General features: G+C 56.9%; 124 protein-coding genes and 2 tRNA genes (2 of these 126 only partly in view). 75 read left to right on the plus strand and 51 right to left on the minus strand.

What is annotated here, in order from left to right:
- A protein-coding gene (locus WCY31_RS02590) for a hypothetical protein (RefSeq protein WP_345973013.1) crosses the window boundary here: on the plus strand, positions 1-1252 show its 3' portion. Its footprint begins 107 nt before the window's first position; 1252 of the gene's 1359 nt are visible here — the last part of the coding sequence; its start codon lies beyond the left edge, outside the window; the stop codon is at positions 1250-1252.
- 9 nt (positions 1253-1261) lie between these two features.
- Here WCY31_RS02590 and WCY31_RS02595 read toward each other — a convergent pair whose 3' ends face one another.
- The 4 genes from WCY31_RS02595 to WCY31_RS02610 form a co-directional block, all read right to left on the minus strand.
- Positions 1262-2410, minus strand: a complete 1149-nt coding sequence (locus tag WCY31_RS02595) for an iron-containing alcohol dehydrogenase (RefSeq protein ID WP_345973014.1) — start codon at positions 2408-2410, stop codon at positions 1262-1264.
- Positions 2411-2577: 167 nt separating this feature from the next.
- On the minus strand, positions 2578-2883 hold the full coding sequence (gene soxZ, locus WCY31_RS02600) for a thiosulfate oxidation carrier complex protein SoxZ (RefSeq protein ID WP_345970097.1): 306 nt from the start codon (positions 2881-2883) through the stop codon (positions 2578-2580).
- A 41-nt stretch (positions 2884-2924) separates the two neighbouring features.
- Positions 2925-3377 (minus strand): thiosulfate oxidation carrier protein SoxY, encoded by a 453-nt coding sequence (locus WCY31_RS02605; protein WP_345973015.1) that lies wholly within the window; start codon positions 3375-3377, stop codon positions 2925-2927.
- 135 nt (positions 3378-3512) lie between these two features.
- On the minus strand, positions 3513-4100 hold the full coding sequence (locus tag WCY31_RS02610) for a DUF302 domain-containing protein (RefSeq protein ID WP_231020263.1): 588 nt from the start codon (positions 4098-4100) through the stop codon (positions 3513-3515).
- Positions 4101-4211: 111 nt separating this feature from the next.
- Between WCY31_RS02610 and WCY31_RS02615 the strand changes: the two genes are divergently transcribed.
- A complete protein-coding gene (locus WCY31_RS02615) occupies positions 4212-5081 on the plus strand; it encodes an AraC family transcriptional regulator (RefSeq protein ID WP_345973016.1) in 870 nt (289 codons plus the stop codon).
- 21 nt (positions 5082-5102) lie between these two features.
- Here WCY31_RS02615 and WCY31_RS02620 read toward each other — a convergent pair whose 3' ends face one another.
- The 3 genes from WCY31_RS02620 to WCY31_RS02630 all read right to left on the minus strand — a co-directional run bounded on the left by WCY31_RS02620 (position 5103) and on the right by WCY31_RS02630 (position 6994).
- The gene (locus WCY31_RS02620; RefSeq protein WP_345973017.1) at positions 5103-5507 is read right to left on the minus strand and encodes a cyclophilin-like fold protein; all 405 of its coding nucleotides are present in this window, start codon (positions 5505-5507) and stop codon (positions 5103-5105) included.
- A gap of 41 nt (positions 5508-5548) precedes the next feature.
- On the minus strand, positions 5549-6154 hold the full coding sequence (locus WCY31_RS02625) for an NAD(P)/FAD-dependent oxidoreductase (protein ID WP_345973018.1): 606 nt from the start codon (positions 6152-6154) through the stop codon (positions 5549-5551).
- A 96-nt stretch (positions 6155-6250) separates the two neighbouring features.
- Positions 6251-6994 carry an SDR family NAD(P)-dependent oxidoreductase gene (locus WCY31_RS02630; protein ID WP_345973019.1) on the minus strand — a complete coding sequence of 248 codons (744 nt, stop codon included), beginning with the start codon at positions 6992-6994 and terminating at the stop codon, positions 6251-6253.
- Positions 6995-7208: 214 nt separating this feature from the next.
- On the opposite strand from WCY31_RS02630, the gene WCY31_RS02635 reads away from it, so the two are divergent.
- Both WCY31_RS02635 and WCY31_RS02640 read left to right on the plus strand, forming a co-directional pair.
- A complete protein-coding gene (locus WCY31_RS02635; RefSeq protein ID WP_345973020.1) occupies positions 7209-8093 on the plus strand; it encodes an AraC family transcriptional regulator in 885 nt (294 codons plus the stop codon).
- A gap of 109 nt (positions 8094-8202) precedes the next feature.
- Positions 8203-8919: a glutamine amidotransferase gene (locus WCY31_RS02640; RefSeq protein WP_345973021.1), complete on the plus strand. Its 717-nt coding sequence runs from the start codon at positions 8203-8205 to the stop codon at positions 8917-8919.
- A gap of 11 nt (positions 8920-8930) precedes the next feature.
- On the opposite strand, the gene WCY31_RS02645 is transcribed toward WCY31_RS02640, so the two are convergent.
- Genes WCY31_RS02645 through WCY31_RS02660 form a run of 4 tightly spaced genes read right to left on the minus strand, consistent with a single transcriptional unit; the run spans position 8931 to position 12039 of the window.
- Positions 8931-9662: a carboxymuconolactone decarboxylase family protein gene (locus WCY31_RS02645; RefSeq protein WP_345973022.1), complete on the minus strand. Its 732-nt coding sequence runs from the start codon at positions 9660-9662 to the stop codon at positions 8931-8933.
- Between the two features lie 15 nt (positions 9663-9677).
- Positions 9678-10112, minus strand: coding sequence for a cupin domain-containing protein (locus WCY31_RS02650; protein ID WP_345973023.1), 435 nt, complete (start codon positions 10110-10112; stop codon positions 9678-9680).
- A 23-nt stretch (positions 10113-10135) separates the two neighbouring features.
- A complete protein-coding gene (locus tag WCY31_RS02655; protein WP_345973024.1) occupies positions 10136-10864 on the minus strand; it encodes an SDR family NAD(P)-dependent oxidoreductase in 729 nt (242 codons plus the stop codon).
- An 11-nt stretch (positions 10865-10875) separates the two neighbouring features.
- Positions 10876-12039, minus strand: a complete 1164-nt coding sequence (locus WCY31_RS02660; protein WP_345973025.1) for an NAD(P)-dependent alcohol dehydrogenase — start codon at positions 12037-12039, stop codon at positions 10876-10878.
- A gap of 152 nt (positions 12040-12191) precedes the next feature.
- Here WCY31_RS02660 and WCY31_RS02665 point away from each other — a divergent pair, with 152 nt between their 5' ends.
- From WCY31_RS02665 to WCY31_RS02675, 3 genes are all read left to right on the plus strand, one after another.
- Positions 12192-13079: an AraC family transcriptional regulator gene (locus tag WCY31_RS02665; RefSeq protein WP_345973026.1), complete on the plus strand. Its 888-nt coding sequence runs from the start codon at positions 12192-12194 to the stop codon at positions 13077-13079.
- A gap of 129 nt (positions 13080-13208) precedes the next feature.
- Positions 13209-15554: a hypothetical protein gene (locus tag WCY31_RS02670; protein ID WP_345973027.1), complete on the plus strand. Its 2346-nt coding sequence runs from the start codon at positions 13209-13211 to the stop codon at positions 15552-15554.
- 169 nt (positions 15555-15723) lie between these two features.
- Entirely contained in the window at positions 15724-16377 is a 654-nt protein-coding gene (locus WCY31_RS02675) for a 3-methyladenine DNA glycosylase (protein ID WP_345973028.1), read from the plus strand.
- Here the strand turns inward: WCY31_RS02675 and WCY31_RS02680 are convergent.
- Positions 16360-16650 (minus strand): hypothetical protein, encoded by a 291-nt coding sequence (locus tag WCY31_RS02680; RefSeq protein ID WP_345973029.1) that lies wholly within the window; start codon positions 16648-16650, stop codon positions 16360-16362. The two genes, WCY31_RS02675 and WCY31_RS02680, sit on opposite strands and share 18 nt — an antisense overlap.
- Positions 16651-16752: 102 nt before the next feature.
- Between WCY31_RS02680 and WCY31_RS02685 the strand changes: the two genes are divergently transcribed.
- Both WCY31_RS02685 and WCY31_RS02690 read left to right on the plus strand, forming a co-directional pair.
- Complete coding sequence (locus WCY31_RS02685) at positions 16753-17325, plus strand: hypothetical protein (RefSeq protein WP_231020281.1); 573 nt, start codon at positions 16753-16755, stop codon at positions 17323-17325.
- A 36-nt stretch (positions 17326-17361) separates the two neighbouring features.
- Complete coding sequence (locus tag WCY31_RS02690; RefSeq protein WP_345973030.1) at positions 17362-18696, plus strand: sodium:alanine symporter family protein; 1335 nt, start codon at positions 17362-17364, stop codon at positions 18694-18696.
- Between the two features lie 15 nt (positions 18697-18711).
- Here the strand turns inward: WCY31_RS02690 and WCY31_RS02695 are convergent, their stop codons facing one another.
- The 4 genes from WCY31_RS02695 to WCY31_RS02710 form a co-directional block, all read right to left on the minus strand.
- Positions 18712-19941 carry an ArsS family sensor histidine kinase gene (locus WCY31_RS02695; protein ID WP_345973031.1) on the minus strand — a complete coding sequence of 410 codons (1230 nt, stop codon included), beginning with the start codon at positions 19939-19941 and terminating at the stop codon, positions 18712-18714.
- 2 nt (positions 19942-19943) lie between these two features.
- Positions 19944-20609, minus strand: a complete 666-nt coding sequence (locus WCY31_RS02700) for a response regulator transcription factor (RefSeq protein WP_345973032.1) — start codon at positions 20607-20609, stop codon at positions 19944-19946.
- 3 nt (positions 20610-20612) lie between these two features.
- Entirely contained in the window at positions 20613-20954 is a 342-nt protein-coding gene (locus tag WCY31_RS02705; RefSeq protein WP_345973033.1) for a Spy/CpxP family protein refolding chaperone, read from the minus strand.
- 111 nt (positions 20955-21065) lie between these two features.
- Positions 21066-22580: a B12-binding domain-containing radical SAM protein gene (locus tag WCY31_RS02710; protein WP_345973034.1), complete on the minus strand. Its 1515-nt coding sequence runs from the start codon at positions 22578-22580 to the stop codon at positions 21066-21068.
- Between the two features lie 80 nt (positions 22581-22660).
- Between WCY31_RS02710 and WCY31_RS02715 the strand changes: the two genes are divergently transcribed.
- Positions 22661-22804 carry a hypothetical protein gene (locus tag WCY31_RS02715; protein ID WP_231020287.1) on the plus strand — a complete coding sequence of 48 codons (144 nt, stop codon included), beginning with the start codon at positions 22661-22663 and terminating at the stop codon, positions 22802-22804.
- 12 nt (positions 22805-22816) lie between these two features.
- On the opposite strand, the gene WCY31_RS02720 is transcribed toward WCY31_RS02715, so the two are convergent.
- The 3 genes from WCY31_RS02720 to rho all read right to left on the minus strand — a co-directional run bounded on the left by WCY31_RS02720 (position 22817) and on the right by rho (position 26818).
- Positions 22817-24655, minus strand: coding sequence for a DNA polymerase III subunit gamma/tau (locus tag WCY31_RS02720; RefSeq protein ID WP_345973035.1), 1839 nt, complete (start codon positions 24653-24655; stop codon positions 22817-22819).
- 83 nt (positions 24656-24738) lie between these two features.
- The gene (gene murI, locus WCY31_RS02725) at positions 24739-25491 is read right to left on the minus strand and encodes a glutamate racemase (RefSeq protein WP_345973036.1); all 753 of its coding nucleotides are present in this window, start codon (positions 25489-25491) and stop codon (positions 24739-24741) included.
- 4 nt (positions 25492-25495) lie between these two features.
- Entirely contained in the window at positions 25496-26818 is a 1323-nt protein-coding gene (rho, locus tag WCY31_RS02730; RefSeq protein WP_345970725.1) for a transcription termination factor Rho, read from the minus strand.
- 182 nt (positions 26819-27000) lie between these two features.
- Between rho and gmhA the strand changes: the two genes are divergently transcribed.
- From gmhA to WCY31_RS02760, 6 genes are all read left to right on the plus strand, one after another.
- The gene (gene gmhA / locus WCY31_RS02735) at positions 27001-27591 is read left to right on the plus strand and encodes a D-sedoheptulose 7-phosphate isomerase (protein ID WP_345973749.1); all 591 of its coding nucleotides are present in this window, start codon (positions 27001-27003) and stop codon (positions 27589-27591) included.
- A gap of 121 nt (positions 27592-27712) precedes the next feature.
- On the plus strand, positions 27713-28219 hold the full coding sequence (gmhB, locus tag WCY31_RS02740) for a D-glycero-beta-D-manno-heptose 1,7-bisphosphate 7-phosphatase (RefSeq protein WP_345973037.1): 507 nt from the start codon (positions 27713-27715) through the stop codon (positions 28217-28219).
- On the plus strand, positions 28216-28710 hold the full coding sequence (locus WCY31_RS02745; RefSeq protein WP_345973038.1) for an asparaginase domain-containing protein: 495 nt from the start codon (positions 28216-28218) through the stop codon (positions 28708-28710). Before gmhB ends, WCY31_RS02745 begins: the two co-directional genes overlap by 4 nt.
- Positions 28703-31123, plus strand: a complete 2421-nt coding sequence (locus WCY31_RS02750) for a heavy metal translocating P-type ATPase (RefSeq protein WP_345973039.1) — start codon at positions 28703-28705, stop codon at positions 31121-31123. The genes WCY31_RS02745 and WCY31_RS02750 overlap by 8 nt, the downstream gene beginning before the upstream one ends.
- Positions 31124-31135: 12 nt before the next feature.
- Positions 31136-31360 (plus strand): cbb3-type cytochrome oxidase assembly protein CcoS, encoded by a 225-nt coding sequence (gene ccoS, locus WCY31_RS02755; protein ID WP_231020294.1) that lies wholly within the window; start codon positions 31136-31138, stop codon positions 31358-31360.
- 13 nt (positions 31361-31373) lie between these two features.
- On the plus strand, positions 31374-31916 hold the full coding sequence (locus tag WCY31_RS02760; RefSeq protein WP_345973040.1) for a phosphatase PAP2 family protein: 543 nt from the start codon (positions 31374-31376) through the stop codon (positions 31914-31916).
- Positions 31917-31937: 21 nt separating this feature from the next.
- Here WCY31_RS02760 and WCY31_RS02765 read toward each other — a convergent pair.
- From WCY31_RS02765 to nadD, 5 genes are all read right to left on the minus strand, one after another.
- Positions 31938-32014 (minus strand) — tRNA-Arg (locus WCY31_RS02765).
- Between the two features lie 87 nt (positions 32015-32101).
- Entirely contained in the window at positions 32102-32740 is a 639-nt protein-coding gene (locus WCY31_RS02770; protein WP_345973041.1) for a hypothetical protein, read from the minus strand.
- Between the two features lie 384 nt (positions 32741-33124).
- A tRNA-Arg gene (locus tag WCY31_RS02775) sits at positions 33125-33201 on the minus strand.
- 57 nt (positions 33202-33258) lie between these two features.
- A complete protein-coding gene (rsfS, locus tag WCY31_RS02780; RefSeq protein ID WP_231020300.1) occupies positions 33259-33585 on the minus strand; it encodes a ribosome silencing factor in 327 nt (108 codons plus the stop codon).
- Positions 33570-34115, minus strand: coding sequence for a nicotinate (nicotinamide) nucleotide adenylyltransferase (nadD, locus tag WCY31_RS02785; protein WP_345970732.1), 546 nt, complete (start codon positions 34113-34115; stop codon positions 33570-33572). The genes rsfS and nadD overlap by 16 nt, the downstream gene beginning before the upstream one ends.
- Positions 34116-34195: 80 nt before the next feature.
- On the opposite strand from nadD, the gene WCY31_RS02790 reads away from it, so the two are divergent.
- The 3 genes from WCY31_RS02790 to fabI are packed head-to-tail and all read left to right on the plus strand — an operon-like array spanning position 34196 to position 36934.
- On the plus strand, positions 34196-35398 hold the full coding sequence (locus WCY31_RS02790; protein WP_345970733.1) for a phosphoglycerate kinase: 1203 nt from the start codon (positions 34196-34198) through the stop codon (positions 35396-35398).
- The gene (locus WCY31_RS02795; protein WP_345973042.1) at positions 35395-36111 is read left to right on the plus strand and encodes a triose-phosphate isomerase; all 717 of its coding nucleotides are present in this window, start codon (positions 35395-35397) and stop codon (positions 36109-36111) included. Before WCY31_RS02790 ends, WCY31_RS02795 begins: the two co-directional genes overlap by 4 nt.
- 1 nt (position 36112) lies before the next feature.
- Entirely contained in the window at positions 36113-36934 is an 822-nt protein-coding gene (gene fabI / locus WCY31_RS02800; RefSeq protein WP_345973043.1) for an enoyl-ACP reductase FabI, read from the plus strand.
- Between the two features lie 78 nt (positions 36935-37012).
- Here fabI and WCY31_RS02805 read toward each other — a convergent pair whose 3' ends face one another.
- The gene (locus WCY31_RS02805; RefSeq protein ID WP_345973044.1) at positions 37013-37510 is read right to left on the minus strand and encodes a hypothetical protein; all 498 of its coding nucleotides are present in this window, start codon (positions 37508-37510) and stop codon (positions 37013-37015) included.
- A 231-nt stretch (positions 37511-37741) separates the two neighbouring features.
- Here WCY31_RS02805 and WCY31_RS02810 point away from each other — a divergent pair, with 231 nt between their 5' ends.
- Entirely contained in the window at positions 37742-39076 is a 1335-nt protein-coding gene (locus WCY31_RS02810) for a hypothetical protein (RefSeq protein ID WP_345970737.1), read from the plus strand.
- Between the two features lie 95 nt (positions 39077-39171).
- Positions 39172-40134, plus strand: coding sequence for an ABC transporter permease (locus tag WCY31_RS02815; RefSeq protein ID WP_345973045.1), 963 nt, complete (start codon positions 39172-39174; stop codon positions 40132-40134).
- 73 nt (positions 40135-40207) lie between these two features.
- Here WCY31_RS02815 and nusA read toward each other — a convergent pair whose 3' ends face one another.
- Complete coding sequence (gene nusA, locus WCY31_RS02820) at positions 40208-41356, minus strand: transcription termination factor NusA (protein ID WP_345970739.1); 1149 nt, start codon at positions 41354-41356, stop codon at positions 40208-40210.
- Positions 41357-41551: 195 nt separating this feature from the next.
- Between nusA and WCY31_RS02825 the strand changes: the two genes are divergently transcribed.
- From WCY31_RS02825 to WCY31_RS02855, 7 genes are read left to right on the plus strand one after another with little or no spacing between them, the layout of a single operon-like run.
- On the plus strand, positions 41552-41794 hold the full coding sequence (locus tag WCY31_RS02825; RefSeq protein WP_231020309.1) for an HP0268 family nuclease: 243 nt from the start codon (positions 41552-41554) through the stop codon (positions 41792-41794).
- 21 nt (positions 41795-41815) lie between these two features.
- The gene (gene miaB, locus WCY31_RS02830; protein ID WP_345971509.1) at positions 41816-43123 is read left to right on the plus strand and encodes a tRNA (N6-isopentenyl adenosine(37)-C2)-methylthiotransferase MiaB; all 1308 of its coding nucleotides are present in this window, start codon (positions 41816-41818) and stop codon (positions 43121-43123) included.
- A 1-nt stretch (position 43124) separates the two neighbouring features.
- Complete coding sequence (locus tag WCY31_RS02835) at positions 43125-43778, plus strand: lysophospholipid acyltransferase family protein (protein ID WP_345973046.1); 654 nt, start codon at positions 43125-43127, stop codon at positions 43776-43778.
- 5 nt (positions 43779-43783) lie between these two features.
- Positions 43784-44632: a tyrosine-type recombinase/integrase gene (locus tag WCY31_RS02840; RefSeq protein ID WP_345973047.1), complete on the plus strand. Its 849-nt coding sequence runs from the start codon at positions 43784-43786 to the stop codon at positions 44630-44632.
- Positions 44619-45404, plus strand: coding sequence for a hypothetical protein (locus WCY31_RS02845; RefSeq protein ID WP_345973048.1), 786 nt, complete (start codon positions 44619-44621; stop codon positions 45402-45404). The genes WCY31_RS02840 and WCY31_RS02845 overlap by 14 nt, the downstream gene beginning before the upstream one ends.
- A complete protein-coding gene (locus tag WCY31_RS02850) occupies positions 45394-45891 on the plus strand; it encodes a hypothetical protein (protein ID WP_345970743.1) in 498 nt (165 codons plus the stop codon). The genes WCY31_RS02845 and WCY31_RS02850 overlap by 11 nt, the downstream gene beginning before the upstream one ends.
- On the plus strand, positions 45891-46400 hold the full coding sequence (locus tag WCY31_RS02855) for a cell division protein ZapB (RefSeq protein ID WP_345970744.1): 510 nt from the start codon (positions 45891-45893) through the stop codon (positions 46398-46400). Before WCY31_RS02850 ends, WCY31_RS02855 begins: the two co-directional genes overlap by 1 nt.
- Here the strand turns inward: WCY31_RS02855 and tilS are convergent.
- Together tilS and rimO are read right to left on the minus strand one after the other, a co-directional pair.
- Positions 46348-47361: a tRNA lysidine(34) synthetase TilS gene (gene tilS / locus WCY31_RS02860; RefSeq protein WP_345973049.1), complete on the minus strand. Its 1014-nt coding sequence runs from the start codon at positions 47359-47361 to the stop codon at positions 46348-46350. The two genes, WCY31_RS02855 and tilS, sit on opposite strands and share 53 nt — an antisense overlap.
- Positions 47354-48673: a 30S ribosomal protein S12 methylthiotransferase RimO gene (gene rimO / locus WCY31_RS02865; RefSeq protein ID WP_345973050.1), complete on the minus strand. Its 1320-nt coding sequence runs from the start codon at positions 48671-48673 to the stop codon at positions 47354-47356. The genes tilS and rimO overlap by 8 nt, the downstream gene beginning before the upstream one ends.
- A gap of 77 nt (positions 48674-48750) precedes the next feature.
- On the opposite strand from rimO, the gene WCY31_RS02870 reads away from it, so the two are divergent.
- The 6 genes from WCY31_RS02870 (at position 48751) to WCY31_RS02895 (ending at position 54810) form a co-directional block, all read left to right on the plus strand.
- Positions 48751-49917, plus strand: a complete 1167-nt coding sequence (locus WCY31_RS02870) for an aminoacetone oxidase family FAD-binding enzyme (RefSeq protein ID WP_345973051.1) — start codon at positions 48751-48753, stop codon at positions 49915-49917.
- Between the two features lie 61 nt (positions 49918-49978).
- On the plus strand, positions 49979-50509 hold the full coding sequence (locus WCY31_RS02875; protein ID WP_345973052.1) for a hypothetical protein: 531 nt from the start codon (positions 49979-49981) through the stop codon (positions 50507-50509).
- A 140-nt stretch (positions 50510-50649) separates the two neighbouring features.
- Complete coding sequence (locus WCY31_RS02880; RefSeq protein ID WP_345970749.1) at positions 50650-51183, plus strand: hypothetical protein; 534 nt, start codon at positions 50650-50652, stop codon at positions 51181-51183.
- Between the two features lie 38 nt (positions 51184-51221).
- Positions 51222-51647 carry an NUDIX hydrolase gene (locus WCY31_RS02885; protein WP_345973053.1) on the plus strand — a complete coding sequence of 142 codons (426 nt, stop codon included), beginning with the start codon at positions 51222-51224 and terminating at the stop codon, positions 51645-51647.
- A 66-nt stretch (positions 51648-51713) separates the two neighbouring features.
- Complete coding sequence (gene glyQ, locus WCY31_RS02890) at positions 51714-52595, plus strand: glycine--tRNA ligase subunit alpha (protein WP_345970752.1); 882 nt, start codon at positions 51714-51716, stop codon at positions 52593-52595.
- Positions 52596-52605: 10 nt separating this feature from the next.
- Positions 52606-54810, plus strand: coding sequence for an AAA family ATPase (locus WCY31_RS02895; protein WP_345973054.1), 2205 nt, complete (start codon positions 52606-52608; stop codon positions 54808-54810).
- 62 nt (positions 54811-54872) lie between these two features.
- Here the strand turns inward: WCY31_RS02895 and WCY31_RS02900 are convergent, their stop codons facing one another.
- On the minus strand, positions 54873-55532 hold the full coding sequence (locus tag WCY31_RS02900; RefSeq protein WP_345973055.1) for a hypothetical protein: 660 nt from the start codon (positions 55530-55532) through the stop codon (positions 54873-54875).
- 116 nt (positions 55533-55648) lie between these two features.
- On the opposite strand from WCY31_RS02900, the gene WCY31_RS02905 reads away from it, so the two are divergent.
- Positions 55649-56272: an acyl-CoA acyltransferase gene (locus WCY31_RS02905; RefSeq protein ID WP_345973056.1), complete on the plus strand. Its 624-nt coding sequence runs from the start codon at positions 55649-55651 to the stop codon at positions 56270-56272.
- Entirely contained in the window at positions 56269-57654 is a 1386-nt protein-coding gene (locus tag WCY31_RS02910) for a Na+/H+ antiporter NhaC family protein (protein ID WP_345973057.1), read from the plus strand. Before WCY31_RS02905 ends, WCY31_RS02910 begins: the two co-directional genes overlap by 4 nt.
- Here WCY31_RS02910 and WCY31_RS02915 read toward each other — a convergent pair.
- Both WCY31_RS02915 and WCY31_RS02920 read right to left on the minus strand, forming a co-directional pair.
- Entirely contained in the window at positions 57651-57869 is a 219-nt protein-coding gene (locus WCY31_RS02915) for a hypothetical protein (RefSeq protein ID WP_345973058.1), read from the minus strand. The genes WCY31_RS02910 and WCY31_RS02915 overlap by 4 nt on opposite strands.
- A gap of 102 nt (positions 57870-57971) precedes the next feature.
- Complete coding sequence (locus WCY31_RS02920) at positions 57972-58568, minus strand: hypothetical protein (RefSeq protein WP_345973059.1); 597 nt, start codon at positions 58566-58568, stop codon at positions 57972-57974.
- A 38-nt stretch (positions 58569-58606) separates the two neighbouring features.
- Here WCY31_RS02920 and WCY31_RS02925 point away from each other — a divergent pair, with 38 nt between their 5' ends.
- Entirely contained in the window at positions 58607-59275 is a 669-nt protein-coding gene (locus WCY31_RS02925; RefSeq protein ID WP_345973060.1) for a response regulator transcription factor, read from the plus strand.
- The gene (locus WCY31_RS02930; RefSeq protein ID WP_345973061.1) at positions 59223-60413 is read left to right on the plus strand and encodes a HAMP domain-containing sensor histidine kinase; all 1191 of its coding nucleotides are present in this window, start codon (positions 59223-59225) and stop codon (positions 60411-60413) included. The genes WCY31_RS02925 and WCY31_RS02930 overlap by 53 nt, the downstream gene beginning before the upstream one ends.
- On the opposite strand, the gene WCY31_RS02935 is transcribed toward WCY31_RS02930, so the two are convergent.
- Entirely contained in the window at positions 60397-60687 is a 291-nt protein-coding gene (locus WCY31_RS02935) for a c-type cytochrome (RefSeq protein WP_345970760.1), read from the minus strand. The genes WCY31_RS02930 and WCY31_RS02935 overlap by 17 nt on opposite strands.
- Positions 60688-61015: 328 nt before the next feature.
- Here WCY31_RS02935 and pckA point away from each other — a divergent pair, with 328 nt between their 5' ends.
- Both pckA and WCY31_RS02945 read left to right on the plus strand, forming a co-directional pair.
- Positions 61016-62608: a phosphoenolpyruvate carboxykinase (ATP) gene (gene pckA, locus WCY31_RS02940; RefSeq protein WP_345973062.1), complete on the plus strand. Its 1593-nt coding sequence runs from the start codon at positions 61016-61018 to the stop codon at positions 62606-62608.
- Positions 62609-62689: 81 nt separating this feature from the next.
- Positions 62690-63253 carry a DedA family protein gene (locus WCY31_RS02945; protein ID WP_345970762.1) on the plus strand — a complete coding sequence of 188 codons (564 nt, stop codon included), beginning with the start codon at positions 62690-62692 and terminating at the stop codon, positions 63251-63253.
- On the opposite strand, the gene uvrB is transcribed toward WCY31_RS02945, so the two are convergent.
- Positions 63250-65223 (minus strand): excinuclease ABC subunit UvrB, encoded by a 1974-nt coding sequence (gene uvrB, locus WCY31_RS02950; protein WP_345973063.1) that lies wholly within the window; start codon positions 65221-65223, stop codon positions 63250-63252. The two genes, WCY31_RS02945 and uvrB, sit on opposite strands and share 4 nt — an antisense overlap.
- Positions 65224-65343: 120 nt before the next feature.
- Here uvrB and WCY31_RS02955 point away from each other — a divergent pair, with 120 nt between their 5' ends.
- The 9 genes from WCY31_RS02955 (at position 65344) to WCY31_RS02995 (ending at position 73206) form a co-directional block, all read left to right on the plus strand.
- The gene (locus WCY31_RS02955) at positions 65344-65556 is read left to right on the plus strand and encodes a hypothetical protein (RefSeq protein WP_345970765.1); all 213 of its coding nucleotides are present in this window, start codon (positions 65344-65346) and stop codon (positions 65554-65556) included.
- Positions 65557-65577: 21 nt separating this feature from the next.
- Positions 65578-65802 (plus strand): hypothetical protein, encoded by a 225-nt coding sequence (locus WCY31_RS02960; RefSeq protein WP_345970767.1) that lies wholly within the window; start codon positions 65578-65580, stop codon positions 65800-65802.
- 89 nt (positions 65803-65891) lie between these two features.
- A complete protein-coding gene (locus tag WCY31_RS02965) occupies positions 65892-66374 on the plus strand; it encodes a prepilin-type N-terminal cleavage/methylation domain-containing protein (protein ID WP_345970768.1) in 483 nt (160 codons plus the stop codon).
- A 169-nt stretch (positions 66375-66543) separates the two neighbouring features.
- On the plus strand, positions 66544-66999 hold the full coding sequence (locus WCY31_RS02970; RefSeq protein ID WP_345970769.1) for a prepilin-type N-terminal cleavage/methylation domain-containing protein: 456 nt from the start codon (positions 66544-66546) through the stop codon (positions 66997-66999).
- A 16-nt stretch (positions 67000-67015) separates the two neighbouring features.
- Entirely contained in the window at positions 67016-67438 is a 423-nt protein-coding gene (locus tag WCY31_RS02975; RefSeq protein ID WP_428837494.1) for a type II secretion system protein, read from the plus strand.
- A gap of 49 nt (positions 67439-67487) precedes the next feature.
- On the plus strand, positions 67488-69323 hold the full coding sequence (locus tag WCY31_RS02980; RefSeq protein ID WP_345973064.1) for a primosomal protein N': 1836 nt from the start codon (positions 67488-67490) through the stop codon (positions 69321-69323).
- Positions 69324-69371: 48 nt separating this feature from the next.
- Positions 69372-70433, plus strand: a complete 1062-nt coding sequence (ispG, locus tag WCY31_RS02985) for a flavodoxin-dependent (E)-4-hydroxy-3-methylbut-2-enyl-diphosphate synthase (protein ID WP_345973065.1) — start codon at positions 69372-69374, stop codon at positions 70431-70433.
- Positions 70433-71875: a replicative DNA helicase gene (locus WCY31_RS02990; protein ID WP_345973066.1), complete on the plus strand. Its 1443-nt coding sequence runs from the start codon at positions 70433-70435 to the stop codon at positions 71873-71875. The genes ispG and WCY31_RS02990 overlap by 1 nt, the downstream gene beginning before the upstream one ends.
- A 128-nt stretch (positions 71876-72003) precedes the next feature.
- The gene (locus WCY31_RS02995; protein WP_345973067.1) at positions 72004-73206 is read left to right on the plus strand and encodes a ComEC/Rec2 family competence protein; all 1203 of its coding nucleotides are present in this window, start codon (positions 72004-72006) and stop codon (positions 73204-73206) included.
- Here the strand turns inward: WCY31_RS02995 and WCY31_RS03000 are convergent.
- The 3 genes from WCY31_RS03000 to WCY31_RS03010 all read right to left on the minus strand — a co-directional run bounded on the left by WCY31_RS03000 (position 73111) and on the right by WCY31_RS03010 (position 76247).
- Complete coding sequence (locus WCY31_RS03000) at positions 73111-73992, minus strand: YihY family inner membrane protein (protein WP_345973068.1); 882 nt, start codon at positions 73990-73992, stop codon at positions 73111-73113. The genes WCY31_RS02995 and WCY31_RS03000 overlap by 96 nt on opposite strands.
- 63 nt (positions 73993-74055) lie before the next feature.
- On the minus strand, positions 74056-75441 hold the full coding sequence (locus WCY31_RS03005; RefSeq protein ID WP_345970776.1) for an FAD-linked oxidase C-terminal domain-containing protein: 1386 nt from the start codon (positions 75439-75441) through the stop codon (positions 74056-74058).
- Entirely contained in the window at positions 75438-76247 is an 810-nt protein-coding gene (locus WCY31_RS03010; protein ID WP_345973069.1) for a plasminogen-binding N-terminal domain-containing protein, read from the minus strand. Before WCY31_RS03010 ends, WCY31_RS03005 begins: the two co-directional genes overlap by 4 nt.
- Before the next feature lie 130 nt (positions 76248-76377).
- On the opposite strand from WCY31_RS03010, the gene WCY31_RS03015 reads away from it, so the two are divergent.
- Together WCY31_RS03015 and mgtE are read left to right on the plus strand one after the other, a co-directional pair.
- Positions 76378-77592, plus strand: a complete 1215-nt coding sequence (locus tag WCY31_RS03015) for a peptidoglycan DD-metalloendopeptidase family protein (protein WP_345973070.1) — start codon at positions 76378-76380, stop codon at positions 77590-77592.
- Entirely contained in the window at positions 77576-78922 is a 1347-nt protein-coding gene (mgtE, locus tag WCY31_RS03020; RefSeq protein ID WP_345970779.1) for a magnesium transporter, read from the plus strand. The genes WCY31_RS03015 and mgtE overlap by 17 nt, the downstream gene beginning before the upstream one ends.
- 360 nt (positions 78923-79282) lie before the next feature.
- Here the strand turns inward: mgtE and WCY31_RS03025 are convergent, their stop codons facing one another.
- The gene (locus WCY31_RS03025; RefSeq protein ID WP_345973071.1) at positions 79283-81304 is read right to left on the minus strand and encodes a TonB-dependent receptor; all 2022 of its coding nucleotides are present in this window, start codon (positions 81302-81304) and stop codon (positions 79283-79285) included.
- 107 nt (positions 81305-81411) lie between these two features.
- On the opposite strand from WCY31_RS03025, the gene WCY31_RS03030 reads away from it, so the two are divergent.
- Positions 81412-81561, plus strand: coding sequence for a hypothetical protein (locus WCY31_RS03030; protein WP_345970781.1), 150 nt, complete (start codon positions 81412-81414; stop codon positions 81559-81561).
- Here the strand turns inward: WCY31_RS03030 and WCY31_RS03035 are convergent.
- Positions 81539-82582 (minus strand): agmatine deiminase family protein, encoded by a 1044-nt coding sequence (locus WCY31_RS03035; RefSeq protein WP_345973072.1) that lies wholly within the window; start codon positions 82580-82582, stop codon positions 81539-81541. The genes WCY31_RS03030 and WCY31_RS03035 overlap by 23 nt on opposite strands.
- Positions 82583-82603: 21 nt before the next feature.
- Between WCY31_RS03035 and WCY31_RS03040 the strand changes: the two genes are divergently transcribed.
- Positions 82604-83623, plus strand: coding sequence for an alanine racemase (locus tag WCY31_RS03040; protein WP_345970783.1), 1020 nt, complete (start codon positions 82604-82606; stop codon positions 83621-83623).
- 15 nt (positions 83624-83638) lie between these two features.
- Here WCY31_RS03040 and WCY31_RS03045 read toward each other — a convergent pair whose 3' ends face one another.
- From WCY31_RS03045 to ribA, 4 genes are read right to left on the minus strand one after another with little or no spacing between them, the layout of a single operon-like run.
- Complete coding sequence (locus WCY31_RS03045; RefSeq protein ID WP_345973073.1) at positions 83639-84031, minus strand: hypothetical protein; 393 nt, start codon at positions 84029-84031, stop codon at positions 83639-83641.
- A 1-nt stretch (position 84032) separates the two neighbouring features.
- On the minus strand, positions 84033-84263 hold the full coding sequence (locus WCY31_RS03050; protein WP_345970785.1) for a PP0621 family protein: 231 nt from the start codon (positions 84261-84263) through the stop codon (positions 84033-84035).
- A complete protein-coding gene (gene rsmG / locus WCY31_RS03055) occupies positions 84254-84847 on the minus strand; it encodes a 16S rRNA (guanine(527)-N(7))-methyltransferase RsmG (RefSeq protein ID WP_345973074.1) in 594 nt (197 codons plus the stop codon). Before rsmG ends, WCY31_RS03050 begins: the two co-directional genes overlap by 10 nt.
- Positions 84848-84849: 2 nt before the next feature.
- Entirely contained in the window at positions 84850-85419 is a 570-nt protein-coding gene (gene ribA / locus WCY31_RS03060; RefSeq protein WP_345970787.1) for a GTP cyclohydrolase II, read from the minus strand.
- A 62-nt stretch (positions 85420-85481) separates the two neighbouring features.
- Between ribA and hemB the strand changes: the two genes are divergently transcribed.
- From hemB to WCY31_RS03075, 3 genes are all read left to right on the plus strand, one after another.
- Entirely contained in the window at positions 85482-86447 is a 966-nt protein-coding gene (gene hemB / locus WCY31_RS03065) for a porphobilinogen synthase (protein WP_345973075.1), read from the plus strand.
- Positions 86448-86516: 69 nt separating this feature from the next.
- Positions 86517-87437, plus strand: a complete 921-nt coding sequence (argF, locus tag WCY31_RS03070; RefSeq protein ID WP_345970789.1) for an ornithine carbamoyltransferase — start codon at positions 86517-86519, stop codon at positions 87435-87437.
- Between the two features lie 81 nt (positions 87438-87518).
- Complete coding sequence (locus WCY31_RS03075; protein ID WP_345970790.1) at positions 87519-88721, plus strand: multiheme c-type cytochrome; 1203 nt, start codon at positions 87519-87521, stop codon at positions 88719-88721.
- 20 nt (positions 88722-88741) lie between these two features.
- On the opposite strand, the gene WCY31_RS03080 is transcribed toward WCY31_RS03075, so the two are convergent.
- From WCY31_RS03080 to trpS, 3 genes are all read right to left on the minus strand, one after another.
- Positions 88742-88951 carry a hypothetical protein gene (locus tag WCY31_RS03080; protein ID WP_231020359.1) on the minus strand — a complete coding sequence of 70 codons (210 nt, stop codon included), beginning with the start codon at positions 88949-88951 and terminating at the stop codon, positions 88742-88744.
- Positions 88952-89112: 161 nt separating this feature from the next.
- Entirely contained in the window at positions 89113-89322 is a 210-nt protein-coding gene (locus tag WCY31_RS03085) for a hypothetical protein (RefSeq protein WP_345970791.1), read from the minus strand.
- Between the two features lie 98 nt (positions 89323-89420).
- A complete protein-coding gene (trpS, locus tag WCY31_RS03090) occupies positions 89421-90386 on the minus strand; it encodes a tryptophan--tRNA ligase (protein ID WP_345973076.1) in 966 nt (321 codons plus the stop codon).
- Between the two features lie 141 nt (positions 90387-90527).
- Here trpS and hpf point away from each other — a divergent pair, with 141 nt between their 5' ends.
- From hpf to hemJ, 4 genes are read left to right on the plus strand one after another with little or no spacing between them, the layout of a single operon-like run.
- Positions 90528-90857, plus strand: a complete 330-nt coding sequence (gene hpf / locus WCY31_RS03095; protein WP_345973077.1) for a ribosome hibernation-promoting factor, HPF/YfiA family — start codon at positions 90528-90530, stop codon at positions 90855-90857.
- A gap of 5 nt (positions 90858-90862) precedes the next feature.
- Positions 90863-91294, plus strand: coding sequence for a thioredoxin TrxC (gene trxC, locus WCY31_RS03100; RefSeq protein ID WP_345973078.1), 432 nt, complete (start codon positions 90863-90865; stop codon positions 91292-91294).
- Positions 91295-91308: 14 nt separating this feature from the next.
- A complete protein-coding gene (locus WCY31_RS03105) occupies positions 91309-91950 on the plus strand; it encodes a hypothetical protein (protein WP_345973079.1) in 642 nt (213 codons plus the stop codon).
- A gap of 9 nt (positions 91951-91959) precedes the next feature.
- Entirely contained in the window at positions 91960-92394 is a 435-nt protein-coding gene (hemJ, locus tag WCY31_RS03110; RefSeq protein WP_345973080.1) for a protoporphyrinogen oxidase HemJ, read from the plus strand.
- Here hemJ and WCY31_RS03115 read toward each other — a convergent pair.
- Positions 92391-93326, minus strand: a complete 936-nt coding sequence (locus tag WCY31_RS03115) for a hypothetical protein (protein WP_345973081.1) — start codon at positions 93324-93326, stop codon at positions 92391-92393. The genes hemJ and WCY31_RS03115 overlap by 4 nt on opposite strands.
- 168 nt (positions 93327-93494) lie before the next feature.
- Here WCY31_RS03115 and der point away from each other — a divergent pair, with 168 nt between their 5' ends.
- Positions 93495-94916, plus strand: coding sequence for a ribosome biogenesis GTPase Der (gene der / locus WCY31_RS03120; protein WP_345970796.1), 1422 nt, complete (start codon positions 93495-93497; stop codon positions 94914-94916).
- A gap of 3 nt (positions 94917-94919) precedes the next feature.
- Here the strand turns inward: der and WCY31_RS03125 are convergent, their stop codons facing one another.
- The gene (locus tag WCY31_RS03125) at positions 94920-95708 is read right to left on the minus strand and encodes a UDP-2,3-diacylglucosamine diphosphatase (protein WP_231020368.1); all 789 of its coding nucleotides are present in this window, start codon (positions 95706-95708) and stop codon (positions 94920-94922) included.
- A gap of 51 nt (positions 95709-95759) precedes the next feature.
- Between WCY31_RS03125 and WCY31_RS03130 the strand changes: the two genes are divergently transcribed.
- Entirely contained in the window at positions 95760-96911 is a 1152-nt protein-coding gene (locus tag WCY31_RS03130) for a glycosyltransferase family 1 protein (RefSeq protein ID WP_345973082.1), read from the plus strand.
- Positions 96912-97115: 204 nt separating this feature from the next.
- Here the strand turns inward: WCY31_RS03130 and WCY31_RS03135 are convergent, their stop codons facing one another.
- Complete coding sequence (locus tag WCY31_RS03135; protein WP_345970798.1) at positions 97116-97712, minus strand: peroxiredoxin; 597 nt, start codon at positions 97710-97712, stop codon at positions 97116-97118.
- A gap of 409 nt (positions 97713-98121) precedes the next feature.
- Between WCY31_RS03135 and metK the strand changes: the two genes are divergently transcribed.
- The 10 genes from metK to ovoA all read left to right on the plus strand — a co-directional run bounded on the left by metK (position 98122) and on the right by ovoA (position 105663).
- Entirely contained in the window at positions 98122-99279 is a 1158-nt protein-coding gene (metK, locus tag WCY31_RS03140; RefSeq protein ID WP_345973083.1) for a methionine adenosyltransferase, read from the plus strand.
- A 190-nt stretch (positions 99280-99469) separates the two neighbouring features.
- Positions 99470-99754 (plus strand): 4Fe-4S dicluster domain-containing protein, encoded by a 285-nt coding sequence (locus WCY31_RS03145; protein WP_345970800.1) that lies wholly within the window; start codon positions 99470-99472, stop codon positions 99752-99754.
- 140 nt (positions 99755-99894) lie between these two features.
- Entirely contained in the window at positions 99895-100308 is a 414-nt protein-coding gene (gene ndk, locus WCY31_RS03150) for a nucleoside-diphosphate kinase (RefSeq protein ID WP_231020373.1), read from the plus strand.
- A gap of 5 nt (positions 100309-100313) precedes the next feature.
- Positions 100314-100661, plus strand: a complete 348-nt coding sequence (locus WCY31_RS03155) for a hypothetical protein (RefSeq protein ID WP_345970801.1) — start codon at positions 100314-100316, stop codon at positions 100659-100661.
- 21 nt (positions 100662-100682) lie between these two features.
- Positions 100683-100832 (plus strand): 50S ribosomal protein L32, encoded by a 150-nt coding sequence (gene rpmF / locus WCY31_RS03160; RefSeq protein ID WP_231020375.1) that lies wholly within the window; start codon positions 100683-100685, stop codon positions 100830-100832.
- Positions 100833-101825, plus strand: coding sequence for a phosphate acyltransferase PlsX (gene plsX, locus WCY31_RS03165; RefSeq protein WP_345970803.1), 993 nt, complete (start codon positions 100833-100835; stop codon positions 101823-101825). It begins immediately after the preceding gene.
- 11 nt (positions 101826-101836) lie between these two features.
- The gene (locus WCY31_RS03170) at positions 101837-102841 is read left to right on the plus strand and encodes a beta-ketoacyl-ACP synthase III (RefSeq protein WP_345970804.1); all 1005 of its coding nucleotides are present in this window, start codon (positions 101837-101839) and stop codon (positions 102839-102841) included.
- 35 nt (positions 102842-102876) lie between these two features.
- Complete coding sequence (locus tag WCY31_RS03175; RefSeq protein ID WP_345970805.1) at positions 102877-103143, plus strand: hypothetical protein; 267 nt, start codon at positions 102877-102879, stop codon at positions 103141-103143.
- Positions 103130-103501, plus strand: a complete 372-nt coding sequence (locus WCY31_RS03180) for an HIT family protein (RefSeq protein WP_345973084.1) — start codon at positions 103130-103132, stop codon at positions 103499-103501. The genes WCY31_RS03175 and WCY31_RS03180 overlap by 14 nt, the downstream gene beginning before the upstream one ends.
- Before the next feature lie 50 nt (positions 103502-103551).
- Positions 103552-105663: a 5-histidylcysteine sulfoxide synthase gene (gene ovoA, locus WCY31_RS03185; RefSeq protein ID WP_345973085.1), complete on the plus strand. Its 2112-nt coding sequence runs from the start codon at positions 103552-103554 to the stop codon at positions 105661-105663.
- Positions 105664-105855: 192 nt separating this feature from the next.
- Here the strand turns inward: ovoA and WCY31_RS03190 are convergent, their stop codons facing one another.
- A complete protein-coding gene (locus WCY31_RS03190; RefSeq protein WP_345970809.1) occupies positions 105856-106752 on the minus strand; it encodes a methylenetetrahydrofolate reductase in 897 nt (298 codons plus the stop codon).
- A gap of 104 nt (positions 106753-106856) precedes the next feature.
- On the opposite strand from WCY31_RS03190, the gene serB reads away from it, so the two are divergent.
- The 3 genes from serB (at position 106857) to WCY31_RS03205 (ending at position 108213) form a co-directional block, all read left to right on the plus strand.
- Positions 106857-107480, plus strand: coding sequence for a phosphoserine phosphatase SerB (serB, locus tag WCY31_RS03195; protein WP_345973086.1), 624 nt, complete (start codon positions 106857-106859; stop codon positions 107478-107480).
- Complete coding sequence (locus WCY31_RS03200; protein ID WP_345973087.1) at positions 107477-107791, plus strand: hypothetical protein; 315 nt, start codon at positions 107477-107479, stop codon at positions 107789-107791. The genes serB and WCY31_RS03200 overlap by 4 nt, the downstream gene beginning before the upstream one ends.
- Positions 107792-107877: 86 nt before the next feature.
- Entirely contained in the window at positions 107878-108213 is a 336-nt protein-coding gene (locus WCY31_RS03205) for a c-type cytochrome (RefSeq protein WP_345970816.1), read from the plus strand.
- 34 nt (positions 108214-108247) lie between these two features.
- Here WCY31_RS03205 and WCY31_RS03210 read toward each other — a convergent pair whose 3' ends face one another.
- Both WCY31_RS03210 and WCY31_RS03215 read right to left on the minus strand, forming a co-directional pair.
- A complete protein-coding gene (locus WCY31_RS03210; RefSeq protein ID WP_345973088.1) occupies positions 108248-109657 on the minus strand; it encodes an ankyrin repeat domain-containing protein in 1410 nt (469 codons plus the stop codon).
- Positions 109658-109833: 176 nt separating this feature from the next.
- A protein-coding gene (locus WCY31_RS03215) for a linear amide C-N hydrolase (protein ID WP_345973089.1) crosses the window boundary here: on the minus strand, positions 109834-110053 show its end. Its footprint extends 824 nt past the window's final position; 220 of the gene's 1044 nt are visible here — the last part of the coding sequence; its start codon lies beyond the right edge, outside the window; it ends in the stop codon at positions 109834-109836.

A 110053-nucleotide genomic window follows, 5' to 3' on the forward strand; every position in this document is an offset into this window, starting at 1 on the left:
TAAGAACAATGCGATGCTGCAGGCAGGGTTGGCCGAAGAGTACTATCGTCAGTTCATGGAGGACCGCCGCCGGGTATCTTCCCTTCTCGAGGCCAAAAAGACGATTCTGAAGGCCGAGGCGCTGGAACCGGACAGTCTGCGGATCAAAAAACTCGCCTATTTGATCATCAAGGATTATGCGCTCGGCTTTCGGGATCGGGAGATGTTCGATGAACTGTACCGGCGGTTCCCCGAGCTCAAAAGCGCCGGGGTCAAAGTCTACCCTCCCTCCTTTATCAAAGCGGTGACACTGGACAGGAACGGCGACGAGAAGGAGATAGTCCGCCTCTACACCCAGGCGATCCGCGAGGAGCCCGATTTCATGGGATCATACGCGCTCCTGGCGGAGTTCTACAACTACAAGGAGCACTACGATCTTGCAATCGATACGGCCAAGCGCGCCATCAAAAAGGTGCCGGAGTATGCGGACATGCATGCCACACTCGCCGAGGCCTACTATTGGAAGGTCGCCGAACTTGAAGACCAAAAGGAGTGCGGCGCCGGGAACGCCGCACTGAACCAGAAAGTATTGGATTCTGCGGCACAGGCGATACGTTTGGACCATAAAGCGTTTGCGGAGCCGATGAACGTCCTGATGCTGCAATCCTACGAACGTCTGGGACAGAGGGAACTGGCACTGTTCCTGGCCGACAAAGTGCTCAAGGCCGATGACAATATCGGCCTCTATGCGCAAACCCTCCAGATCAACGGCAAACTGAAAGCGTCCATGGCGCTGCTGCAAGAGCAGCAAGAAGAGGATGCTTTCCACAGCCAGTTGAAGGGAATGGGGTATTTTATGCAGCAAGATTGGAAACGGGCAATAGAAGAATACGAACGCTACTTTGAGAGTGAGGACGACGAGCTGGATTACACGGACTACGTCTACTACCTCTCGGCGCTGCGTATGGACGGGCAGACGGCGAAACTGGACAAGACGTTGAAGACCCTCCGCGACAGGAGCTTCGAAGGCCGCTGGCAGGAGACGGTTATCAAGTTCATGCTGGGGGAACGCTCCAAAGAGGAGCTGATAGAGGCTTCGGAAAACCGCTGCAGCACGACGGAAGCCATGTTTGTCCTCGGGATGGACGCGCTGGCGCGAAAGCAGCGGGACGAAGCCATAGGGTATTTTCACGAGCTGCAGGCACAGAAAGTCTATTCGTATTGTGAATATGCCGTGGCTACCTACTTCCTGGAAAACGGGCTGGAAGGCTAGTCGGGCGCGTTAGAGCGCCAGTTTGAGGATCGTTCTGAGAACGTCCTCGGTGTAGGTGTCGGCCAGGCCGAACATCTTGGCATTCGCCGCGGCGTTTTCGACGATGGCGTCGATGTCACTCTCTTTGATCGAGAACTGCGACAGCTTTGTCGGCGTGCCGACCTTGTCGAACCACTGCTCCAGCGCTTCGATCCCCTCCATGGCAGTTGATTTTCCGAAAAGATTCTTTGCAAACCGTTCGAACTGGGCTTCGTTCTGCTTATGGTACCACTTCATCCATGCCGGCATGATGACCGAGAGGCCGGCGCCGTGGGCGACGTTGAAGAGCGCCGAGAGGCTGTGCTCGATCATGTGGTTGGGGAAGCTGTAGCCCGCGACGCCGAGGGTGGTCGTGCCGTTGAGCGCCTGCGTCGCCGCCCAGGCGAACTCGCCGCGGGCGTCGTAGTCGTCCGGGTCGGCCAGCAGTGTCTCCGTCGTGCTCATGACGGTGGAGATGTTCGCCTCGATGTACTTGGCGATGATGTCGGGGTGATACGAGGCGGTAAAGTACCCCTCGATGGAGTGGGCGATGATGTCCGCGGCGGAGTAGACGAGGTACTCTTTGGAGACGGACTTCTGCAGCTCCGGGTTGACGACGGAGACTTTCGGGTAGACATGGGGCGAGGCGATGGAGAATTTCTGCTGCGTTTTCTCGTTGGTGACGACGGCGTAGGTGTTCATCTCGCTCCCCGTCGCGGCGAGGGTGATGATGTCAAAGACCGGCAGCGCTTTTTCGATGACGCTTTTGCCGATAAAGAAGTCCCAGACGTCACCGTCGTAGAGGCTGCCCGCCGCGATGGCCTTGGAACTGTCCAAAACGGAACCGCCGCCGACGCTGAGGATGGCCCCGACGCCTTCGGCTTTGGCCGCCTCGACCCCTTCGTACACCTTCGAGAGCAGCGGGTTGCTGACGATGCCGCCCAGTTCGACGTACTCGATATTGTTCGCTTTCAGGCTGGCGACGACGGTGTCGAAGAGGCCGTCTTTTTTGATGCGGTCACTGCCGAAGGTGAGGAGCACCTTACTGACGCCCGCCGCGGCGATGTGGTCGCCGATGGCTTTTTCTTTGTCTCTTCCGAATTCGATCTTGGTGGGGTTATGGTAAGTAAAATCTCTCATATTGTTCTCCTGGATGCTTTTGGATAATTATAGGGGGATTTGCGTTTACGCGGTAGAACGATGCTATGCGGGAGTTGCCTGATTCTCCAAGCGTTTCATAAATGTGACGGATTTGTGAAGGTGAGAGGGGGAAGGGGGCGGGACGCGCGGGGCGCCCGCCTCAATAATTATTTGATTTTGGCTTTGGAACTCTTGGTGTTGCCCTTGAGGTCAACCCAAGTCATAACGAGTTCGTCACCCTTTTTGAAGTCGCCTTTGAACGCGAACTTGAAGATCGGGTTCTTGGAGAGGAACTGGCTGACAGAAGCGTCAAGAACAGTCGCCGCGCCGACTTTGGCGTCGATGTGTGTGATGAAGTTCGCGTTGTTGCGGTCGCCGGTTTTCTTCTCAGCGATATCGTATGTCCACATGTCGTGCTTCGCCATCGCTTTTACAGAAACAACATTACCTTTGAGTTTTGCTTTGATTCTCATGATATTACCTTTCTATTTTCGTTTTCTATAGGCGAAGGCGATCAGCCCTCACAACCACCGAGTGCAACGTCGAGTGTTTTGGAGCCGCTGTAGAGCTTGCCGTCGTTACCCTGTACGACTGCTGTGATCGTACCGGAAGCTTTCATCTTGATCTTGATGGAGAAGTCGATGATGCTGTACTCGTTGAGGTCGTAAACGATAACCGCAGATTCCGGGTTGACGTTCTGAACGATCATAACGGATTTTGCAGCGATGTCAGACTTGACATCAACCGGAACCGCACCACCGTTGCTTGCAACGTCCGGAGCGACGACTGTAACGCCTTCAGCGACAGTTGCTGTTGTGCCGTACATCGCTTTGAGGGCGTCGTCGACAGTTTTTGCTGTCCAAACTGTCGGCTTGGATTTACGGAAATCTTCCGCCAGGACGCTTGCCGGTACGGCAGCGAGGGCACAGGCGCCGGCAGCCATGGAGAGGAATGTTCTTCTTTGCATAGGGTTATCCTTTGGTTCGAGATCTATATTGCTCTAACGGAGCATGATGTAATCACAGTGTTAATGTAGCGTACAAATGTGAATTGATTGTGAACACCGCGGCGTCGGAGGGTGCCGCAGTGCAAAGGGGGTAAATTAGAAGTCGCCGATCGCCGCGCGAGCCGGGATCTCATCCATCGCCTTTTTGACGGAGAGGGCCATCTTCAGCATATCTTCGGGCAGCTCGTAACCGCCGTGGATCGCCAGGGTCATGTCCATGCTAACGAGCCAGCGGTCGCCGTTGCCGTACTCGACGAGCATGATGCGGCACGGCATGAACCCGCCGTAGTAGCGTGAATGGTTGAGGAAGACCTTCGCGATCGGCAGGCTGCACAGGGAGAAGATGCGCGCGTGCTTGACCTCTTCGGGTGCCGCGTCGTCTTTGGTGTACATTTTGATGTCGCCGGTAACGCGCATGTTGTACTCTTCCGCGAGGGACTTGATCGTCTCTGCGACGTCGTCATTCGGAATGTCGGCGTTGACCAGCCACTCCTGCATCATGGCACGTGCAGGGTCGCCGTACTCGACAACCTTCGTGAACATGTTGTCATAGGCTTCCATGGCGTTGTCGTCAAGCTTGTGCTGACCCGTGACGGCAGTCCAGCCCATGTGCATCGTAGAACAGCCGCTCATCAGCATTGTGAGGGCAACCGCGAACAGTGAAGTCATCAGACCTTTTATCATTACGTTTCCTTCAATAAAGTTTTCACTATGAATAATAGTCTATTTATTAATGGATTTGAATGGGTAAATCTACGAAAATGTTGCCTAATTGTACAAAAGGAGCTTTCAACCATGAAGGAAAAACTCATCGAGGCGCTTTTCAAAAAGTATGATTTCGAGCATGAAGTGGGGGTAAAACCCACCTATATCGAGAAGGTCAAACTGCTTAAAAGCGACCATTATGAGCACGGCAAGGAGCTCCTCTACAACCGCGGCATTTTCCTTATTGCCAGCGGACAGAACCGGGGGATCATCGACGACGAGCAGGTGACATTGGGCAGCGGCCAGTACGTCATCATCGCCACCGTCCACCCCGCCGAATGCAAGACGTTCCTCTTCGACAAGGTGATGAAAGGGGTCTACATCGACCTGGACCTGCAGCGGCTGCAGAAGATCCACTCGTTGATGGAGAAGCAGCCACCGGCCGACCCTTTTAAAACGCCTAAGAACGTCGTCACCGGCACGATGAACGAGGAGATCGAGTCCGCTTTCAACCGGCTGATGAAGATTCTGCTCGACCCCCAGGAATCCAAGATCCTCGGCGACAATGTGCTGGACGAACTCTACTACCGCATCATCAATACGAGTGCGGGGGAGCACCTGCTGCAGCTCTGCTGCCAGCTCACCCACTTTTCAAGGATCTCGACGATTGTCGACGAGGTGCAGAACGAACTAGACCAGGAGATCAACATCGACGATCTGGCGCAGCGGGCCAATATGCGCAAGGCGAATTTCCATAAAAAATTCAAAGAGATCTACAACGACTCGCCGATCCAGTACATCAAGAAGATCCGGCTGAATAAGGCGCGCCAGTACATCATGTTCGACAAGATGAAGATCTCGGACGCCGCGTCCAGGGTGGGCTACGAAAGCCCCGCCCAGTTCAGCCGCGAATTCAAAAGCCACTTCGGTTTCCCGCCCTCGGAGCTGAAAAACCAGTGAGGGCAGGGGGGTCGTCGCGGCTTACTCTGCCGCTTCGACCGTGATGACCCCGGACATCGTTTCAATATACCCGCCGCCTTCGACGGCATGCCCCAGCTCGTACAGCCCGCTTGCCTTTCCGAAATCCTTGTAGAACATGACGACGTCGCCCCAGGGAGCGTAGTAGGCAAGGGTGCCCGCTTTAGCTTCCGCCAGGGGCGTGTTGTCCGTTGAGAGTTTCTTCGGGGGGTAGAAGATCTTTTCGTTGCTGCCGTACTCCTCTACTTCGATGGTGAGGGGGAGTTGGGCGTAGAGGGCCTTCGCGGCGGGGGAGTCGTTGAGTTGAAAGAGGGTGGTGTTTCCGTTGGCGTGGACGCTGATCTGCATGAGGTTACCTCCGTCGCGGGCGGCCAGAGGCAGGGTGAAGAGCGCTATGAAGATCATCATGAATAGTGCCTTCATGTCTTGCCCCCCTCCGACGCAGCTGTTTAGCGCTTTTTGAGCACGTCGTGGATGACGGTGTATTTGCCGGCCCATGCGCTGATGATGTCCGTCGCCGTCTGCGCCCCGTAGCCCGCGGCCGAGGCGAACATGGAGGTGGCGCCCGCCGCACAGCCGGTGACATACTTGCCTTCGTCGACGACGCCGTTACTGTTTTCGATCATCACCATACCGGGGCGCGGGGCGCGGACGTGGTCAACGACGGGGGCGCCGATACCCTCGACAGCGATGGTCTGCATCCCGTTGGCAAAGACGACGGTATCCGCCTCGTAGCTTTCGCCCGATTCGGTGTTGACTGTAAACGCCCCCGCACTCCCGGAGACGGAGGTGACGGTGTCTTCTTGCAAGACGACGTTCTCATACGCTTCCGCCCGCGCTGCCAAAGAGGCCAGCAGTTCGGGACCCTTCGTCCCTTCGGCGACACCGGGGACGTTATGGAGCTCCGCCATGTTCAGATGGGACTTCCCGGCGTCGATGACGAGGATATTTTTCGCGCGTGCGATCTCCATTTTCGGCCCCGCCGATCCCAGCGTGATGGCGCACGAGAGTCCCGAAACCCCGCCGCCGATGATAATGACATCGTATTTTTGCATCTTCTCTCCTTTGCATAGAGTCTATTTTAGCAGCTAACCCCGATGAGGGCTAGCACGATACCGGCGCAGGATTGCCCGATACTACATGATTGCCCGTTACGACATATAAGCCCCGCCGCTGACGGAGAGGTAGGCCCCCGTCACCTGGGCGCTCTCCTCTTTGGCGAGGAAGCTGACGGCGTTCGCGACATCTTCGGGTCTGGAGATCGTCTGCGTCGGCGTCATGGAGCGGATGAACTCTTTGAACGCCTCCGGGGCGCCTTCGGTCGCATCGGTGAGAACCAGGCCCGGCGCGACGATGTTGGAGGTGATGCCATGCGCACCCAGCTCCTGCGCAAGGTACTTGCTGAAGGTGTCGAGCGCACCCTTGGCGGAACCGTGGGCGATGAAAGAGGGCGCCGGACTTTCGGAGAGGGTGCTGGAGATAAAGATCAGGCGGCCGAACTTCTTCTCCGTCATCGAGGCTGCGGCATACCGGGCACAGAGGTAGGAGGCGCGAATTTCGTCGTTGAGCTTCTGGGAAAATTCGTCCCAGCTCTGCTCCATGAACGGCTTCTGCGTAAAGTGCATGTTGGCATTGGAGACGAGGATGTCGACGCCGCCGTGGTCGCGTTTGATGGTGTCGAACATCGCCTTGATGCTTTCTTCGTCCCGGACGTCCGCCTGGATGGGGTACGCTTCGCCGCCGGCACCGTTGATGGCCGAGGCCAGGTCATTGGCGACCTGGGTGCTGTTGACGTAGTTGATAAACACGCGGTGGCCGTCTGCGGCGAGGGCTTTGGCCGTGGCCGCGCCGATGCCTCTGGCACCGCCGGTAATCAGAACATTTTTCTTAGACATTTCAGGTCCTTTCATCATTGGATTGATGGGGACTATTGTAGCGGCCTGCGTGTTTCCGTGTAAGAGTAAAAACTCCTATTAATTGTCAATTTTTCTTATTTAAAAAAACAATGAGCTTAAAAACTTAATAATAACGCTATGTTTCGACTATACAATGGACAAAAACACGTTTAGGCGTAAAAATGGTGCCCAACGGCATACATCAGGATTAATTATGGAACTTTTGAGCATGTCCCAGGCGCTGGAGCGCTACAGGCAGATCCACCTGGAAACACCCGCATTCGGCATGAACGTCCTCTCGGACGATTTCCGGCCTACCGACATCGTCATTCTTCAGAGCAACTCCCAGCGCAAAGAGGGGGTGCCCGTGCGGTGCGACTTCTACACGATGGTGTTCTGCCTGGCGGGCGGCTCGATCCGCTATGTCAACCAGTTCGAATACACGATCAACGCGCACTCCCTGCACCTGTTGCCGCCGGGGTCGATCCATTCGTTCCGGGACACCTTTGACACGACGGAGTATTACGTGATTTTGTTCGAGAAGGATTTCCCGGGGGAGACGGCGTTGCTGGCCTTTCACGACCGGCACCTCGAAAGCGTCGACCTGGAGCCGTCGCTGTTCGGCAGGGTCAAAGAGCTTTTTGAGGAGATCGAGCGTGAGCTCAAAAAGTCCGACGTCGACAGCGGCCTCTATGCCAAACACCTGCTGGACCTTATTTTGCTGATCCTGAAACGGGAGAAGCTGAAACTGGGGAGCGACGCACCCAGAACGCGCAGCGATGTCATCTGCAGCCGCTTTCTCTCGCTGCTGGAAGAGCACTTCAAGACGATGAAGCGCGTCGACGACTACGCGGCGCTGCTCGACCTGACGCCGAAATATCTCAGCGAAACGGTCAAGGCGAACCTGGGGAACAGCGCGCTGCACTACATCCATAAACGCATCGTCAAGGAGGCCGAATACCTGCTGGTCTATACGCCAAGGACGGTCGGCAGCATCGCGGAAACGCTCAATTTTCATGACGCCTCTCAGTTCACCAAGTTTTTCAAACAGAAAGTCGGCAAAAGCCCGAAGCAGTACCGTATAGACAATGCAGGCTAGCCTCCGTCTGCGTTTTGAAGCGTAGGGGAACTGCTGCACAATTTTTATGCGGGCCGTAGGCTGCAATCCCCGTGGCCATCGTTTAAAATAGCGCAAAAAAAGAGGCCGCGTGAAACGGATCTGCATTATCAAAACAGGATCGACGTTCGGTACAACCCGAAGCGCGTACAACGATTTTGAAGATTGGATCATTGACAAGCTGGAGTTGCCGCAATCGCGCCCGTTTACGGTGAACGTCCAGGGGGGCGACGCCCTGCCGGACCTGGCGCGGTGCGACGGTGTGATCGTCACCGGTTCGCACGCCATGGTCACCGAAGAGGAGGCCTGGAGCCGTCAGACGGCGGCGTGGCTGGCGGAAGTAGTGGCGCGGGGCATCCCGATGCTGGCGATCTGCTACGGGCACCAGCTCCTGGCCAAGGCCCTTGGCGGCGTCTCGGGTTACCACCGCAACGGCATGGAGATAGGGACGGTCGCTATTGACCTGACCGACAACGCGCGGGACGATAGGCTCTTTTGCGACCTGCCGATGCGTTTTGATGCCCATACCATCCACTCCCAGACGGTCGTCACCCTGCCCGAAGGCGCCGTGCGGCTCGCGTTCAACACCCACGATGAAAACCACGCCTTCAGGATGGGACCGAGTGCCTGGGGTGTGCAGTTCCACCCCGAGTTCGACAGGGCCGTCATGCGCTCCTACATTGATGAGGTTTCCAAATCCGAACCGTTCGGGGAGGAGAAGAGGGCGGCACTGCTGGAAGCGGCGCGCGAAACCGCCGAAGCGACGGCGATCCTGAAGAGGTTCGAGAAGCTCGTCTGCGAAGGGTGACGCCGCTTTTTTCAGCCGTCCCCCGCTGTGAGCAGGTCTCGGAGCAGTTGTCGTACTGACTCGGCTGCGCGCACTCCCACTTTTGATTCAAGCACGGCGACGAACGCCGCCATCTGATCGGCACTCAATCCCGTATTCATGGCGGCACCCAGATGGAACCTTAGCTGCCCCTCCGTCCCGGGCATGGCGGCCAGCGCCGAGATGGTGACCAGCTCGCGGCTACGGTGGTCCAGAACGTCCCGGGCGAAGATGTCCGCGAAGAGGTGCTCTTTGAGGTAGGTGTCCATCACCGGGGTAAAGAGCTGGTAGCCCTGGGCCGGAGGCTCTTCTGTAACGCCCATCAGTTTTCGGCGCACCTCTGCGCCGTACGCATCCCTGTCCATACCCTTCGGCAGCGGCGAAGCCGCTTTGCCGACGGTGTCCTTGATGCCCTCTGCCTCGCGCACTTTCATGACCTCCATAAAGGCGTTGATGCCGTTGAGACTGCGCGGGAACCCGCAGTAGGCGTAGAGCTGGATAAGGATCTCCTTGATTTCGTTGACGCTGAGACCGGCATCCAGCCCTTTCTCCAACGCGGGTTTGAGCCGCTCCATATCGCCTGCTGCCGTCAACGCGGCGATGGGGATCATGGCCTGTTCTTTCGCTGTGAGGGCTTCGACTTCTTTGGGTCCACCCATGTCTGCCGCAAAACTGCAGGTAACGCTAAAGATGGAAAAAAGGAAAGTGATAAATCCGGTTCGCATGGCTGCTCCTTTCGCTTACAGCGTGTTGTAGTACGCATCGTCTACAGGCTCAAGCCACTCGTTGCTCGTTTCCGTTCCCGGGATCTCCACGGAGATGTGGCTGAACCAGCTGTCGGCTTTGGCACCGTGCCAGTGCTTCACCCCTGTCGGGATGTAGACGACGGAGCCCTCGCGCAGGCTGACAGCATCTTGCCCCTCCGTCTGGTACCACCCTTCGCCCGCGGTGCAGATCAGCAGCTGCCCGCCGCCGGTTGCTGCGTGGTGGATGTGCCAGTGGTTGCGGCATCCGGGCTCGAACGTTACGTTGGCGACGAAGGCGGGGGAGCCTTCGGGGTTGATCGCGAGGTTCAGAAAGGAATCGCCGACGAAGTATTCCGCATACATCTCGTTGGGCACGCCCGTTCCGAACATATTGGCCTTGTCGAATGTCTCTTTATTCATATATTTCATTTCCTGCTCCTTTTTGGCGCGCTTCACTGCGCCGGGAAAGTGATGCCGCTGACCGCTTCGCAGCGCGCCAGCAGCGCCTCCTGCGCGGCGACGTCGTCGGCCTTTGAGGCATAAGACGCCTCTTGCATATGGAAAAGGTAGCGGCCGCTGACGGCGGCATCCCCGCCCGAGGCGAGCCACACCTGCGTCCGCGCCCCCTCTTGCAGGTCGTCCGGCGCGCCTTTGCCGCCCATCTTGGTGGGGACCCACCCGGGGTCGACGGTGTTGGCGTAGACGCCCGGCCATCGGCGCGCCACGGCGTTGGAGAGCATCAGCACCAGCAGCTTGGAGTCGGAGTAGGTGACTCCCGTCTCCGGTGCGAGCGCATCTATCTCCGCGCTGCCCTGCGTGTGCATGTTCGACCCGATGTAAACAAGCCGTTTCGGCCGCGCGATCAATGCCGTCAGGATGTAGGGGGCGAGCACGTTGACCGCAAAGATCGCGGGCTTCGGCGCCCGGTAGACGCCGGCGTTGTGGATGACGGCGTCGAAAGGGCCGATGGCGTTGACCGCTTCGGCCAGCCGCACGGTCGCCGCCATATCGGAGAGGTCGGCAATCAGTACGTCCCTGGCCTCCGAGAGCTGCCGTCTGGCGTCATCGGCCCGCGCGGCGTTGCGGGCGTGCAGGACGACGTCGTGCCCCGCCTCGACGAGCATCCGCGCCGCGAGCAGCCCGAGCCCGTCCGAGGAGCCGGTAATGAATACTTTTGCCATCGTAAGCCCTTTTAGATCGTGGCCGAATCGATGACGTATCTATAGCGTGCCTCTTTGTTCTCCACTTTTTTCCATGCCTCGGTAATCGCTTTGGCCTCGATCATCTCGATCTGGGGATAGATCTTATTGGCGGCACAATAGTCCACCACTTCTTGTGTCTCTTTCATCCCACCGATAAGGGAGGCGTTGAAGTTGACCCGGCTTGCGGAGAGGGCGAGGTTGTTCATCATGATCTCGAAATTGTCCGGCATGCCGACGTAGGTGAAGACCCCGAACGGCTTCACGGCCGCGATATAAGCCGCGATGTTGTGCTTGTAGGGAATGGTGCTGATCATGTAGTCCAGCGTGCCGGCGTAGGGCGCTATTTTTGAGAGGCCGTCGACGACGATGGCCTCTTTCGCCCCGAATTTCAGGATATCGTCCACCTTGTCCGGCGACGTCGTAAAGGCGTAGACCTCCGCGCCTTTGGAAACGGCGAGCTTGATGGCCATATGCCCCAGACCGCCGATGCCGGCCACGCCGACCTTGTCCCCTTTTTTAAGATCGAACTTCATCAGGGGAGAGTAGGTCGTGATCCCCGCGCAGAGCAGCGGCGCCGCGACTTTGAAGTCGAGGTTCTCGGGAATGTGCACGACATAGTGATCCCTGACGACGATGCTTTTCGAGTAACCGCCCTGCGAGATCCCCGTCGGCTCTCTTTTGTCGGGATAGCCGTAGGTGAAGAGGGTGTCGGGCTGATACTGCTCCTCGTTCTCGCACGTCGTGCAGCCGTCGACCATACAGCCCACACCGGCCCTGTCGCCGACTTTGAACTCGGTGACATTCTTGCCGACGGCGGCAACGATACCGACGATCTCATGCCCCGGGACCTGGGGGTACTGCTGCGGTCCCCAGTGCCCTTTCATCTGGTGGATATCCGAGTGACAGATCGAAGCGTATTTGATGTCGATAAGGACATCGTTGTCGCCAACGGGACGACGCTCGAACTCCCACGGTTTGAACACACCGCTGGTGTCGAATACCGCATACCCTTTTGTTTTAATGTTTCCGTTCATCGTTTTTCCTTTTTCGTTCGCAAAGAGTGTCGCCGGGTCGAAAAAAACCAAACCGGCTCCCAGTACTGCCGATTTTTTAATAAAGTCCCTTCTGGACTGATCGTTCGTTTTGTGTTCCATCCGCGGCTCCTTGCATAGGATTGGTTGGCTGCCAAACACAGCGACTGTATAAGATTATTGTATAGCAATTTCCCGACGGGGGATAGAACGATCCTTTCTGTTGATTGCCTATTTCTCCAAAAGATGTATAATGTCCTTCATAAGGAGCTAGGATGAAGACTGAGCAGCTTGACCGTTATCGCGAGGAAATCAAGAGCCGGATCGGGGCCGAGTTCCGGGGTGAAAACGCCATTTCCACCCCAGTTGATGAGCTCTCCTTCTACTACAGCAGTACGCCGACGAATATGCTGGCGACCATCTATGAACCCTCCATCTGTGTTATCGTACAGGGCTCGAAAGAGGTGGGAGTGGACGAAGAGCTGATCCCCTACGATCCCAATATGTACCTGCTGGCCTCCGTCCATATGCCCGCCCGTGTCCGCATCACGGAAGCAACGGAATCACGTCCCTATATGGGGCTGACCGTCACCTTTTCCATGGAGCAGATCTTCGACGTGCTCAAAGAGGTGGGGCGTTCTTCAAACCCTTCAAAAGGAGCCAAGAGGGGGCTCTATTTCGGCGACATGCAGCCGCGCCTCCTCGACCCTGTTGCCCGCCTGGTGCGGCTCCTTGAGACCCCGGAGGACATCCCGGTCCTCGCACCCCTCATCACCAAGGAGATCCTCTATAACGTTATGCGCGACGAGGGCGGCGACTTTATCCGCCAGTACGTGATGGACGGGAGCGCGACCCAGCGGGTTGTCAAGGCGATTACAAAGATCAAAGACGAGTTCCGCGAGGCGCTTCAGGTCAAAGAGCTCGCACACCATGTCGGCATGAGCGAATCATCTCTCTACGCGAACTTCAAGAAGATCACGGGGATGAGCCCGCTGCAGTTCCAAAAAAGCCTCCGCCTCCAGGAAGCGCGCCAGCTGCTGATGTCGCGGGACGTCGAAGCGGCGGAGGTCGCCTTCGAAGTGGGCTACGAAAGCCCGTCGCAGTTCAGCCGGGAATACGCCAGAATGTTCGGGCTGCCGCCCAAGACCGACACCCGTTTATAAAATTCCCCCTTTTTTCGTCCCAAAACGTAAAGTTGAACTTTACAAAAAAGAAAAAATTATAATAACTCTGTGATATTTCTCCGGTAGAATCGTTTAAAATTTTCGTCGGAGTGATAAAAAATGTTTCGAATGATGACCGCTGCACTCCTGCTTGGCACGGCGGCGCTGGCCTACAACGCCCAGCCCCCCTTCGCGCAGGACAGACTGATACCGACCACGATCGAACAATACGGCAAAAAGGTTGATGCGTTCAACCCCTTCCGCAAATATAACGTCTTCATCAACTACGAGCTTGGCATGCACTGCGCCGGGTTCGACGAGAGCTACTGCTGCATCATCCCGCCCTACAACAGTATCCAGGCGCAGGGGGTCATCACCGGCAAGGACGGCAAGTCTCCCTATTTCATCCGCAAGGACAACGAGATCCAGCTCTACTACTACGTGGATGACAACAGCTACTCCGAGGGCAACAAGATGCGCTACTGGGGGGTCAAGAAGGACGTCAACGGAAACGGCCGTACCGACGACAACAACGACAACCTCCCCAACTACGTCTGGAAGCACCTCTACATCTACGAGGACACTCAGGGGACGATTCCCAAGGGCGCGACCAAGGCGGACCGCAAGTACCTGGGTCTCGACATGCCCATCAAAACCGACCACGGCCCGACGAACAAACCGCTGTACGGCGGCTACCTCGACTTTGCCGACGAGCACGGCGACAACGTCGTCATGACCGAGACGCTTATTCCCGAGTTGCAGGATGTCAAGCTCAAGCTCAGCGCCGAGTACACCTGGGACGCCCTGGGGCTGCCGCTGACGGCCTTTACGGACACGGAGCGCAAAGGCACCATCCGCGGCGTCGACGACCGCACCTTTCAGCCCTACCAGGTCTCCAAAGTGCGGGTCCACGATAAGCACGGCAAGGCGATCCTCGACGACGAGAAAAGGATCTACGAGTTCATGGGTACGAACCCCATCGACATTCCCAACTGCCAGGTCTGCCACTCCCGCCAGGGTGTCGCCGCCGTCAAGTCCCGCGAAGAGGGGGTGTGGCAGAGCGACACCGAGTACGAGTACTGGATCGGCTACCACCCCGACGTGACCGAGTACATGGCGCGGCTCGCCGAGGGGCTCATCAACATCCTCGCCCTGCACGACAAGCACCACGGCACCGATTTCCTGCGCGATTTCAAGACCGACACGCCGAATTTCCGCCTGGGGACCGTCAGCTCCGTCAACTGTACCGACTGCCACGGCGACAACATCTCCGGCAACCTGAAGACGCCGCGTGACGGGGTCACGAGCTACAAAGTCATGAAGGCGAAACCGCTGGCCGAGGCGGTCCACGGCTTCCACATGAAAGCGGCCCCGGTGCCCGACGGCGCCGACCGCCCGGCGAATTGCCAGGTCTGCCACCCGACCCACGGACAGGACAAGAGCATGAACGATGCCGATATGCTCTTCCGCCTCACGGACGCCTACGGCCACAACATGGTCAAAAACAAAGACCTCCGCATCGCCGGGGGTGGCTGCTACAACGGCCGCGACGCCCACACGAACCAAGATGTCAAACCGCCCTTCTTCCTCAACAGCGTCGGACGCTACTACCTCGAAGAGGTGAGCATGAAGGACGAAAAGGGCAAGAAGGTTGAAAAGATGCGCGGGCTCTACTGTACGCACTGCCACAATACGCTGTCGCAGGAGCTCTACGCCTACGACGCCATCAAGGACCCCAAGTACCAGTCGGGCAAGACCCTGCGCAACCGCGACCTCAAAACGGTCGTCTCCGCCCTCGCCGGCGGCAGCATGAAGAAGTTCGCGGCGATGGCGGACCCGAAAGTGGCGGAGACGGAGGCCTACTACACCGAGCATGAGGGCGCGGTGCTCTCCACGCTGAAGGGGGCGAAAAAAGACGGAAGCCCGATTCTCGGCGAGTGGGACGACCCGAAAGGCAAAGCGGTCGGCTACGATGCCGTCAGCGGCGGCTCCGACTGGTGGCTGGCATCGGGCGAACCGCACTGCGCCGACTGCCACGCGGCGCCGTTTGTCGAGGACGAGGGCGGGGACTACTTCCCGATGGACCAGAACAAGAAGTATGCCCTCTACCGCCACTCGAAAGGGCACGGCAAGCTCTCCTGCCAGAGCTGCCACGAGTCGACGCACGGTCTCTACCCGACCCGCTTCGACGGGACGCGCAGCATCGACCAGACGACCCATGACCAGGCCATGCAGTACAGCCCCGACGGCAAATACGCCGGTCCGGTCACCTGCAGTGCCTGCCATACGGTCAACAAAGAGGGCGTCCCGACGTCGCTGGCGGGTACGGAGTACGAGCACGACTACTGGGCATCGGTCACCCTGATGCACTTCATGCGCCAGAAGAACTTCGATATGCTCCTGCCCATCGACGAACTGCTGCAGCGCTACCCCTACAAACGCTCGAAACAGATCGTAGAGGAGAGTTGGAAGTAATTATCAGGGCCTTTGCCCTGAATAACGTATCCTGATTTTTCATCCTCTCATTCTTATATTGCAATCACATTCAGAATCTTCAGAATCTTCTTTTTTATCTGCTCTCTTTGACATACGGACAGAGTCTCCTAGGTATAATGCGTAAAACAGCCAAGAGAGGGAGGGCGTAATGGTGGAACTGCCCGATGCCAATGCCCTTTACAGCGCCCTGGAGTCGCTGAACCTGCTCGAAGGGAAACCGCCGATGTGGTGGCCGGAGTACGGCACCTTCACTGTCGTCGTGGGGGCGGTGCTGACGCAGAACAGCCAGTGGACGCGGGTGGAGCAGTCGCTGGCCAACCTGGAAACGGCGGGGGTACTCAATGCCGAAGCGATTGCGAATACAGACCTTGACACGCTGATGGAGCTGATCCGTCCCAGCGGGCTTTTCAAGAACAAGGCGAAGGTGCTGCAGGCCCTCTCTGCGGCGCTGCTGGAGTCCTACGGCGGCTTTGAGACCTTCCGCGATGAGGTCAGCAGGGAGTGGCTGCTGGAGCAAAAGGGGATCGGCCCCGAGACGGCGGACTCCATCCTCTGCTACGCCTGCGGGCGCGACGTGATGGTCGTGGACGCCTACACATCAAGGCTGCTTCGAGCCTTCGGGTTTGAGCACGAGAGCTACGACGCGCTGCAGGCGTGGTGCGTTGAAGGGATTGCGGGGCGTTTCGAGTCGCAGGAGCTGCCCATGATCTATGCTCTTTTGCACGGGATGATCGTCGAATACGTCAAACGGTACAAAAAGGGGAGAGAGGTGGACGTGGGGGCGCTAGCGCCCCTGCTGTGACCCTCCTAGTGATTTTTCGATCTGCTGCTTGTGGAGCTGCTGCGGGGTGAGCCGGGCCGAGGGGGAGAAGAGCAGGGCGTAGGCGAGCATCAGCAGCGGAATGCCGATGCCGATGACCCCCGCCAGCCACATCTGTCCTTTGTGCGGCGGTTTCGGCGGCCCCTTCTCCCCGGCGCGGATGAGCAGGTACATCACGGCGATCGCGATCAGCGTGGCGAAGAAGACGGTGACGAAGACGACCATAGCGGCCCTGGTAACGGGATCATCCAACATCCTATAACTTTAGCCCAATCGCAAAGCGTTTGTCAAAGGGAATGAAGCGAACCGGGGCCGGAAATGCGCTATGATAGTGCAAAATCTGCCAAGGTCGGATGCATGGCGAACCACAAAAGCTACCTCGGACGCTACGAGCGTGATGCGCAGGGGCGGTATATCATCGATGTGGCGGCACAGCGCCCGGAGGCACTCTATGACGACTTCGACAGATACGCCGACTACCTGCGCCGGGACCTGGACCAGGATCTGACGGATTACCTCACCTCGTGCGCCAGGGAATTGCCGCGACAGACGCCGTTGGTCATAAGGTTTACCTTCCCCGAGGAGCAGGCAGAGGAGAAGTATGCCCGCATCCGCCGGAGCATCGGCACGTTTTTTCAGTACATGGCCGAGCTGGAGCGGGAGACGACGGCGGAGATGCTGCGCAAGGCGGGGCTCCTTTTCGCCGTCGGTGTGGCCATCATGTTCCTGGCCGTCTGGGTACGGCAGTGGATAGGCGAGAGCCCCTCCGTCGTGGGGGAGGTCTTCGCCGAGGGGCTGACCGTGGCGGCCTGGGTGTCGCTCTGGGAAGGGGTGGCCCTCGTGCTGCTGGAGTGGCGTCCGCACCGTACACGGGTGCGGCGCTACGAGCGGCTGGAGGCGGCAGAGGTCCAGTTCCGCAGCAAGGCGTAAATGTGAGACGATTTCAAGGTGTAATCAGGAGGTTTGATGGAGATGTTTGAACAGGCGGTCGCGGCGGCGGCGGGCTTTATATGGGGGGCGCCGGTCCTGATACTGCTGGTCGGTACGGGGCTGTTTCTGACCATTAGGCTGCGTGGGCTCCAGTTCCGCGCGCTGGGACACGCTTTCAAGCTTATCTGGCACCGCAACGACGAGTGCGAAGGGGACATCTCCCACTTCGCTGCGCTGATGACGGCCCTGGCCGCGACAGTCGGCATCGGGAACATCGTCGGGGTCGCGACGGCCATCGCGCTGGGCGGTCCCGGCGCGGTCTTTTGGATGTGGACGATAGGGCTTATCGGGATGGCGACGAAGTACTCCGAAGCGGTCCTGGCGGTCAAGTACCGCGTCAAGGGGAGCAACGGCATGAAGGGCGGGCCGATGTACTACATTTCCGAGGGAGCGGGACTGCCGTGGCTGGGCGCGGCCTTTGCCGTGTTTACGGCGGTAGCGGCCTTCGGCATCGGGAATATGGTGCAGTCCAATGCTGTGGCGTCGGCGCTGCAGGGCCAGTTTGCGCTCCCCACCTGGGTGACCGGGATCGTCCTGACGGTGCTCTCTGGGGTCGTCATCCTCGGCGGCATCAAGTCCATCGCGCGCTTTACAAGCGTCCTGGTTCCTTTTATGATTGCCGGCTACGTGCTGGGGGCGCTTGCCATCATCGTGCTGAACCTTGACAAGGTGCCGGGGGCGTTCGGGCTTATCTTTACCCATGCCGTCACGCCCATCGCGGCAGGGGGCGGTTTTGTCGGGGCGACGGTCGCGGCGGCCATAAGGTACGGGGTCGCGCGGGGCGTCTTTTCCAACGAATCGGGCCTCGGTTCCGCGCCCATCGCCGCGGCGGCGGCGCGGACGGATTCGCCGACGCGCCAGGCGCTGGTGAGCATGACGCAGACCTTCATCGACACCCTGGTCGTCTGTACGATGACGGCCCTGGTCATCCTCATGGCGCCGCAGTGGCACGAAGGGGTGGCGGCAGGGGAGCTGACGATGGCAAGCTTCACCCACTTCCTGGGGGTTGCCGGGACGGTGATCGTGACGGCCGCGACGGTGCTCTTCGCCTACTCGACGCTGATTGGCTGGGGCTACTACGGCGAAAAGGCGATTGAGTACCTCTTCGGCGAAGGTCACATCCGCTATTACCGTGTCGTTTTTGTCCTGATGATCTTCGTCGGGGCGGTGCTGAAGCTGGAGCTGGTCTGGAACATCTCCGATCTCTTCAACGGGCTGATGATTATCCCGAACCTGATCGGCCTCCTACTGCTGCATAAGGTGATCGTGGGCGAGACCGAGCGCTATTTCGGCGGCAACGCGAAGCAATAACGTTTACCGCTCTTTTTAAAAGCGGATGCAGAAGCGGTGCGTCCCCTCGCGGTAGTCGTAGACAAGGGTGAAGCCGTGTGCCTGCACGACGGTATCGGTGATGGAGAGGCCGAGGCCGAGCCCGCCGGCCGGATTGGCGCTGGAGAAGGGCTGCATAACGGTGTCCAAAGGCACATCCAGCGGTGCTCCCGTGTTGGCGATGCAGATCCCCTGGCGGTCGGCGGTGACGGTGACCGGGGGCGCGCTGCTGTATTTTAGGGCGTTGTCGAGGAGGTTGGACAGGGCACTGATGAAGAGGGGGGCGTCGGCATTGATGCTGACGTCTGGTTCGATGGTGATCATCAGCGCCTGGCGCCGCTCGGCGGAAAGGTAGAGCTGATGCACTGCGGTTTCCAGCAGCGCACCGAGCTTTTGGGGCGTGCGGTCGAGCCCGACGCTCTGGAGTTTTTCGACCTGGGCCACGCCGTTGATCAGGTCGTCCATGCGGCTGAAGAGGCGGTTGAGGTAAGCGGTTTGTTCGTTTTCTTCCATCATCGCCAGGGAGAGTTTGCCCTTGGTCAACGGGGTTTTCAGCTCATGCATGACGTTGCGCAGAAAGAGCTGGCGTGACGCGCGCAGCTGCCGGAGCTGTTCTAGGGCATCATTGAACTCGTTGGCGATCGCCGCGATCTCGTCACGGCGCGTGCTGGAAGTGTCGATATCGAGGTCGCCGCGGCCGAAACGGCGGATCTGGGTATGCAGATCGCGCAGCGGCAGGAGGCTGCGGCGCAGCAGGACATAGAGGGTGACGAGCCCCGCCAGCAGCAGCACGAAGATCAGTTGCAGGCCGCCGAAGTTTTCGGCGGGCCGTTCATCTTTGACAAGGAAGGGATCGCGCCGGATCGTGGAGCGGAAGTAGTAGCTCCCGTCCGCCTCGTAGAGACGCAGCGGCGGTCGCTCCCGGTGTTCCCGCGCGTCATGGTCGTCCGCGTTACGGGGCGGCTGCAGCTCCCTGGCGTTTTTGGGCAGGGCGCCGGTGGTGAGCAGCGCAAATTGCGCCTCCGCGAGCGCGGAAGTGCGTTCGGCGCGATCCGTACTGCGGAGGTGGTGCAGCAGACGTGCCAGCTCCATCCCCCGCAGGACCTCCCGGCGTGTTTCCATATGCGAAGCGGTGACGTGGAACAGGGCGAAGAGCAGCGCCAGCGTCAGTAGCGCCAGGACGAAAAAGAGGTTGAGTTTGAAAAAGATGGAGCGGTGGGGAAGCATGCTCACTCCGTGAATTTGTAGCCGACGCCGCGGACGGAGTGGATGAAGGCGGGGTGTTTCGGGTCCGTCTCGATCTTGCGGCGGATGCGGCCGATGAGCACGTCGATGCTGCGTTCCGTGCTCTCCCACCCGATGGCGTCGACGTTGTTGGCGATGAAATCGCGGGAGACGACTTCGCCTTTATGCTTGATGAGCAGGGCGAGAAGTTCGTATTCGGCGACTGTGAGCGAGAGGGGCTCGCCTTCTTTGTCGATGCGCATGCGCGCGGCATCGACCGAAAACCGTGAGGATTGGCGCGTGACGGTGCCCGCGTAGCGCCGCAGGTGGCTCTGGATGCGGGCGACGAGTTCGCGTGGTTCGTAGGGCTTGGGGAGGTAATCGTCCGCCCCGTACTCGAGGGCGATGACTTTGTCGCTGAGGTCATGCCGGGCGGAGGAGATGATGATGGGGATGTCACTGCGTTCGCGAAGACGACGGCACACCTCGAGCCCGTCGATCTGCGGCAGGGTCAGGTCCAGCAGCACGGCATCGTAGGATTCGATGCCCAGCGAGCTCAGGGCGCTTGCGGGATGGGTGTAGGCGACGACGTCCATGCCGTACTGCCCGAGGTAACGTTCGAGCAGTGCGGTGATTTCGGTGTCATCTTCGATTAACAGTATTTTTGCCATTGCCTAGTCGTATTTTGGTCTTTTCATAGGCATTTTATCACGATCGCACCGTTTATCCATACGCTGTTTCATGCGGTCGCTGCGCGCGGCGATGTAGGCCTTCTTCTGGTCGTCGGTGAGGACGGCCAAAATGCGGTCGTTTGTTTTGTCGCGCAGATCGTCCATCTGGTCCATCAGTTTGAACCGTTCGTTTCGCGCTTCCTTGCGGATGGTCTTGAGCTGCTGTTTCTGCGCCGATGTGAGGTCAAGGGAATTGAGAAGCATGCGGCTGTCGCCGTGCGGTCCCGCGAAGGCGGCCGTGCCGGCGGCTGCGAGCAGTGCTCCGATGAGAAGTGTCCGTTTCATGGTGTGTCCTTTGAAGGAGAATTTTCAAGAGGAAACTTCCTCTTTACGTTTACCATGATAGGACGTCAATGTAAGCGCTCGCGCAACGGGGTGTAAACCGGTGTAAACGGCTTAGGCCCGCTGGGCCTGCCGTTTTGTCGATGCGCTTCCCCGGGCGGCCTCCCCGTCGCTGCGCTCCTCCGGGGCATAGGGGCGCAGAAAGGGCGGGAGGCGCTTGCCGTGGCCCTTGGAGAAGTCCGCAGCCATCGCGCGGCCGACGTCTTCTTTGTCACAGTGCCTGACATCGACGAGATAGTCGAAGAGCAGGCGGGCCATCCGCTCCTGGGCGATCTTCCAGGTCGCCGCGGTCTGGTCGTAGACCCAGGCACTGAAATCCCGGAATTCGTCGAAGACCTTTCCCTCGGGCCAGAGCAGGGCGACGCTTTGTGTAAAGTTGCCGCTGTTGTAGAGGATGTCCCAGTAGCGGGCGAAGCGCTTCATCTTCTGAATCTCTTCGAAGGAGACGTGGGTCGTCTTGAGGACGTCGTAGGGCGGGGTGTCGGCGTAGACCATGCCGAAGGGGTCGTCGTGGCGGGCCATTGTCGTGCCCGACAGTTTTTTGAGGATGCCGATCTGGATCTCCCCGCTGCTCCAGGAGACGAGGGTGTCGAGCCCCTGGGCAAAGCTCTCCAGCGTCTCGCCGGGGAGGCCGACGATAAGGTCGAGGTGGAGGTGGGCGCGGGTGTGCTCCTCCAAAAAACGGAGGTTCTCCTCTATCTTTGCCAGCCGCAGGGGGCGGTGGATGTTGTCGGCGATCTCGGGGTTGAGGGTCTGGATGCCGACCTCGAGCTGCAGGGCCGCCGGGGCGAAACGCGCGATGCGGCCGCGCAGCGCTTCGGGGAAGTGGTCGGGGATCACTTCGAAGTGCAGGAAGTAGGGCTCATCCTTGGCGAGGAAGAAATCAAGGATCCTGTTCGCATAGGAGAGCTTGAGGTTGAAGGTGCGGTCGATGAACTTGAAGCTGCGCACCCCGCGCTGCCAGAGCTTCTCGAACTCCGCGGTCATAACGTCGATGTCGAAGTAGCGCATCTTGTCGTCGATGGCCGAGAGGCAGAACTCGCAAAGATAGGGGCAGCCCCGGGACGTCTCCAGGTAGACGTAGCGGTGGGCAATATCGTTGCTGTCGTAATCGTCATAGGGGAGGGCGATGGCGGAAAGGTCTACGGTCGGTGCCTTGATGAAACGGTTGTTCCGTTCCACACCTGAAAGCAGGTCGCGGCAGAGTTCGTAGAAGGCGATCTCCCCCTCGCCGCCGATGATGTAGTCCGCGTTTGAGAAATCGACACGGTGGGGGAGGTGCGACGCTTCCGGACCGCCGAGGACGATGACGGTTTCGGGGGAGACCTTCTTGAGGATGCCGATCAGCTCGGCCACGTCGCCGGCGTTCCAGATGTAGGTGCTGATCCCGACGATCCTGGGGGCTTCGGCCAGGATACGTTCGGCGATCTGCTGGATGTTCTCGTTGATGACGAATTCGCGGATTGCGCTCTGGGGGCGCAGTTCACGCAGGTTGGCATAGAGGTAGCGCAGCGCGAGGGAGGCGTGGCTGTAGCGCGCGTTAAAGGTGGCGAGAACGATGGTATGCATAATGGCATTGTAGCGTGTCTGCGGCAAGCTGATTCTAAAAGGGGCGTGGCTATAATCAACGCAAAAAAAGGAGCGTAGGCATGCGCATTACGGTTTTTCTTGCTTTGGCACTTTCAGTTATGGCGGCGTTCGGCGGCTGCTCATCCGCACAGATCAACGAGACGGCGGACAGCATCGGTTCGGACATCAAAAATTTCGGTGAAAAGGTGACCGAGCAGCATTAAGCTGCCGGCGGCCTATACTTTATTCTGGATCGTGATCTTCGTCGCTTCGAAGAGCTCGGTCGCTTTCTGAATCATCGGTTCGTCGAGAATGGCGTTGCCGTCGATCTCCCGGGTGCTCAGGTCCGGCTCGCAGTTCCCCGTGACGCAGCTGCCCGAACCCGTTTCGACCTCTTCGGTCATGGAGGCGCTCTGGGGCGCCTCTTCTACAGCACTGTAGCTTTCCATATAGGCGGGGCGCTCTTCCATCTCTTCTACCGGTGACACACTGTTCTCTGGCGCAGGTTCGGACGCCGGCATCCGCGCTTCAGGCATCGGAGCGGATTCTGATACGGGTAGCGTACTCGCTTCGTTTACCGGTTCAGGCTTTGGGGCAGCCTCCTCCGGTTTCGAGCAGGGGTTGTGCTTGATTTTCGTCTCGAACCCGAATACCTCACGTACCAGCTGTTTGATGACCGGGAAGCCGTGTTTGAGCTTGGCGCGGCAGTCGCCCTCGGCGCAGCTCTCCCAGGTAAGAGTGTCGTCGCCGTAGGCGATGAAGGTAATCTGTTCGCGGAAACACGCTCCCAGATCCGCACTGCGGTCCTCGATGCGTGCGCAGAGTTCTTCGAACTTTGCGAGCGCGGGGTCGGGTGCCGGCGCAACGACCGGCTCCGGTTCGGGTGCGGCCGGCGCTTCCGCCGCGCTTTCGCTCTCTGTGGCTGGTGCTGCGGTAGCAGTGGGAACAGCAGGGGCGGCCGTGGCGGCGGGAGCCGCCGCATAGGCGACGCTGTCGGGGCGGCCGACCTGGGCCTCGAGGGATTCGATCATCTGGTCGATCTCTTTGACTTTCAGCGCTTCGATCATCTTGAAGAAGATCAGCCCCAGGACGAAGCTCCCTTCGGCGTTGATGGCGAAGAGGGACTTCGCCTCGCTGAGGATGCGGAAAAAGCGCTCCAGCAGCAGCGGCGAGAAGCGGGAGTCGTCATGGTCGTAGAGGCGCTCTTTAAGCCAGGAGGTGAGTTCGTCAACGACCATCTCCGCTTCGTAGGCCTCCAGGTCCCTGAGGGTATCGACGAGCCGTGACCGGTCCTTGGAGAAGATGACGCCAAAAAGCGACTCGAAAAACTGCGGGTCGATCAGGCCCAGCATCTCCGTGACGGTGGAGACATCGACGTGGTGCTTGGAATAGATGATGGCCTGGTCCAGCAGGGTCAGGGTGTCGCGCAGGCTCCCCGAACCGCTGCGGGCGAGGATCTGCAGCGCTTCGGGCTCGTAGGTGATATTCTCAAGGTTGAGGATGTGGCTCAGGTGCGCGCTGACGTTCTGCGGCGAGATCTTCTTGAAGCGGAAGTGCTGGGTCCGGCTGAGAATCGTCGCGGGGAGCTTGAGCGGGTCGGTCGTCGCGAGGATAAACTTTACGAACGGCGGCGGCTCCTCGAGGGTCTTGAGCAGGGCGTTGAACGCCTCCTTGGTGAGCATGTGTACTTCGTCGATGATGAAGATCTTGAACTTCGCGCTGGCCGGCTGGTACTTGGTATGTTCGATGAGGTCGCGGATATCGTCGATCTTGCGGCTGGAGGCGGCATCCATCTCGATGATGTCCATGTGGCGACCCTCGTTGGCGGTGATGCAGTGTTCGCACTGTTCGCAGGGGTGGGAGGTCGGTCCGTTTTCACACATCAGCGCCTTGGCGAAGATCCGCGCCGTCGAGGTTTTGCCCGAACCGCGAAGGCCGGAGAAAAGGTAGGCGTGCGAGAGGCGTTTGGAGTCCAGCGCCAGGGAGAGCGTCTGCGCGATCGTCTCCTGCCCGATCAGGTCTTCAAAACGGCGGGGACGGTACTTCAGGGCCAGGACTTGCGAGCGCTCGTTCACGTTGGGAATCCTTTGACGATTAATGTCTTTGAGTTTAACACACGATGGTTGAAGCGGGGGTTATTTATGGCAGTTAGCCGGGCTTACGGGGTCGGGAGGCCGAGCCACTGCGCGGCGACCTGCCGCAGCCCGTCGGGGTTTTCCGAGGCGAAGAATTTCATCTCGGTGTTCGCGGCGCTCTCTTGGATGCCGTAATGGGCTTCGAGGTACTCCACGATCGCTTCGCCGGAGTGGATCATCAGCGCTTTATCTCCGAAATAGTTGGAGATCGCCCCGGCGATGAGGGGGAAGTGGGTGCAGCCGAGGATGACGGCGTCGGGGGCTTTGCACCCGGCGAAGTAGTGGTGCATCGTACTTTCGAGCACTTCGCCCTCGAAGAGCCCCTCTTCGACGATAGGGACAAAGAGTCCCGTCGCTTTGGCTTCGACGTTGCGGTAGCCGTGGGTGGTGAGCAGCTGCTGGTAGGCCCCGGAGCCGACGGTCGCCTTCGTGCCGAGCACGAGGACCTCCGAGTCGCTGTTCGCCAGGGCGTTCTTCGCGGCGAGGATGCCCGGTTCGACGACGCCGACGACGTCAAAGGGGGCCTGGGCGCGCATCTCGTCCAGGGCGTAGGCGCTGACGGTGTTGCAGGCGACGATCAGCAGGTCAATGTCGAAGTTTTTGAAAAATTCCACCGCTTCGAGGGCGTAGCGGATGATGGTGTTGCGGTCCTTGACCCCGTAGGGGACACGGGCGGTGTCGCCGTAGTAGACGATCTCATCGAAAAGGCGGTGTTCCAGCAGGGATTTGACGACAGTCAGGCCGCCGATACCGCTGTCGAAAACACCGACACGCACCGGTTTAGCCCTCGTTCATCATGGAGAGGAATTCGTCGTTGGACTTCGTTTTCTGCATCTTGGTGTAGAGGAAACGGAGCGCCTCGACCTCGTCCTCTTGCTTGTGCAGCATGGAGCGGAGGATAAAGACTTTTTGCAGGACGTCCGGCCCGATGAGGAGCTCCTCTTTGCGGGTACCGGACTTGAGGATGTCGATCGCCGGGAAGATACGGCGGTCGGAGATCTTGCGGCTCAACACCACTTCGGAGTTACCCGTACCCTTGAACTCTTCGAAGATGACCTCGTCCATGCGGCTCCCGGTCTCGATCAGGGCTGTCGCGATGATGGTGAGGGAACCGCCGTTCTCGATATTACGGGCGGCACCGAAGAAGCGCTTCGGTTTGTGCAGGGCGTTGGCGTCGACACCACCTGAGAGGACCTTACCTGAACTCGGTGTAACGGTGTTGTAGGCGCGGGCGAGGCGGGTGATGGAGTCAAGCAGGATGACGACGTTCTTACCGATCTCGACGCGGCGCTTGGCACGCTCGATGACCATTTCGGCGACCTTGACGTGGTTCTTTGCCGGCATGTCGAAAGTGGAGGAGTAGACCTCGCCCTTGACGGAGCGCTCCATGTCGGTGACCTCTTCGGGGCGTTCGTCGACGAGCAGGACCATCAGTTCCGCTTCCGGGTGGTTGTGGCTGATACCGTGGGCGATCTCTTTCATCAGCTCCGTTTTACCCGAACGCGGCGGGGCGACGATGAGCCCGCGCTGCCCTTTACCGATGGGGGCGAAGAGGTCCATCATACGGCCGGTGAGATGGGTCGGCTGGTACTCGAGCTTGAGCTGCTCCAGGGCATAGAGGGGCGTGAGGTTTTCGAAGAGCGGGCGCTTTTTGCTCTCTTCGGGCGGCACGTAGTTGATCGCTTCGATCTTCAGCAGGGCGTAGTAGCGCTCCTGGTCCTTCGGCGCACGGACTTGGCCGGTGACGACGTCCCCGTTACGCAGGGCGAAGCGCTTGATCTGGGTGCTGGAGACATAGGCATCGTTGAGGGAGTCGCTGAAGCTCTTGTCGACGGAGCGGAGGAAGCCGTAGCCGTCCTGCATCACTTCGAGGATACCGGTAAAGAGGATAAAGCCTCCCTGGGCCGTCTGCGCCTTGAGGATTTCGAAGATGATGTCCTGGCGTTTGAGCTCGTTGGGGCTCTCGACACCGAGCTCTTCGGCCATGGTGACGAGTTCGTCGATCGTCTTTTCTCTGAGGGCCTCTACAGTGTAGCCTTCGACGGGCTTATGGGTCCTGTTTTTATTGTTTCGTGAATGGTTGCTGCGCGAAGTATCGCTCATGAAGGTGTTCCTCTATGTCTGCTGAGTGGATTTTTCTAAGGAAGAAATCGAGGTCGTTAATGTGAAAGATTTCCCGTATTTTATACTATTTGCGTTTTACTTGTCAACAAGTAACGCTCTTTTTACCCTATCGGCGGTACAATGGCATCACTACTAATAGAGAGAGGAAGGAAGAGCTATTGATGAGAGCCTACCTTGAAAAAGAGATTTCAGCTTCCATAGAGACCAAACAAAAAATTTTGAACGATGACGCCCTGTTGGGCACGATCGAAGCGGCGGCTAAAGCCTGTGTCGAGGCCTACCGCCGCGGCAACAAAACGCTGCTTGCGGGCAACGGCGGCAGCGCGGCGGATGCCCAGCATATCGCGGCGGAACTGGTTGGCCGCTATGGTTTCGACCGCCCCTCCATCCCGTCCCTGGCCCTCACCACCGATACCTCGAACCTGACGGCGATCGGTAACGACTACGGCTACGACAAGGTTTTCTCCCGCCAGCTCGAGGGCATGGGTGTGGAAGGTGACATCTTCTTCGGCATCTCCACCTCGGGCAACTCCCAGAACATCGTCAATGCGTTTGAGAGCGCCAAGGCAAAGGGGATCACGACCGTCGCCCTGGTCGGCCGCGACGGCGGCAAGATGGGACAGATGGCCGATATCGCCATCATCGTCCCCTCCAACGCAACACCGCGCATCCAGGAGTCGCACATCCTGATCGGGCACATCATCTGCGACGTGATCGAAAAAGAGCTTTTCGGCGACGGCGTCGGAGCATAGGCAAACAGACGATGCGTATGTCTGAGAATTCACAAAGAGCGCAAGGCGCGAGGGCACGCCGCCGAGGCGAACTCAGCGTTGGCGTAGCTGTCCGGACTTAGTTCGGATGGCGTTTTCATCAATGGGAAAACCTGCCCTCTTCCTCGACCGCGACGGCGTGATCAACGTCGACACGGATTACCTGTATCGCATCGAGGAGTTCGAGTTTATCGACGGCATCTTCGAACTCTGCGCAGCCTACCAGGCGCGGGGTTTTCTGATCGTCGTTGTCACGAACCAGTCCGGCATTGCCCGCGGACGCTACAGCGAAGCGGATTTCGACCATCTGACGAAGTGGATGGTGGGGGAGTTTGGTAAGCGGGGCGTCAGGATCGCCGGGGTCTACTACTGTCCGCATCATCCGGAAGTGACGGGGGCCTGTACCTGCCGCAAACCCGAACCCGGCATGCTGCTTCAGGCCGCGGAAGAGCTCGGCATCGATCTGGGACGTTCGGTGATGGTCGGCGACAAGGAGCGCGACATCGTTGCGGCGCATCGTGCCGGTGTCAGAGAGGCCTACCTGTTCGATGCCGATGCAAAGCACACGGAAGCGACGCGCACTATCAAATCATTAAGGGAGCTGTTATGAAAATCCTCAATACCGGCGGGACGTTCAATAAACGCTACGATCCCATCCGCGGGGAGCTCGAGGTCCCCTTCGACAACGAAGCCATCGAAGATATTGTCGAGAGCTTTGCTTACAGTGTCGAGATTGCCGGGATGCTCTATAAAGATTCGCTGGAGATGACCGAGGAGGACCGCGAACAGCTCATCAACATCATCGACGTTGACGACGAAGAGGTCTACGTCATCGTCCACGGTACCGACACGATGGACCTGACGGCCAAAGCCCTGGCGGAGTGGATGGAAGAGGATGAAGAGGAGCGGGTCATCGTCCTCACCGGCGCCATGGTGCCTTACAGCATCGACAAAACCGAAGCGAGCGTCAACCTGGGGATGGCGCTGGGATACGCCGCGACGCAACCCGCGCCGGGGGTCTACATCTGTATGAGCGGGATCATCGCGCCCTATGACCGCATTCGCAAAAACCGTGGAGAGGGGATTTTCGAGATTGTCTAACGTCAAGTGCGACCACTGCCATCTGCAGTTCGATGAATCGGTCATGATCAAGGAGGGGGAGCTCCATTTCTGCTGCAAGGGGTGCCAGGGGATCTATCACCTGCTCAAAGACGAGGGGCTGGAGCGCTTCTACGACAAGCTCGGCGAGGAGACCCTCGTGCCGCCGACGGAACAGTTCGAGGACAGCGGCAACTTCAATTCGCCGGCCTTCTATGACCGCTACGTCACCATAGACAGCGAAGGGTTCAGCGAGGTGTCGCTCATCATCGAGGGGATCCACTGCTCCGCCTGCGTCTGGCTCAATGAAAAAGCACTGCACAAGATGGAGGGCATCGTCGAGGCGCACATCAACCATACGAACAACAAGGCGCGGATCGTCTGGGACGACGAGGTGCTCAAACTCTCCCAAATCATCGACATGATCCGCGCCATCGGCTACGATGCTTTTCCGTACGATCCGCAGATCCAGGAAGCGCGGGCGGAGAAGGAGCGCAAGGATTACTACCTTCGTATCGCCGTCGCCGTTTTTGCGATGATGAACATCATGACCATCGCCGTGGCGCAGTACGCCGGCTTCTTTACGGGAATGACGCAGGGGATCAAGAACATCCTCAACGTCGCCGAGTGGATTCTCTCGACGCCGGTGCTCTTCTACAGCGGCTGGGTCTTCTTCAGGGGAGCCTACTACGGCATCCGTACCCGGTCGGTCAACATGGACATCCTTGTCGCGACCGGGGCGTCGCTGACCTATCTCTACTCCATCTATATCACCCTATTCGAGCTGGGCGAAGCCTATTTCGACTCGGTGACGATGATCATCACCTTCGTGCTTGTCGGCAAGTTCCTTGAGGTGCTCAGCAAAAAAAGCGCCGCCGATACTCTCGATGTGCTCTCCAAGCATGTACCCGGGGAGGTAACCCTGCTCAAAGATGGCACCCAGGTGAACGTCAGCGTTAATGAGGTCGTCGTCGGCGACGTCATTTTGCTCAAAGCGGGGGAGAAAGCGGGCATAGATGGGGAAATCCTCTCGGGCGAGGGGAGCTTCGACGAATCGAGCCTGACGGGGGAGAGCGACCCTATCTATAAACGCACAGGCGATAGCGTCGTCAGCGGCACGACGAGCATCGATGCCGTCGTACAGTATGAGGCGACGAAGGATTTTGAACACTCGACCCTGTCGAACATCCTGACGATGCTCGAACGCTCCATGGCCAAGAAACCGCGCATTGAGCAGTTGGCGAATAGGCTTTCGGAGTACTTCTCCACCGTTATTTTGCTGTTGGCCTTCGGTACCTTCTTTGTCTGGTGGTTCTGGCCGCACCCTTTCAATATCGCCTTTATGGTCGGTATCTCCGTCATTGTCATCGCCTGCCCCTGCGCCCTGGCGTTGGCGACGCCGGTGGCGACCCTGGTCGGCTTGGGGCAGGGGGCGAAGCGGGGCATCCTCTTCAAAGAGGCTGCCCAACTCGAGACCCTGGCGCAGACCGATACCCTGGTGCTCGACAAAACAGGGACCATCACCGAGGGGCGGCCTCAGGTCGTTGACGTACAGTGGTATGGCACAGACAGTGAAGGCTACCGCCTGAAACTCCAGGCCCTGCTCAACGCCTCCAAACACCCCGTCGCCATCGGCGTTTCCGAGTATCTCAGCGGTGAAGCGGAACTGACGGCACTGCCCATTCTCGATGAGGTGCGGCAGATCGCGGCCAAGGGGATGGTCGCGCGCTGCGAGGAGCAGATGCTCAGCGGCGGCAATGCCGCATTGATGCGCGACCAGGGGATCGCTCCCGCCGACGAGAGCGCGCATACACTCTTCTATTTTGCCGTCGGCGAGACACTGGTCGCCCGTTTTGAACTGGCTGACAAACCCCGCCCTGATGCGGCAGAGGCGATCCGTGCACTGACCCATGCCGGCATCGACGTCATCATGCTGACGGGGGACCACGAACGCTCTGCTCGGAAGGTGGCTGCGGAAGTCGGGATCGAGCACTACCATGCGGAGCTGACCCCCGAAGCGAAAGCGGCTTTGGTCGCACAGATGCAGAGCGAGGGGCACAAGGTCGTGATGGCCGGCGACGGCGTCAACGACATCCTCGCGCTGGCCCAGGCGGAAATCGGTATTGCCATGGGCAACGGCAGCGACATCGCCATCGACGTCAGCGACGTGGTCCTGATGAACGATTCGCTCACCTCCCTCGAGGAGGCGTTCAGGATCGGGCGGGCGACCTATGGCCTGGTCAAGCAGAACCTCGGCCTGTCTCTGGTGTATAATGCCGTCACAGTCCCATTGGCGATGGCGGGTTATATCATCCCCCTTGTCGCCGCAATATCGATGTCGCTGAGTTCCCTGCTCGTCGTGGGCAACTCGATGCGCATCGCCTACAGCTGGAAGCGCGCGGCCAAACGCCGCTGAAAAAGGAGAGACATGGACAGTTGGGTGATTATCATGATGCTGGCCGTCTCGGTCTTTCTGGGATCGCTGGCACTGCTGGGGATCATGTGGGCTATCCGGACCGGGCAGTTCGATGACAAAGAGAAGTTCCTCAACCAGGTGCAGTACGACGGGGAGGACGAACTCAATGACGCCGCGAAGCAGGCGGAAAAGAAAAAAGCAATGAAGAAGAAAAAAGAGGAGTACCGGCCGGAGTAGGGCCGGGAGTGTTGTGAAACGCACCAGACGCTTTTCTCCTTTTATCCTGATGTGTGCCCTGCTGCTTTCATCGCCGGGCAGCGCTAATGACACGATTGAACGATCGGGAGATGCGCTTAGCGTCATTCTTCCGCTCTGTGCGGCGGCGGCGACTGCCTACCATCATGACGGCGAAGGGGCGCTGCAGTTCGCCGAAGCGTTCGCGACGACCATGGGGGTCACCTACGCGCTCAAGTACAGCATTGATAAAAGGCGTCCCGATGGCAGCGGTCAGGATTCCTTTCCTTCCGGCCATACGGCTGCCGCGTTCTCTGGGGCCTCATTTCTGCAACAGCGTTATGGCACGTCTTATGGACTTCCAGCGTATCTGGCAGCCGTTTATGTCGGTTGGAGCCGTGTGGAGGTAAAGGCCCACGCCGTTGAGGATGTCCTTGCCGGTGCCACAATCGGGATCATCGGCACGTACCTGTTTACCAAAAAGTTCAATAGGGAAATCTCTTTTCTTCCCGTGGTCGGCAAAAAACAATACGGATTGGTGTTTCAAAAAAAGTTTTGAGGATCGATGTGGGTGAAAAAGTGGTACGCCCGGAGGGATTCGAACCCCCGACTCCTGGTACCGGAAACCAGTGCTCTATCCAGCTGAGCTACGGACGCATCGTTAGTGAAGCGCGAAATTATAACTTACAATCTTTAAACCGCGCCATAGTGGCATATACGGCGTTTTCTCCCCGCACAGAGGATTCAGGCTGCGGATAGGAACCGGAGCACCTGCCCCTCGACTCTGAGTCTGAAATCACTCCCTTTCTGCTTTTGCCAGGCGTTTTGCAGCGCGATGAGCAAAGAGAGGTCCGGACGCTTCTGTATGACAATGGGCTTGAAAAACTCCGCTTCTTCGACGACGACGGCATGCTCTTTTTTATCAAAGCCCATCGCTTCCAGACCCCTGGGGTGGGAGAGCCCCAAAGCGACGGCGATGGGATGGAGACTCTCTTCGTCTTTCAGCTCGATAGCGTCATCGTAGATGCAGTACGCTTCCACGGGGTTTTGGAGGTAGCACTGGTAGATGGCGGCCAGGTCGATAATATAGAAGAGATCGTCGGCAATGCGCAGCAGCTCTTTATTGTTTTCGCTTTCGTTGCCGAGGAGGAGCGGGACGATATCGCTGCCCTGCTGCTGCAGCAGGGCTTTGCCCGTCGCGACCATCCATTCGACAAGGGGAAGGGTCTCGGTATCGGTGGCGCTGCCGATGACGATGACGCTCCCCTCTTCATTCTGCAGCAGCGAAACGCCTTTGCCCCGGGTCTCGATAACGGGAGGGAGGGGATCGACCCCGAAGGCTTTTAGGTGATCCAGCATGAAGGCTTTGGCTTTTTCGAACATCGGGTCTCCGGAGTTTTGGTTGCGCTATTGTACTCCAAACAAGTGCAAAGGCTATACGAAGTTATAAAGTAACAGAAAAATGTCTGTCCTAGGGCTGTATTGGAAAAGCGAGAGCAAAATAGGTAAGATTGATGGTGTGGCCGGAACGGATCAAGTCACAGACTCCCGCGATCGGAAACCTCGCATCGAAGAAGTCGCCGCAGCGGGAGAAACAACACCCCGATCGCAGGTGCTGCCGATCGTCGTTGATTTTCTGAAACGTTATGAAATAGCTTACTTTAGCCAAATCAAGATGGGTATGACACATGACATATGTGTTGAATACTTTGAAAATCGTTTAACAGTAGTAAGAATGTTTGTGTGGATTGTATTCTTGAAAGTAAATGGTGCGCCCGGAGCGATTCGAACGCCCGACCGCTGGTACCGCAAACCAGTGCTCTATCCAGCTGAGCTACGAGCGCACACCAGTTATCCGTTTAAGGAGGCTGAAATTATAGCTGTAAAAGCTTATAGTTTTTTTAAAAATCCTGCTTCTGAGCCAATTCCGTCAAAAAAGTCTCCATATCGTATTTGCTGCGGTATTCCGGCGTCATAATGTGGATAAGAACGTCACCGAGATCAACGACGATCCATTCGCCGCTTTCATCCACCTGGTTGAACTGTTCGCCCGGCTTGAGGTCCTTCTTCAGATAGTCCAGAAGAGCGTGGGTATGGCGTTCACCCAGGGAGGTGGCGATGATGACGTAGTCGACGAAGTAGTCCCGCTCGCGAAGATCGAAGAGTTCGATCGCCTCCGCTTTGTTGCGGTCAAGTACGTCAATAATTTTCTCTAAGCGTTTTTGCACTGAATATCCTTGTAATAGTTTTCAATTTCTTCCCGGACGCCGTCGGGGATGAGATGGGTCTTCTCCAGAGAACGGAGTTCGGTCGAGCTGACGTCGACATCGACGTCCAGGCGCAGATAGTTCGCGGGGACGTGACTGCCCGGCCGGCTGGCCACGACCCAGGTGACCATCCGGTTCAACGCCTCATACTCATGCCACTTCGTAAGCGTACCGATGTTGTCCGCACCGATGATGAGGTAGATCTCCGGATCGACCGCTTTGAAATGGCGGACGGTCTCAATCGTCGGAACGGGACGACCCTCTTCGATTTCGAATGCGCTGACACGGACGCGCTCCATAGAGGCAAAAATGCGTTCAAGCCATCTCAGACGCAGTGCCGGCGGGGCGTGCGTGCCGCTTTTAAAAGGGTTGACGTATGCCGGTACGATATAGAGCATTTCGATCGGCAGGGTCTCAAGAACCCGTGAAACGACGGCGGCGTGCCCGGCATGGGGAGGATCGAAAGAACCGCCGAAAATCGCTATCGCCATGGCCCCGCTTTTTAACGAAATTATATCTTAGCTTGGGTAAAATCACGCACAATCATAACTCTAGTGAAGGACGACACTGCATGGAGCTTCTCAATATCAAAGATCTGGACCTGCAGGACAAGAAAGTATTTATCCGCTGTGATTTCAATGTGCCGCTGGATTCATTCGGGAATATCTCCGATGACCGCCGTATCCGTTCGGCGATAGCGACGATCAACTACTGCCTGGATAAAGACTGCGCCGTCATCCTGGCATCGCACATGGGACGTCCGAAGGGCGAGGTTGATCCGAAGTACTCCCTCGAACCGGTACGCCTGCGTCTGCAGCAGCTGCTCAAGCGCAGTGTCACGCTGGCGAAGGATGTCGTCGGCGAAGATGCCATTGCCAAAGCGGCGGCACTGCCGCGCCATGAAGTCCTTCTTCTGGAAAACCTTCGCTTTGAAAAAGGCGAAACGAAAAATGATGATATTCTTGCCGAGAAGCTGGCGGGGATGGCGGAGTTCTATATCAATGATGCGTTCGGCGTCAGCCACCGCGCCCATGCCTCCGTTGAGGCGATCACCAAACATTTTGATGAGAAGCACAAGGCGGCGGGCTTCCTGCTGCAAAAAGAGATCCGCTTCTTCGGAACGCTGATCAAACAGCCGGTGCGTCCCTTTGCGGCGATCGTCGGCGGGAGCAAGGTGTCGGGCAAGCTCGAAGCGCTGATCAACCTGCTGCCGCGCGTCGACAAGATCATCATCGGCGGAGGGATGGCCTTTACCTTCCTTAAACAGTTGGGCTACGATATCGGCAACTCCCTGGTCGAAGACGACCTGCTCGAAGAGGCGCAGAAGATCATGGACGAGGCGCGCCGCCGCAAGGTGAAGTTCTATCTGCCGGTCGACGTTGTCGCCGCGCAGACCTTCTCCGCGGATGCCACGAGCAAACTTGTGTCGGCACAGGAGATCCCGCAGGGGTGGATGGGCCTCGACATCGGGCCGGCAACTGTCCGTCTCTACCGCGAAGTCCTCAATGACGTTCAGACGGTACTTTGGAACGGTCCGATGGGCGTTTACGAGATGGAACGTTTCGCCCGCGGTTCCAGCAAGATCGCCCACTTCGTCGCCGACTCCTACGCCACGACGGTCGTCGGCGGAGGGGATACGGCGGACCTGGTCCAGCGTATCGGCCTTGACGAAGAGATGACCTTTATCTCCACGGGGGGCGGGGCATCCCTGGAGCTGCTTGAAGGCAAAGTACTTCCGGGTGTCAAGCCGCTTGTGATCAAGGAACACGATTGATCATCGCGGCCAACTTCAAGACGAACCATACCCGTGCCGCCACCAAGGCGTATCTGGCCAAAGTGACGGCCTATATTGCCGAAGCGGAGATCTCCGATGAGGTGATGGTCTTCCCGCCCGCGACGGCACTCTGCCGCAGCGAAGGCGATGTGACTGTCGGTGCGCAGAACGCGTGGCCGACCGACAATGGTGCCTACACCGGTGAGATCGGAACGGAACAGCTTGACGAGTTCGGGATCCACACCATTTTGATCGGTCATTCGGAACGCCGCCATATTCTGGGAGAGTCCCAGGAAGTTGTCGCGGAGAAGTTCGCCTATTTCAAAGCGCTGGGGTTCCGAATCGTCTACTGCATCGGGGAACCGCTGGAGGTGCGCGACGCGGGGAGCGAAACGTTGATGGCCTATCTTGCCGAACAGCTCGAGGGGATTGATCTCGGTTACGGAAACCTGGTCATTGCCTATGAACCGGTCTGGGCGATCGGTACGGGCCGCGTTCCCAGTGAAAACGAGATAGAACTGATCCACGGTGCCCTGGCAAAGCTGACGAAGGCTCCGCTGCTCTACGGCGGCAGCGTTAAAGTCGGTAACGTGGCTCCCATTCTGGCACTGAAGCATGTGGACGGGGCGCTTGTCGGAAGCGGCGCGCTCGACCCGGATGATTTCTGCAAAATGATCGCCACGGCGAAACAAATTAATAAACAGGAGGTTTAATATGTTGATGAAAGGCAAAAAGGGTCTGATCGTCGGACTGGCAAATGATAAATCTATCGCATACGGTATCGCAAAGGCGTGCCATGAGCAGGGGGCGGAACTGGCGTTCACCTACCTCAACGATGCGCTCAAAAAACGTGTAGAACCCATCGCCGAATCGTTCGGCTCGGACAAGGTCTATGAGCTTGACGTCTCCAATCCCGATCATATGGATGCGATTGCAGGTCTGATCGAAAAGGATATGGGCAAGATCGATTTCCTCGTCCACTCCGTCGCCTTTGCACCGAAAGAGGCGCTGACCGGCAGTTTCCTGGAGACTACCAAGAGCGCGTTCAACATCGCCATGGAGATCTCCGTCTATTCGCTGATCGACCTGACGAACAAGCTCCAGCCGGTGTTGACGGACGATGCATCGATCCTGACACTGAGCTACCTCGGCGGACCGAAATACGTCGCCAACTATAATGTAATGGGTGTCGCGAAGGCGGCCCTGGAGTCAACGGTTCGCTATATGGCGGTCGACCTCGGGACGAAGGGACAGCGCGTCAACGCCATCAGCGCCGGTCCGATCAAGACCCTGGCCGCAGCGGGCATCGGCGACTTCAAACAGATCCTGCGCTGGAACGAACTCAACGCCCCGCTGAAGAAGAACGTCACGATCGAAGAAGTCGGGAACTCTGCGATGTATCTGCTGAGCGACCTTGCATCCGGCGTTTCGGGCGAAATCCACTACGTCGATGCCGGCTATAACATTATGGGGATGGCTGCCGTCGAGAAGAACGCCGAGGGCAGAACAGTCCTCAGCTGGGACGAGAACAAGTAATCTTTTACCGAGGAGAGCGTTATGCTCTCTTCATCTTATTTATAGAAGGTGCCCTCTACAGCGCCAATCCTTCCTAATTCATTTTCCTATGACCGGCATTTCATTGAGTTTTTCAGAATGCAACGGTTTCGTACGTCTTTTTTCTTTCTCATCAAGGTAGCGGTCCCATTTGTCATAATAGTATTGTAGTGTGAACCATTTACGAAAATCAGATTCAGAGTCAGCTTCCTCCTCTGTCTTCTCTTCCGATTCCTCAGCGCCGCTTACTTTCGCCGAAGCATTCGTTTCCATCAGAGGCGCCGTATTATTATCAACTGTTTCTGGATCAGCAGTATCGACCGACGAGCGCTCCGGTTCGGCAACCGACTCCGGCTCGGTGTCGGACGGTGCAGCCGTCTCTTCCTCTTCTTCATAGGCACGCTGCAAAAAACCCTTTTTTTCAGGGTCGATCTTCCCTGAGGGGGTGATGGCATTGAGTTGAGTGTTCTGCGAGGGAGAGCTTGTGTCTATGTCAGTGGCACCTACCGTTACATGAAGGATACAACTTGCCAACATAATGGGCATAAAATGTTTCATACTTGTTTCCTTTGAGTTTTCTTGCATAGTATAGTTATATTAAACATAATCGAAGCTTTGGGAGAATGATAGACTTTTTTAATATTATCACAAAGCTATCAAGCCCGCTGTACAGGGGGTTTAGAGGGTGTAGAAATTTCTTTTGAATTACAGAATTTTTTAAGATTTGTGTGTTAGAATGGACGGCGACGAAACTTAAACATAGGTCAAGCTTAACTTGAAGGAGAATGAATGAAGTTAGTCAAAATGAGCCTGGCAGCAGCTATGCTGATGGGTGTTAGTGCGTTTGCGGTTGATAATGTTAAGATCAGCGGTGACGCTCAGGTTTTCTATAGCACATGGGATGCTGATGGTAAAGGTTATGATGCAGTAGCATCTGATCCGAGTGGTGCTCTTTTCGATAAAGACTCTTCTGCTGCAGATGCTGCGCTTCACCTGAGCGTTAGTGCTGATCTGCTGCCAATCGTTTCTGCCGGTGCTACTTATACGGCTATTTCAAGCCTCGGACTCGAAAACAACTTCGTTTCCAACGTTTGGGCAGGTTCTCACACTGCTGTAGCTGGAAACGGCAATAACTATGGTTCTGCTCTTGGCGGTGCTAAAGTTGAAAATGCAAGCTGGTTCAGCGAAGCATGGGCGGCGATCACTCTGGGTCACACAACGGCTAAAGTCGGTCGTATGGCACTCGATACTCCGATGGCGTTTACAGAGACTTGGTCTATCGAGCAGAACACTTTTGAAGCAGCTGTTCTTCTTAACCAAGACCTCCCGGATACAACACTGGTTGCTGCATACGTCGGTAACGGTAACGGTACAGAGTGGTACGGTGACAGCCCGGTCTTCGGCCCTGGTGTAAACACAAGTAACGTTTATCAGCTTGGTCTCGCGACAGGTGGTGTTGCGAACGCAGACGGTAAATTTGCTACATACGGTACAGACGGTGCATACGCATTCGCTATCGTCAACAACTCGTTTAAACCGCTGACGGTTCAGGCGTGGTACTATGACGTTACGCGTATGGCACAGGCTTACTGGATCCAGGCTGACCTGAATATGGAAGGCATCATGCTCGGCGGTCAGTACAACAGTACAGATACAGGCGACCTGACTACCCTGGATGCAAACACCGCTTATGCTGCGATGCTCGGTTATTCAACTGACGCGTTCACAGTCAAAGGTGCTTTCTCCTCTGTAAGCGATGACAACGGTATCGTGGGTGCAGCTTTCAATACTGCGACAGATCTTCGTTACGCTCAGTCTAAACTGTACACGGAAGCATGGTGGAATTACGGGTACGTTACACGCCCGGATACAACTGCCTTCAACGTAACGGCGACAGCTGCACTTAGCGGATTCGATCTCGGTGCGTTCTATACAAGCACGTCAACGAACAACGACTTCTTCTACGGTGGCGATGTTGACATGAGCGAACTGACTCTCTCTGCAGGTACAACACTGCTGGGCGCTCTTGATGCTACTCTCGTATACATTAACACTACTGCGGACGACCAAAACAACGGCGACGCTTACAACACTGTTCAGGCTTACCTGACACTGAACTTCTAATTCCGGAAGTTCTTCTTCCGCCTCCGGGCGGAACCCTTTCTTTTCTTTATTTCTTTTCCCGCTATAATTTTTCAACCCAACAAAAAGTACACGCTTTGAACCTACTCTTGCGCAAGGCAGGTTACCTGCTGCTGATGCTCCTGCTCATTACGATCATCTCTTTTTTGGCCATCCATGCTGCCCCCAACAGTTTTCTAAGCGGCGGAGAACTCAACCCGAACATGTCTGCAGAGGCCATCGATCGCCTCAAAGCCGTTTACGGGCTGGACAAGCCGCTCTGGCAGCAGTATACGGACTGGATTGTCAATATGACGCAGCTCGATTTCGGCATCTCCTTTGTCAGCGGGCAGGACGTGACCGCTGAGATCATGAAGCGTCTTCCGATCACGCTGGGGATCAATATCGTCTCCTTGCTGCTCGTCTTTGCTCTGTCGCTCTGGATGGGTATCAAGGCGGCAATGCGCTTTGAGCAAAAGGCGGACCATGCCATCCGACAGCTCTCACTGGTCTCGTTCGCGATGCCATCATTCTACCTGGCACTGCTGATGATCCTGCTCTTCAGTGTCGAGCTGGAGTGGCTGCCGATCACGGGGTTACACAGTATCGGCGGACCGGAAGAGGGGGCGGCCTACTGGCTTGATACGGCGTGGCACCTGATCCTCCCCGTATTCGTCATGGTCTTCCTGGCATTGGGGTCGATGACGGTCTATGTCCGCTCCCTGACGCTGGAGATTCTCAAAAGCGACTACTACTTCTTCGCAAAGGCAAGAGACCTGCCGGAACGGACACTCTTTCGGCGTTACATTTTGCCGAACCTGATGCCCCCCGTCATTACGCTTTTGGGGCTCTCATTGCCCGGGCTCATCGGCGGCAGTGTTATCCTGGAACAGATCTTCGGTATCGAGGGGATGGGGCAGCTCTTCTACCTGAGCGCACTGAGCCGAGACTATCCCGTTATTATGGGTATTCTGATGATCACGGCGTTTCTGACGCTGCTGGGAAATATGCTGGCGGATATGCTGCTGCTGAAACTGAACCCTTATGCAAAACGGGGATAGGTAGAACGCAGTAAAGCGATGTAAGGGGGAAGGGTGTTCCCACCCTTTGAAGCGTTTGTAGGAAACGCGGAGTTTATTCGCCGAACAGCGCTTCGAGAGAGGAGAGGTCCTCTTTCTTCTCTTCGGCAGGCATGCCCTCTTCGGTAGTCGCGGTTCCGCCCTGCTCGACGAGCTCGATGGCGTAGCCGGTGAGCATGGATGCCAGACGGATGTTGATACCGCTCTTGCCGATCGCTTTGGATTTCTGGTCGCTCGGCAGGGTGACGATGGCTTTTGCTTCGCTCTCTTCATCCTCCGGGTCGCCTTCGATCGTCACGGAGCTGATGATGGCAGGGCTCATCGCACGGGCGATAAAGAGTTCAGGAACGGAGGTGTATTCGACACAGTCGATGTTTTCGCCCAGCAGTTCGTCGCTGACGGCGTTGATACGGACCCCTTTGACACCGACGGTCGCGCCGACCGGGTCAACCTGCGGGTGAGTAGAAAGCAGGGCGATCTTGGCGCGTTCGCCCGGGATGCGCGCGCACTTTTCGACGATGACGAGTTTGTCGTTGATTTCGGGCACTTCGAGGCGGAGCAGCTCTTCGAGGAATTTCGGAGAGGTGCGCGACAGTTCGATGGAGATACCGTTGACCTTGTCGATGTTGACGCGGCGGACAACGGCGTTGACGACGTCGCCGACTTTGAAGTGCTCGCCCTTGATACGGCTTTTCATCGGAAGAACGGCTTTCACCTCTTCCATTTCGATGTAGGTGTTTTGCTTGCCGTCGACGCGGGTAACGCGTCCGGAGACGATGGTGCCGATCTTCTCTTTGTACTTGTTGTACAGTTCGTTCTCGACCATGCGCTGGATATGGAACTCGATTTCGCGGAACAGTGTTGCGGCCGCGGTACGGCCGTGGGATTCGATGTCGTGCTCGATCTGGAACTCGTCGCCGACTTCGACGTCGGGGTCAACCTCGGCCTTGGCACGGGTCAGGCCGATGTAGGCAGCGGCCTCTTCGCCTTCAAGGCGTTCGTCGTCATCTTCCACAACGGTAATGGTCTGGTAGACGCGGATGCTCTTTGTCTCAGGATCGATTTCCGCATCATAGGCGAACTCCGGGTTGACCAGGCGCTTGGCCGTCTGGATAAATGCCGCTTTGACCGCTTCTTTCACGTTTTCGGAGGAGAGCCCTTTTTCGTGTGCGATCGATTCAATAATGTCCAGAATATTTTCCATAACTATCCCTGTGTGTATTCGCTAGTCGTTCCATAAAAAAATGAGGTGTGATTGTTTTTTATAGAAGGGTAGTATTATACCCAAAAAACACTAAAGTTGCCACTAAGCATACAACTTAATGCATGCTTAATCAAACGCGGGCTATAATCGCGTCATTATTAATAGCGCTGATATGAGGCGGGAGAAAGGATGAGTATGGAGCTTAAAATCGCTCGCAGTCACACCGATAAGAAACCGAAGAAAGTTGATGTCGATAAGATCGAGGGAATGGTCGAAAAAGAGGGTTCTGTGATCCTTTACTTTGACCGTGAAAACTCGCACAAGGACCTGCTGGCACTGCAGGAACACTTCGAGAACGAAGGTAAAAGCGTTTATATGCGCGAAGTACGTTTCGGTCTTGCCGATAACGAATATATGTACGAAGTGCATATCCTCTAAGCCCTCCCGGGCACCCAAAGCATTCCTGTGAAAAAACTGTTTATCGAAACCCTCGGCTGTGCCATGAACGTCCGCGATAGCGAACATATGATCGCCGAACTCTCCCAAAAAGAGGATTATGCGCTGTGCGACACGGCCGAAGAGGCGGACCTGATCCTGATCAATACCTGTTCCGTCCGCGAAAAGCCGGTGCACAAACTCTTCTCCGAACTGGGCGCGTTCAACAAAAAGAAAAAGGCCGATGCGAAGATCGGCGTATGCGGCTGCACGGCCTCGCATCTCGGCGAGGAGATCATTAAAAAGGCCCCTTACGTCAACTTTGTTTTGGGGGCGCGCAACGTCTCCAAGATCACCGATGTATTGCACCGGGACAAGGCCGTTGAGACGGAAATCGATTACGACGAGTCCCAGTTCGCCTTCAGCGAGTTCCGCAGTTCGCCGTGGAAGGCTTTCATCAACATCTCTATCGGCTGCGACAAGCAGTGTACTTTCTGTATCGTGCCCAAGACCCGGGGCGACGAGATCTCCATTCCCGCCGACCTGATCGTTAAAGAGGCGGAGAAAGCGGCGGCAACCGGCGCCAAAGAGATCTTCCTGTTGGGGCAGAATGTCAACAACTACGGCCGCCGTTTTTCAGGGGAGCATGAGAAGATCAACTTTACCGAACTGCTGCGCCGCGTCAGCGCCGTCGAGGGGATCGAGCGTATCCGTTTTACCTCGCCGCATCCTTTCCACATGGATGACGAGTTTATCGGGGAGTTCGCCTCCAACCCGAAGATCTGCAAGTCCATCCACGTCCCGCTGCAGAGCGGCTCGACACCCATTCTCAAAGCGATGAAACGCGGCTATACCAAGGAGTGGTTCCTCAACCGCATCGAGAAGCTCCGGACGATGGTGCCTGATGTGAGCATCAGTACCGACGTCATCGTCGCCTTCCCCGGGGAGAGCGAGGCGGATTTCGAAGAGACGATGGAAGTCGTCCGCAAATCCTCCTTTGAGCAGATGTTCAGTTTCAAATACTCCCCCCGTCCCCTGACCGAAGCGGCGGAGTACAGCGAAACGGTCGACCCGGAGGTCGCATCGGAGCGCCTGATGCGCCTGCAGAGCATGCATGACGCGATGCTGGACGAAAAGTGCAAAGCGTATCTGGGCAGAACTTTCACCGTCTATTTCGAAGAACTGCGCAGCGACGGCTATGTGGCCGGGCGCAGCGACAACAACATTCTGATCAAAGTCAAAGGCAGCGAGGAGCTGCTGGGGCAGTTCGCGGACGTCCGCATTACCCAGACCTACCGCATGGGCCAGGTAGGGGAGCTGGTCGGCGAATAAGATGGCGGCAAAAACGAAGCGACAGTCGTTCAAGAAGGCGCTGCTTCAGAAGCTGGGTCTCTGGCTCCTCCCGCCGATCGGCGCCCTGCTGATCCGTGTTATCTATCATACCTCCAAAAAACAGTTCAACCTTCCGAAGCATGTGCCGGAGGACCCCGTCATTTTCGCCTTTTGGCACGGGGACCTGCTGCTGATGCCCTACCTCTACTACCGTTTCCGCAAGATCCCCAATGCCAACGTCATGATCTCGGACCATTTTGACGGCCGAATTATCGCGCAGGTGATGCGCTTTTTCCGCCTGGGCACCATCCACGGATCTTCCAACCGCAAGGCCGCGAAGGTGCTGATTGCGGCGATGCGCACCCTCAAAGCGGGGACGGATATCGGCATCACCCCCGACGGCCCCCGAGGACCGCGCTATGAAGTAGCGGACGGGATCGTCGCCATGGCGCAGAAGACCGGGGCGAAGGTCATTGTCTTCAACTGCGTGCCGAGCCGCTGCTGGCGTCTGAAGAGCTGGGACCGCTTCGTCGTTCCAAAACCTTTCGGCCGGTTGGCGTTCTACGCCTCCGAGCCGATCGATCTGAATGGGCTGGAACTGGACGCGGCCAAAGACGTGGTAAAATCGAAACTGATGGAACACGCACTGGAGTAGAAAAAATGACCAAAGCCGACCTCGTCCAAAACCGACTCGACTTTCTTGACTATCTATTGGATATCCGGGGTTATTCGGATCTGACGGTCAAGAGTTACGACGAGGCGCTCCGGGAGGCCCTCCCCCGGGTCGAAGTGGCGGATGAGTCAGGCATCTCGGTCGTCGACCTGATGCCCTACCGGCTGATGATCGCTTCGCAAAAGCCCAGGACGATCGCGAAGAAACTCAGCGCCTGGCGCAGCTACATCGCCTACCTGAAAAAACAGGGGCAGGCGGTGGAACTCCGCGCGGACGAAAGCATCAAAGTCCCCAAAACTCTTCCCAAACCTGTCTCTCACTCGCATATCATGGAAGCCCTCGCGGTTGCCGAACCGGAGGAACGGCTGGTGGTGGTCCTGCTCTATACCCTCGGGCTGCGCCTTTCGGAACTGCACGGCTTAAGCCTCGACCAGATCGGCCGGGAGTGGGTGCGCATTCGCGGAAAGGGAGACAAGGTCCGCGATGTTCCGCTGCCGCCTGCCGCCTCTGAGGCGATAGCGGCCCACCGGCAAACGTGTGCTCCACGAACTTTCCTTTGCGAGTGTAACGGTAGGCGTTTAAGCGAAAATAGTTTAAGATATCTCGTTAACAGGGCCTTTGCGCGGGTCGGCCTGAAGGTGACACCGCATCAGCTCCGCCATGCCTATGCGACCGAACTGCTCAATCATGATGCCCGGATCGCCGACGTGAGCGAACTGCTGGGCCATGCGTCGATGGCAACGACGCAGATCTATACGAAACTGGGCAGTGCCCTAAAAATGAAGCATTACCGGATCGCCCATCCGCTGTGCAAGGAAACCGATGGCATTGGCTGATTTTCTCGCCCGCTTTTATGACAAGGTCTTCATCGGCCTCTATGCGCATAACGACACGCTGCAGATCGGTGTCATGACGCAGACGAGACGCGGAGAGGTTCAGGTGCGGCAGCGGGTATTCTTCGCCGGCCTGGACGAAGAGGCAATCGCCTTTTTGCAAGAAGCGGTTGATCGTACGCCCTATAACTACATCGCCGTACTGACCGATCATGAACGGTGCGGTGCTTTGCCGACCTGTTCACTCTCCAAGGCGAAGGAGATGGCTCCGATCGTCGAGCGGAGCCGGACGCTCTGTATCGATGAAGAGTGGATGAACTACTGCGACGAAGAGGTGCTTTACGGTATCCAGGCGGGATATGCGGATCTGGCACCCGATGCCATTTACACTCCCTTTGCCGTGCTGCATGCCTATTTCGAATCGACAATGGCGGGTGCGCATGCGCTTTATGTGCTGATTACGTCCGGGGGGATGAGCCTTGCGGTTGTCAAAGAGAGCCATTTGCGTTTCGCGGAGCAGTATCGCTGTGACGGGAACGGTTCCGCGGCGCCGATGGTGGAGAAAATCACGACGACGCTTGATACCTACTATGGCAAACCGTGCTGCCGCGGAGAATTTGTCGAGGCCGTTTATATCCTCGACGCCACCGGGTCGGGAGAGGAACTTGCAGCGGCCTTGGAAGAGACGTTGCTGGTCGAGGCGCAGAACCGCATGGTCGATGCCGCCGCGCTTTGCGCACAAACGTGTATGAAGGAGAACGGCTATGGATTATAGTTTTATTGATCAGGCGGTCAAAAGCCCCTTTACAGCCGCTGTCCGCCGGGTGTGGGTCGGCGGGGCTATCCTGGTCGCTCTCCTGTTGGCGGCATCGGCTTCCTTACACCTGATGAACGGGGAGCTGCGCACTGCAGCGCAGAAAGAGCAGCATGCCCAGGGGACGATCCTGTTGCAGACGGCGCAGCTGCAGGCCCAGCAGGCGCAGTTCACGAAGAAAAAGGTGGTGTGGCAGCAGATCGTGGCCATGGACAAGCTCCTGGCGGATCAGCTCTATGATCTGCTCGACCGCATTCCCGACGACGCCGTGCTGTCGCGTTTCGCGTATGATGAGAAGCAGATCCTTTTTGAAGGGACATGCCGCCGTTTCGACGCACTGAAGGCGGACCTCGAGCGGGGGCTTTCGGGACGCTATGTTCTGGCCTCCGCCTCGGAGAGATCCGGTAGGTTTACTCTCCGGTTCAACGTGACGGGAGGGTTGCAGTGATGCTGAGACGCCAGAGTACGAGCTTTGAACTGACCCTTTCGCTTTTCGCGGTCATTTTCCTGATCCTCGGCGTGACGATAGGTGTGCTGATCCCGGAGACGAAAGCTTACCTGCAACTCCAGGATGACGTCCAGCGTGCGGTGGAGCACAGCGACAGGCTTCAGATGGAATATGACCGCCTTTATGAAGCAAAAGAGCAACTGGCCGCGGAAGATACCCGGCTTTCGGAGCGTTTCGAGAACAGTATTGATGCTACACAGCTTCAGGCGTGGGTTGCAACGGTACTGGGCGATGCCACGGTGAGCGTAACGGCAACGGATGGAGGGTTTGAGATCGCGGCGCGGGTGAAAACCCCGATGGCATTTTATACGCTGATCGGCAGCCTCGATACGGCACCATGGGTTTTGAAGGTCGGGCCTTCTGTTTCCATGCAGGCCGACCGCGGGGCGGTACGGGTCACGTTCGCGCTTCGCCCTTTGCCGCATCCAGCGCGCTCTTCACGGCGTTAAAGTACGCCTTGTTCGCACAGAGATAGGGGCGGACGCTCGCGCCGATCCCCAGCACTCTGCACTCCTCACGGAAGGCTTTCGGCATCGTTCGCGCTGTCAGCGGCGTCACCAAGGTACATTGCGGTGTGATGCTCAGTGCGTAACGGCGCCCGATGAGCAGATCGTTTTCGGTTATCATCCGCTCTTTTTCCCCCTGGCGGAGCAGGTACCCCCTCTGCTTCAACCAACGGTCGACGGCGCGCATCAGCGCCGTACGTTCCTGCCGACCGGTATACATCAGTAACTCCGTCTCGATGGTGGGACGGGGCAGCGGCGGCAGGGCCGCTGCATCGCGGCTGAGAAACTCCAGCGAGTTTTGAATTCCGCTGCGGTATTGCTCCAGCAGCGGTCCCGCATACTGTTCCCGGAAGCGGTTGCGTTTATAGCGCGGGTCACCGTTGGAATTGTCTTGATAGTAGCGGTAGCCTTGCGTGTCCAGCCAGGATCGCAGGTCGTTTTTTGTGCTACTTAGTAAAGGGCGGACTAGCCGGTATCCCTTACGCTGTGTGACCGGGGCCATCCCCAGCAGCTCGGGCAGCCCGGCCCCCTTGCACAACTGCATCAGCAGCCACTCCAGCCGGTCATCGAGCTGGTGTGCCGTCAGCAGGACGTCATAACCGTACGCCTCCATCAAAGTGTCAAAGAAACCGTACCGGATGCGGCGGGCCTCCGCCTCGAAGTTTTCGGAGATCTCACCGCAGTCGTGAACGTAGCACTGTTTGCCGTACTGTGCGGCGAGTGCGCGGGCATGGTCGGCCTCTGCATCGCTCTGTTCGCGGGTATGGTAGTTGACGTGGGCGATATCGAAGGGGATTTTTTCGTGCAGCAGCAGGTAAAACAGGGCGGTGGAGTCAATGCCGGCGGAGAACGCCAGCAGGTTTTTTCCCTTCGCTAGGAGCGGAAGGGTTTTGGCCTCAAGCATGGCCCGTAACGGTCGCCGTCAGTGTCCCTCCGACGAGTTCGGTAATCTTGGCGCGGTAGGGGACACCGAAGGAGAGCTCTTCGTCGAGGGCGTTGTCGTTGACGTAGATCTCGCCGTCGATCTCGGGGGCCCAGCGCAGGTCGCGAGCACTAAGGAGGTATTCGTGCTCGTCGCTTTCGCCGTCGATAACAAGGGTGATCTCGCGGCCGACCATCTCCTGGAGGGAGGCGAGCTTCGCCTCTTCGGCGATGGCGCCCAGGATCTCGGCGCGTTCCGCAATGATCTCCGGGGCGACCTTGTCCGTACGCTCAAAAGCGCTTGTCCCCTCTTCGTCGGAGTAGGCGAAGACGTTGATACGGTCAAAACCGAAATCACGGGCGTAGTCGCACATTGTCTTGAAGCTTTCCTCTGTTTCGCCGGGATGGCCGACGATGAAGCTGGTGCGTACGAAACTCTCCGGCAGCCGGCGCATGTAATCGAGCAGCTTCCCCGTCTGCTCCCGGCCGGCACCGCGTTTCATGATCTTAAGCATGGCGTCGTCGATATGCTGGATCGGCATATCGAAGTAGTTATGGAAGGTCTTTGACTTCGCGATCGTCTCCAGTAGCTTCATCGATGTCGTCGTGGGATAGAGGTAGAGGATACGTGCGCTTCTGACCCCCTCGATCAGCTCGATGCGCTTGATGAGGTGGACAAGCCCGTCCTTGAAACCCTGATCACGCAGGAAGGAACTGGAATCCTGGGAGATGAAACTGAAGTCGTAGTACCCTTTCTTCACTAACCCCTCGACTTCGGCGGCGATGCTCTCAAGTGTCCGGGAGTGGAGCTTGCCCTTAAAGGAGGGGATCGCGCAGAAAGAGCAGCTCTGGTTACACCCCTCTGAGAGTTTAACGTAGGCGTGGTAAGTCGAGCCGGTGACAACGCGCTCGGCGCCGTCGATGAGGTAGACTTCGTCGCTGAAGCGGCTCTGCTTTGCCGCCAGAAGCTCGTCGATCTTGTCATAGTCGCCGACGCCGGTGAAGATGTCGACTTCGCTGAGCTCTTTGCTCAGCTCCTCTTTGTAGCGTTCGCTGAGGCAGCCGGCCATGACGAGTACCGAATCCTCTTTACGGCCGGCATCGAGGCTCAGGACCGTATTGAGGGACTCCTCCTTTGCCGCATCGATGAAGCCGCAGGTGTTGACGATGATGACGTCGGCGTCTTCGCTCTGATGGGTCAGCTCATATGATTGTAGCCGTCCCATCATGACTTCGGTGTCGACAAGATTCTTGGTGCATCCCAACGAGACGATATGCAGTTTTTTTGTACTCATGCTTTGCCTGTGAGAGGGCACAGCGGTTTTCCCTGTGCCCTTTATTATAATTACGCAATTATAGCGAAAGGAGACGCGTGGAGTTTGATGTAGCCATTCTCGGCGGCGGCGCGGCGGGTCTGATGGCCGCGGCACGCCTGAGCGAACGGGGCGGTCTCTCCGTCTGTGTCATTGAGGGCAATGCGAAACCCGGGGCGAAAATCCGCATCAGCGGGGGCGGGAAGTGCAACCTCACCAATGTCTCGGTCTCCGAAAACAACTATCTTGGGGATGAGATATTGGTGAGGAGCATCCTGAAACGTTTTGACGAGCATGCCTTGCTGAAATGGGTGCGGGCGCGGGGGTGTGAGCCGGTTGTCCGTAAAAAGCGCTACTATTTCTGCCCCCGCAGCGCACAGGAGATGATCGATATCCTGGTGAACTCTGCCATCGAAACACGTTTTTTTCTCGGCGACAGGATCGAGTATGTCCGAAAAGAGCAGGGAGGGTTTCTTGTCACGACGGACAAGCGGACCCTGAGCGCGCGCAACGTCATTGTCGCGACGGGCGGCGTGAGCTACGCCTCCGTCGGGGCGACGGATGTCGGCATGAAGGTTGCGGAAAGCTTCGGGATCGAAACGGTGCCGTTCCGTCCGGCACTGGCGGGGATGACCCTGCAAAAAGAGCAGTTCTGGATGAAGGCGCTGACCGGAATCAGTTTCCCGGTCACGATAAGCGTGGGAGAGAAGCGTCTGCGCGAAGATATGCTCTTCGCCCACCGGGGCATCAGCGGCCCCGCCGTTTTGTCAGCGTCGCTTTACTGGGAGAAGGGGACGCTCTCGATCGACTTTCTTGACGGCCGGTCGGTCGAAAGCCTGCTCAAAGGGGGAGGTAACAAAAAGATCGCCACCGCCTTGCCCTTGCCTAAACGTTTTGTAACAGAGTTCCTCGCCGTACTGGGGGTGGATGACAAGCCCTGCAGCAGCGTGACCCCGGAAGAAAAAACGGCGCTGCAGGCTTTTAACGCCTATACGTTCGCTCCGGCAGGAACCTTCGGTTTTACGAAAGCGGAAGTGAGCAAGGGAGGGGTCGCCTGCGGCGCGCTGCAGCCCTTCTCGTGCGAGAGCAGGGCGGTGAAGGGGCTCTACTTTGTCGGGGAGGTCGTTGACGTGACGGGGGAACTCGGCGGCTACAACTTTCAGTGGGCCTTTGCCAGCGGACGTTGCGCGGCGGATCACATCGGGGGCGGTTTAAAGTTGCGTTAAAATCGCAGTGGGTATAATCAGGGAAACACAGCAGGTGTTATACTGTAGTAAAAGGTGTACTATGCTTAAAAAAATCATGCTGCCGGCGTTATTGGTTCTGGGAATGAATGCCTATGCCGAGGACGCAAAAGGTCTTCTCGGTGTGGAAGTCGGTTATATTAATACGAAGTACAACACGCCGGGGACCGCGGGTACGGAAACAAGTCAAGTGGGTATGATGTCGGGCGGTCTGAAATTGGGGGCGGAGAGCCGCCACTACCGCGTATTTATCGACAGCAGTTTCTGGTATGCGGATGACCAGTACAAGAAAGCCGGCAAGGTCGGCGGGGCACTGCAGTATCTTCTGCCGATCGGGGATGTGTTCAATATTTTCATGGGCCTCAACGGTGGTGTGATTAACTCTGCTGGCGATACGGACGTTGATCCCTACTACGGTGCGGACCTCGGTTTCAACCTTAACCTGAGCGAAAGTTTTGGTATCGAAGTGGGCGGACGCTTTTGTGATGTGGCGAACTCGAACAAAGATAAGGTTATTACAGACTTTGTACAGGGATACGTCTCTGCAATCTTCAAATTCGACAGCGATTATTAATGCGCTGTCAGTGCAGCGGTAGCTCCGCTGCACTGCATCTACAAGCATTTTTTCATAATGCGACGGTTTCCTCCTCTGTCTCAGAGGAACAGTAACAAGCTATCGGGACCGTACTTTCCATCACGATTCAGGAACATAGAATGATTCGAAAAAGCGCTTTGGGGCTTTTACTCGCTGTCGGTCCGTATATCATGGCCAAAGAGAACAGCTTCTCCTCCATTTTTGGTGTGGAAGCAGGTTATATTGATACGAACTATAATGCTCCCGGGTCGGCGGGGGGCGTGTCCGAAAACGTTTCAACAGGGTATGTCGGTTTGAAGCTGGGCGGCGAGGAGGGTGCCGTCCGATTTCTGCTCGACGGCGCTATCTGGCACACTGACGATTACAACTACGCCGGACGTATCGGCGGATCACTGCAGTACGTCTACCGTATGGCCAAAACATTCGATCTCTTTTTCGGTGCGGCCTTCGGGGGTGCGAATTCCGTTGGTCGGACGAACGTCAACCTCTATTACGGCGCGGAAGGCGGGCTTGATGTGGCTCTTTCTGGAGGGTGGTGGCTGCAGGCAGGCGGACGGTATGGCGATGTCGACGAAGGGAGCGATGATCAATGTATCCGTGACTTTTCTCAACTCTTTCTGGCCGTCATCTATAAGTTCGGAGAGAGGCAATAGATGCTCCGTTGCAATGAAATGCCAAAGGGATACTTCCGATGATCGAAACGCCGTATGTAAGTGTCGACGGCATCGTTGAGCTCTTTGACAGTGAGGGGTGTTTTGTCGGCATCGTGCTGATATCGCGGAAAAACCCACCTTATGGTTGGGCTCTCCCCGGCGGATTCGTCGATATCGGTGAAACGGTCGAACAGGCGGTGTGCCGCGAGATGCATGAAGAGATCAGCCTGGAGGTGCAGGTGGATCGGCTGCTGGGGGTCTATTCGGATCCTGCCCGCGATCCGCGTTTTCATACGGTATCGGCCGTCTTTGTCTGTCGGGCAACGGGGGTGCCTATGGCGGCCGACGATGCGAAAGAGGTTCGGGTCGTATCCCGGGATGAAGCGCACGCATTGCCGCTGGTCTTTGATCATCAGCGCATCATGGAAGACTACCTCTCAGGGAAGCAGTGCGTGACCGACTGAGCCGTCGCCATCGATGCCTCAGAAAGGAGTGGCTATAATGGCGTAATTTTTTTCAAGGCGATAGCGATGTTGACATTTAGTGACCTGCTGCTCAAACTGCAGCAATTTTGGAAAGAACAAGGCTGTAATATCGTGCAACCCTACGATATCCCGGCCGGCGCGGGGACCTTCCACCCCGCGACTTTCCTCCGTTCGCTTGATTCGACGCCGTGGTCGGTGGCTTATGTCGCCCCCAGCCGCCGTCCGACGGACGGGCGCTACGGCGAGAATCCCAACCGCCTGGGAAGCTACTACCAGTTTCAGGCCCTGATCAAGCCGAGCCCGGACAATATCCAGGAACTTTATCTCAAAAGCCTGGAGTACCTTGGACTGAATCTCCAAGAGCACGACATCCGTTTCGTCGAGGATAACTGGGAATCTCCGACACTCGGGGCCTGGGGCCTTGGCTGGGAAGTCTGGCTCAACGGGATGGAGGTGACGCAGTTTACTTACTTCCAGCAGGTCGGCGGTGTCGCCTGCGACCCCGTCGCCGTCGAGATTACCTACGGCACGGAGCGCCTGGCGATGTATCTTCAGGGCGTCGATACGGTCTTTGACATCGTCTGGAACGAAAACGAATTCGGCAAAACACTCTACCGCGATATCCACAAAGAGGGGGAGATCGAGTTCTCCAAGTACAACTTCGAAGTGGCGGACACGGCGATGCTCTTTGCCGACTTCGATGCGAAGGCTGCGGAGTGCAAGCGTGCCCTCGATGCGGAACTTCCCCTGCCGGCCTACGACCTCTGTATGGCGGCCAGCCACACCTTCAACACACTCGACGCACGCAAGGCGATCTCCCAGACCGAACGCGCCAACTACATCCTCAAGATCCGTGAACTGGCCAAGGGGTGCGCGGAGCTCTACAAAGCCCAGGAAGCGGAGCGGCTGGCACGCGTAAAGGCGTAACCCCACTTTCATGAAACTCATCGGCCAGATCGAGAAGATCTTCTACGAGGACGAGGGGTTCTTTGTCGGCGTACTTGGGACGGGCGAAAAGATCAGCGGCCACTATTTCGAGAGCAGTGTCGCCAGCATCGAAAACGCAGCAGTCACCCTTGAGGGCGAATACGTCGAGCATCCCAAATACGGCCGTACCTTCAAATTCCATACCCTCAACGTCAACCAGCATGAACTTTTTTTCTTTCTCAACCGTGTCGTGAAGGGATTCCCAAAGAAGGTGACCGCGGAGCTGATCGAGCGCTTCGGCGAAGCGGGCCTCATTGACATCCTCGACAACGATATCGAAAAACTGACGGAATTCGCGGGGATAAAACAGAAGCGGTTGGAACGGATCCAGGGGCGCTGGAAGCAGTTCCGTTCCATGCGGGAATTGGGGAGCCTTCTGGCCCCCTACGACGTGACCCCCGCCATGTTGACGACGATTGCCGGGGCGATGAAAGAGGTTAAGGACCCTGTTGCGGCAATCCGGAAGAATCCCTATGTTCTGACGAATGTGGAGGGAATCGGGTTTAGGCGCGCCGATGAGCTGGCACTGAAGATGGGCGTCGATGCAGGCGACGAACGGCGTCTTGCCTGTGCCATGGAGTACGCGATCGCGCAGCGCTGCGAACGTGAAGGCAATAGCTGCCTGGGCAAAGCGGAGCTGTTCGCGGAGCTGGATACCCTGCTACAGGAGGGTGCCGTGTCGCAGCGTTACGAAGCTGTGTTGGCGGAGCATATCGCGGAGGAGTCGATCCGCCCGTTGAACGGGGAGCTGCTCGCACCTGTCCGGTTGTACGAGGCCGAACGCTTCATTTATGAGGAGTTCCGTCGCCGTTTGAAACGGCGCGACGAACCTTTAACGCGGGATCTCGAGGCTTTTCTGGCGAAGGCGTCCTTTACGCCGGGGGCGGAGCAGCGCGAAGCGCTCGAGACGCTTAATGGGGGAACGCGGCTGCTCTGTCTGGTAGGGTATGCCGGGACGGGGAAGAGTACGACGGCGAAGCTGCTGCTGGACCTCCTGGCACTGCGGCATGGACGTGAACAGGTGATCACCTGTGCGCTCAGCGGGATTGCGTCGCAGCGCATCGGAGAGGTGAGCGGGTATGAGAGTGCGACGATTCAGAGCCTGTTGGTGCGCTTCGAAGAGCGCGACTATATGCCCTACAAGGTCGTCCTCATAGATGAAGCCTCCATGATCAACGCGCCGCTTTTCGCCCGGCTGCTCAGCAAGTGCCACCGCGATGCGACGCTCATCATTGTCGGCGACGACGCACAGCTCCCGCCGATCGGTGCGGGGGATGTGCTGGGTGACATCATCCGTTTCAAACTGATGCCGGTGGTGACGTTGACGAAGATCTACCGCCAAAGCGAGACACAGGCGATCCCGGCCATCGCCGATGCCGTGCGACACAGCGAGATCCCCGCACTTTTCGGTGAGTACGACGACTTCCGTTTCCTGCCGATCGCTTCGCGGGAGTTTCCCGACCGTGAGGCGCATGCCGGTGCGGTGCTGGCTGCCCTGGCGGAAGCGGCGGTGGGCATGATCCCGGTCTGCCGCGAACACCTGAAAGCCAAAGAGCTCTATCCCTATCTGACGGCTTTCCAGGTGATCAGCCCGATGAAGGGCGGGACCCTCGGCACCGAAAACCTCAACCGGGTGCTGCAGGGTTACTTCAACCCCTCTCCCCGCCAGACGGTTCAGCGGGGCGACAGACGGTTTGCACTGATGGATAAGGTCGTTCACACGAAAAACGACAATATGCCCGCCTGGAGCCAGGAGGGGTACAAAGCGGAAGCCCCTTCGGAGAAGCACCGTATTTTCAACGGGATGCTGGGGCTGCTGTTCCGGATCGACGAGGAGGCGGAGCAGGTCTACGTCGTCTATCCTCTGGAGGAGATGGTCGTCTGCTACGACTACACACAACTCACCTCCCATCTGATGCTTGCCTACGCCCTGACCGTGCACAAAGTCCAGGGAATGGAGTACGGCACTGTCGCGATGCCGCTGACCTTCAGTCACTATGCGATGCTGGACCGGAAACTGCTCTATACGGCGATCACCCGTGCGAAAGAGCACTGCTTGATCGTCGGTGAGACGGACGGGTTTGCACGTGCCCTGCTTCGGGGGGAAACCGTATCGCGCCGAACGGTGCTGCAGTATCTGGCAGACGTGCAATAGAAGATTCGGGGTTCAGCGCAATGCATTAGGCTGACCGAAACTGCAGAATGTGCGGGTGGGGACTATTCGCCGATGCCTTTGAAATAGTGCCGGGCGTCGGGCAGACTTTTACGGGGAATCTGCACAAGCAAGGGGCTCTTTGCCGGGTCGAGCCAGCGGATGATCGTTGCGAGCGCCTCTGCCGGCATCGACGTGCATCCGGCCGTACCGGCACCGGCGCCTCTTTCGATATGCAAAAAGATACAGGAGCCGCGCCCGGCTTCGGCTCCCCTGTTGTGTTCGACAACGACCCCCTGCCGGTAAAGCCCGTCCTCCCTCCGCATCCACTCAAAACTTCCGAAGGCGTGTCCCGGCCGAACGCGGATAATGCGGTTATAGGCTTCTGCGCGGCTGTCGTCGACGCAAACGAGGTCCGGCGTGGCCCGGAGGTAGGGCATGGCTGACGCGGTTTTGTCGGCATAGCCGAAGACCGGACCCAGGGCAAAGATGCCCGCGGGTGCCCGACCGTCCCCTTCATGTTTGACCGGGTCGGAGGGGGCGTGGGGCAGCGCTATGGTCCCGATACCCCAGCCGAGTCCGTTTTGACCGAGGTTGACAGGAACCCTTTCGCCGACCGGTTCCCATCCGCCGGAAACAGCGGTGTAACGCTGCAGGAGTGCAGTGGAACGGTCCATGTCTTCCGCCACGACAAGCAGAAGCTGGTCGTGCGCGTAAACTGTCACACTTATCACATAAGAAAACAGATAAATCATATTTGCAAAACGTAACATCTCGTGGTACACTTACCTCATAACGATAAAATGGTGATTACATCATAACATAGACGGCAGGGACGCAGATGAATTTGAGTGTCAGAAAAGCGACGGAAAATGACGCCGATATCGTAGCAGACGCTATGCTTACAAGCTCGAGGGCCGGGAAGAAGATCGGTATTTTTGACCTGATTTTCGAAACGTCGGATAACGGGGCTTTGAAAGAGCATCTGCGTGCTTTGGCGCTGTCTACAACCAAAAGCTACTGCCATTACAGCAATTTTCTTCTTGCGGTGTCCGGCGGTGCCGTGGCCGGAACGATCTGCGGGTATGAACCCCGGGTGGCGACCCATGACGTCTTTACGAAAGCATTGGCCGAATTGGGCGTCGATGAAGGCTACCAGGAAAGGATCGCTACTTTTCTGCTGGTCAAACCGGAGATTGACCGCCAGACCTGGGTCGTGGATTTTATGACAGTGAATGAGGGGTACAACCCCCTTACCGTCTTTGCGGAGTTGATCAAAAAGAGCCTGCTCTCCGCGCGATTGAAAGGTTACCGGAAGGCACAAACGATGGTGGAAATAGGCTCTTCGGACGCGCAGATCCTTTATGAAAAGCTTGGCTTCGAAGTGATGGACGAGAAGCGAAGCGAGCTTTACGACGATCAGTTCGGGCGGGCCGGTATCAAACGACTGCAGATGGCCCTGTGACCTACACGCCTGACGTTTTTTCACTGCTGCCGCCTGTTGCGGCAATCGTGCTGGCTCTGCTGACACGGCAGGTGCTGCTCTCCCTGGCGGTCGGCACCCTGGCCGGGATTCTGGTCTATACCCATTTCGATCCGGCAGCGGCTGTCATCGAAATAGGAGCGCTTTTTGCCGGGCTCTTTACGACGCCGTGGATATTAAAGACCCTCGGATTCGCCGTTTTGGTGGGATCGGTCATGGAGCTTGTGCGGCGATCGGGCGGGATTGACGGGTTCGTCCATCTGCTACAGGAGCGTTACAAGATGCTCCGTTCCCGGCGCGGCGCGCTGCTGCTGGTCTACGTGACAGGGCTTGTCATTTTCATTGAATCCTCAATTACCTCTTTGATCGCCGGTGCCATCGGCAGACCCCTGGCGGGGCGTTTCGGGTTCAGCCGCGAAAAACTGGCCTACGTTTGCGACTCCACGGCGGCACCAGTCTGTTCCCTGCTCGTTATCAACGGCTGGGGGGCGCTGTTGCTGGGGCTGATTACGACGCAGATCGCCGCGGGCTATCTCTACGGGGATGCGGTCAATATCCTTGTCCATTCGGTGGTGTTCAACTTCTACGCCATGATTGCACTCGTGCTAACCTTTTCGGTGATCTGGTTTGAGTGGGATATCGGGCCGATGCGACGCTGCAGTGCAGAGCATGGGCCCTATGAACAGGAGGGACGGCACGGTGATGCTTCCTTGATGATCGTTCCGTTGCTGCTGATGGTGGCAGGGGTTTTCCTTTTCTTATGGATTTCCGGCGGCGGCGATCTGCTCAAAGGAAGCGGAAGCAGTGCCGTTTTCTATACGATGCTGTTGACGTTGGGCGGGATCGCGCTGCAATACCGTCTGAAACAGGCTATATCGTGGCAGGAGTACTGGGACGCAGCCGTCAGCGGAGCGCGTGCACTGATCCCGATCGCCGCGATCTTGCTATTCGCTTTCGCGATCGGGAAGGTGATCGATCTGGTCGGGACCGGAAGCTACCTTGCCGGTTTCTTGGAGGAGGGGATGGCCCATGCCTGGCTTCCCGCTGCCGTCTTTGTACTGGCCTCGATCATGGCGTTTGCGACGGGGACAAGCTGGGGAACGTTCAGCGTGATGCTGCCCATTGCCGTGGTAATGGGGGCCGCGGGGGAGAGCTATATGCCGCTGCTGATCGGTGCCGTGATCTCCGGCGGGGTGTTCGGGGACCACTGTTCTCCTATTTCCGATACGACGATCATCTCTTCCCTCGCGGCGGGGTGTGATCACATCGACCATGTACGGACTCAATTGCCCTATGCACTGCTGGCCGGAGGCGCAGCGCTTCTGATGTTCCTGGCGGTAGGATACGGTATCGAAGGGATTTAGGAGGAGAGGAGTTCGAAGCCTTCCGCTTTTTTGGCGGAGATGATGTTGAGCGAACTGAGCAAAGCCTCTTTTTTGCTGCTGAAGTAATGCTTTTTGGATGATTTTGAACAGTGAAGCCCGCAGTGGTGGATAACAAGATAATCGTTGAATAGCGTCGGGTAGAGGACGATCTTGTAGTAGGAGAGGGACCGGTTGTTTTTGCGTACCAGGGTCATTTTCCGCATTCCTGTTCGGTTTTGTTCATTGTAGCGGATTTGTTTTCAAAATGCAAAAAAACGGGGAAGAACACGGCAGGAGCCGACGCGGAGAAAAAGGATCTATTCGTTGTCGGGAGCAGCGGCAGCAGTGTGGAAGGCTCCGCTATCGATATAGTGCAGCAGGGCTTTTGGGTAGACGGGCGGGATGGAAACGGTGAGCTCGCCTTTGGGCCCCAGGAAGAGCAGGGTCATTTCCGTCTGGGCTGCTGCTTCAAGCCACTCCCTCGGTACGCTGATGTAAAAGTTGTCGTAATAGAGCCCGTCACGGATTTGGGAGGTATAAGGGAAAACATCATGCTGCTTTCCGGCAGTATCGATGGCTTTTTTGAACCCGCCCCAGGCAGTTGCCCTGAGACTGAAAAGGAGGAGATAGCGCGTGGGAATGATGTCGGTCACTTCGCCCGCATCGTCCAGGGTGAGTTGGACGGTAAAAGTCGTACTGATGGCCGCACGCTCTCCCAGAAAACGGGGGGAGGAGAGCCGGCTTGGCGGCACGATACTGACAAGGTTGCTTTCCGGATAGGAGACCTGCATGTGCTCAAGAAGATACGCTTCCGTCATGGGGTCGGGCACGGACTCCGGCACCGGTTTTTTGACACAGCCCGTAACAAGCAGGATAATAAGAAGCGGGAGTAACCGGATGAGCGTTCGTTGCATTGTCGACAATTTTACCATATCCTGATACAATCAACCGTATGAAGAATGCGACAATCCTGCTGCTCGAAGACGATACGGCCCTGCATGAAACCCTGAGTGAATACCTTGAAGAGGAGGGGTTTGACGTAGTCGGCTGTTTCGACGGCGAGAGCGCGGAAGATCAGCTTTATGAGCGCACCTTCGATCTTCTGATTCTGGATGTCAACGTCCCGGGAAAGAACGGTTTCGAGGTACTGAGGGAGGCGCGGGAACGCGGTGTTGAGACCCCGGCGCTTTTCCTGACGACGCGCGACAGCGCCGCCGATGCGGAACGGGGGTTCGAGAGCGGTGCGGATGACTATGTCCGCAAACCTTTTTCGCTCAAGGAGCTGCTGCTGCGGGTCCAGAGCATGCTCCGCCGCCGCTTCTCCCACCCCGTGAGCGAAAAGATGGATCTAGGGAGCGGGTTGGCCTTTGACCTGCAAAACGCACTGCTCTACGACAACGGGGAACCGGTCAAACTGGCCGAAAAACCGCGAAAACTCCTGGAACTGCTGCTGCAGCGCCGCGGTGACGTCGTGACCCACGAAGTGATCAACGCGCACCTTTGGGGCTTTGACGAGAGCCCCAGCGAGGAGGCGCTTCGCACCTACATCAAAACCCTCAGGAGTGCTGTTGGCAAAGACCGTATCATCAGTCACAAACGTACGGGCTATCAGTTTCGCTGAGAACCGGACGTTCCGCGCTTTTGTCCTGCTCTATACCCTGATGGGGCTTGCCATCCTGGCACTGCTGGGGTTGCTTTACTTTCAGACCTCCAAGGCGGAAATGCTCTCATCACACCGATTGGCGATGCAGCTCGAAGGGGAGAGCTACCTGCCGAACCTGATCAGATGGATGCAGGGAGAACGGGCGGACTTTCCGGAGGACCCCGCCTACGACACGGCCTTTTATCTTGGGGGCAAACGGGTCGGAGGCAATCTGCCGATGCCGCCGCCGGATTTCGCACCCGGTATTCACGAAAGCACCGGCATGATCTACCTGATCATACCGATGGGTTCCTACGGACTCAAAGACGGCAAAACGGTGATGATGACGGTGGACGACGGGCTGTGGCGTCAGCTCTATTGGCGCAGCGCGGCCATGTATGGCGCGATTTTGTTTGTGCTGCTGCTGTTGACCGGGGTGGGACTGTCACGACTTTTCCTCCGTCCGATGAAAGAGGCGGTGGCGCTGCTCGACAGTTTTATCAAGGATACGACCCATGAGCTCAATACGCCGGTGACGGCCATCCTGACGAATGTCGAGCGTCTTGATACGGCGGCACTGGATGAAAAACAGCGTAAAAAGATCGCCCGCATTGAAACGGCCGCGCGGACGATCGGGTCGATTTATGATGATCTGACCTTTCTGCTGCTGCGCCGTGATGTACGTATCGAAGACGTTCCGATTGATATGGAGGCTTTTGTGCATGAACGCCTGGAGTATTTCCAGACTCGTTTTGATGCGAAAGGGTTGAAGCTTGATATCAGTGTCAGTGCACCGATGGGGGTCGTCATGGACCGTACACTGGCAGCGCGCCTGATAGATAATCTGCTCTCAAATGCGGTCAAATACAGTGACAGGGAGACGAAAGTATCGGTAGAGATCGGGAGGAATGTTCTGCAGATCGCCAATACCGGGGTACCGATCCCCGAAGCGAAACTCTCTCATATATTTGAGCGCTTCGCCCGGGCCGACGAGAGCCGGGGCGGTTTTGGTATCGGCCTTCACCTTGTCGCACAGATTGCAGCGCGCTACCGTATCCGCATCGCGGTGGAAACGGAGGGGAAAGTGACGGCGTTCAGGCTTACTTGGCCCCGATGAATTCGGCGATCGTTTTGATCTGCGTCTCGTCCAGGGAGGCAGCCTGCCCCTTCATCAGCGCTTTCATCGATCCGCCGTATGTTCCGTCCTTGTAGCCGTTGAGGGCAGTTTCGATCTCGGCGGGTGTCATCGTGTTGATGACTTTGCTTTTACCCAGGGCATGTTTTTCGCCGTTGGCACCATGACAGGCGGCACATTTATTAAAGAGAGCTTGTCCGTCCGCCGCGCTGAGCGCGACACCGAGGATGGTGATGAGTAACAGTGACTTTTTCATTGTGTATCTCCTAATGTTTTGATACAGGCAGTATAGAAAATCATTGTGGAGGGATTGTGAAGCCTAGGAAAGTGGCAAATAATCTGCCGGCTGATGAAAAATTGCCCGTATACTCAACGCCTTTATAATAAGGGAGATTGGGGCAGGAGAAGGGCTCTTTGAAACCGAATGGGGCAGCTTAACTTCTCTCTTTCAGGATGGTTATGCCTTCAACGACGTATAATTCCACACTTCGTTTTTGTATGCGGCCCGCACACAGTGTCTTAAGCGAAAGCAAACGGTGGGCTAAATACCATATAAGAACAGCAAAAGAGAGAAGGCAGACAAGATGATAAATGCGGAAGCACTGGAAGCATTAGGCATTAAGAATACCCAAGAGATTTTTTATAACCTTTCCATGGACGATCTGATCGATCATGAGCTCAAGAACGGCGAGTGTCATATGACCAGCAGCGGCGCGACCACGGTCGATACCGGTATTTTTACCGGCCGCAGTCCCAAGGATAAATTCTTTGTTTTTGAAGAGCCTTCCAACAAGTATATCGCCTGGGGCGACGTAAACCAGCCTGTTTCCAAAGCGGTGTTCGATGAGGTTTATGCCGTCGCCATCGAACAGCTTTCCGGCAAAAAGCTCTATGTCAACGATCTCTTCAGCGGCGCCAGCGCCTCCAGCCGCCGCAATATCCGCTTCGTCTCCGAAATCGCATGGCAGTCTCACTTCGTTCGCAACATGTTTATTGTGCCGCAGGCGGAGGAGCTTTCAGGGTTCACCCCCGATTTCACACTGCTCAATGCCTGTAAAGCTGTCAATGAAAAGTGGGAAGAGCATGGGCTCAATTCCGAGGTATTTGTCCTGTTCAACGTTGAAGAAAATATTGCCATCGTCGGCGGTACTTTCTACGGCGGGGAGATGAAAAAAGGAATCTTCTCCATGATGAACTATTGGCTGCCGCTTGAAGGCAAGATGGCCATGCACTGTTCCGCCAACGTCGGCAAGGACGGGGATACGGCGCTCTTCTTCGGGCTTTCCGGTACAGGTAAGACGACCCTCTCCACCGACCCGAACCGCGCGCTGATCGGTGATGATGAACATGGCTGGGATGACGAAGGGGTTTTCAACTTCGAAGGCGGTTGTTACGCCAAAGTCATCGATATCGATCCGAAGAACGAACCGGAGATCTACGCAGCGATCCGCCGCGGTGCCCTGCTGGAGAACGTCGTCTTCGACGAAGAGGGTGTGGTGGACTACGGTGATGGCAGTAAAACGGAAAATACCCGCGTCTCCTACCCGATCGAGCACATCCAGAACCGCCAGCAGAACCTGATGGCCGGGCATCCTAAAAACATCATTTTCCTGACGGCGGATGCCTTCGGTGTACTGCCCCCGGTCTCCAAGCTCACCAAAGAGCAGGCGATGTATTACTTCCTCAGCGGCTATACGGCCAAGGTTGCAGGTACCGAACGTGGGATTACCGAGCCGGTCGCGACCTTCTCCGCCTGTTTCGGCGAAGCATTCCTGCCGCTGCACCCGACGGTCTATGCGAAGCTTCTTGGTGAGAAGATCGACAAACACGGCGTCAATGTCTACCTGGTCAATACCGGCTGGACGGGAGGCCCATACGGCATCGGAAGCCGCATGAGCATCAAGGATACCCGCGCCTGCATCAATGCGATTCTTGACGGTTCCATCAACGACTGCGAGTTCGATACGACGCGCACCTTCCGCCTCCAGGTTCCGAAAGCCCTCGGCGATATCGATCCGAAGGTTCTGAATCCGCGCAACGCCTGGGACAACAAAGCGGAGTTCGATGCCGCTCGCGATCGCCTGGCGGCGATGTTCATCGACAACTTCCACAAATACGAAGAGGGTAGCGGCCACGAATTCGACTACCACGAAGCCGGACCGAAGATCGAGTCCTGATATGACGGCGGGGGTCTCCCCGTTGACCTTTCCTTCTTCTCTTTAGAGTATAATCCCCCAAATTTCTTTTTCGGACACTATATGGAAGATATGTTCTCCAACTTGACGACGTATGGCTATATTGCCCTTTTTCTCTACTCGCTCGGTGGCGGCTTCGTCGGCCTGATGGCAGCCGGGGTCCTCTCCTACATGGGTAAGATGGATCTTGCCACTGCTCTGGCCGTTGCAATGGTCTCAAACTTCCTGGGAGATACGCTGCTGTTTTACATGGCGCGCTACCATAAAAAAGAGGTGTTGAACTATTTTCATAAACACCGCCGCAAACTGGCTCTGTCGCATATGCTGATGAAAAAGCACGGCAGCTGGATCATCTTCATGCAGAAGTTTGTCTACGGCATCAAAACGTTGATACCGCTGGCCATCGGTATCACGAAGTATGACTTTACGCGCTTCTCCGTTCTCAACTTTTTCGCGGCGCTGCTCTGGACGCTGGTCGTCGGGCTGGGAAGCTACCTTGCGGGCAAACCGATCATGGGGGTGTACGAGGCGATCGTCGAACGTCCCTATATCGCGCCGCTGATCATCGTTGTGTTGGGTGGGCTCATCTGGTTCTACCTCAGCCGGGCAACAAAGAAGCGGGTTTAGAGCTGCCGGATCTTGGCGATCTCGTCGCGTAGACGTGCTGCCTCTTCAAACTCCAGCTTCTTGGCTGCTTCTTTCATCTTCTGGTTCAGTTCGGCCAGGATCTTTTTACGTTCGGCGGCCGGCATCTTCTCCATTTTCTTGCGTTTGTTGTAGAGTTTGCCCGTCTCTTCGAGCTTGAGGTTTTCGTCGAGCTTGCGTTTGACGGTCGTCGGCGTGATGCCGTGAGCCTCGTTGTAGGCCATCTGTTTTTCGCGGCGCTGGGTCGTGGTGTCGATGGCGGCCTTCATGGAACGCGTGGTCTTCTTGGCGTAGAGGACGACGCGCCCTTCGGCATTCCGCGCCGCGCGGCCGATGGTCTGGATCAGGGAGGTTTCCGAGCGCAGGAAGCCCTCTTTGTCGGCGTCAAGGATGGCGACGAGGCTCACCTCCGGCAGGTCCAGCCCCTCGCGCAGAAGGTTGATCCCTATGAGAACGTCAAACTCCCCCAGCCGCAGGCTGCGGATGATCTGGTTGCGTTCGATGGCATCGATATCGGAGTGCATGTACTGCACCTGGATGCCGAGGTCGGCCAGGTAGGTGGTGAGCGACTCGGCCATCTTCTTGGTCAGCACCGTGACGAGAATACGGTCGCCCTTCTCGACGGTCTTTTTGATCTCGTCGTGGAGGTCTTCGACCTGGTTGTCCGAATCCTTGATGACGATCTGCGGATCAAGCAGCCCCGTCGGGCGGATGATCTGCTCGGCTTTGACGGCGCTGAGCTCCAGCTCGACTTCGGCAGGGGTGGCGGAGACGAAAAGGTAGTGGGGCGCTTTGTTGATAAATTCCTCGTACTTGAGCGGCCGGTTGTCCAGGGCGCTGGGGAGACGGAAGCCGTATTCGACGAGCACCTCTTTGCGGCTGCGGTCGCCGGCGTACATCCCGCGGAACTGTGGCAGGGAGACGTGGGACTCGTCGACGATGATCATATACTTGTCATGGTTGATTGAGAAGTAGTCCAGCAGGGTGTAGGGGGCTTCGCCCGGCTTTTTTGCGGTGAGGTGGCGGGAGTAGTTCTCGATTCCCTTGCACATGCCGACGGTCTCCAGCATCTCCAGGTCGAACTCGGTGCGCTGCTTCAATCGCTGCGCCTCGACGATCTTTTCGTTGGCGAGCAGATTGTCCAGCCGTTCGCCGAGTTCATCCTCGATCGTCTTCACGGCCCGGGAGAGTTTCTCCTGCCCGACGGTGAACTGGCTTGTGGCGTAGACGGTGACCTTCTCTTTCTCTTCGAGCTTTTTGTTGGCGATCACCTCGAAGGTGTAGATGGCTTCGATCTCGTCGCCGAAGAACTCCACCCGGATCGCCTCGTCCTCGAGGTAGGGCGGATAGATGTCAAGTACGTCGCCGCTGACGCGCAGGTGACCGCTGTCGAAGTAGGTGTCGTTGCGGCTGTAGCCCATTTCGACGAGCCGCAAGAGCAGCTCCTTCTGCCCGATCTCCTGTCCGACCTCGAGGATCTGGACCATCTTGGCGTACTCCTCCGGATCCCCCAGACCGTAGTTGGCGGAGACGGAAGCGATGACGATGACGTCGTCGTAGCTGAGCAGATTGGCTGTGGCCGATAGGCGGAGGCGTTCGAGCTCGTCGTTGATGGAACTGTCCTTTTCAATAAAGAGGTCCTGGCGTGGAATGTAGGCTTCGGGCTGATAGTAGTCGTAGTAGCTGATGAAGTATTCGACGTGGTTGTTGGGAAAGAAGGCCTTGAATTCACTGTAGAGCTGAGCGGCGAGGGTTTTGTTATGGGTCATGATGATCGTCGGAAGCTGGGTCTTTTCAATGACCTTGGCCATCGTATAGGTCTTTCCGCTGCCGGTCACCCCTTCAAGGGTCTGGTAACGGTGCCCCTGGAGGACGCTCTTGGAAAGGGTGTCAATCGCTCCGGGCTGGTCTCCTGCCGGTGCATACTCGGTGACGACTTCAAATCTGCCCACGCATCATCCTTTACTCTTATCTCTTTGTGATAGAATTATAGCCAAGCGCGGCAGGGAACGTTCCCGCCGTACAAACGTGAGAAACAGGACAGAGAAATTATGGAACAGCAAGGACAAAGCGTGGTTGACAGACTCGGCGGAAAAATTTCACAGGTTATGGCGCAGCTGCAGGCACTCAAAGAGGAAAATGAGGTTCTGAAAAACGACCTGATGAACCAGCAGACGCAAAACGAAGCCTACCGTGGCCAGATCGAACGCCTCGAAGCGGACAATGCAGCCAAAGAGCGCGAGATCGAAGAGATCGTCAACAAGATCGAGAGTATTCTCGGATAAGCCGGAGGCCCCGGCAAGCGTATGAGCAAAAAAGTCTCCCTCACCGTCAACCGCAGCCGTTTCGACATTGACCTCGATGACGCTTTCGCGGATTTCTTACTTGAACAACTCGATAAAGATTTTAAACTTGATGCCAATAATGATCTGAAAATACTGCTACAGGCGTATGTGCGCAAAAACTATGAGCTGTTCGAGCTCGAAAGCAGACTTGAAACGATATTGGCAACAGTAGACGGTAAAAAATAAACAAATCCATTAATCTTTCTATAAGTAAGAAGATTACATAATAACATCAGGTTACGAGTGTGGCCAAAACTTAAGTTAAGGAGTCTCTTATGAAAAGAGCTGGTTTTACAATGATCGAATTGATCTTCGTTATCGTTATTCTTGGTATTTTGGCGGCAGTCGCCATTCCGAAACTTGCTGCAACACGTGATGACGCAAAAATCTCGTCAATCATTGGAAATGCAAGAACGCTGATTGGCGACATTACCGCGAAGCGGACTGCGTTAGGTCAAAATGGAATGATGGGGGAGCCCTATACAGGTATTTCGAGTGTTCCTGCACAGACAGCTTGTACGGTTCCACCTACCCCTTTCGCAGCCGCTGCCGTGTTAGCTGGCACCTCTGCATTGCTGTGTGACACTACTATTGCCTGTGTCACAGTTGCATTGGATGGAAATGCTTCTCAAATTACAGTAACGACTGCAGCAGCAGGTGCAAGCACTGTTTGTGATGGTGTCAGGGATGATCCGGCGATTCAAGCCTATGTGACTGGTAGCCCGCTTGATATTGGTGGATCACAGGTCGTACGCTAATAGCTAAAAATACTTCTCGAGCAGATGCTCGGGAAACATCCCTCTTTTCAAACTATCTGGTTAAAATCAAAATTATACTCACTGAAACAGTTATTGCCTGTTCACTTTATGCTTTCGTTATATGTAATTCATAATAGTTGGTGGTATAATAAAATTATAGGAGTTTGCGATGAAGAGAACTGCCTTTACAATGATAGAATTGATTTTTGTTATACTCGTGTTGGGTATATTAGCGGTCATTGCGATTCCAAAATTGGCTGCGACGAGGGATGATGCCGAGATTTCAAGAATGGCGACAGATATCATGACGGGTAGCTTTGAATGTGCTGCATATGTTGTGGCAAGGGGCGCAGTTGATCCGACGATGTCGAATATGTCACGAGCCATCAAGAACCTTCTGATTGCAGGAAAAGCAACGGAATCACCACGGCATGTCTCTTTCATCATGGGCACTATTCCCAATTGTGTCATGCTTGATATCAATCAAAGCACTGACGGGAATGTGGAGCAAATTGAGCTGAGCTATGTAGATGGGAGTAGTGACCGTCTCTGCGAGGGGTTGCAGGACGTTATTGACGAAGGGAAATTTCCCATTCCATTGAAAGGAAGAACCATTGTACGCTAAACGATATGGATTTACAATGATCGAACTGGTTTTTGTTATTGTCGTACTGGGGATTTTGGCGGCTATTGCCATTCCAAAGTTCGCAGCGACAAGAGAGGATGCCCAGATATCCAAAGGGGCGGCAGATGTCGCTGCGATCCGTTCCGGGATTATTTCTGTACGTCAGCAATACCTCCTGCGAGGGCAGACGTCCTACCCCTCTTCGCTGAGCGGTGCAGGCGTTGCAAGCGGGAAACTGTTTGACGGAAACGGAACGGGGACAATCCTGATGTATGCAGTGACACCAAAGACGGCCGGAGGCCATTGGCGTGGAGCAGATCCGAATTATATTTACCAGGTTGGTAATGTAAACTGCAGCTTTACATATACTCCTGCAAACGGTACGTTTAATCTCACAACTGCCGGTCAGGACTATTGTGACGGGCTTGTCGGCAATTGATGTCGTTGCGGCCATCGTGAAACTTTTTTCTCTCCTTTCACGATAGCCAATGCCCTATTTCGAACTTTCTCTTTTAAACACCCCACTTGCTGCACTGACTTACGCGTCTGAAATACCCTTGGAACAGGGTCAGGTCGTTGAGGTGTCGCTACAGTCTAGAAAGCGCCTCGGTATCGTAATAAAGCAGGTAGATCGGCCTACCTTCGAAACCGAAGAGATCACTGCGATACAAAGCACTTATTTCAAAAATTGGCAAATCGAATTCGCAAGATTTATCTCCGAATACTATTTTTGTTCTCTGGGGGAAGCGCTGGGCCTTTTTGTCCCTTATGACGGTTTGTCAGACGAAGCAGGTATGACGCTGCACGGTTCTATTGTACTATCGAAACGCCAGGAAGAGGCGTTTGGTTTTCTGAAAAAGCATCCGGTCTCCCTGCTATTCGGCGATACCGGCTCGGGCAAAACAGAGATATATATGAAGTTTTTCGAAGAGATGCTTGCGCAGGGGAAACGCTCCTTGTTCCTGATGCCGGAAATTTCGCTGACACCGCAGATGCAGAAGCGCCTGGAGGCGCATTTCGGGGATGCCGTGGTGATGTGGCACTCGAAACTGACGAAGAAGCAGAAAGAGAAGGCGCTTGAGAAGATCCGTAGCGGAGAGGCCGGGATTATCGCCGGGCCACGCTCGGCGCTTTTCCTTCCCGTTGACGATCTCGGAGTGATCGTCGTCGACGAGGAGCATGACGATAGTTACAAATCTTCATCGCGGCCGCGCTACCATGCCCGCGATATGGCGATCTACTACGGTAAACTGCTCAAGGTCCCGGTCGTGCTCGGCAGTGCGACCCCTTCGCTCAGTTCCTATGTGAAATTCCCCCACTACCGGCTCAAAGGCGGGCATTTTCAGAGCGAGAGGCGCTTCGAGTTCGAAGCCCATGCCGAGGGGATTACGCCGAAGATTGAATCGGCGATTGAGGCGGTTGTGGCGCAAAAAGAGCAGGCAATGCTCTTTATCCCGACCCGGGCGAACTTCAAGTATCTCATCTGCAGCAGCTGCGGCTATACCTATGAGTGCCCCTTCTGCAGTGTCGGGATGAGCGTACACCGCTACCGCCGCCAGGTGCGCTGCCATTACTGCGGCTACGCCGAAGCGATCCCCCAGCACTGTCCCGAATGCCAAACCGGCGACCTTGTCAGTTCCCGTCTGGGCACGGCGGAAGCGGTCGAATATTTCCATGAGCAGCGGCCGCAGTGGCGGGTGGCGCAGTTCGACCGGGACAAGATCACAACTCAGAAAAAGCTCAAGGAGCTGCTGCACGCTTTTAACGAACACGAGATTGATCTGCTTGTCGGGACGCAGATGCTCTCCAAGGGGCATGATTACCATGCGGTGACGCTCGCGGTCGTTTTGGGTCTGGACAATCTTCTTAGCCTCAGCGATTACCGAGCACGGGAGCGTGCATTGTCGCTGTTGCTGCAAATTGCGGGGCGCAGCGGTCGTAAAAAGGCGGCACGTGTCATCGTGCAGACCTTCAATGCTGAGTTCTTTTCTGCCTACGTCGATACGTATGAGCGCTTCCTGGAAGAGGAGAAACTCTTCCGGGAGGGAATGTACCCACCCTACAAGAAGCTTTGCCGGGTCCTCTTTGCCCATAAAAAAAGCGAGAGCGCCGAAGCGGCGATGCGTCAGATGGAGACGGGGCTCAGCGCATTTAAGAGTGTTGAGATCGTCGGTGCGGGCAAAGCACCGATCGAAAAGATCGCGGGGAAATACCGTTATCAAATCCTGCTGCGCGCCGATAAGAGCACCGATCTGATCCGGGCGCTCAAAACGACGAAGGTGCCGCTGGCGGAGATCGACATGGATCCCATCGAGTTCGGCTAATATCGATTTGAAAGCTCAAACTAACGCCCATCTGGCTAAAATCCCTCTATGATTAAGCGCTATCCTACCAAGCAGATTTATGTCGGAAATGTCCCCGTCGGCGGGGATGCGCCTATTTCCGTCCAGTCGATGACCTACAGCCGTACCCGCGACGTCAAAGCGACGGTCGAGCAGATCAATCGCCTCCATTTTGCGGGGTGTGACATTGTGCGTGTCGCCGTCCCGGATATGGAAGATGCGCTGGCACTCAGATCGATCAAGGAAAGGATCTCGCTGCCGCTTGTCGCCGATATCCACTTCAACTACAAACTGGCCCTCGTGGCGGCGGAGGTCGTCGACTGCATCCGCATCAATCCGGGTAATATTGGTGAAAAAAGCAGGGTAAAGGATATCGTCAAAGCCTGTCAGGAACGCAACATCCCGATCCGCATCGGCGTCAATGCGGGCAGCCTGGAAAAACAGTTCGATGCGCAGTACGGTCAGACGGCGGAGGGGATGGTTGCCTCGGCGGAGTACAATATTAAATTTCTCGAGGACCTCGGCTTTACCGATATCAAGGTTTCCCTCAAGGCCAGCGACGTGCAGCGTACCGTAGAAGCATACCGCCTGCTGCGTCCGAAGAACAACTACCCCTTCCATCTTGGGGTGACCGAGGCGGGCACGAAGTTCCACGCGACGGTTAAGAGCGCCATCGGACTGGGTACGCTGCTGCTGGACGGGATTGGCGACACGATGCGGGTCTCCATCACCGGTGAGCTCGAAGAGGAGATCAACGTCGGCCGTGCCATCCTCAAAGACTCCGGCGCGGCGGGCGAGGGGCTCAATATCATCTCCTGCCCGACTTGCGGCCGGATCGAGGCGGACCTGGTGAGTGCGGTGGACGAGATAGAGCGGCGGACCAAGCACATTAAGGCCCCGCTCAATGTCTCCGTCATGGGCTGTGTCGTCAATGCCATCGGCGAAGCGCAGCATGCCGACGTTGCAATTGCGTATGGCAAGGGGAGCGGCCTGGTGATGGTCAAAGGTGAAGTCGTTGCGCGCCTGGAGGAGAAAGAGCTTGTGGACAAGTTCGTCGACGAGGTCGAGAAGATGGCGGAAGGGAACGAATAATGGAAGAGAAACTCTACAACCTCGCCTTTGAAAAGGCGGTGCTCAGTTCAATCATCTTCGAACCCTCCCAGTTCGAGGAGCTCGAAGCGATTCTGAAGTCCGAGGATTTCTACCTGCCGGCACACCAGGATATCTACGGTGCCATCGTCACCCTCTCCCGCCGTGACGAGCCGATCGACGAGGAGTTTATCCGCAAAGAACTCAACACGAAGAAAAAGTTCGACGAGAACGTGATGCTTGAGATCCTCTCGGCCAACCCGATCTCGAATACGGCGGCCTATGTCAAAGAGCTGAAGGACAAATCCCTCAAGCGCCATCTGCTGACCCTGACGACGGAGATCAAGAAGGTTGCGCTCGAAGAGGAGTGGCCCAGCAGCGAAGTCGTGGACATGGTCGAGAAAAAGCTCTACGAGATCACCCAGGATTCGCAGACAAGCGACTTCAAAGACGCCGAGTCGGTCACCATCGATACGATGCGCTACATCGAAGAGATGAAAGCGAGGGGCAACTCCGTGCTCGTCGGCGTCGATACTGGGTTCGCCGAACTTAACAAGATGACGACGGGCTTCGGCAAGGGGGACCTCGTCATCGTCGCAGCGCGTCCGGCGATGGGGAAGACCTCCTTTGCGCTCAATATGGTGCAGAACTTGCTCAAAAAGGGTAAAGGGGTCGCTTTCTTCTCCCTGGAGATGCCGGCAGAGCAGCTTATGCTGCGTCTGCTCTCCGTCGATACCTCCGTACCGCTGCAGAAACTGCGTGTCGGGGATATGAACGACGAGGAGTGGACAAGACTCGGCCAGGCGGTCGAGCGGATGCAGTCGAGTAAACTCTTCGTCGACGATCAGGGTTCGGTCAATATCAATCAGCTCCGCTCCCGCCTGCGCAAGCTCAAGGGGCAGCACCCCGAGATCGAGATGGCCGTCATCGACTACCTTCAGATCATGAGCGGCACGGGAACACGGGACCGCCACCTGGAAGTCAGCGAAATGTCCCGGGGGCTGAAGATGCTGGCGCGTGAGCTGGAGATGCCCATCGTCGCACTCTCCCAGCTCAACCGCGGCCTGGAGTCGCGCAACGATAAGCGCCCGATGCTCAGCGATATCCGCGAATCCGGCTCCATCGAACAGGATGCCGACATCATTCTCTTCGTCTACCGCGACGACGTCTACCTCTACAAAGAGGAGAAAGAGCGTGAAAAGGCGGCGAAGGCCGAGGGCAAGGAGTTTACGCCTACTTATGTCGAAAAAGAGGAAGAAGAGGCTGAGATCATCATCGGCAAGCAGCGTAACGGTCCGACGGGCCATGTCAAACTGCTCTTCCAGAAGCGGCTGACCCGTTTTATCGACATGCCGACCTATAACGCGACGGAGATCGTCTACGAGAATGTCGATACGTCGAGCGCTCAGATGGACGTCGGCACGGTTTCGATGCCGACGATCTGATACTCCGACACTCCCGCTTCAAAAAGTTTTGATAGAATATCTATAAACCAAAATAGTTATTCTATATGAAACTAGAGCCCCCTTCTCTTTTAAGCTCCCCACGGGAAGTTGCACTTTTTCTGGGTTTCGTGACCGTTGTATTTCTTCTCTCCCTGGGCGGGGAGTATCGCGCCTATAAGCGACTGACCCGTTATGACGATGCGGTGATCTCTGCGACCGTCGAGCAGCAGTATGAAAAACGCAAGGCGGAGCGGACCTACCAGGTGCTGAAGCTGCGCAGCGAGGCGGGTGCCTCCTTTTATATGACGGCCCCGGCGGCCCTGCGGAACCTGCAGGGGTATGGGGTACGGGTCTGGCTGCGAACGGACCGGTTGGATTTCAGGCACTATCTCAGCGGCTTTTTCGCCCATGGCGCTGTCGATGCCGTCATGCCGCAACGGCAATGGAAGTTTCGGGCGGGGGAGTGGTTCGCCGCTCAGCATGACGAGGGACGAAGCGGAGCGCTTTTTGCCGCGCTTTTTACGGCAACGCCGTTGCCGCCCGCGTTGCGAACGTCGCTGGGGCAGCTGGGTATCAGCCACCTGCTTGCGATCAGTGGTTTTCACCTGGGATTGCTCAGCGTGCTTCTTTTTACACTGCTCCGTTTTCCCTACCGGGCCCTGCAGTCGCGCTGGTTTCCCTGGCGCAACGCGCACAGGGATCTGTTCGCTGTCACGGCCATCATACTGTTGGGCTATGCCCTCTTTTTGCAGCTGCCGCCCTCCGTGTTACGTGCCTTCGCGATGATGCTCATCGGTTTTTTTCTTTATGACCGCGGCCTCCGGCTGCTCTCGTTCCAATCCCTGATGATCGCCGCCGTACTTTTGATCGCCCTCTGGCCGCGGCTGCTTTTTTCCGTCGGGTTCTGGCTCTCCGTGGCGGGGGTTTACTACATTTTTCTTTTTTTGCACACTTTCGCCGACCGGGGCAAAATATTCACCTTCGTCGGGATGCACGTGTGGGTCTACCTCATGATGCTGCCGATCGCGCTGGCAATTTTCGGCACCTTCTCGACCCTGCATCCGCTCTCCGTCCTCTGGACAATGCTCTTTATACCCTTCTATCCGTTGGCACTGCTGCTGCACGCAGTCGGTGCGGGAGGTGTTCTTGATGCACCGATCGTCTGGATTCTCGGACTGCCCGTGTCCGCGGTCAGGGTAGAGACAGGGTGGTGGCTGCTGATCTCCTGGGGCGTTCTAAGCCTGCTTGCGCTTCCATCCAAGACGGTCAAAATGCTCCTGCCCTTTCTGGCCGCGGCGGTATTTGTAGGCGCGGTCTATCAGGTAGCATAGCTTGAGGCCGTAGACGAAGATGATCCACGAGGTGTAGATCCAGATGAAGGTGAAGAGGACGATCGAGAAGGAGCCGTAAACGGTCGAATAGGTCTTGTTGTAGAAGATGTAGTAGACGAAACCGTTCTTGGCCAGCGTCCAGACGGCGGCGATGATAAAGGAGGTGATAAAGGCGGCCTTAGTGTCGACGTTGGTGTTGGGCGAGATCTTGTAGATGATGAAGAAGAGCATCCAGACGATGATGTAGGGGAAGATGCTCACCAGGTTGAACCATGCCGTCGCCCCGTACTCGCCGAGTACGGCGGCGGCCCGGGTCGAGAGGTAGATGGAGAGACCGAAGGCGATCGGGCTTAATGTCACCAGGGTCCAGTAGGTCGTGACGGATTGCCAGATGGAACGGCGCTTGGTATGGAAGACCTTGTTGACGATGTACTCGTAGTTCTCGAAAAAGAGCATGGAGGCGACGACGATCATCACGGAACCGACGACGCTGAGCTTGACGGCGTTACTGAGAAACTCGTCGATATACTGGGAGATCTGTTCGGACTGTACGGGCAGAAGGTTCTCGATGAGAAAGGTCTTCAGATCCGCGTAATACTCCTGGAAACTCGGCATCGTGACCGCGATGGAGAGAATGATCATCAGTAGTGGTATGACGGTGAAGATCGTGTAGAAGCTGAGGCTCGAAGCGTAGTAGGTCAGCTCGGAGTCAAGGAGCTGGTTCCAGTAGTAGCGGGCGTGCCGCCTGAAGCGTTTCCAGGAGTAGCGGTGGATGTTCTCTTGCATACGAAAATTGTAGCACAAAGCACTTTACGGAAGCGGTGCAGGGGGGGCACCGGGAGAGGCGGTTTAGTCGAGCCCCATTTTGTTCGGGTTGAGGATATTGTTGGGGTCGAAGGCTTTTTTGATCGCCTTGAAGAGATTCATCTCCTCGTCGGTGAAGGCCATGCCCATGTAGGGGGCCTTCGCCAGGCCGATGCCGTGTTCGCCGCTCAGCGTCCCGCCCATATCGATGGTGGCCTGGAAAACCTCCTCGATTGCTTTGTAGCCGATTTTGACCTGTTCGGGGTCCTTGCCGTCGACCATGACGTTGGTGTGGACGTTGCCGTCGCCCGTGTGGCCGAAGCAGGGGATGTTGATGTCGTATTTCTCGGCGATGGCGTAGAATTTCTCGAGCAGTCCCGGCAGGGCGGAACGGGGGACGGTGACGTCCTCGTTGAGTTTCTTACTGCCGTAGACGGCGAGGGACTGGCTGGCGTTGCGGCGCGCAAACCAGAGGTCTGCCGCTTCGGCCTTGTCCTTGGCAATGACGAAGTCCGAACAGCCGTTCTCGCGGAAAACCTTTTCGATCTGGGCGAGCTGGAAATCCAGGTCGGGTTCGAGATTGCCGTCGACATCGGTGACGAGGATGGCGCCGGCGTCGACGGGCAGCCCTTTGCTGAAGGTCTGTTCGACGGCACGGATGGTGAGGTTGTCGAGGAACTCCATCGCCACCGGCGTGACGCCCGAGGCCATCGTTTTGTAGACCGCTTCCATCGCTTCGGTGACGGAGGGAAAAACCCCCATCGCCGTCTTCGTCATTTTCGGTTTGGCGATCAGCTTGAGGGTCACTTCCGTCGTGACGGCGAGGGTCCCCTCCGAGGCGATCAGGATCCCGGCGATATTGTAGCCTGCGACATCCTTGATGGTTCGTTTGCCCGCCTTGACGACGTCGCCGTTGGGCAGTACGGCACGGATGGCCATGACATAGTCCTTGGTGATGCCGTATTTGGCCGCGCGCATGCCGCCGGCGTTCTCAGAGACGTTGCCGCCGATGGTGGAATAGTCCTGGCTGGCCGGGTCCGGCGGGTAGAAGAGTCCGACCTCTTCGACGGCGCGCTGCAGGTCCATGTTGATGACCCCGGGCTGGACGACGGCGACCATGTTCTGCATGTCGATCTCGAGGATCTTGTTCATATGTTTTTCAAAGGCGAGGACGATCCCGCCGTGGCTCGGAAGGGCCCCGCCGGTGAAGCCGCTGCCCGCACCGCGTGGAACGATGACAATGCCGTGTTCGTCGCAGTAGCGCAGGATGTCGCTGACGTCCTGCTCATGGCGCGGGAAGAGGACGGCATCGGGTTCGAAACGTTCGCGGGTCGCATCGTAAGAGTAGGCGAGAAGATGCGCTTTGTCGCTGTAGATGTTGTCGTCGCCGACAACGGCGGCAAAGTGCTGCAGGTGCTTGGGATCGATCATGGCTGGCCCTTCAGGTCAAATTCGTCTAATAATTGCTTATCGGCGCTTGGATGTGACTGAATAAAGTCGTATAGTTTCTGCGAGTGCGGGTTGTTTTCAACGAGCAGTTCGAGGTAGTGGGGTTCATAGGCATCGAGCCTGCCGCTGCCGCTGCCGAACCAGTTGGCATCGATCTCTTCGACCCGGGTGTAGAAAGGGAGCTGCGGCTTGTCGTAGCTAAGCCCCGCCTCGGTCATCTGCAGCAGGCTCAGGCTCTGGCAGTCCAGGGTGAAGAGGGTGTCATCCAGGTAGAGAAAGAGCAGGCCCGTCGTGGCGACGGTGCAGAAGCCGGCCAGGTCTTCCTTGAGCGGCGTCGGATGTCCCCGGTAAGAGAGGTAGGTCGCCAGAGTATCGGGATGCATCCAGTCGACACTGCCGAGCTGTTCCGTCAACTTGAAGTAGGTGGCACGCGTCGGGGCGATCAGTACGCCGCGGGTGTAGGCGAAGGCGAGGATGAGCTCGTCCCCCGCATGGGGCTGCCACTCGCCGCGGGGCAGGGAGTTTTGCTGCAGACCGCTGTATTCGGAAAAAGCGACGGTGAGAATGCCGGCCGCATCGTCATACTGCTCAGCGACGGCATTGGCGATGATCGCACTGTGCTTCGGTGTGAAGTGGCGGACGACAAAACCGCTGACACCCGGTTCGACGCGCGCCGTCTTGATCGTACCGGTCTCGTTCTCGGCGGAGACGCTTTCGAGGGAGAGGTGCAGTGCGCCGGCATGAAGAAACCCTAAAAATAACGGAAGAATATAGAAGACTTTTATCACTGAAAACCTTGGCAATCTAAATGGGAAAAAATTATAGCCTAGCCTTGATAAATGGGCTCTTTATACCCTTTAGAGCTGGGCTTTAGGACGAATCTGCTACCCTTTCACATCCGTTGGATGGAGGTGAGATTTGGTTCGGGTCTTTTGGCTGCTTTTGGCGCCCCTGGTGTTGTTGGCGTCGTCGGTGGAAACGTACAAATGGAGCGAGGGTGAGAGCTATCTGATGTTCTTGGAGCGCCTCCATCTTCCGCAGGCGCTTTATTACGATATCGACAGCGACGATCAGAAGCTGACGGAGGAACTTCGCACCGGCATGCCCTATCAGGTGATGCATGATAGCAATGGCACGATCGAACAGGTGCTCATCCCCGTCTCCGACGAACTGCAGCTGCATCTCTACCGCAAAGCGGGCACCTTTGCCTTCGAAGCGATCCCGGTGATTGCGTCGACCAAGCAGGAGTCGATCACGCTCTCCATCGAAAACTCCCCTTATTACGACATACTCAAAGCGACAGGCTCCCGCTCATTGGCGCATGCCTTCGTTGCGGGCTTCAAAAACTCCCTGAACTTCCGCCGGGATCTGCGCAAAGGGGACCGGCTGGTGATGGTCTATACGCAGAAGTACCGCCTCGGAAGCCCCTTCGGCATGCCGGAGCTGAAGGTCGGTATGATCGAAATGCGGGGGAAACGGCACTCGGTCTACCTCAACAGCGATGAGCGCTATTATGATGAAAAAGGGCGCCAGGTAGAGGGATTCCTGCTCTCCAGACCCGTTCGAAACGGCCGGGTGAGTTCCGGGTTCACGCTGCGGCGCTACCATCCCATCCTCAAACGTTACCGCGCGCATCTCGGGGTGGACTATGCCGCCCCCCGTGGCACGCCGATCGTGGCCGCCGGCAGCGGTACGGTCATTTTTGCAGGACGCACCCGGGGGTATGGGAAGCTGATCAAGATCCGTCACAGCGACGGGTATGTGACGCTGTATGCCCACCAGAAGGCGTTCAGACGCGGCATTCATAGCGGCATGCGCGTCAAACAGGGGCAGGTGATCGGCTATGTGGGCAGTACGGGGCTTTCGACCGGACCGCACCTCCATTTTGGCCTCTATAAGAATGGCCGGGCGATCAATCCGGCACGGGTAGTCCAGGTGACAACGAAACAGCTCGGCGGTAAGGCACTTAAAGCCTTCAAAGGCCGGATGGCAAGTCTTGATACCCAGGTCGAGGAAGTACTTGCGCATCCGACGGAGGCCGTGAAAGTAGAGACGATCGATAACGCCTGCTATATCGATCCCGAAAGCTGCCGTCCGCTGAAAGGGGGGAAGATCAATGAAACACATCAGTGAGATCAAGCACGCCTTCGAGCAGTTCCTGCTGGCCAAGACGGAACATCTTCCCCATGCCAGCGAGATCGCTTACCTGCTTAAAAACGTTCACCAGGAGAACCCCGAGGATTTCCGGGGAATGCTTGGCCGGATCCCTCAGGATGTCCGGGGAGAGGTCCTGCTCGAACTGCCCGAAAAGCTCAAAGAGGAGGCGATCGAGTGTTACTCCAGCGAAGAGCTCGCTGAAGCAGTCGAGGGTCTGGATTCGGATGACGCCGCAGAGCTGATCGAGGATATCGTCGATTTCGACGAGGATAAGTCCGAGGCCGTTTACGAAAAGCTCGACGAGGAAGACCGCGAAGATATCGACAAGATCCGCAGCTACGAAGATGACCAGGCCGGGGCATGGATGCAGACGGAGCTCTTCGAAGCGACCCTTGACGAGACGGTACGCGATGCGATCGCCCGGCTCAAACGCCTGAAAGAAGAGGGCGAACTGGAGAACGTCCACCAGCTCTACATCGTCAATGACGAGCACCGTCTGGTTGCGACGCTTGCACTGGAAGATATGATCCTGATGGACTTCGAACAGACGTTCCGTGCGCAGATGGGACCCAAAGAGTTCCGGTCGGTCGAAGCGACCGATGACATCGACGAAGTAGCGACGATCTTCGAACAGTACGACTTCGCCGTGCTGCCGGTCGTCGACCATGACAGCCGACTTGTCGGGCGGATCACTTCGGATGATATCTTCGACGTCATCGAAGAGCGCGCCACCGAGCAGATCTATAACCTCGCCGGGGTCAACGACGAGGTCGAGCAGGAAGAGGATATTAAAGGGGTTTTCAAAAACCGCGCAAGCTGGCTATTTGTCAACCTCCTGACGGCCATCCTCGCTTCGGTGGTCATCGGCCTCTTCGATGCGACGATCGCCGCCTATGTCCCGCTGGCGATTCTGATGCCCATTGTCGCGTCGATGGGGGGCAATGCGGGCACGCAGACCCTGACGGTTATGGTACGCCAGATGGCGCTGGGGGACATCGAGTTCGGCAATGCCAAATCGGCGCTCTACAAGGAGATTGCCGTTGCGCTGCTCAACGGGCTGCTCTTTGCCCTGATTATGGGGCTGATCGCCTGGGCCTGGTTCCAGCTGCCGCTGCTGGGGGTGGTCATCGGGATGGCGATGATCATCAACCTCTTTATTGCCGGCTTTTTTGGCGCGTCCATCCCCCTGCTGCTCAAGCGGCTCAACATCGACCCGGCGGTCGGCTCGACCGTTTTGCTGACGACGGCGACGGACGTCTTCGGCTTCTTCAGCTTCCTCGGCCTCGCCAAGATTATCCTTCTTTGATTTTTCATTGAAGGGTTTGGCTCCCTCGTAAACATTTCTATAAGATCATTGATATTTGACGGTGCGGAAGAGCGCCATAGATGCATGCCCCCGAGGTAGTACATTTATGGCATGAGTCCATTGCTAAAGCAGGCATAGCGTCAGCGAAGTAGCCGAGCTTTTCAAGTAAATATCGCGAGGCGAAGGGTCGCTTTTACAGTTTGTAAAAATAAATGAAGTGCGGTTGACTGCACGCGCCCCGGAGGAAGTGCCCTTGGGGTATGAGCCCGCTGCTGAAGCGGACACAGCGTCAGCGTAGCCGGAGGGGCTTTCAAGGAAACATCGCGATGCGAACGGTACCCTTGTTTTGCTCCTGCGGCGTTAGAATTTATATGAAACGTTGGCGTAGAAGTAGCGGCCCGGTTCGTTCAGCAGCATGACATCCCCGGCGGGATCGAGGCTAAGCAGTGTCAGGTCTTTGTAGGTGTTCGAAACGGCGTAAGTAGCGTTGAACACGTTGTCGATACCGGCGATCAGACTGAAGTTGCGGTTGATGCGGTGATCGATCTTGAGGTTCATGACCGCCCAGGCGCCGATGGCCTGTTCACCGTTCTGTGCGTCGTACCGGTCCCACTGGTGCGCGGCGACACCTTCGATGGTCGCCAGGCTGTCATCATGATAGTTCCAGTTGAGCGCCAGGTGGCCTTTGAGCGGCGGGATGTCGGCGAGGTTAGTACCGTTCTGGTCTCTGAGCGCACTGTCCTTTTTGCCGTACTGGTATGCCGCACCGAAGTCGAGGTAGAGGGTATCGCTGGCAAACCATGTCCCGGCGATTTCGGCACCCCAGATCGTGGCATCGATGTTCTCGAACTTGTTCTGCGTGATCGTCGGCGTGGCGTTGTAGTAGATGTAGTTTTTCAGGCGGCTGTAAAAGAGACGCGTCTTCAGGTTGAAATTGCTGTAGGTGTTTGTCATCCCCAGGTCGGCTTCGTAGTTCGTCGTCTGATCAAGATCGGGTGTACCGACGATACTGCCACTTTTTTGGAAATAGAGCTCGCGGGCGTCCGGGACGCGGGAGGCCATACCGATCCCGCCGAAGAGGCCGAGGCTCTCCGTCAGGGAGTAGTCGGCAAAGAGGTTGAGGCCGACGGAGGTGTAGTCGTTGTCCTGCAGGGCGGGATTCCCCGAGGTGATGGCCGTGTCGTCGTAACGCAGTCCCAGCTTGTAGGCAGCATCGGTATAGCGTTTTTCCAGTTCGGCGAAGAACGCGACGTTGCGGGTGTCGGCATCGTTGATGCTTGGGCCCATATAGGTGCCGTTCATGTCATAAGCACCGTCCCAGTTGCGCAGGCTGCCGTCGAGGCCGAGGGTCAGGTCCAATGTGTCTGAAAGGGCCGTGGTGTTTTTGAGCGTCGCCCCCTGGATCGTGGAAGTGAGGTGGTTGGTCATCGTTCCCATCATCATGGAGGATTTGCGCCATTCGGTCCACATCGGGTGGTCGACGTAGGAGTAGTAGTAGGTGGCGCGGATCTCTTTAGACCAGCTTGTCAGATCCGTGGCCACGTACTGGACGTTGTAGAGGTCCGAATTGTCGTAGCGGGCGTCCATCCCGGAGTTGGGGTAGAGGACGCCGTCGCTGCGGTTGCCGGTATAGCCGAAGCGGAGCTCCTGGTTCTCGGCCAGGTTGACAAAGAGCTTTGCCATCACGGAGCGTTTCGCATAGGCGCTGCGGTCGCGTTCGGAGGGCAGGTAGGCATTCGAGGCTTTGGCGGTGCCCGCGGCGACGGCATTGTCGATCTGGTCGGCGAAGGTATTGCCGCTGCCGTCCTCGTACTGGCCGCTCCATTCGCCCGAGACGCCGATCAGCGCGCGGACCGTATCGTTCCCGCCTGTGAGGGTGCCGGCGACTTTCGAATAGCCGAAGCTGCCGATCCCGGCGTTGAAGTTGCCGTGCACCCCTTTGTCCGGTTGGACGGTATCGACGGTCACGAGGCCGCTGAGCGTGCCGGCGTGTTCGACGTCATAGGGCCCTTCGATGATGCTGATCGAGGAGATGTTGTTCGTGATGACATGAGAGGTCGGCGGGTCCATACGGTTGGGGCAGGCGCCGTAGATCTTGCCGCCGTCGACGATGACGTTGATATTGTCGCGCTTCTGCCCGCGCAGGATGATATCGTTGGCGATACCGCTGCGGCGTACCAGGGTGATGCTCGGCACCTGTTTGGCCAGCGCTTCCGCAGTGTCGGCGGATTTGATCTCTTCGGTGTTGACATCGCTGAGCGATGAGCTTTCGACGACGATGCTGCCGAGTGTCGCGACGTCACCGTCCGTGGCGTTGTTCTCTGCCGCGTCATTGGCCAGCAGTGCGGCCGCGGCCAGCGAAACCAATACTGTTTTCTTCATTCTTGTCCTTCATTCATTTGCATTCAAAACCGTCAATAGTAGAGCAAAAGTGTTAGGAGTCTGTTAAATTTTTATCGCTTCTCGGAGGATGCGTTACAATGGCGCCCATGAATGACAAAACGAAACAGATCATCAAAATCGTGCTGCTGCTCGCCGGGTCGGCCTTCTTTCTTTTTCAGGGCTTTTCCCTGCTCTTCACGGAGCAGGAGGTGACGCCGGAGAAGGTCGAAGCCGTTATGCAGGGCAGCGCAGAGTAACGCAGGCGGGGAACTGCATCGTCACGCAGTGCAGCGAACCGTGCTGGCGGATAAGGACGCTGCAGTCGATGCCGATGACTTCCCGGCCCGGGAAGAGCGTTCTGAAAACGGCCAGGGCCTCGTCGTCGTGGGGGTCGTTGTAGACCGGGACGAGGACGGCGCCGTTGATGATAAGGAAGTTCGCGTAGGTCGCCGGCAGCCGTTCGCCCTCAAAATGGATCGCCTCGGTCATCGGCAGGGGAACGAGGGTGAAGGGCTCGCCATGGTCGTCGCGCAACGCGTGGAGCTCCCGCTCCATCTTCTGAAGGGCTTCGTAGTGCTCGTCGGCGGCATCCGTGCATTGGACGTAGCAGATGGTGTCGGCGTCGCAGAAACGGGCGAGGGTGTCGATGTGGCTGTCGGTATCGTCCCCGGCAAGGTAGCCCGAGGTGAGCCAGAGAGTCCGTTTCACTCCCAGGGTCTCGGTTAGGACGGCTTCGATCTCCGCACGGCTTGTCAGTGCGCTGTTGCGGTTGGGGTTGAGCAGACACTCTTCGGTGACGAGCAGCAGCCCTTCGCCGTTGCTCTCGATCCCGCCCCCTTCGAGAATGAAACGGTGCGAAGTTGTGGGAGCGCCGTAGCATCCGGCGATCGCGGCGGTCATGGCGCTGTCCCTGGCCGCTTCGAACTTGCCGCCCCACCCGGTAAAGGTGAAGTCCTGGATCAGGCATCCCCCCTCCGTTTCGACGGTAATGCCGCTGCAGTCGCGGGCCCAGGTGTCGTCGGTCTTGTACGCGACGAAAGAGCGGTTCTCTCCCGGGGCGACGTAGCGCTGAACGCGGGCGATGTCGTCGCAGACGATCAGGCAGGGCTGGTAACGGGAGACGGCTTCGGCGATGCGGGCAAACGTGCGGCACGCTTCGTCCAGATAGGGGGCCCAGTCGCTGTCGGCGTGGGGAAAGATCAGCTGGACGAAGGACTGGGGTTCAAACTCGGCGGGGAGACGTTTCGGCTGGGGCACTGCTGGGCTCGCTATATTCAATTTATGACATTATAATGTCGTATGGCTTTTATCACCCTAGACCGCAAAGCGTTCCACCACAATCTCAATATGATCTCCAAACAGCTCCAGAGCCGTGACAAGATCGCACTGGTCCTCAAGGACAATGCGTATGGACACGGATTGAAGCAGATCGCGCAGGTCGCGAGTAAATACGGTGTCACCCGGGCTGTCGTCCGCACGATTGACGAAGCGGAACAGGTCCGGGACAAGTTCCATTACATCCTCGTCCTCGCGGATACGCCCGCAGTGCTGATGCCCGCGTACTGTTTTACCATCAATGCGATGGAGCAGATCAAGAGCTTTCCACCCGGCAGCCGGGTAGAGCTCAAGGTCGATACGGGGATGCACCGCAACGGGGTCCCGCCGCACCTGCTGCACCACGCTTTTGAAAAGATCAGCAAGAACGGATTGAAGCTCGAAGGGGTGATGACCCACCACCGCAGTGCGGACGAAATGGGGAGCGAATATTTCTGGCAGCGGCACACCTTTGAAAGCGTCAAACGCGAAGCCTTGATGCTGGCCAAACGCTACGGTTTCTCGAAGCTCCGCTTCCACTCCGCGAACTCCGCCGCGACCTTTAGAAGTCATGAAGGGCATGATGATATGGTACGCGTCGGTATCGCGGCGTACGGCTGTCTGGAGATGCCCGAGGGGCTGCCGCAGCCGGACCTGCTCCCCATCCTTTCACTCTGGGGCGAAAAGATCTCACAGCGGCGGCTCAACCAGGGGGAACGCGTCGGATACGGCGGCTGTTTCAGTGCCGACCGCCAACTGCAGGTCAGCAACTACGACGTCGGGTATGCCGACGGGCTGCTGCGGACGGCATCGAACCGCTACAGCGCACCCGGCGGCGAAAAAATGCTGGGGCGGGTCTCCATGGACAACTGCAGCTTCGTCGGCGAGGCGGATCAGCTACTCATCTTCAATGATGCCCGCAGCTACGCGCACGCGGCCGGGACCATCTCTTACGAGGTCCTTGTCGGCCTGGATCCCCGCCTGCCGCGCAAGATCATCGAGTAGCGCTTAAAGGGGTGGTTACCCGGTGACTTTAATCACCGCTTCGGCGAACACGACCCCGTCGATCCCCTCGAACGCCATCGCCTCGATCTGTGTCTCATCCTCAATATAGGCCAGCACCTTCGCATCGAAAAGATAGGTCTCGGCGACCTTCTGTACCGAAGGAGCCAGGGCGCTCTCGACAAGAATAAAGCGCGCGCCCGCGTTTTCGGCGAAGAGCGCCTCTTTCACGGACCCGGCTTCGAGGGCGAAGGGGATGTCGTTCGCGTTGCAGTAGGAAACAAGGTCGAGGTTCGCTATCCCCCACGCGAAAAGCACCGTACTGCCCGCAGGGGTCGTCGCGATCGCTTCGGGGCTGTCGATGTGGTAGAAAGGGTCAGAAGCAAGGTGCGGGTGGCCGAAGATCAGCATCTCAGGCGCCCTCCATGCAGCTTTTTGAACAGTAGTATTTTCCCTCTTTGATAAAGGCTTCCTTGACGCTGACGAAGACGCCGCAGGCTTCGCACGGCACCATCGTGTCATCGTCGCTCTTTTTAGCAGCCGTGTCGGACTTCGGTTTCTTGGTCACCGGGGTGCTTTTTTTGAAGAAGATGAAATAGACGGCGGCGATAACGCCGAGGACAAGCAGGATTTTCAAGAGCATGCGGTCTCCTTGGGAGGGTTGATAAGAAGGTAGTGGCGTTCCCCGGTCTCGATGATGCGGTAGGGCAGATCCTCGGGCACTTCGTTGTAGACGTTCTCGCCCTTGTAAAAGAGCAGCATTGTTGCCGCGTCCCGGTAGGGGGCACTGAGGTTCAGGAGCATCCCGGTATCGGTCACGGCCCGGGAAGTGATGAGGTCGAAGCGCTGATCAGGAAGCGCCTCGACGCGGCAGTTGGCAACAGTGACGTTCTCCAGGTTCAGCGTTGCTTTGACGAACTGCAGGAACCCGGCACGTTTTTGCAGCGGTTCGACAAGGGTCCAGCGGGTCTGCGGCTGCGCCATGGCGAGGATCAGCCCGGGGAACCCCGCGCCGGTCCCGATATCCATCGCCGTCGCTACCGGAGGCAGAAAGGTGACGGGGTAAAGGGCGTCGTAAAGGTAGTATTCGATCGTCGCGGCATCTTTGTAGCCGCTGAGGTTATGGACCTTGTTCCACTGCAGGAGCAGGTCGCGGTAGCGCTCCAGGTGGGAGAGCAGCTGCGCGGGGGCGTCGGGGAGGGCGGCGATCTTCTGGGCGAACGTCATGATTAAATGAGATGCCCCATCTGCTCTTTTTTGACCTGCAGATAGTTTTCGTTGTGCTCGTTGGGGTCGATGACGATGGGCAGACGCTCGACGATCTCGACCCCCTCGATGGCGTTGATCTTCTGCGGGTTGTTGGTCAGCAGGCGGATCTTCTTGATGCCGTAGTGCGCGAGGATAAACTGGACCATTTCGTAGGTACGTTCGTCGGCCGCAAACCCCAGCTGGTGATTGGCCGCGACGGTGTCGAAGCCTTTGTCCTGCAGGGCGTAGGCGTTGATCTTGTTGAGCAGCCCGATGTTACGCCCCTCCTGTCGCAGGTAGATGACCATGCCGCCCTCTTTTTCGATCATGTTGAGGGCATAGGCGAGCTGGTCGCCGCAGTCGCACTTGAGACTGCCCAGGGCGTCGCCGGTGAGGCACTCGGAGTGGACCCGTACGACCGGGGTGTCGCCGAAAGGCTCGCGCAGGATGGCAAGGTGCTCTTTATGGCCCTGTTTGAAGGCCTGGACTTTAAACTTCCCGAAACGGGACGGGAGGTTGGCAACATCAGAAATTTTTATATTTTGAAGCAAAAACAGTTCTTTAACGATGGAATTGTTACAATGCGATTATAGCAAAATTGTCAAGGGTGAACATGTTCCAACGTTTCCGCCGTAACCGGCTCAATTCCCATCTGCGTGCTCTGGTACGCGAATACCACGTCCGTGCGGACGATTTTATCTATCCTCTTTTCGTGCGTTCGGGCGAGGGCATCAAGACGGAAGTCGCCTCGATGCCGGGCGTTTTCCAGATGAGTATCGACGAAGCCATCCGCGAGTGCGACACGCTCAAGGCACTGGGGATCTACTCCATTATCCTCTTCGGGATTCCCGACGTCAAAGACTCCGTGGGCTCCGATGCGCTGGACGAGAACGGCATCATCGCCACGGCCGTCAAAGCGATCAAGCGGGCCCACCCCGAGATGTTCGTCGTCACGGACCTCTGCTTCTGCGAATACACCGACCACGGCCACTGCGGGATCATCGACCATGTGCACGAGACCGTTGATAACGACGCGACACTCGCCATCTCCGGCCAGCAGGCGATCATCCATGCCCAGGCGGGGGCGGATATGATCGCGCCTTCGGGCATGATGGACGGGATCATCGAGACCCTGCGCACGGCACTTGACGGCAACGGGTTTGAGAACCTGCCGGTCATGAGCTACTCGACGAAGTTCGCCAGCGGTTACTACGGGCCGTTCCGCGACGTTGCCGAATCGACGCCGTCCTTCGGGGACCGCGCCACCTATCAGATGGACCCTGCCAACCGCCGCGAGGCGATCGCCGAGAGCATCGCGGACGAGATGCAGGGCGCGGACATCCTGATGGTCAAACCGGCCCTGGCCTACCTTGATATTATCCGCGACATCCGCGAAGCGACCTCTCTGCCGCTCGCGGTCTACAACGTCAGCGGCGAATACGCCATGCTCAAACACGCAGGAGCGGCCGGGCTGATTGATTACGAACGGGTCATGATGGAGACGATGCTCGGCTTCAAACGCGCCGGCGCGGACATCATTATCAGCTACCACGCCAAAGAGGTGGCGGGGCTGCTGTAGCCTTTTTCGCACTTTACGATATAATGGGCGCTTTCATTCCGGGGAAACCCGTTACGCCGTGAGCAGAAAATGCGACACTTTTTAACCCTCAGAGATTACACCAAAGAGGAGATCCTCTCCATCATCGACCTCGGACTGCAGATCAAGTCCGAGTGCAAACGCCGCGAACACAAGCCCTATCTGGACAAGCAGACGCTGGCGATGATCTTCGAGAAGAGTTCGACACGGACCCGGGTCAGTTTCGAGACCGGGATCTACCAGCTCGGCGGACAGGGGCTCTTCCTCTCCAACCGCGATATTCACCTGGGCCGTGGCGAGCCGGTCAAAGATACGGCCCGCGTCATCTCCTCCATGTGCGACATGGTGATGATCCGCACCTTCGAGCAGAGCATGCTCGAAGAGTTCGCCTCCTTCTCCAAGGTCCCCGTCATCAACGGCCTCACCGACAGCTACCACCCGGTGCAGCTGCTGGCCGATTATATGACGATGATCGAACACGGTCAGGCGGAGAACCCTGTTGTCGCCTATGTCGGTGATGGCAACAATATGACCCACTCGTGGCTGATGCTCGCCGCCAAGCTCGGTTTCGAACTGCGCGTGGCAACGCCGAAAGGGTATGAAGTTGATGCGGCGATCCTGGCGGACGCCCTGGAGATGGCAAAGAGGAGCGGTGCCGTCATCAAGGTCGGGAATGACCCGAAAGAGGCTATTGCCGGTGCGACAGTCGTGACGACGGACACCTGGGCCTCCATGGGGCAGGAGGACGAAAAGGAGCAGCGCGTCCGCGATTTTGCCGGCTACATCGTCGACGAAGCGAAAATGGCGCTTGCTGCGGAAGATGCGATCTTCCTGCACTGCCTGCCGGCCTACCGGGGGCAGGAAGTGAGCGAAGGGGTCCTCGAAGGTCCCCAGAGTGTGATCTTTGACGAGGCGGAGAACCGCCTTCATGCCCAAAAAGGATTGATGGTCTGGCTCGATCGGGCGCGTTAAAATCTGTTTAATTGACTTTGATGCTCCTTCACCCTATAATAGTTTTAATCATAATTAAACTGTTAAAAAGGGACCAAGGTTATGAAACGTTTTGCCGCGACTCTCCTGACGTTTGCCGCTATCGGCGCCTCACTGTATGCTACGGAGGCTGCCCCCGAACTCAATTCACAATACCACGACTCGAGCAAGTGTAAATCCTGCCACGCCGCCATTGTTAATGAATGGTCCGGTTCCTATCACGCCAAATCACATTATAAACATGACGAGTATCTCCGCCAATCGATGGAGTACTACGCCCGCAAGACGCGCAAGCCCATCAACGCCGTGAAGGTGGAGTGTGCCGCCTGCCATAATCCCCGCGTCGCCGTGACGTCGACGGACATCAATTACCAGATCGATGTTCTGATGGGATTGGACGAAGGGAGCGAGGTCAATGCCGCGGTCAGCGACAGTTCGCTCTCAGAGGGGGTCAATTGCCTCGTCTGCCACAACGTCGACAGTATCAACCATGACCTTCCGGCGGACAAGCGGGGCGTGCACCGGATCAAGTGGAACCCGGTCGGCATCATGAGCGGTCCGATCGAGGACGCGAAGTCCCCATATCACAAGACACAGTACCGTGACTTCTTCGGCAAGGACCCAAAACAGCTCTGTTTCGTCTGCCACGCCAATGACCGTTCAACGGAGAACTTTGTCTTTGCCAACACGCAAAAAGAGTACAAAGATACGAAGAAGCAGTGCGCCGACTGCCATATGAGCCCGAAAAAAGAGGGGGTCGCGTCGAACCTTCCGATCGACAACGGCAAACCGAAGAAGCGTATGGTCCGCGAACACGGCTTTGTCGGTGCCCATACGAACTGGCTCTGGCAGGATGCCCTGGGGATCGAAGCGAAAAAGAGCGGCGACAGCTTTATCGTGACGCTCAGCAATGAAAACCCCCACAACATCCCGACAGGCTTCGGCGCCCGGGAGTTGATCCTCGACGTCATCTACCGCAGCGGTTCCAAGGTGATCGAAACGAAGAGCATCTCGATGACCCAGCACTATACGGACAAACGGGGCAAACCGACGATCCCGCACCTGGCGTCAAGCTCGACAGATGATATGTCCGTCCCGGCACAGGGTTCGAAGACGTTCAAAGTCCCGATGGTCAAAGGGGCCGGACAGGTGACCTTCGAACTGCACTACCGCCTGGTGAATGACGAAATCCGCTCACTGCTTGAGCTGAAAGAACCGCAGTGGAGCGAGAAGAAGTTCATCAACCGTACGACCATCCGGCTCTAAAGCGGGGCCGGGGAGCCCGCTTAGCGGTTAATGAGCTTGATCATCACTTCGTCGTCCGCGGTCTCGGCGGGGCGGAAGAAGTGTTTTCCGCAGAACTCTTCATTGATGGTTCTGCACAATCCTTTGGCATAGATCATCGCGGCGTCTTTGGTATCAAACGACATTTCCGAATCAATGTTTCTCGCATCTTTGAAGCATCCGCACTCTTTTTCCAACTTTACCGTAACCATTGTTCTTTCCTTATCGTGGTGTTTTACAGAGATAAAACTGCGGTTGCATAGGCTATTCTACAGCGGGGTATAAAAGGGCCGGAAAAGGTGTTGATCAGAGAGAAGAGTGGGGGAGATAACGGTGCCGCCGATACCGGCGGCTTCGCGGTGTGACGAACGGCTCAGCCGTTCATCGCCAGGTTGATGGTCATTTCGTTGTCCGCCGTTTCCGTAACGCGGAAAACATGCTTCTGGCAGAAAGTCTCGTTCATATCGCTGCAGAGCTCCTGAGCATACAGGAGGGCGTCGTCTTTGTTCTCGAAGGTCTTGACCGCTTCATAGTCCGAACGTTTGAAACAGCCGCACTCTTTTTCCATTTTAACTGTGATCATTTCTCTATCCTCAATGAAATTCAGGAGCAGCATTCTACAGAGGCAGGATTAAGGGGGAGTAAAAAGATGAAGTCAGGTCGCCCGGGGTGGGCGGGGCGTCAGTAAGCGGCGCCGGTAACGCTGCGGACTTTCTCCATGATCTCGCGGGCGGCTTCGCTGGCCTTGGCCGCGCCGGCTTTGAGAATGTCGCGGACCTCGTCCTGGTGCGCTTCGTAGTAGGCGCGTTTTTCGCGGTAGGGGCGGAAATGTTCCCAGATCACCTCTGCCAGGTAGAGCTTGAAATGGCCATGCCCTTCGCCGCCGCGCTCGTAGCGCTCCTGGAGCGCGAGGCACTCATCCTCGTCGAGGAAGAGCTTGGCGATATTGTAGACGTTGCATCCGCGCCACTCTTTGGGCTCTTCCATCGGGACGGCTTCGGTGACGATCTTCTTGATCGTCTTGAGCTGGGCTTTCTCGTCGCCGAAGATGTTGATCGTGTTGCCGTAGCTCTTGCTCATCTTCTGTCCGTCGATGCCCGGGACCGTCGCCACGTTTTCATCGACACGGAATTCGGGCAGTTTCAGGATGTCGCCGTAGGCGTTGTTGAAACGGATGGCGATATCGCGGGCGATCTCGACGTGCTGGATCTGGTCCTTGCCGACGGGGACGACGTCGACGTCATAGAGCAGGATGTCAGCCGCCATCAGCACCGGGTAGGCAAAGAGGCTGTGGTTGGCGGAGATCCCCTTGGCGACCTTGTCTTTGTAGCTGTGGGCGCGCTCGAGCAGCCCCATCGGGGTGAAGGAGGAGAGGAACCAGTAGAGCTCGAGCACCTCTTTGACGTCGCTCTGGACCCAGAAGGTCGATTTTTCCGGGTCGATGCCCAGGGCGAGGAAGTCGGTGGCGGCCTGCATCGTCAGTTCGGAAAGGCGCCGGCCGTCCTGGACCGTCGTCATAGCGTGATAGTTGGCGATAAAGGCAAAAACCTCGTTCTCCGCCTGCGAATCGACCATGGCCTTGATCGAGCCGAAATAGTTGCCGATATGCAGGTCACCGGAGGGTTGGATGCCTGTAAAAACTCTCATTGCTTCTCCTCTTTTAGTCGCGGCATTATAGCGTAAGAGGTTGAAAAGGGGCGCAGCGCCCCGCTGACGGCGGAATATTTGATATCAATTTAGATATCTTCTGTTATACTTTTTTTATCCCAAAAAGAAAAAGGATTTACGATGAATACTCCTATTCGCACAAAAGATATTACATTGACGGACAATACCCGCGACCACGTTCTGAAAGCCAAAGAACAGTTCATGAAATTCGGACTCGATATTACGACGATCAATGTCCTGCTGAGCAAAGTCAAAAACGGCGTTGAAGCAGAATTCGATATCCATATCGCCCATAACACACCGGTTGTGATTAGCCAGCAAGACGCCGACCTTGATGCGGCGATCGATATGGCCGTCGAGCGTGCGAATAAAGCCCTCCGCCGTCTGCACGACAAACTTAAATCCCACCGCGGACCGGGCCTCAAAGACCTCGAGGTTCAGGAGGCCTAAGAGTCATGGACAAGCGCAAAGTGGTCTGCCCCCACTGCGGGCAGGTCAATGCCGTCCCGGTCAAAGAGACCTACGCCAAGGCCAACTGCGGCCACTGCAGACACTCCCTCCTCGATACGAAACCCATTGCCCTTGACGCGAGCGCCTTCGACAACCAGATCGCCAACAGCGATATTCCGGTCATCGTCGACTTCTGGGCCCCGTGGTGCGGTCCCTGCCGCATGATGGCGCCGGCGTTTGAGGAAGCCGCGACTTCCTTTGTGCTGAAAGCCAGGTTCGCCAAGGTCAATACGGAAGAGCAGCAGGCGCTGGCATCGCGCTTTCATATCCAGTCCATTCCGACGCTGATCGCCTTCAAAGGGGGGCGGGAAGTCGACCGGGTTTCCGGCGCCCTCAGCGCCGAGCAGCTCCGGCAGTGGGTCGGGCGTTTTCTCTGATATAATGCTGCCCCATGAAACGGGGCACGACATTGAAACTACTTCTTTTACTTCTACTCTCTTTAACACTGGCAACGGCAGACGACAATGTGACAGCGGAGGATAACGACTATTCCGTGCGGGTCGGATACGGTTTCTCCGATGAAAGCGATCTCGGTGAAATTATCTCCTTGATGGGCAACCAGCACCCGGCGGATACGTCGGCGGGCGGTGTCGAGTTCGGATACCGTTTTTCCCGTGATACATGGGGGCTTCCCCTGGACTTCTACCTCAAAGGGGGCGTGAACCGTTTCTTCGAAAACGGGTATCAGAACGACTTTATGGAGATGACCCTTTATATCAAGGCCTATTGGAACTTCCGGCCGTGGGAGCGCACGATCCGCCTCGGGTTCGGGGAGGGCGCCTCTTATGCCTGGGGCATTCCCTACGTCGAGAAACTCGAAGCCCAGGCCGAAGGCGATCACAACTCGCGCTTTCTCAACTACCTCGACATCTCCTTCGATTTCGACCTGGGGCGCATGGTCGGCTACCGGCCGCTATACGATACCTATGCCGGGTACGCCCTCAAGCACCGTTCGGGCATCTACGGGGCGATCAACGGTGTGCGCCGCGGCGGATCGAACTATAACCTCTGGTATGTCGAACACAACTTTTAGGAGTACTACATGCAATACTACAACTGGATTCTCGCCTTTCACGTCATGAGCCTTATCAGCTGGATGGCCGTGCTGTTTTACCTGCCGCGCCTCTTTGTCTACCACACCGAGTATGCGTCCAATGCAGGCTTTGTTGAGGTCGTCAAGATCCAGGAACACAAGATCTACCACTATATCGGCGTGCCGGCGATGTGGGCGACGATCCTGAGCGGCGGGGCGATGATCGCGCTGAATCCTTCGCTGTTCCAGAGCGGCGGCTGGCTGCATGCGAAGCTGACGGCGGCGCTGCTGCTGATCATCTATCATTTCACCCTCGGGCGCTACAAGAAGCAGCTGGCGGAGGGGACGTGCACCAAGAGCGGCAAGTTTTTCCGTGCCTACAATGAAATCCCGACCCTGCTGATGATCTTTATCGTCATCATGGTGATCGTCAAGCCCTTCTAACTCTGCAGTGCCTCGGCTTCGGCCAGGCAGGCCAGCCCGAAGGTTTCCGCATCGGTTTCGGGGGAGTACTCCTCCGTCTGCATGGCAAGCAGGTGATCGTTTTTGAGCATGCGCTGCAGACGCTCCGACAGCGGGACAAGGTCCGCCGCATGGGCGTGGGATGTCAGGAGTGCGAAGGCGGCAGGTGAGAGGCGGAAGAGCTTCTCTTCCCTTCGGCAGCTGTCGTGCAGATCCTTGACAAGCTGCTTGAGGTTTCGCCGGTGGATGGCTTCCTTGTCAAAGACCATCAGGATAACGGAAAAAGAGGCATGTTCGCGCCGGGCGGCCAGGGCATGTCCCGTACACTCATCCAGGAAAGCCTGGGTATTGTACAGCCCGGTCTGAAAGTCGATGCGCTGATTGGTTTCCAGGTCGATACGGACGTACCGGTAGATAAGGTAGAGCAGGTAGAAGATCAGCAGGCTGCCGAAAAGTCCCAGCATAAAGAGCGTATTGAGCAGCCGTTTGCTTTTTTCTTTCATGACGTTGTGCAGGTCAAAAAGCGTGTGATTGCCGTGCAGCCAGCAGAGCTCCCCCTCTTTTTTCAGTGTTTCGTCCGCGAAGCCCGATGCCGTTTTGATCGTTTCCCAACACGCCTTCATCACGCCGTAGCTTCCGGCCAGCGTTCTCTCGGCTTCGCCGGGGTGCAACAAGGCGGGATACACCAGCTCCGAGGAGCGGAAAGCTTCGTCGATCTCCGTCTCTATCCCGGCGTTTTCCGCCGGATTCGTGATATAGCGCTGAATGGAACCGCCGATGAAGGTGAGCCGTTTGAGCAGGGCCTCGTCATCGTTCCGGTTGTCGAGCTGGTAGGAGACGGTGAAGTATGCCAGCGGCAGCAGTAACAAGAGGATGACGGTAAAGGCCGCCAGAAAACTGGACCGATTCTTCACGTGCGCTCCTTTTGAATAGATTGTACTTGATTTCAACAAAAATCATTATGCCATACTTGAGCGTTTCAGGGCTACTTTCGCGCCGCAAAGCCAGAGAGGTATCGGCGCTTTTTCGTTATAATTGCAAAAAATCAAGGGCACCTCTGAAAGCCCTCAATTGGGATATTGATGAAAAAACTGGCCATTATCGGGCGACCGAACGTAGGCAAAAGCTCCTTTTTTAACCGTCTGCTCAAGGAGCGCGATGCCATTACGTCGGAGATGGCGGGGACGACGCGCGACGTCAAAAAACGGGTCGCCACTGTTCTCGACCGGGAGGTTGAAGTGCTCGATACCGGGGGCCTTGACGAGGGAAGCGAACTCTTTGACAAGGTACGCGAGAAGTCGATTGCGGCCGCCAAGCAGGCGGATATCATCCTGTTCATGGTCGACGGCAAGAACCTGCCGATCGAAGAGGACAAGAAGCTCTTCCACGAACTCGAAGCGATGGGCAAGAGCATGGCCCTCGTCGTCAACAAGATCGATAATGACAAGATGAAAGAGAAGGTGTGGGAGTATTACGAGTTCGGTACCCAGACGATCTTCGGTATCTCCGTCTCCCACAACCGTTCCATCAACCCGCTGCTCGAGTGGATCGCCAAACAGCTGCCCTACATCCCCCAGGCAGGGGAGCTGGAGGCGGCAGAACCGGACATGATGGACGAATTCGACGATCTCCTCGACGCGTATATGGAGGAGGACGAGGAAGAGGGCTCCATCTACGACGAGAATGACGAGATGAAAGAGAGCGACGAGGACCCGAACCATATCAGCGTCGCGATCATCGGCCGGGTCAACGTAGGCAAAAGCTCCCTGCTTAACGCCCTGCTGGGGGAGGAGCGCTCCGTCGTCAGCGACGTCGCCGGGACGACGATAGACCCCATCGACGAAACGATTGAGCGCGACGACAAGACGATCACCTTCATCGACACGGCCGGTATCCGCAAACGCGGCAAGATCGAGGGGATTGAACGCTATGCACTCTACCGTACCCGCACGATGCTCGAGCGCGCAAACCTCGCTCTGCTGGTGCTCGATGCCTCCGAGCCGTTCCGCGACCTTGACGAGAAGATCGCCGGCCTCATCGATGAGAACCGTCTCGCCTGTATGATCGTACTCAACAAATGGGACAAGGCGCCCAGGGACGATTACGACAAGATCGTGCAGCAGGTACGCGACCGTTTCAAGTTTCTGCACTACGCCCCGGTCATCACGGTGTCGGCATTGACGAAGCAGCGCATCCATAAACTTTACGACATGATCATCCAGATCAACGACAACTACTCACAGCGTATTACGACGTCGCGGCTCAACGAGGCGCTGGCGTTTGCCATGCGCAAACACCCCATCCCGTCGATGCACGGGCAGGTGATCCGTCTGTACTACGCGACGCAGTACGCAACGCGCCCGCCGCAGATCGCGCTCATCATGAACAAGCCCAAGGGGCTGCACTTCACCTACCGCCGTTTCCTCGCCAACCAGCTGCGTGAGGCATTCAATTTCGAGGGGACCCCGCTGCTCTTCAAAGCGAAGAAGCGGGGCGAGAAGTAGGGCTCAGCCTGCCGCCAGAAACAGCGGCTCCTCTTCGACCTGCTGCCGATGGAAGTGCAGCAGTTTCCACTCTCCCTCCATCGTCTCCACAACAGCAGTACACGACTCCACCCAGTCGCCGCAGTTGAGGTAGTGCACTCCCTCGATGTTGCGGTTCTCCGCTTTATGGATGTGGCCGCAGATGACCCCGTCGAATTCGCGCCGTTTTGCTTCGGACACAAGAACCTGCTCGTAATCATCAATGAACATCACCGCTTTTTTGACGCTCTGCTTGGCGAAGTTTGAAAGGGACCAGAAGCGTTTGTAGCCGATCAGGCTGCGGATGCGGTTGATGGGTTTGTTGAGCTTGAGCAGCATTTCGTAACTGATGTCGCCGAACTTCGCCAGCCACTTCTTTGTCATCGTGATGCTGTCGAAGAAGTCGCCGTGGGTGACGAGGTACTCTTTGCCGTCTGTAGCGGTAAAGTGAAATTCGTTGGTGACCTCGATGTTGTCCCCCAGTGTCAGGGGGAGAAAGGAGCGGACAAATTCGTCGTGGTTGCCGAGGACATAAACAATTTTGGTCCCCTTGCGGGCGCGGCGCAGCAGTTTCTGGATGACGTCGGAGTGCTCCTGCGGCCAGCTCCAGCGGCGGCGAAGCGCCCAGCCGTCGATAATATCGCCGACAAGGAAGAGCTGTTCGCTTTCGAACTCGCGGAAGAAATCGAGCAGGGCATCGGCCTGGGCGTGGCGGGAACCCAGGTGGATGTCGGAGAGAAAAACGGAACGGTACTGCTTGACGCTGTTATCCATTTGTGTCACTTTCGTTTGGTTTGTGAAACCATACTCCACCATAATTGCGAAATGGATACAACAGTATTACTGATCAGCGACACGGTCTACGACGCCAACGGGGTGTCGCGTTTCATCCAGGATATGGCCGCACAGTCCCGTCAGAGGGACGGCCGTTTCTCGGTATTGAGCGCTTCGCCGCTTGGCGGGGAGGAGGTTGAGAGCAACATCGTCAACCTTCGGCCCTTCTGGTATGTCCGAATGCCCTTTTACCGGGAGCAGTTCCTCACCATCGTCCCGCCGTGGATGCAGATGTACCGCTACGTCAAGGCGGCTTCGCCGGATGTCATTCACATCTCAACGCCGGGACCGCTGGGAATCTGTGCGATGCTGATTGCCAAACGGTGCGGCATCCCCGTGGCAGGGACCTATCATACGGATTTTCCCTCCTACATCCGTAAGCAGATCAAGCTGGAGATGGCCGAAGCGGTGACGCGGCGCTTCATGCGCTTCTTCTTTCAGCGGATGCAGCGGGTGTTCTCCCGTTCGCAGCACTATATGGAGGTACTGGAGCGGGAGCTGAAAATGGAAGAGCGGAAACTGCGCTTCCTGCCGCCGGGGAGCAATACGGAACGCTTCTCCCCCCGTCACCGGGACCCGGCGGTCTGGCCCCGTTTCGACATTCCCGTCGACACGCTGAAGATCCTCTACGTCGGCAGGCTCAGCGTCGAGAAGAACTTCCTATTTGTCGTCGACCTCTTCGAGACGCTGCAGCACACCTGCGACGTGCCGCTCTCCCTGATCGTCGTCGGCGAGGGGAGCCTGGCCGAGAGCGTGAGCCGGCGGCGCAACAGCCACATCCACTTGCTGGGTCTTCAGGGCGGTTCGGACCTCTCAGCCCTCTATGCTTCCTCGGACCTGATGCTGTTCGCCTCCGTCACCGAAACGCTGGGGCAGGTCGTGATGGAGGCGCAGGCCTCCGGGCTGCCTTGCATTGTCAGCGACCAGGGCGGCGTCACCGACACCGTGGCACACGGCAAAACGGGCTACTGCCTCAGTGTCGAAGAGGACGACGAGTGGCAAAGCAAAGCTAAAACGATGATTGAGAACAGTGTGTTGCGTCAACAGATGGGTATGGCCGGCTGGCAGCGGATGCAGGAGCGCTCCATTGCGCAGACCTATGAGCGTTTTATGCAGGCGCATGATGAAATTGTCAAGAGTTAAGCGTTAAGAGTTAAGAGTTAAGAGTTAAGAGTTAAGAGTTAAGAGTTAAGAGTTAAGGCGCGCAGCGCTGAGAGCGCAAGGCGCGAGAGCTTTCCGCTGAGGAGGAAAACTCGATATGTGCGCCCTGAGCGAAGCGAAGAAGTCCCCTTCGGGGGATTAGCGCAGTCGAAGGGGCTTTTGCTCCTTCGACGTACTGTTGGTATATTACAGCTCTTCGGAGTGTTTTGCGAGGTAGTCTGCAACACCGGCAGTGTCGGCTTTCATACCTTCGTCACCCTTGTTCCAGCCTGCAGGACAGACTTCACCGTGCTCGTTCGTGAAGAGCATTGTGTCGACCATACGCAGCATCTCGTCGATGTTACGGCCGAGCGGGAGGTCGTTGATGACAGCGTGGCGGACCGTACCGTCTGTGTCGATCAGGAAAGAGCCGCGCAGTGCGACGCCGCCGTCGAGCAGAACGTCATAAGCTTTGGAGATCTCTTTGGTGAGGTCAGCGACGAGCGGGTAGCGGACCTGGCCGATACCGCCGTTTTCAACCGGCGTGTTTTTCCACGCGAAGTGGCTGAACTGAGAGTCGATGGAGACACCGATAACGTTGATGCCGCGATCCTGGAACTCCTGGAGGCGGTGGTCAAACGCGATGATCTCTGACGGGCAGACAAACGTGAAGTCCAGCGGGTAGAAGAAGAGGACAGTCCCTTTTTCGCCGAAGTTTTCGTAGAGGTTGAAATTGTCGACGATCTGGTTGTCGCCGAGAACGGTAGTCGCGGTAAAGTCCGGTGCTTTTTGTGTAACGAGCATGGTTGAAACTCCTGTTTTTATGGGTGTAAACACACGGCTGAAACCAGTGGAACGTTTCAGCCGTGCGGTTGACAGTGCACATTCTATTCAAATACTCTTTTAAAAAAAATTATCGTTTAGACGAGGTGCATTCGCTTTAAAAATGCTTCAGCACAGCGTTGCTGGTTCCGCATATGCATTGGGGCAGATCGGGTACGACACACACCGTTCCGATACGGAACGTGTTACGAAAAACTTAAAAACAGCACAGGCAAACCCGTGTACATCCATGTATAGGGTTTTGGAAGTGCCCTTTGGCTATACTTCGATGATTTTTAGCTTTTTGCTATCTTTCATCAACTGGGCACCTCATAAGCTCCTCGAGATGACGGGGGTTTTTGAGGTGCCGATTTTACGATAAAGGAAAGATGTGTCTAAAGAGTATATTTTTACTTCCGAATCCGTCACTGAAGGACATCCGGACAAGATGGCCGACCAGATCAGCGATGCGATCTTAGACGATATTATTTCAAAAGACCCCAGTTCCCACGTTGCCTGTGAAACCCTCGTTTCCAATGGATTCTGCGTTATTGCCGGCGAATTGAAAACCCATGCGTATACCCCGATGCAGGATATCGTGCGCAACGTTGTCAAAGAGATCGGATACACGGACTCCACCTACGGGTTCGACCACCGCTCCGCCGCGGTGCTCAATGCCATCGGCGAGCAGTCCCCGGAGATCGACCAGGGCGTTTCCCGCGAAGGCGGCGAGATCGGTGCCGGCGACCAGGGACTGATGTTCGGGTACGCCTGCCGGGAAACCGACGTGCTGATGCCGCTGCCGATCTACCTGGCGCACCGCATTACCGAACGGCTTGCCGAAGCGCGCAAGGAGGGGATCATCCCCTACCTGCGTCCCGACGGCAAGGCCCAGGTCAGCGTCCGCTACATTGACGGTGAGCCCGTCAGTGTCGAGACGGTTGTCGTCTCGACCCAGCACCATGAGAACATCCCGCAGGAGCAGATTCACAACGATGTGATCGAAACGGTGATCAAGCATGTTATTCCCGCCGAACTCCTGAGCGAGAACATTGTCTACCATATCAACCCGACCGGCTCCTTCGTCGTCGGGGGACCGCAGGGCGATGCCGGTCTGACCGGTCGCAAGATCATCGTTGATACCTACGGCGGCTCCTGCCCGCACGGCGGGGGAGCGTTCAGCGGGAAGGACCCGACCAAGGTCGACCGTTCCGCAGCGTACGCGGCGCGCTACGTCGCGAAGAACCTTGTCGCTTCCGGTGCCTGCGACCGCGCAACGATCCAGGTCGCCTATGCCATCGGCGTCGTCGAGCCGATCTCGGTCATGGTCGATACCCACGGCACGTCCGTCGTGGACGAAGAGAAGATCGAGGCGTGCGTCCGCGAACTTTTCGACCTGACACCGAAAGGGATCATCGAGAGCCTCGATCTGCTGCGCCCGATCTACCGCAAAACGGCCGCTTACGGCCACTTCGGTCGGGAACTTCCGGAGTTTACCTGGGAGAAGATCGACAAAGCCGAAGCGATCCGCGCCTATCTCGGATTCTAACCGGCGTCGTGAGGGGAAACGGCGGTGCCAAAACGGCCGTTTTTCCCGCCATGCACGCCGTTTCGGCGATTTTTCCTGTTACCAATCTTCAGTCCTATTTTTGCATGCTCGTTTCAGCCCCATTTTTTAGGAATCATTAAAGTTCTTTCGCTAAACTTTTTTCACATCTACCATAATTGAAGGAGAAAATATGGCAGTATTGATTAACGACACATGTATCAACTGTGGTGCCTGTATTGACGAATGCCCGGTTGAGGCGATCGTAGACGAGGACGATAACCCGACGGGTGAAGAGATCTACTACGTTTACGGCGACAAATGTGTTGAATGTGTTGGCCACCACGATGAGCCGGCATGTGCAACTGCTTGTCCGACAGAAGGATGTATCACATGGGACGCAGTCGGCGAAAGCCCGTCTCACCGCGATGACATCTCAGACGACATGCGCAGCGACCACACACCGGTTGTTGAGTAATCGAATCAAATAATGTACCCTTGCGCCTTCGGGCGCAACCCTTTTTTCACAATTCTTCAAAAAAATTCCCATTTCATCAGAATCAGATCTTTTTTTTGCTATAATTCCACCCTATTTTTGACTACTATAGGAGATACCGAATGGAACAAACACTGTCCATCATTAAGCCGGATGCCGTAGCGAAGGGTGTCGTCGGCAAGATTCTTGATCGTTTTGAAAGCAATGGTCTGCGCGTCGCTGCAACGAAAATGCTGCAGCTTTCCCGCAAAGACGCTCAGGATTTCTATGCCGTTCACAAAGAGCGCCCTTTCTTCACTGACCTGGTCGAATTCATGGTCAGCGGCCCGGTGGTGGTCAGCGTTCTTGAAGGTGAAAACGCCGTAGCCAAAAATCGTGACCTGATGGGCGCGACAAACCCGCAGGAAGCGGCGGCGGGCACGATCCGCGCCGATTTCGCGGAAAACATCGATGCCAACGCGGTTCACGGCAGCGACTCTCTTGAGAACGCTGAGATCGAAATTCGCTTCTTCTTCGCACAGAGAGAGATCTCCTAACGCAGATGAACATCCCGTTTCGTCGCGTCACAGCCGACCCCCAGCCCTTCGTTCTCGAGAAGAACGGTGCACGGTTAGAGGGGACGCTACGCAAGTACCGCAGCGGTCTGGTACTGCTCGAAGCGACGATGCAGGGGAGTCTTGGCGTAGATTGCTATCTCTGCGGCGATTCCTTTGCTATAATGCCGGATGAAAAAGTCGAATTTCTGATTTCTGACGGTGTTTTTCATGGTCAGGATGAAACCTATGATGTGGTCGAGATGCATGATGGCACCATCGACCTCGACGAAGTGTTCGATTCGGAAATCGCTTTGATCGAAAGCGATTATCACGCCTGTCCCAAGTGCAGGTAATCTACAAAGAAAGGAAATAACATGGCAGTACCTAAGAGACGCGTATCCCACACGCGTGCAGCAAAACGCCGCACCCACTACAAAATCAAACTGGCACGTCCGGTCAAAGACAGTGACGGCACTTACAAAATGCCGCACCATGTCAATCCGACAACCGGCGAGTATAAATAATTGAAGGTCAAAATCGCGATTGACGCGATGGGTGGGGACTTCGGTCCCGAGCCTATTGTCAAAGGAACGATTGCGGCACTGAAGCATTACCGTTTTGAGCCGATCCTTGTTGGAAAGAAAGAGGAGATTTTGCCTTTGATTCCGGGCGGGTTCAAAGACAAGATTTCGATTGTCGAAGCGGAGGATGTCATTGCGATGTCCGATGCAGCGACCGATGCGCTCAAGCGCAAAGAGAGCTCCATCTACAAAGCGGTTGATCTGGTCCGTAACGGTGAAGCCGACGGCGTCGTCTCCGCAGGGCACAGCGGCGCGACCATGTCGGTAGCGACCCTGCGCCTTGGACGTCTCAAGCACGTCCTGCGTCCGGCGCTGGTGACGCTGATGCCGAACAAGAACAAGAAGCGTACCGTGCTGCTTGACGTCGGCGCCAACGTCGACTGCAAACCGGAGCATTTGGCTCAATTTGCTGTGATGGGGAGCTGTTACGCGCATGACATGTGGGCGATTACCCTCCCGACCGTCGGCCTCCTGGCCAACGGCGAAGAGGAGACCAAGGGCAACGACGTGACGAAGGGGGCCTTCCAGAAGCTTCGCGGCATGGAGGGGTTCGTCGGCAATGTCGAAGGACGGGATATCTTCAATGGTTCCGTCGACGTCGTTGTCTGCGACGGTTTCATCGGGAACCTTGTCCTCAAGTCTTCCGAAGGGGTTGCGAGTACGATCACACACCTGATCAAGGACTATATCCGCAAATCGCCTATCGCGATCACGGGCGCGCTCCTGATGCGGAAGGTCTTTAAGCTTCTGAAAAAAGAGCTTGATTATGCCGAAGTCGGCGGGGCTCCGCTGATCGGGGTCAAGGGGTGCACCATCGTCAGCCACGGCAAAAGCAACTCCAAAGCGATTAAAAACGCGATCAAACAGGCGATCGACTTTGTCGATACCGGGGTCAACGTTCACATTGAACGCGCCCTGGATGCCACTGCCAAGTAAAAGGACAAGCCATGTATGCAGCTTTTCGTTCCATCGGGGCATACGTCCCCGAGCGTATTCTGACCAACGCCGACCTGGAGAAGATGGTCGATACCTCTGACGAGTGGATCACGAAACGCACCGGTATCAAAGAGCGCCATATTGCCGCCGACGACGAGTTTACCAGCGACATGGGGGCCAAGGCGGCTGCACTGGCGATCGAGCGTGCCGGCATCGCCAAAGAGGAGATCGATCTCGTGATCTGTGCGACGATCTCTCCGGACTACTTCAATATGCCCTCAACCGCGACTATCATCTCTTCCAAACTGGGCCTGCCCCAGGTGATGGCCTTCGATATCTCCGCTGCATGTACGGGATTTGTTTACGTCGTCAGCATGGCGAAGGCCTTTATCGAGTCGGGGATGAAAAAGAACGTCCTCGTCATCGGGGCGGAGAAACTCAGCGCCATTACCGATTACACGGACCGTACGACTTGCATCCTCTTCGGTGACGGCGCCGGGGCGGCGGTGATCAGTGCGACGGAGAACAAGGACGAAGCGATCCTCGACGTGCATACGGGTGCCGACGGCACCTACGCCGATCTGCTGATGACGCCGAACGGCGGCACGGGTTCGGCCCATGACGCACTGGACGCGGAAGCGAAGACCGGCTGTTTTATGCAGATGAAGGGGAACGAAACCTTCAAGGTCGCCGTGCGAACCCTGACCAGCGACGTCAAGGAGATCCTTGCCGAAAACGGCATGAGCGCCGATGACATCAAGCATTTCGTGCCGCACCAGGCGAACTACCGTATCATCAAAGCGGTCGGTGACGCCCTGAACCTGCGCGAAGAGCAGGTGGTGCTGACCGTGCACAAGTACGGGAACACCTCCGGGTCATCTATCCCCATCGCGATCAACGACCTTTATGAAAGCGGCAAGCTGCAAAAGGGCGATATGATGCTGCTCGATGCCTTCGGCGGCGGTCTGACCTGGGGAAGCGCGCTGGTGCCGTTTGCAGGACCGGCTTCGGTATGATATAATCCCCGGGACATCGGGTAGGAAAGAGGCACATGGTTTACGCGGCAATCGGGATTTCACTGTTATTCGTCATACTGCTGATTGCTTTTAACGTTCGTTCGAACCACTGGCGCAACCGTCGCGAGAAAAAGCGCCGTGAAGTCGCCGACCGCCGTGTGAACAAAGGGCGCCGCAAGCGTAACAACCTTGACCATGAAAGCAGTCTCCCCGACCGCCGTTACGGCGGTGACCGCCGCGTCGGTCCGGAGACGCGCCGCCACAAAAAGCGCCGGGCGGAAGACCGCTTTGGCCACAATTGACCTCCCCCTTCTTTTTATAGAAGTCCACGACAGCGAAGTGCCGTGGCTGAAAATTTTTGTCCGCCGCACCGTACGTGAATTCAGCGAGTGCAACGCCGAAGAGAAAGCGGCGGTCTGGGACGCCCTTGACGTGATCGAGCGGGAGATGCTCGAGTACTACCGTCCCGAAAAGATCAACATCGCCTCTTTTGGCAATATGCTGCCGCAGGTCCACTGGCACATCATGGCCCGTTTCAAAGAGGACAGCTACTTTCCCGAACCCATGTGGGGCCCGAAACAGCGCGAAGGTGCACTTGAGCTGCCGCCGCTAGGAACGTTTCTTGAACGTCTGGCGAAAAAGTTTTCCGCCGAATCCTGACTTCATCTCTTTTTGGTTAGAATTGGTCGAAAACGAAGAAAGGGAAAACCTTGCAACGTTTTCACTCCTATCCGGTCAGACTTGACGGAACGGATCCGCAGGCGACACGCGACGCGATCCGAAACGATTTCCTCAGTGCTTATTCGCTTTTTGAAGCCCTCTTCGGGCTGTTGAAGGACGATAACGTTTTCTATCGCCGTTCGGAACGGACCCGCCATCCGATGATCTTCTATTTCGGCCATACGGCAACGTTCTTTATCAATAAACTTGTACTTGCGAAGGTGATCGACAAGCGGATCAATCCGGATTTCGAATCCCTCTTCGCGATCGGTGTCGACGAGATGGCCTGGGATGACATGGACAGTTCACGCTATGAGTGGCCCGGAGTCGATGCCGTACGGGAGTACCGTACCCTGGTAAAGACACAGGTCCTGGAGCTGATCGATACCCTTCCGCTGCAGCTGCCGATCACCCAGGAGAGCCCCTGGTGGGTCATCCTGATGGGGATCGAACATGAACGGATTCACATCGAGACGTCGAGCGTGCTGCACCGCCAGATGCCCCTGGAGGAGATCCGCCCCTCTGAAGCGTTCCAATACTGCAACGACGCCGGCTTGCCGCCGGAGAATAGCTTGACAGTGATCAGCGGCGCGGCCGTCCAGCTAGGAAAAGAAAGAGGGGATCCCTATTACGGCTGGGATAATGAATACGGCAGCGCGCGCATGGAGGTTCCGGAGTTCCGGACGGCGACGATGCTGGTCAGCCATGGGGAGTTCCTCCCCTTCGTCGAAGCGGGCGGCTATGAAGATCCCGTTTACTGGGACGAGGAGGGGATGCGTTTCCTGGAGCGGAGCGGCGCGAAACATCCGCCCTTCTGGGTAGCGAAAGCAGCGGGGGGCTACCGGCTGCGCCTGCTGGACCGGGAGATCGACCTGCCGATGGACTGGCCGGTGGAGGTCAACTGCCTCGAGGCACAGGCGTTCTGCCGCTTTAAAAGCGTGCAGGAGGGGCGTGCGTACCGCCTGCCGACGGAAGCGGAGTGGGTAAGGATGCTCGAGAGCTCCACGGCGCTTGCGGGCGAACGGTTCGACGATACCAACGCAAATATCAATTGGAACCACTTTGCCTCCTCCGTCCCCGTCAACACCTTCTTGCAGGGCGGGCTGTACGATGTCGTCGGAAACGTCTGGCAGTGGACGTCATCGACGATTGACGGCTATACGGGGTTCGAACCGCATCCGGTCTATGACGACTTTTCCCTGCCCACCTTCGACGGCAAACATAATCTGATTAAAGGCGGCTCGTGGGCCTCGACGGGGAACGAGACCCTGCGCCATTCGCGCTACGCTTTCCGCCGCCACTTCTATCAGCATGCGGGGTTCCGTTACGTGGAAGCCGATGCCCCCGCTGAGAGCATGCCGGAGAATATTTACGAAACGGACAGCCTGGTGGCGCAGTACTGTGAATTCCAGTACGGGCCGGACTGTTTCGGCGTGAAAAACTTTGCGCGCAACTGCGCGGAGCATGCCGTCGCTTTCACGGCTTCCACGCCTCAGAAGCGGGCGCTGGATCTCGGCTGCGCGACGGGACGAGCCTCCTTCGAATTGGCCAGGGTGTTCGACGACGTCACCGGGATCGACTTCTCCGCCCGTTTCATCCAGGTCGGTACAGCCCTGAAAGCGCAGGGACAGATTGCCTATGAACGGGTAGAGGAGGGGGACGTCACGACCCGCCAGATCCACTCGCTCGAGGAGTTCGGATTGAAAGAGACGGCCGGGAATGTACAGTTCTGGCAGGGGGACGCCTGCAACCTCAAGGCGCATTTCAGTGGGTATGACCTGATCATGGCCACCAACCTGATCGACCGCCTCTACGAACCGGAGCGCTTTTTGGCGCAGGTGCATGAACGGTTGAACGACGGTGGGATACTGCTGCTGACATCGCCCTATACCTGGCTGGAGGAGTACACGCAAAAAGCACACTGGCTCGGCGGCTATTATGACGAAAACGGGGAAGCTGTCGAGAGTTTGAGCGGGCTCAAGGCAATCCTCTCGCCGCATTTCGAGCTGCTCGAGACCTTCGACGTGCCTTTCGTGATCCGCGAAACGGCACGAAAATATCAGCATACGCTCTCACAGATGAGCGTCTGGAAAAAACGATAAAAGAATCACTGAAGCACAGTTTTACTGTGCGCGCACCGGAGGAAGTGCTCTTGGAGTGTGGGCACTCCGCTGAGGATGAAGCTTGCGGAATTCCACAACGCAGTGAGGAGAAAGCACAGCGCTAGCGTAGGAATCCGGGCTTTCAGGAAACATCGCTTCGCGAGCAGTCCCCTTGTTTTGCTCGGATTCCGTTTAAGCCAGTAGTTCCGCCGCGACGCTGAACTGGTTGGCCATCATCAGGTGCACTTTCGGGTGCAGGGCCATGATGTCGTCGAAGAGCTTTTTGCTCAGATCGAAGCCGATCTTGTAGGCATCGTCCGTCTCTTTGGCGCTGCCGAGGGCTTCGAGCCAGGAGGGCGGAACGTGAATGCCCGGAACGTGGGCATCGAGGAACTGGGCCGTGCGCAGTTTCGTAATGGGGAAGAGGCCGAGGATAAGCTGGGCGCTTGTGCCGTGCTTTGCATTGGCTTCGTCCATCAGCTCCAGCAGTACCTTGGCGTTGTCGAGGTCGAAGACCGGCTGGGTGATGATCCCCTGCGCGCCATGTTCGACTTTTTTGGCCATCTTCTTGTAGAGGCTTTTTGGATTGCGGGCAAAGGAGTTGACGACGGCAAAGGGGAGAATCGGCTGCGGTGCGACGGAGAAGGCTTTGCCCTCCAGGTCGGTGCCGGCGTTAAAGGCGGCGATGATGTCCAGCAGCAGGGTACTGTCGCTTTCAAAGACCCCCTTGGCGTCTTTCTGGTCGGAGTTTTTGGCCGGGTCGCCGGTCAGGGCCAGGATGGCACGGACGCCGGCTTCATTGGCCCCGAGCAAGTCGCTTTGCAGGGCGATGCGATTGCGGTCGCGCATGCTCATGGTCGCCAGGACCGGTTTGCCGAAACGCTGTTGCATCGCCACGGCGGCGAAAAGGGCGTTGTATTTCAGCTTGGCAAGGGGGTTGTCGGTGGTACTGAACGCGTCGACGCGCTCATGCAGGCCGAGGGATTCGATCGTGTCGATGACGGGGGCGAAGGAGGCGGAGTGTGACGGTGTTGTCTCGAGACTGACATAACGTCCGTTTTTTAGCTTTGCTTCCAGTGCGTCAAACACGATTTACCCCTGCGGTGCGATATAATGGCGCCATTATAACCTAGGGCCCCGCCAAAAAACCTGTACCGGTCGGGGGATGCCCTTAGGGAGCGTAAAGGATAGCGATGCGGTTGTGCGTGTTTGATTTCGATTCGACGTTGATGGACGGAGAGACCATCGACTTTTTTGCCGAGGCGCTGGGCATAGGTGAAAAGGTCGCCGTGATTACGGAGCGGGCCATGAACGGGGAGCTTGACTTTTTCGAGAGCCTTCAGCAGCGGGTCAAACTGCTCGAAGGGCTTGACGTCGAGACGGTGGAGCGCATCAGCCGATCCCTTCCCTACATGCCGGGAGCGAAGGAGACGATCGCGGCACTGAAAGCGCAGGGGATTACCGTCGTCTGTTTCAGCGGCGGTTTCCGAACGGCGACCTCCTACGCCAAAGACGTGCTCGGTTTCGACGCGGACTTCTCCAACGCGCTGCATGCCAAAGAGGGTAAGCTGACCGGCGAAGTCGGCGGGGACATGATGTTCAACTGGTCGAAGGGGGACATGCTTGTAAGGCTGCAGGGGCTGCTCAAGGTGACGCCGGAGGAGACGATGGTTGTCGGGGACGGGGCCAATGACCTCAGCATGTTCGCCCATGCCGGGACACGCGTCGCCTTCTGCGCAAAACCGGTCCTGAAAGAGGCGGCGAATATCATCATCGACACCAAAGATCTCCGCGAAATCCTGGGGCGTCTCGTATGAACCTGTGGGAACGCTATAACCCTGAAACAGTGCTCGGCAGTGTCCTGGGGGAGATGACGGGGCTGCCGATGATGCTGTGCCCGGAAAAAACGCTTTTCGAAGCGCTCAAGCGCCACCTGACGCGCAAAGAGCTGCGCTGCTGGGTGATGGCCCGGGGCGGGGTTGACCCGGAGACGATCGGCACGGAGACAGGTCTTGGCGCGGAGGAGATCGACAATGCGCTCCGCAAAGCCTCCAAAAAGATTCGCCAGCCCAAGCTCCGGAGTGAATTCCAACAGCTTCTCGGCGCCCTGGAAGCGGAGGATGAGTAACGGACAATGTTAAGTTTTCTTTATCTTTCGTTCAGCCTTTCGTGATAGAATTGTGTTACTTTAACGGTTTAGGAGGGATGGAAAGAATGCAAAAATCACTATCAGCCCTGTTGGGCGCGGCACTGCTGCTCGGGAGCTTTTCAACGGCGGCGAACGCCGATGTCAAACGGGGGCAGAAAGCCTATCTGAAAAAGTGTAAACGCTGTCACGGCAACGGTACGAAGGGGGCCGCGATGAAGACCCAGAAAGAGTGGGCGGACGCTTTCGCGGATGATGCCGCGCTGTTCAGATCGTGGCACAAAGATGACAAGAAGGCGATGAAATATATCGACAGCAGCCGCTTCAAGAAAGATGCACCGAACCTGAAAGATTTCCTCTACGAATACGGTTCGGATTCCGGTAACGTCCCCTCCTGCGGGTAAGCCCGCCACCGTCCCTCCGGGACACCCTTCCTCTCTACTCCGGCTCATCACTGTTGATTTCGATGGCGCCGTACTCCTGTAAAAGTTCTATGATCTGCTTGCGCTGATGTTTCTGCGCGATCCGCATGGCGCTCATCCCCTGCGGCGAGATGCGGTTGACGTCACAGCCGCATTCGCACAGAAAACGGCAGACATCAATGTGGTTGTAGTAGACCGCCAGCATCAGCGCGCTCCAGCCGTAGTGGTCGATGCGGTCGATATCCGCGTAGTTGTTAATAAGCACTTCGACCGCCGACTGTCGCCCCATGGAGGCGGCGACCATCAGCGCCGTCCGACCGTTCTTGTCGGTATAGTTGACGTCGCTGCCCAGCTGCATCAGCAGGCGGAGGTGTTTTTTGATCCCGTCGTCCTGGCGACGGGCGACGGTGTGAAAGAGCGGCGTCCAGCCCGCCCGGTTCGTCGGAATGTCCGTATGGGCCCCGTGGTCGAGCATAATACGCAGCAGGTTGCGGTAACTGTCGGCGATCTCCGGGTAGGTCTCGATGCCGCGATGCACCAGGGAGAGCGGCGTATGCAGGCCGTCGTAGGTGAGAATGTTCGCGCCGTGACGGATCAGCGCGGCGGCCCCGTCGGGGTTGCCGTTGCGCAGGGCGATGGTCAGGGCCGTCGCATGGTTGTCCGTACGGTGCTCCAGGGTAGGGTAGCGCTGCAGCAGTTTTTCCAGGAGGCGCACGAACTTGGGGTGGGAAGAGGCAATGATGACCGGCGTGATCCCGTGCAGGTCGCCGGCGTCAATCGCGAGGCCCTTGTTGAGCAGGTAGGTGACGAGTTTCGGGTTGTTCCCGAACACGGCGTGGTGCAGCAGTGTCCGGTTCTGGACATCGCGTTTGGAGAGCTCCATCGGCGTCGCCTCGGCATTGACGATGGCGTAGAGGTTCCCCTTGGATGCCAGCTCGAAAAGATCCGGCTCGGCCGGGAGGTCGAAAACAGGCTGGACCTCTTCGAGCAGGGAGAGGAGGGTTTTGCTTTTTTGGGCTTTGGCAATGGCGGTGGGGGTCAGCCCTTCGCTGTTCTTTGCAAGGGGGCGGGCGCCGTACTGCAGCAGCTGCAGGACGATCTCTGGGTCGCCGAGTTTGACGGCGAAGTGCAGGGGCGTTTCCTGCTCCCGGTCCGCGAGGTTGGGGTTGGCGCCGTGCATGAGGAGGTGCTCGACGATCCGCGTACGCTGCTGCATCACGGCGACGATCAGCGGGGGACGGTGGCCGAAGGCGTGGTAGTCGACGTCGAACCCCTCCTCGATCATCGACAACAGTGTCGCCTTGTCGTCGCTGCGGATGGCGTTGAAAAAGGTCTCGCTTTTGTGTTCGATGATCTCTCCGGCACTGGGGTCGTAGAGATGCGTTCCCAAAAGCATGGCGCTGTGCAGACGCTCCATAAAGGGCATAACGGCTCCTGCAATCGAATGGATTTTGTTCTATCCTAGCATAAAAGTGTAAAAGGGGATTGAAAAAATGGGTGAAAAAATAGACTCAAAGCTCCGATGCGGGCGCTTCAAAGATCGAAACTGCCGGGGCGGACAGTTGTGAACACTATCCGCGGGAGCCGGCTGTTATGCAATGTCTAGATCCCTTTAAACTCGAAGGGTTCGCTTGTCTTGAAGAATTTGTTGGCTTCCCCGGCGTACACCTCACCGTGATCCAAGGTGAGTTTCTTGACCGGCGCGCCGGGACTGAGGTCCGCTTTTTTGAGGTCTACCCAGACAACATTCGGTGTCAGGACGTTTTCAAAGTAGTAGACAAGACGCTTTTGATCCGCCACTGCTCTCCAGCGCGTATTTGAG

The sequence above is a fragment of the Sulfurimonas sp. HSL3-1 genome, from assembly GCF_039645995.1.
Lineage (GTDB): Bacteria > Campylobacterota > Campylobacteria > Campylobacterales > Sulfurimonadaceae > Thiomicrolovo > Thiomicrolovo diazotrophicus.

What these genes read in the sequence shown, in the direction of transcription:
- WCY31_RS02595 (WP_345973014.1), bottom strand. Translation starts at nt 2,410, where the DNA reads ATGAGAGATTTTACTTACCATAACCCCACCAAGATCGAATTCGGAAGA.
- soxZ (WP_345970097.1), bottom strand. Translation starts at nt 2,883, where the DNA reads ATGAGAATCAAAGCAAAACTCAAAGGTAATGTTGTTTCTGTAAAAGCG.
- WCY31_RS02605 (WP_345973015.1), bottom strand. Translation starts at nt 3,377, where the DNA reads ATGCAAAGAAGAACATTCCTCTCCATGGCTGCCGGCGCCTGTGCCCTC.
- WCY31_RS02610 (WP_231020263.1), bottom strand. Translation starts at nt 4,100, where the DNA reads ATGATAAAAGGTCTGATGACTTCACTGTTCGCGGTTGCCCTCACAATG.
- WCY31_RS02615 (WP_345973016.1), top strand. Translation starts at nt 4,212, where the DNA reads ATGAAGGAAAAACTCATCGAGGCGCTTTTCAAAAAGTATGATTTCGAG.
- WCY31_RS02620 (WP_345973017.1), bottom strand. Translation starts at nt 5,507, where the DNA reads ATGATGATCTTCATAGCGCTCTTCACCCTGCCTCTGGCCGCCCGCGAC.
- WCY31_RS02625 (WP_345973018.1), bottom strand. Translation starts at nt 6,154, where the DNA reads ATGCAAAAATACGATGTCATTATCATCGGCGGCGGGGTTTCGGGACTC.
- WCY31_RS02630 (WP_345973019.1), bottom strand. Translation starts at nt 6,994, where the DNA reads ATGTCTAAGAAAAATGTTCTGATTACCGGCGGTGCCAGAGGCATCGGC.
- WCY31_RS02635 (WP_345973020.1), top strand. Translation starts at nt 7,209, where the DNA reads ATGGAACTTTTGAGCATGTCCCAGGCGCTGGAGCGCTACAGGCAGATC.
- WCY31_RS02645 (WP_345973022.1), bottom strand. Translation starts at nt 9,662, where the DNA reads ATGCGAACCGGATTTATCACTTTCCTTTTTTCCATCTTTAGCGTTACC.
- WCY31_RS02650 (WP_345973023.1), bottom strand. Translation starts at nt 10,112, where the DNA reads ATGAAATATATGAATAAAGAGACATTCGACAAGGCCAATATGTTCGGA.
- WCY31_RS02655 (WP_345973024.1), bottom strand. Translation starts at nt 10,864, where the DNA reads ATGGCAAAAGTATTCATTACCGGCTCCTCGGACGGGCTCGGGCTGCTC.
- WCY31_RS02660 (WP_345973025.1), bottom strand. Translation starts at nt 12,039, where the DNA reads ATGGAACACAAAACGAACGATCAGTCCAGAAGGGACTTTATTAAAAAA.
- WCY31_RS02665 (WP_345973026.1), top strand. Translation starts at nt 12,192, where the DNA reads ATGAAGACTGAGCAGCTTGACCGTTATCGCGAGGAAATCAAGAGCCGG.
- WCY31_RS02670 (WP_345973027.1), top strand. Translation starts at nt 13,209, where the DNA reads ATGATGACCGCTGCACTCCTGCTTGGCACGGCGGCGCTGGCCTACAAC.
- WCY31_RS02675 (WP_345973028.1), top strand. Translation starts at nt 15,724, where the DNA reads ATGGTGGAACTGCCCGATGCCAATGCCCTTTACAGCGCCCTGGAGTCG.
- WCY31_RS02680 (WP_345973029.1), bottom strand. Translation starts at nt 16,650, where the DNA reads ATGTTGGATGATCCCGTTACCAGGGCCGCTATGGTCGTCTTCGTCACC.
- WCY31_RS02685 (WP_231020281.1), top strand. Translation starts at nt 16,753, where the DNA reads ATGGCGAACCACAAAAGCTACCTCGGACGCTACGAGCGTGATGCGCAG.
- WCY31_RS02690 (WP_345973030.1), top strand. Translation starts at nt 17,362, where the DNA reads ATGGAGATGTTTGAACAGGCGGTCGCGGCGGCGGCGGGCTTTATATGG.
- WCY31_RS02695 (WP_345973031.1), bottom strand. Translation starts at nt 19,941, where the DNA reads ATGCTTCCCCACCGCTCCATCTTTTTCAAACTCAACCTCTTTTTCGTC.
- WCY31_RS02700 (WP_345973032.1), bottom strand. Translation starts at nt 20,609, where the DNA reads ATGGCAAAAATACTGTTAATCGAAGATGACACCGAAATCACCGCACTG.
- WCY31_RS02705 (WP_345973033.1), bottom strand. Translation starts at nt 20,954, where the DNA reads ATGAAACGGACACTTCTCATCGGAGCACTGCTCGCAGCCGCCGGCACG.
- WCY31_RS02710 (WP_345973034.1), bottom strand. Translation starts at nt 22,580, where the DNA reads ATGCATACCATCGTTCTCGCCACCTTTAACGCGCGCTACAGCCACGCC.
- WCY31_RS02715 (WP_231020287.1), top strand. Translation starts at nt 22,661, where the DNA reads ATGCGCATTACGGTTTTTCTTGCTTTGGCACTTTCAGTTATGGCGGCG.
- rho (WP_345970725.1), bottom strand. Translation starts at nt 26,818, where the DNA reads ATGAGCGATACTTCGCGCAGCAACCATTCACGAAACAATAAAAACAGG.
- gmhA (WP_345973749.1), top strand. Translation starts at nt 27,001, where the DNA reads ATGAGAGCCTACCTTGAAAAAGAGATTTCAGCTTCCATAGAGACCAAA.
- gmhB (WP_345973037.1), top strand. Translation starts at nt 27,713, where the DNA reads ATGGGAAAACCTGCCCTCTTCCTCGACCGCGACGGCGTGATCAACGTC.
- WCY31_RS02745 (WP_345973038.1), top strand. Translation starts at nt 28,216, where the DNA reads ATGAAAATCCTCAATACCGGCGGGACGTTCAATAAACGCTACGATCCC.
- ccoS (WP_231020294.1), top strand. Translation starts at nt 31,136, where the DNA reads ATGGACAGTTGGGTGATTATCATGATGCTGGCCGTCTCGGTCTTTCTG.
- WCY31_RS02770 (WP_345973041.1), bottom strand. Translation starts at nt 32,740, where the DNA reads ATGTTCGAAAAAGCCAAAGCCTTCATGCTGGATCACCTAAAAGCCTTC.
- nadD (WP_345970732.1), bottom strand. Translation starts at nt 34,115, where the DNA reads ATGGCGATAGCGATTTTCGGCGGTTCTTTCGATCCTCCCCATGCCGGG.
- WCY31_RS02790 (WP_345970733.1), top strand. Translation starts at nt 34,196, where the DNA reads ATGGAGCTTCTCAATATCAAAGATCTGGACCTGCAGGACAAGAAAGTA.
- fabI (WP_345973043.1), top strand. Translation starts at nt 36,113, where the DNA reads ATGTTGATGAAAGGCAAAAAGGGTCTGATCGTCGGACTGGCAAATGAT.
- WCY31_RS02805 (WP_345973044.1), bottom strand. Translation starts at nt 37,510, where the DNA reads ATGAAACATTTTATGCCCATTATGTTGGCAAGTTGTATCCTTCATGTA.
- WCY31_RS02810 (WP_345970737.1), top strand. Translation starts at nt 37,742, where the DNA reads ATGAAGTTAGTCAAAATGAGCCTGGCAGCAGCTATGCTGATGGGTGTT.
- nusA (WP_345970739.1), bottom strand. Translation starts at nt 41,356, where the DNA reads ATGGAAAATATTCTGGACATTATTGAATCGATCGCACACGAAAAAGGG.
- WCY31_RS02825 (WP_231020309.1), top strand. Translation starts at nt 41,552, where the DNA reads ATGGAGCTTAAAATCGCTCGCAGTCACACCGATAAGAAACCGAAGAAA.
- WCY31_RS02835 (WP_345973046.1), top strand. Translation starts at nt 43,125, where the DNA reads ATGGCGGCAAAAACGAAGCGACAGTCGTTCAAGAAGGCGCTGCTTCAG.
- WCY31_RS02840 (WP_345973047.1), top strand. Translation starts at nt 43,784, where the DNA reads ATGACCAAAGCCGACCTCGTCCAAAACCGACTCGACTTTCTTGACTAT.
- WCY31_RS02845 (WP_345973048.1), top strand. Translation starts at nt 44,619, where the DNA reads ATGGCATTGGCTGATTTTCTCGCCCGCTTTTATGACAAGGTCTTCATC.
- WCY31_RS02850 (WP_345970743.1), top strand. Translation starts at nt 45,394, where the DNA reads ATGGATTATAGTTTTATTGATCAGGCGGTCAAAAGCCCCTTTACAGCC.
- WCY31_RS02855 (WP_345970744.1), top strand. Translation starts at nt 45,891, where the DNA reads ATGCTGAGACGCCAGAGTACGAGCTTTGAACTGACCCTTTCGCTTTTC.
- tilS (WP_345973049.1), bottom strand. Translation starts at nt 47,361, where the DNA reads ATGCTTGAGGCCAAAACCCTTCCGCTCCTAGCGAAGGGAAAAAACCTG.
- rimO (WP_345973050.1), bottom strand. Translation starts at nt 48,673, where the DNA reads ATGAGTACAAAAAAACTGCATATCGTCTCGTTGGGATGCACCAAGAAT.
- WCY31_RS02875 (WP_345973052.1), top strand. Translation starts at nt 49,979, where the DNA reads ATGCTTAAAAAAATCATGCTGCCGGCGTTATTGGTTCTGGGAATGAAT.
- WCY31_RS02880 (WP_345970749.1), top strand. Translation starts at nt 50,650, where the DNA reads ATGATTCGAAAAAGCGCTTTGGGGCTTTTACTCGCTGTCGGTCCGTAT.
- WCY31_RS02885 (WP_345973053.1), top strand. Translation starts at nt 51,222, where the DNA reads ATGATCGAAACGCCGTATGTAAGTGTCGACGGCATCGTTGAGCTCTTT.
- glyQ (WP_345970752.1), top strand. Translation starts at nt 51,714, where the DNA reads ATGTTGACATTTAGTGACCTGCTGCTCAAACTGCAGCAATTTTGGAAA.
- WCY31_RS02895 (WP_345973054.1), top strand. Translation starts at nt 52,606, where the DNA reads ATGAAACTCATCGGCCAGATCGAGAAGATCTTCTACGAGGACGAGGGG.
- WCY31_RS02905 (WP_345973056.1), top strand. Translation starts at nt 55,649, where the DNA reads ATGAATTTGAGTGTCAGAAAAGCGACGGAAAATGACGCCGATATCGTA.
- WCY31_RS02915 (WP_345973058.1), bottom strand. Translation starts at nt 57,869, where the DNA reads ATGACCCTGGTACGCAAAAACAACCGGTCCCTCTCCTACTACAAGATC.
- WCY31_RS02920 (WP_345973059.1), bottom strand. Translation starts at nt 58,568, where the DNA reads ATGCAACGAACGCTCATCCGGTTACTCCCGCTTCTTATTATCCTGCTT.
- WCY31_RS02925 (WP_345973060.1), top strand. Translation starts at nt 58,607, where the DNA reads ATGAAGAATGCGACAATCCTGCTGCTCGAAGACGATACGGCCCTGCAT.
- WCY31_RS02935 (WP_345970760.1), bottom strand. Translation starts at nt 60,687, where the DNA reads ATGAAAAAGTCACTGTTACTCATCACCATCCTCGGTGTCGCGCTCAGC.
- pckA (WP_345973062.1), top strand. Translation starts at nt 61,016, where the DNA reads ATGATAAATGCGGAAGCACTGGAAGCATTAGGCATTAAGAATACCCAA.
- WCY31_RS02945 (WP_345970762.1), top strand. Translation starts at nt 62,690, where the DNA reads ATGGAAGATATGTTCTCCAACTTGACGACGTATGGCTATATTGCCCTT.
- WCY31_RS02960 (WP_345970767.1), top strand. Translation starts at nt 65,578, where the DNA reads ATGAGCAAAAAAGTCTCCCTCACCGTCAACCGCAGCCGTTTCGACATT.
- WCY31_RS02965 (WP_345970768.1), top strand. Translation starts at nt 65,892, where the DNA reads ATGAAAAGAGCTGGTTTTACAATGATCGAATTGATCTTCGTTATCGTT.
- WCY31_RS02970 (WP_345970769.1), top strand. Translation starts at nt 66,544, where the DNA reads ATGAAGAGAACTGCCTTTACAATGATAGAATTGATTTTTGTTATACTC.
- WCY31_RS02975 (WP_428837494.1), top strand. Translation starts at nt 67,016, where the DNA reads ATGATCGAACTGGTTTTTGTTATTGTCGTACTGGGGATTTTGGCGGCT.
- WCY31_RS02980 (WP_345973064.1), top strand. Translation starts at nt 67,488, where the DNA reads ATGCCCTATTTCGAACTTTCTCTTTTAAACACCCCACTTGCTGCACTG.
- ispG (WP_345973065.1), top strand. Translation starts at nt 69,372, where the DNA reads ATGATTAAGCGCTATCCTACCAAGCAGATTTATGTCGGAAATGTCCCC.
- WCY31_RS02990 (WP_345973066.1), top strand. Translation starts at nt 70,433, where the DNA reads ATGGAAGAGAAACTCTACAACCTCGCCTTTGAAAAGGCGGTGCTCAGT.
- WCY31_RS03000 (WP_345973068.1), bottom strand. Translation starts at nt 73,992, where the DNA reads ATGCAAGAGAACATCCACCGCTACTCCTGGAAACGCTTCAGGCGGCAC.
- WCY31_RS03005 (WP_345970776.1), bottom strand. Translation starts at nt 75,441, where the DNA reads ATGATCGATCCCAAGCACCTGCAGCACTTTGCCGCCGTTGTCGGCGAC.
- mgtE (WP_345970779.1), top strand. Translation starts at nt 77,576, where the DNA reads ATGAAACACATCAGTGAGATCAAGCACGCCTTCGAGCAGTTCCTGCTG.
- WCY31_RS03025 (WP_345973071.1), bottom strand. Translation starts at nt 81,304, where the DNA reads ATGAAGAAAACAGTATTGGTTTCGCTGGCCGCGGCCGCACTGCTGGCC.
- WCY31_RS03030 (WP_345970781.1), top strand. Translation starts at nt 81,412, where the DNA reads ATGAATGACAAAACGAAACAGATCATCAAAATCGTGCTGCTGCTCGCC.
- WCY31_RS03040 (WP_345970783.1), top strand. Translation starts at nt 82,604, where the DNA reads ATGGCTTTTATCACCCTAGACCGCAAAGCGTTCCACCACAATCTCAAT.
- WCY31_RS03045 (WP_345973073.1), bottom strand. Translation starts at nt 84,031, where the DNA reads ATGCTGATCTTCGGCCACCCGCACCTTGCTTCTGACCCTTTCTACCAC.
- WCY31_RS03050 (WP_345970785.1), bottom strand. Translation starts at nt 84,263, where the DNA reads ATGCTCTTGAAAATCCTGCTTGTCCTCGGCGTTATCGCCGCCGTCTAT.
- rsmG (WP_345973074.1), bottom strand. Translation starts at nt 84,847, where the DNA reads ATGACGTTCGCCCAGAAGATCGCCGCCCTCCCCGACGCCCCCGCGCAG.
- hemB (WP_345973075.1), top strand. Translation starts at nt 85,482, where the DNA reads ATGTTCCAACGTTTCCGCCGTAACCGGCTCAATTCCCATCTGCGTGCT.
- argF (WP_345970789.1), top strand. Translation starts at nt 86,517, where the DNA reads ATGCGACACTTTTTAACCCTCAGAGATTACACCAAAGAGGAGATCCTC.
- WCY31_RS03075 (WP_345970790.1), top strand. Translation starts at nt 87,519, where the DNA reads ATGAAACGTTTTGCCGCGACTCTCCTGACGTTTGCCGCTATCGGCGCC.
- WCY31_RS03080 (WP_231020359.1), bottom strand. Translation starts at nt 88,951, where the DNA reads ATGGTTACGGTAAAGTTGGAAAAAGAGTGCGGATGCTTCAAAGATGCG.
- WCY31_RS03085 (WP_345970791.1), bottom strand. Translation starts at nt 89,322, where the DNA reads ATGATCACAGTTAAAATGGAAAAAGAGTGCGGCTGTTTCAAACGTTCG.
- trpS (WP_345973076.1), bottom strand. Translation starts at nt 90,386, where the DNA reads ATGAGAGTTTTTACAGGCATCCAACCCTCCGGTGACCTGCATATCGGC.
- hpf (WP_345973077.1), top strand. Translation starts at nt 90,528, where the DNA reads ATGAATACTCCTATTCGCACAAAAGATATTACATTGACGGACAATACC.
- trxC (WP_345973078.1), top strand. Translation starts at nt 90,863, where the DNA reads ATGGACAAGCGCAAAGTGGTCTGCCCCCACTGCGGGCAGGTCAATGCC.
- WCY31_RS03105 (WP_345973079.1), top strand. Translation starts at nt 91,309, where the DNA reads ATGAAACGGGGCACGACATTGAAACTACTTCTTTTACTTCTACTCTCT.
- hemJ (WP_345973080.1), top strand. Translation starts at nt 91,960, where the DNA reads ATGCAATACTACAACTGGATTCTCGCCTTTCACGTCATGAGCCTTATC.
- der (WP_345970796.1), top strand. Translation starts at nt 93,495, where the DNA reads ATGAAAAAACTGGCCATTATCGGGCGACCGAACGTAGGCAAAAGCTCC.
- WCY31_RS03125 (WP_231020368.1), bottom strand. Translation starts at nt 95,708, where the DNA reads ATGGATAACAGCGTCAAGCAGTACCGTTCCGTTTTTCTCTCCGACATC.
- WCY31_RS03130 (WP_345973082.1), top strand. Translation starts at nt 95,760, where the DNA reads ATGGATACAACAGTATTACTGATCAGCGACACGGTCTACGACGCCAAC.
- WCY31_RS03135 (WP_345970798.1), bottom strand. Translation starts at nt 97,712, where the DNA reads ATGCTCGTTACACAAAAAGCACCGGACTTTACCGCGACTACCGTTCTC.
- WCY31_RS03145 (WP_345970800.1), top strand. Translation starts at nt 99,470, where the DNA reads ATGGCAGTATTGATTAACGACACATGTATCAACTGTGGTGCCTGTATT.
- ndk (WP_231020373.1), top strand. Translation starts at nt 99,895, where the DNA reads ATGGAACAAACACTGTCCATCATTAAGCCGGATGCCGTAGCGAAGGGT.
- WCY31_RS03155 (WP_345970801.1), top strand. Translation starts at nt 100,314, where the DNA reads ATGAACATCCCGTTTCGTCGCGTCACAGCCGACCCCCAGCCCTTCGTT.
- rpmF (WP_231020375.1), top strand. Translation starts at nt 100,683, where the DNA reads ATGGCAGTACCTAAGAGACGCGTATCCCACACGCGTGCAGCAAAACGC.
- WCY31_RS03170 (WP_345970804.1), top strand. Translation starts at nt 101,837, where the DNA reads ATGTATGCAGCTTTTCGTTCCATCGGGGCATACGTCCCCGAGCGTATT.
- WCY31_RS03175 (WP_345970805.1), top strand. Translation starts at nt 102,877, where the DNA reads ATGGTTTACGCGGCAATCGGGATTTCACTGTTATTCGTCATACTGCTG.
- serB (WP_345973086.1), top strand. Translation starts at nt 106,857, where the DNA reads ATGCGGTTGTGCGTGTTTGATTTCGATTCGACGTTGATGGACGGAGAG.
- WCY31_RS03200 (WP_345973087.1), top strand. Translation starts at nt 107,477, where the DNA reads ATGAACCTGTGGGAACGCTATAACCCTGAAACAGTGCTCGGCAGTGTC.
- WCY31_RS03205 (WP_345970816.1), top strand. Translation starts at nt 107,878, where the DNA reads ATGCAAAAATCACTATCAGCCCTGTTGGGCGCGGCACTGCTGCTCGGG.
- WCY31_RS03210 (WP_345973088.1), bottom strand. Translation starts at nt 109,657, where the DNA reads ATGCCCTTTATGGAGCGTCTGCACAGCGCCATGCTTTTGGGAACGCAT.